110 protein-coding genes (2 of these 110 running past the window's edge) are annotated in these 114389 nt (G+C 48.7%); 59 read left to right on the top strand and 51 right to left on the bottom strand.

What is annotated here, in order from left to right; all coding sequences use genetic code 11:
* The 7 genes in view from KQY15_RS13895 to KQY15_RS13865 are tightly spaced (at most 46 nt apart) and all read right to left on the bottom strand, a layout consistent with a single transcriptional unit that may run on beyond the window.
* Positions 1-1293: the 5' portion of an RNA polymerase factor sigma-54 gene (locus KQY15_RS13895; RefSeq protein WP_217670149.1), read on the bottom strand. It extends 204 nt beyond the left edge of the window; the window shows 1293 of its 1497 coding nt (coding positions 1-1293); the start codon lies at positions 1291-1293; the stop codon falls past the left edge of the window.
* A gap of 46 nt (positions 1294-1339) precedes the next feature.
* Positions 1340-2062, bottom strand: a complete 723-nt coding sequence (lptB, locus tag KQY15_RS13890) for an LPS export ABC transporter ATP-binding protein (RefSeq protein ID WP_217670147.1) — start codon at positions 2060-2062, stop codon at positions 1340-1342.
* A complete protein-coding gene (gene lptA / locus KQY15_RS13885) occupies positions 2059-2553 on the bottom strand; it encodes a lipopolysaccharide transport periplasmic protein LptA (protein WP_217670145.1) in 495 nt (164 codons plus the stop codon). Before lptA ends, lptB begins: the two co-directional genes overlap by 4 nt.
* Positions 2540-3097 carry an LPS export ABC transporter periplasmic protein LptC gene (gene lptC, locus KQY15_RS13880; protein ID WP_217670143.1) on the bottom strand — a complete coding sequence of 186 codons (558 nt, stop codon included), beginning with the start codon at positions 3095-3097 and terminating at the stop codon, positions 2540-2542. Before lptC ends, lptA begins: the two co-directional genes overlap by 14 nt.
* Positions 3094-3648, bottom strand: coding sequence for a 3-deoxy-manno-octulosonate-8-phosphatase KdsC (gene kdsC, locus KQY15_RS13875; RefSeq protein WP_217670142.1), 555 nt, complete (start codon positions 3646-3648; stop codon positions 3094-3096). Before kdsC ends, lptC begins: the two co-directional genes overlap by 4 nt.
* Positions 3649-4617 carry a KpsF/GutQ family sugar-phosphate isomerase gene (locus tag KQY15_RS13870; protein WP_217670140.1) on the bottom strand — a complete coding sequence of 323 codons (969 nt, stop codon included), beginning with the start codon at positions 4615-4617 and terminating at the stop codon, positions 3649-3651.
* A gap of 24 nt (positions 4618-4641) precedes the next feature.
* Positions 4642-5619 carry a calcium/sodium antiporter gene (locus tag KQY15_RS13865; protein WP_217670138.1) on the bottom strand — a complete coding sequence of 326 codons (978 nt, stop codon included), beginning with the start codon at positions 5617-5619 and terminating at the stop codon, positions 4642-4644.
* A 287-nt stretch (positions 5620-5906) separates the two neighbouring features.
* On the opposite strand from KQY15_RS13865, the gene mlaF reads away from it, so the two are divergent.
* From mlaF to murA, 7 genes are read left to right on the top strand one after another with little or no spacing between them, the layout of a single operon-like run.
* Positions 5907-6698 carry a phospholipid ABC transporter ATP-binding protein MlaF gene (mlaF, locus tag KQY15_RS13860; RefSeq protein WP_217670241.1) on the top strand — a complete coding sequence of 264 codons (792 nt, stop codon included), beginning with the start codon at positions 5907-5909 and terminating at the stop codon, positions 6696-6698.
* Positions 6695-7477, top strand: a complete 783-nt coding sequence (mlaE, locus tag KQY15_RS13855) for a lipid asymmetry maintenance ABC transporter permease subunit MlaE (protein WP_217670137.1) — start codon at positions 6695-6697, stop codon at positions 7475-7477. The genes mlaF and mlaE overlap by 4 nt, the downstream gene beginning before the upstream one ends.
* 1 nt (position 7478) lies before the next feature.
* Positions 7479-7943 carry an outer membrane lipid asymmetry maintenance protein MlaD gene (gene mlaD, locus KQY15_RS13850; RefSeq protein WP_097112372.1) on the top strand — a complete coding sequence of 155 codons (465 nt, stop codon included), beginning with the start codon at positions 7479-7481 and terminating at the stop codon, positions 7941-7943.
* A 2-nt stretch (positions 7944-7945) separates the two neighbouring features.
* Positions 7946-8620 carry an MlaC/ttg2D family ABC transporter substrate-binding protein gene (locus tag KQY15_RS13845; RefSeq protein ID WP_217670135.1) on the top strand — a complete coding sequence of 225 codons (675 nt, stop codon included), beginning with the start codon at positions 7946-7948 and terminating at the stop codon, positions 8618-8620.
* 4 nt (positions 8621-8624) lie between these two features.
* On the top strand, positions 8625-8918 hold the full coding sequence (locus tag KQY15_RS13840) for an STAS domain-containing protein (protein ID WP_217670133.1): 294 nt from the start codon (positions 8625-8627) through the stop codon (positions 8916-8918).
* A gap of 8 nt (positions 8919-8926) precedes the next feature.
* The gene (locus tag KQY15_RS13835; RefSeq protein WP_217670131.1) at positions 8927-9184 is read left to right on the top strand and encodes a BolA family protein; all 258 of its coding nucleotides are present in this window, start codon (positions 8927-8929) and stop codon (positions 9182-9184) included.
* A gap of 7 nt (positions 9185-9191) precedes the next feature.
* Positions 9192-10451, top strand: a complete 1260-nt coding sequence (gene murA, locus KQY15_RS13830; protein ID WP_217670129.1) for a UDP-N-acetylglucosamine 1-carboxyvinyltransferase — start codon at positions 9192-9194, stop codon at positions 10449-10451.
* Between the two features lie 38 nt (positions 10452-10489).
* Here murA and KQY15_RS13825 read toward each other — a convergent pair whose 3' ends face one another.
* The 3 genes from KQY15_RS13825 to KQY15_RS13815 form a co-directional block, all read right to left on the bottom strand.
* Positions 10490-11476 (bottom strand): trypsin-like peptidase domain-containing protein, encoded by a 987-nt coding sequence (locus KQY15_RS13825; RefSeq protein ID WP_254795717.1) that lies wholly within the window; start codon positions 11474-11476, stop codon positions 10490-10492.
* Between the two features lie 194 nt (positions 11477-11670).
* Positions 11671-13023, bottom strand: coding sequence for a Do family serine endopeptidase (locus tag KQY15_RS13820; RefSeq protein ID WP_217670127.1), 1353 nt, complete (start codon positions 13021-13023; stop codon positions 11671-11673).
* Positions 13024-13115: 92 nt separating this feature from the next.
* On the bottom strand, positions 13116-13562 hold the full coding sequence (locus KQY15_RS13815) for a Z-ring associated ZapG family protein (RefSeq protein WP_217670126.1): 447 nt from the start codon (positions 13560-13562) through the stop codon (positions 13116-13118).
* 123 nt (positions 13563-13685) lie between these two features.
* On the opposite strand from KQY15_RS13815, the gene zapE reads away from it, so the two are divergent.
* From zapE to KQY15_RS13775, 8 genes are all read left to right on the top strand, one after another.
* A complete protein-coding gene (zapE, locus tag KQY15_RS13810; RefSeq protein WP_217670124.1) occupies positions 13686-14777 on the top strand; it encodes a cell division protein ZapE in 1092 nt (363 codons plus the stop codon).
* Between the two features lie 216 nt (positions 14778-14993).
* Positions 14994-15422, top strand: coding sequence for a 50S ribosomal protein L13 (gene rplM / locus KQY15_RS13805; RefSeq protein WP_217670122.1), 429 nt, complete (start codon positions 14994-14996; stop codon positions 15420-15422).
* Positions 15423-15434: 12 nt separating this feature from the next.
* On the top strand, positions 15435-15827 hold the full coding sequence (gene rpsI, locus KQY15_RS13800; RefSeq protein ID WP_097112381.1) for a 30S ribosomal protein S9: 393 nt from the start codon (positions 15435-15437) through the stop codon (positions 15825-15827).
* 274 nt (positions 15828-16101) lie between these two features.
* Positions 16102-16692, top strand: a complete 591-nt coding sequence (gene petA, locus KQY15_RS13795; RefSeq protein WP_217670120.1) for a ubiquinol-cytochrome c reductase iron-sulfur subunit — start codon at positions 16102-16104, stop codon at positions 16690-16692.
* Positions 16692-17966, top strand: a complete 1275-nt coding sequence (locus KQY15_RS13790) for a cytochrome b (RefSeq protein WP_217670119.1) — start codon at positions 16692-16694, stop codon at positions 17964-17966. Before petA ends, KQY15_RS13790 begins: the two co-directional genes overlap by 1 nt.
* Positions 17966-18703 carry a cytochrome c1 gene (locus tag KQY15_RS13785; protein WP_217670117.1) on the top strand — a complete coding sequence of 246 codons (738 nt, stop codon included), beginning with the start codon at positions 17966-17968 and terminating at the stop codon, positions 18701-18703. Before KQY15_RS13790 ends, KQY15_RS13785 begins: the two co-directional genes overlap by 1 nt.
* Positions 18704-18780: 77 nt before the next feature.
* Positions 18781-19419, top strand: a complete 639-nt coding sequence (gene sspA / locus KQY15_RS13780; RefSeq protein WP_217670115.1) for a stringent starvation protein SspA — start codon at positions 18781-18783, stop codon at positions 19417-19419.
* 8 nt (positions 19420-19427) lie between these two features.
* A complete protein-coding gene (locus KQY15_RS13775; protein ID WP_254795716.1) occupies positions 19428-19838 on the top strand; it encodes a ClpXP protease specificity-enhancing factor in 411 nt (136 codons plus the stop codon).
* Between the two features lie 60 nt (positions 19839-19898).
* On the opposite strand, the gene ilvY is transcribed toward KQY15_RS13775, so the two are convergent.
* Positions 19899-20783 (bottom strand): HTH-type transcriptional activator IlvY, encoded by an 885-nt coding sequence (gene ilvY, locus KQY15_RS13770; RefSeq protein ID WP_217670111.1) that lies wholly within the window; start codon positions 20781-20783, stop codon positions 19899-19901.
* A gap of 207 nt (positions 20784-20990) precedes the next feature.
* On the opposite strand from ilvY, the gene ilvC reads away from it, so the two are divergent.
* The 7 genes from ilvC (at position 20991) to KQY15_RS13735 (ending at position 28839) form a co-directional block, all read left to right on the top strand.
* Positions 20991-22472 carry a ketol-acid reductoisomerase gene (ilvC, locus tag KQY15_RS13765; protein WP_217670109.1) on the top strand — a complete coding sequence of 494 codons (1482 nt, stop codon included), beginning with the start codon at positions 20991-20993 and terminating at the stop codon, positions 22470-22472.
* A 165-nt stretch (positions 22473-22637) separates the two neighbouring features.
* Positions 22638-23072 (top strand): methylglyoxal synthase, encoded by a 435-nt coding sequence (locus KQY15_RS13760; protein ID WP_254795715.1) that lies wholly within the window; start codon positions 22638-22640, stop codon positions 23070-23072.
* A gap of 10 nt (positions 23073-23082) precedes the next feature.
* Positions 23083-23895 (top strand): TlpA family protein disulfide reductase, encoded by an 813-nt coding sequence (locus KQY15_RS13755; protein ID WP_217670107.1) that lies wholly within the window; start codon positions 23083-23085, stop codon positions 23893-23895.
* A 94-nt stretch (positions 23896-23989) separates the two neighbouring features.
* Positions 23990-25009: a Fe(3+) ABC transporter substrate-binding protein gene (locus KQY15_RS13750; protein ID WP_217670105.1), complete on the top strand. Its 1020-nt coding sequence runs from the start codon at positions 23990-23992 to the stop codon at positions 25007-25009.
* A 42-nt stretch (positions 25010-25051) separates the two neighbouring features.
* Positions 25052-26686: an ABC transporter permease gene (locus tag KQY15_RS13745; protein ID WP_217670103.1), complete on the top strand. Its 1635-nt coding sequence runs from the start codon at positions 25052-25054 to the stop codon at positions 26684-26686.
* Between the two features lie 2 nt (positions 26687-26688).
* Positions 26689-27726, top strand: coding sequence for an ABC transporter ATP-binding protein (locus tag KQY15_RS13740; RefSeq protein WP_217670101.1), 1038 nt, complete (start codon positions 26689-26691; stop codon positions 27724-27726).
* Positions 27727-27801: 75 nt separating this feature from the next.
* Positions 27802-28839, top strand: coding sequence for a tetratricopeptide repeat protein (locus KQY15_RS13735; protein ID WP_217670099.1), 1038 nt, complete (start codon positions 27802-27804; stop codon positions 28837-28839).
* Between the two features lie 31 nt (positions 28840-28870).
* Here the strand turns inward: KQY15_RS13735 and KQY15_RS13730 are convergent, their stop codons facing one another.
* From KQY15_RS13730 to KQY15_RS13720, 3 genes are all read right to left on the bottom strand, one after another.
* A complete protein-coding gene (locus tag KQY15_RS13730) occupies positions 28871-29623 on the bottom strand; it encodes a substrate-binding periplasmic protein (RefSeq protein WP_217670097.1) in 753 nt (250 codons plus the stop codon).
* Positions 29624-29828: 205 nt separating this feature from the next.
* Positions 29829-30998 (bottom strand): E22 family MetX-like putative esterase, encoded by a 1170-nt coding sequence (locus KQY15_RS13725; RefSeq protein WP_217670095.1) that lies wholly within the window; start codon positions 30996-30998, stop codon positions 29829-29831.
* 10 nt (positions 30999-31008) lie between these two features.
* Positions 31009-32310, bottom strand: coding sequence for a GntP family permease (locus tag KQY15_RS13720; RefSeq protein ID WP_217670093.1), 1302 nt, complete (start codon positions 32308-32310; stop codon positions 31009-31011).
* A 154-nt stretch (positions 32311-32464) separates the two neighbouring features.
* Between KQY15_RS13720 and KQY15_RS13715 the strand changes: the two genes are divergently transcribed.
* Both KQY15_RS13715 and KQY15_RS13710 read left to right on the top strand, forming a co-directional pair.
* Positions 32465-34777 carry a TonB-dependent receptor gene (locus KQY15_RS13715; RefSeq protein ID WP_217670092.1) on the top strand — a complete coding sequence of 771 codons (2313 nt, stop codon included), beginning with the start codon at positions 32465-32467 and terminating at the stop codon, positions 34775-34777.
* A gap of 72 nt (positions 34778-34849) precedes the next feature.
* Positions 34850-35491, top strand: a complete 642-nt coding sequence (locus KQY15_RS13710; protein WP_217670090.1) for a response regulator — start codon at positions 34850-34852, stop codon at positions 35489-35491.
* On the opposite strand, the gene KQY15_RS13705 is transcribed toward KQY15_RS13710, so the two are convergent.
* From KQY15_RS13705 to KQY15_RS13680, 6 genes are all read right to left on the bottom strand, one after another.
* Entirely contained in the window at positions 35488-36543 is a 1056-nt protein-coding gene (locus KQY15_RS13705; protein ID WP_217670088.1) for a carboxylate-amine ligase, read from the bottom strand. The genes KQY15_RS13710 and KQY15_RS13705 overlap by 4 nt on opposite strands.
* Positions 36544-36566: 23 nt before the next feature.
* Entirely contained in the window at positions 36567-38081 is a 1515-nt protein-coding gene (locus tag KQY15_RS13700; RefSeq protein WP_217670086.1) for a DHA2 family efflux MFS transporter permease subunit, read from the bottom strand.
* A 6-nt stretch (positions 38082-38087) separates the two neighbouring features.
* On the bottom strand, positions 38088-39101 hold the full coding sequence (locus KQY15_RS13695; protein WP_217670084.1) for an HlyD family secretion protein: 1014 nt from the start codon (positions 39099-39101) through the stop codon (positions 38088-38090).
* On the bottom strand, positions 39092-40288 hold the full coding sequence (locus KQY15_RS13690) for a hypothetical protein (RefSeq protein WP_217670082.1): 1197 nt from the start codon (positions 40286-40288) through the stop codon (positions 39092-39094). The genes KQY15_RS13695 and KQY15_RS13690 overlap by 10 nt, the downstream gene beginning before the upstream one ends.
* Positions 40289-40416: 128 nt before the next feature.
* Positions 40417-43902, bottom strand: a complete 3486-nt coding sequence (locus tag KQY15_RS13685; RefSeq protein ID WP_217670080.1) for a PAS domain-containing hybrid sensor histidine kinase/response regulator — start codon at positions 43900-43902, stop codon at positions 40417-40419.
* A 43-nt stretch (positions 43903-43945) separates the two neighbouring features.
* A complete protein-coding gene (locus KQY15_RS13680) occupies positions 43946-44695 on the bottom strand; it encodes a 3-hydroxybutyrate dehydrogenase (RefSeq protein WP_217670078.1) in 750 nt (249 codons plus the stop codon).
* A 432-nt stretch (positions 44696-45127) separates the two neighbouring features.
* Here KQY15_RS13680 and KQY15_RS13675 point away from each other — a divergent pair, with 432 nt between their 5' ends.
* Complete coding sequence (locus tag KQY15_RS13675; protein ID WP_217670076.1) at positions 45128-46729, top strand: AbgT family transporter; 1602 nt, start codon at positions 45128-45130, stop codon at positions 46727-46729.
* Between the two features lie 98 nt (positions 46730-46827).
* On the opposite strand, the gene KQY15_RS13670 is transcribed toward KQY15_RS13675, so the two are convergent.
* Positions 46828-47853: a LacI family DNA-binding transcriptional regulator gene (locus KQY15_RS13670; protein ID WP_217670074.1), complete on the bottom strand. Its 1026-nt coding sequence runs from the start codon at positions 47851-47853 to the stop codon at positions 46828-46830.
* Between the two features lie 443 nt (positions 47854-48296).
* Here KQY15_RS13670 and KQY15_RS13665 point away from each other — a divergent pair, with 443 nt between their 5' ends.
* The 3 genes from KQY15_RS13665 (at position 48297) to KQY15_RS13655 (ending at position 52986) form a co-directional block, all read left to right on the top strand.
* The gene (locus KQY15_RS13665; RefSeq protein WP_254795714.1) at positions 48297-50972 is read left to right on the top strand and encodes a TonB-dependent receptor; all 2676 of its coding nucleotides are present in this window, start codon (positions 48297-48299) and stop codon (positions 50970-50972) included.
* Between the two features lie 82 nt (positions 50973-51054).
* Entirely contained in the window at positions 51055-52074 is a 1020-nt protein-coding gene (locus KQY15_RS13660) for a cupin-like domain-containing protein (protein WP_217670072.1), read from the top strand.
* 201 nt (positions 52075-52275) lie between these two features.
* Positions 52276-52986, top strand: a complete 711-nt coding sequence (locus KQY15_RS13655; protein ID WP_217670070.1) for a SapC family protein — start codon at positions 52276-52278, stop codon at positions 52984-52986.
* Between the two features lie 71 nt (positions 52987-53057).
* On the opposite strand, the gene KQY15_RS13650 is transcribed toward KQY15_RS13655, so the two are convergent.
* On the bottom strand, positions 53058-55625 hold the full coding sequence (locus KQY15_RS13650; RefSeq protein ID WP_217670068.1) for a family 20 glycosylhydrolase: 2568 nt from the start codon (positions 55623-55625) through the stop codon (positions 53058-53060).
* A 212-nt stretch (positions 55626-55837) separates the two neighbouring features.
* Between KQY15_RS13650 and nagK the strand changes: the two genes are divergently transcribed.
* Genes nagK through nagP form a run of 3 tightly spaced genes read left to right on the top strand, consistent with a single transcriptional unit; the run spans position 55838 to position 59266 of the window.
* Entirely contained in the window at positions 55838-56752 is a 915-nt protein-coding gene (gene nagK, locus KQY15_RS13645) for an N-acetylglucosamine kinase (RefSeq protein WP_217670066.1), read from the top strand.
* Positions 56749-57921, top strand: a complete 1173-nt coding sequence (gene nagA / locus KQY15_RS13640; RefSeq protein WP_254795713.1) for an N-acetylglucosamine-6-phosphate deacetylase — start codon at positions 56749-56751, stop codon at positions 57919-57921. The genes nagK and nagA overlap by 4 nt, the downstream gene beginning before the upstream one ends.
* 52 nt (positions 57922-57973) lie before the next feature.
* Positions 57974-59266: an N-acetylglucosamine MFS transporter NagP gene (gene nagP / locus KQY15_RS13635; protein WP_217670064.1), complete on the top strand. Its 1293-nt coding sequence runs from the start codon at positions 57974-57976 to the stop codon at positions 59264-59266.
* Between the two features lie 6 nt (positions 59267-59272).
* Here the strand turns inward: nagP and coaD are convergent, their stop codons facing one another.
* Positions 59273-59758: a pantetheine-phosphate adenylyltransferase gene (gene coaD / locus KQY15_RS13630; protein ID WP_217670062.1), complete on the bottom strand. Its 486-nt coding sequence runs from the start codon at positions 59756-59758 to the stop codon at positions 59273-59275.
* Between the two features lie 121 nt (positions 59759-59879).
* Between coaD and KQY15_RS13625 the strand changes: the two genes are divergently transcribed.
* The 3 genes from KQY15_RS13625 to tdh all read left to right on the top strand — a co-directional run bounded on the left by KQY15_RS13625 (position 59880) and on the right by tdh (position 62923).
* On the top strand, positions 59880-60542 hold the full coding sequence (locus tag KQY15_RS13625) for a TetR/AcrR family transcriptional regulator (protein ID WP_217670060.1): 663 nt from the start codon (positions 59880-59882) through the stop codon (positions 60540-60542).
* Between the two features lie 147 nt (positions 60543-60689).
* Positions 60690-61886, top strand: a complete 1197-nt coding sequence (locus KQY15_RS13620) for a glycine C-acetyltransferase (RefSeq protein ID WP_217670058.1) — start codon at positions 60690-60692, stop codon at positions 61884-61886.
* A gap of 14 nt (positions 61887-61900) precedes the next feature.
* Positions 61901-62923 (top strand): L-threonine 3-dehydrogenase, encoded by a 1023-nt coding sequence (gene tdh / locus KQY15_RS13615; RefSeq protein WP_217670056.1) that lies wholly within the window; start codon positions 61901-61903, stop codon positions 62921-62923.
* A 41-nt stretch (positions 62924-62964) separates the two neighbouring features.
* Here the strand turns inward: tdh and dusC are convergent, their stop codons facing one another.
* The 7 genes from dusC to KQY15_RS13580 all read right to left on the bottom strand — a co-directional run bounded on the left by dusC (position 62965) and on the right by KQY15_RS13580 (position 69090).
* Positions 62965-63918: a tRNA dihydrouridine(16) synthase DusC gene (gene dusC, locus KQY15_RS13610; RefSeq protein ID WP_217670054.1), complete on the bottom strand. Its 954-nt coding sequence runs from the start codon at positions 63916-63918 to the stop codon at positions 62965-62967.
* A 57-nt stretch (positions 63919-63975) separates the two neighbouring features.
* The gene (gene nagB / locus KQY15_RS13605) at positions 63976-64770 is read right to left on the bottom strand and encodes a glucosamine-6-phosphate deaminase (RefSeq protein WP_217670052.1); all 795 of its coding nucleotides are present in this window, start codon (positions 64768-64770) and stop codon (positions 63976-63978) included.
* 129 nt (positions 64771-64899) lie between these two features.
* Positions 64900-65055: a DUF2256 domain-containing protein gene (locus KQY15_RS19075; RefSeq protein ID WP_217670050.1), complete on the bottom strand. Its 156-nt coding sequence runs from the start codon at positions 65053-65055 to the stop codon at positions 64900-64902.
* A 19-nt stretch (positions 65056-65074) separates the two neighbouring features.
* A complete protein-coding gene (locus KQY15_RS13595) occupies positions 65075-65950 on the bottom strand; it encodes an HDOD domain-containing protein (protein WP_217670048.1) in 876 nt (291 codons plus the stop codon).
* Positions 65951-66053: 103 nt separating this feature from the next.
* Positions 66054-66530, bottom strand: coding sequence for a hypothetical protein (locus KQY15_RS13590; RefSeq protein WP_217670046.1), 477 nt, complete (start codon positions 66528-66530; stop codon positions 66054-66056).
* A gap of 103 nt (positions 66531-66633) precedes the next feature.
* Positions 66634-68493, bottom strand: coding sequence for a M48 family metallopeptidase (locus KQY15_RS13585; protein WP_217670044.1), 1860 nt, complete (start codon positions 68491-68493; stop codon positions 66634-66636).
* Between the two features lie 6 nt (positions 68494-68499).
* Positions 68500-69090: a LemA family protein gene (locus tag KQY15_RS13580; protein ID WP_217670042.1), complete on the bottom strand. Its 591-nt coding sequence runs from the start codon at positions 69088-69090 to the stop codon at positions 68500-68502.
* 174 nt (positions 69091-69264) lie between these two features.
* Between KQY15_RS13580 and glpE the strand changes: the two genes are divergently transcribed.
* Positions 69265-69591 (top strand): thiosulfate sulfurtransferase GlpE, encoded by a 327-nt coding sequence (gene glpE, locus KQY15_RS13575; RefSeq protein ID WP_217670040.1) that lies wholly within the window; start codon positions 69265-69267, stop codon positions 69589-69591.
* The gene (gene glpG, locus KQY15_RS13570) at positions 69569-70393 is read left to right on the top strand and encodes a rhomboid family intramembrane serine protease GlpG (protein WP_254795712.1); all 825 of its coding nucleotides are present in this window, start codon (positions 69569-69571) and stop codon (positions 70391-70393) included. Before glpE ends, glpG begins: the two co-directional genes overlap by 23 nt.
* Here the strand turns inward: glpG and KQY15_RS13565 are convergent, their stop codons facing one another.
* A complete protein-coding gene (locus KQY15_RS13565; RefSeq protein WP_217670038.1) occupies positions 70394-70792 on the bottom strand; it encodes a flagellar basal body-associated protein FliL in 399 nt (132 codons plus the stop codon). It lies immediately after the preceding gene.
* 162 nt (positions 70793-70954) lie between these two features.
* On the opposite strand from KQY15_RS13565, the gene KQY15_RS13560 reads away from it, so the two are divergent.
* The 3 genes from KQY15_RS13560 to KQY15_RS13550 are packed head-to-tail and all read left to right on the top strand — an operon-like array spanning position 70955 to position 72821.
* The gene (locus KQY15_RS13560; protein WP_217670036.1) at positions 70955-71476 is read left to right on the top strand and encodes a chorismate--pyruvate lyase family protein; all 522 of its coding nucleotides are present in this window, start codon (positions 70955-70957) and stop codon (positions 71474-71476) included.
* Entirely contained in the window at positions 71473-72348 is an 876-nt protein-coding gene (ubiA, locus tag KQY15_RS13555) for a 4-hydroxybenzoate octaprenyltransferase (protein WP_217670034.1), read from the top strand. The genes KQY15_RS13560 and ubiA overlap by 4 nt, the downstream gene beginning before the upstream one ends.
* Before the next feature lie 38 nt (positions 72349-72386).
* Complete coding sequence (locus KQY15_RS13550; protein ID WP_217670032.1) at positions 72387-72821, top strand: DUF192 domain-containing protein; 435 nt, start codon at positions 72387-72389, stop codon at positions 72819-72821.
* 66 nt (positions 72822-72887) lie between these two features.
* Here KQY15_RS13550 and KQY15_RS13545 read toward each other — a convergent pair whose 3' ends face one another.
* Complete coding sequence (locus KQY15_RS13545) at positions 72888-73538, bottom strand: 2OG-Fe(II) oxygenase (protein WP_217670030.1); 651 nt, start codon at positions 73536-73538, stop codon at positions 72888-72890.
* A 181-nt stretch (positions 73539-73719) separates the two neighbouring features.
* Between KQY15_RS13545 and KQY15_RS13540 the strand changes: the two genes are divergently transcribed.
* Complete coding sequence (locus KQY15_RS13540) at positions 73720-74322, top strand: DUF3833 domain-containing protein (protein WP_254795711.1); 603 nt, start codon at positions 73720-73722, stop codon at positions 74320-74322.
* Here KQY15_RS13540 and KQY15_RS13535 read toward each other — a convergent pair.
* Positions 74319-74909: a DUF4136 domain-containing protein gene (locus KQY15_RS13535; protein ID WP_254795710.1), complete on the bottom strand. Its 591-nt coding sequence runs from the start codon at positions 74907-74909 to the stop codon at positions 74319-74321. The two genes, KQY15_RS13540 and KQY15_RS13535, sit on opposite strands and share 4 nt — an antisense overlap.
* Before the next feature lie 300 nt (positions 74910-75209).
* On the opposite strand from KQY15_RS13535, the gene KQY15_RS13530 reads away from it, so the two are divergent.
* Positions 75210-76439 (top strand): coiled-coil domain-containing protein, encoded by a 1230-nt coding sequence (locus KQY15_RS13530; RefSeq protein WP_217670028.1) that lies wholly within the window; start codon positions 75210-75212, stop codon positions 76437-76439.
* Positions 76440-76468: 29 nt separating this feature from the next.
* Positions 76469-77071: a YjaG family protein gene (locus KQY15_RS13525; protein WP_217670026.1), complete on the top strand. Its 603-nt coding sequence runs from the start codon at positions 76469-76471 to the stop codon at positions 77069-77071.
* Here KQY15_RS13525 and rsmD read toward each other — a convergent pair whose 3' ends face one another.
* The gene (gene rsmD / locus KQY15_RS13520; RefSeq protein ID WP_217670024.1) at positions 77072-77665 is read right to left on the bottom strand and encodes a 16S rRNA (guanine(966)-N(2))-methyltransferase RsmD; all 594 of its coding nucleotides are present in this window, start codon (positions 77663-77665) and stop codon (positions 77072-77074) included.
* Between the two features lie 81 nt (positions 77666-77746).
* On the opposite strand from rsmD, the gene ftsY reads away from it, so the two are divergent.
* From ftsY to rpoH, 4 genes are all read left to right on the top strand, one after another.
* On the top strand, positions 77747-79000 hold the full coding sequence (ftsY, locus tag KQY15_RS13515) for a signal recognition particle-docking protein FtsY (protein ID WP_217670022.1): 1254 nt from the start codon (positions 77747-77749) through the stop codon (positions 78998-79000).
* Positions 79001-79002: 2 nt separating this feature from the next.
* Positions 79003-79686 carry a cell division ATP-binding protein FtsE gene (ftsE, locus tag KQY15_RS13510; protein ID WP_217670021.1) on the top strand — a complete coding sequence of 228 codons (684 nt, stop codon included), beginning with the start codon at positions 79003-79005 and terminating at the stop codon, positions 79684-79686.
* On the top strand, positions 79683-80663 hold the full coding sequence (ftsX, locus tag KQY15_RS13505) for a permease-like cell division protein FtsX (protein WP_217670019.1): 981 nt from the start codon (positions 79683-79685) through the stop codon (positions 80661-80663). Before ftsE ends, ftsX begins: the two co-directional genes overlap by 4 nt.
* Before the next feature lie 127 nt (positions 80664-80790).
* On the top strand, positions 80791-81651 hold the full coding sequence (rpoH, locus tag KQY15_RS13500; RefSeq protein ID WP_217670017.1) for an RNA polymerase sigma factor RpoH: 861 nt from the start codon (positions 80791-80793) through the stop codon (positions 81649-81651).
* A 65-nt stretch (positions 81652-81716) separates the two neighbouring features.
* Here rpoH and KQY15_RS13495 read toward each other — a convergent pair whose 3' ends face one another.
* The 3 genes from KQY15_RS13495 to gpmM form a co-directional block, all read right to left on the bottom strand.
* Entirely contained in the window at positions 81717-82490 is a 774-nt protein-coding gene (locus tag KQY15_RS13495; protein WP_217670015.1) for a divergent polysaccharide deacetylase family protein, read from the bottom strand.
* Positions 82491-82598: 108 nt separating this feature from the next.
* A complete protein-coding gene (locus KQY15_RS13490) occupies positions 82599-83705 on the bottom strand; it encodes a murein hydrolase activator EnvC family protein (RefSeq protein WP_254795709.1) in 1107 nt (368 codons plus the stop codon).
* A 62-nt stretch (positions 83706-83767) separates the two neighbouring features.
* A complete protein-coding gene (gene gpmM / locus KQY15_RS13485; protein WP_217670011.1) occupies positions 83768-85318 on the bottom strand; it encodes a 2,3-bisphosphoglycerate-independent phosphoglycerate mutase in 1551 nt (516 codons plus the stop codon).
* A 163-nt stretch (positions 85319-85481) separates the two neighbouring features.
* On the opposite strand from gpmM, the gene KQY15_RS13480 reads away from it, so the two are divergent.
* Genes KQY15_RS13480 through gpsA form a run of 4 tightly spaced genes read left to right on the top strand, consistent with a single transcriptional unit; the run spans position 85482 to position 87702 of the window.
* On the top strand, positions 85482-85916 hold the full coding sequence (locus KQY15_RS13480; protein WP_217670009.1) for a rhodanese-like domain-containing protein: 435 nt from the start codon (positions 85482-85484) through the stop codon (positions 85914-85916).
* Between the two features lie 2 nt (positions 85917-85918).
* Positions 85919-86176 carry a glutaredoxin 3 gene (gene grxC / locus KQY15_RS13475; RefSeq protein WP_217670007.1) on the top strand — a complete coding sequence of 86 codons (258 nt, stop codon included), beginning with the start codon at positions 85919-85921 and terminating at the stop codon, positions 86174-86176.
* Positions 86177-86195: 19 nt separating this feature from the next.
* Complete coding sequence (secB, locus tag KQY15_RS13470) at positions 86196-86690, top strand: protein-export chaperone SecB (RefSeq protein WP_097112437.1); 495 nt, start codon at positions 86196-86198, stop codon at positions 86688-86690.
* Between the two features lie 4 nt (positions 86691-86694).
* A complete protein-coding gene (gene gpsA / locus KQY15_RS13465; RefSeq protein WP_217670005.1) occupies positions 86695-87702 on the top strand; it encodes an NAD(P)H-dependent glycerol-3-phosphate dehydrogenase in 1008 nt (335 codons plus the stop codon).
* Here gpsA and KQY15_RS13460 read toward each other — a convergent pair.
* Positions 87699-89561: a putative bifunctional diguanylate cyclase/phosphodiesterase gene (locus KQY15_RS13460; protein ID WP_217670003.1), complete on the bottom strand. Its 1863-nt coding sequence runs from the start codon at positions 89559-89561 to the stop codon at positions 87699-87701. The two genes, gpsA and KQY15_RS13460, sit on opposite strands and share 4 nt — an antisense overlap.
* Positions 89562-89730: 169 nt before the next feature.
* On the opposite strand from KQY15_RS13460, the gene KQY15_RS13455 reads away from it, so the two are divergent.
* Complete coding sequence (locus KQY15_RS13455; RefSeq protein WP_217670001.1) at positions 89731-90195, top strand: tRNA (cytidine(34)-2'-O)-methyltransferase; 465 nt, start codon at positions 89731-89733, stop codon at positions 90193-90195.
* An 18-nt stretch (positions 90196-90213) separates the two neighbouring features.
* Here the strand turns inward: KQY15_RS13455 and KQY15_RS13450 are convergent, their stop codons facing one another.
* The 3 genes from KQY15_RS13450 to KQY15_RS13440 form a co-directional block, all read right to left on the bottom strand.
* Positions 90214-91221, bottom strand: coding sequence for an alpha/beta fold hydrolase (locus KQY15_RS13450; protein WP_217669999.1), 1008 nt, complete (start codon positions 91219-91221; stop codon positions 90214-90216).
* A complete protein-coding gene (locus tag KQY15_RS13445) occupies positions 91218-92459 on the bottom strand; it encodes a sensor histidine kinase (protein ID WP_254795708.1) in 1242 nt (413 codons plus the stop codon). The genes KQY15_RS13450 and KQY15_RS13445 overlap by 4 nt, the downstream gene beginning before the upstream one ends.
* Positions 92460-92608: 149 nt before the next feature.
* A complete protein-coding gene (locus tag KQY15_RS13440) occupies positions 92609-93304 on the bottom strand; it encodes a response regulator transcription factor (protein WP_217669995.1) in 696 nt (231 codons plus the stop codon).
* Between the two features lie 131 nt (positions 93305-93435).
* Between KQY15_RS13440 and KQY15_RS13435 the strand changes: the two genes are divergently transcribed.
* Positions 93436-93909: a Spy/CpxP family protein refolding chaperone gene (locus KQY15_RS13435; RefSeq protein ID WP_217669993.1), complete on the top strand. Its 474-nt coding sequence runs from the start codon at positions 93436-93438 to the stop codon at positions 93907-93909.
* Between the two features lie 5 nt (positions 93910-93914).
* Here KQY15_RS13435 and glnG read toward each other — a convergent pair whose 3' ends face one another.
* From glnG to glnA, 4 genes are all read right to left on the bottom strand, one after another.
* Positions 93915-95324: a nitrogen regulation protein NR(I) gene (gene glnG, locus KQY15_RS13430; RefSeq protein ID WP_217669991.1), complete on the bottom strand. Its 1410-nt coding sequence runs from the start codon at positions 95322-95324 to the stop codon at positions 93915-93917.
* A 4-nt stretch (positions 95325-95328) separates the two neighbouring features.
* Entirely contained in the window at positions 95329-96393 is a 1065-nt protein-coding gene (gene glnL, locus KQY15_RS13425; protein ID WP_217669989.1) for a nitrogen regulation protein NR(II), read from the bottom strand.
* A gap of 81 nt (positions 96394-96474) precedes the next feature.
* On the bottom strand, positions 96475-96990 hold the full coding sequence (locus tag KQY15_RS13420; protein ID WP_217669987.1) for a DUF4124 domain-containing protein: 516 nt from the start codon (positions 96988-96990) through the stop codon (positions 96475-96477).
* A gap of 119 nt (positions 96991-97109) precedes the next feature.
* A complete protein-coding gene (glnA, locus tag KQY15_RS13415; protein WP_217669985.1) occupies positions 97110-98519 on the bottom strand; it encodes a glutamate--ammonia ligase in 1410 nt (469 codons plus the stop codon).
* A 346-nt stretch (positions 98520-98865) separates the two neighbouring features.
* On the opposite strand from glnA, the gene typA reads away from it, so the two are divergent.
* The 5 genes from typA (at position 98866) to KQY15_RS13390 (ending at position 103829) form a co-directional block, all read left to right on the top strand.
* Complete coding sequence (typA, locus tag KQY15_RS13410) at positions 98866-100704, top strand: translational GTPase TypA (RefSeq protein WP_217669983.1); 1839 nt, start codon at positions 98866-98868, stop codon at positions 100702-100704.
* 136 nt (positions 100705-100840) lie between these two features.
* Entirely contained in the window at positions 100841-101707 is an 867-nt protein-coding gene (locus KQY15_RS13405; protein ID WP_217669981.1) for a virulence factor BrkB family protein, read from the top strand.
* Positions 101704-102141, top strand: coding sequence for a D-aminoacyl-tRNA deacylase (gene dtd, locus KQY15_RS13400; protein ID WP_217669979.1), 438 nt, complete (start codon positions 101704-101706; stop codon positions 102139-102141). The genes KQY15_RS13405 and dtd overlap by 4 nt, the downstream gene beginning before the upstream one ends.
* Positions 102142-102173: 32 nt before the next feature.
* The gene (locus KQY15_RS13395) at positions 102174-103097 is read left to right on the top strand and encodes a bifunctional GNAT family N-acetyltransferase/hotdog fold thioesterase (RefSeq protein ID WP_217669977.1); all 924 of its coding nucleotides are present in this window, start codon (positions 102174-102176) and stop codon (positions 103095-103097) included.
* Between the two features lie 111 nt (positions 103098-103208).
* Positions 103209-103829: a restriction endonuclease gene (locus tag KQY15_RS13390; RefSeq protein ID WP_217669975.1), complete on the top strand. Its 621-nt coding sequence runs from the start codon at positions 103209-103211 to the stop codon at positions 103827-103829.
* A 156-nt stretch (positions 103830-103985) separates the two neighbouring features.
* Here the strand turns inward: KQY15_RS13390 and KQY15_RS13385 are convergent, their stop codons facing one another.
* From KQY15_RS13385 to hutC, 4 genes are all read right to left on the bottom strand, one after another.
* A complete protein-coding gene (locus KQY15_RS13385) occupies positions 103986-106013 on the bottom strand; it encodes a methyl-accepting chemotaxis protein (RefSeq protein ID WP_217669973.1) in 2028 nt (675 codons plus the stop codon).
* A 187-nt stretch (positions 106014-106200) separates the two neighbouring features.
* Entirely contained in the window at positions 106201-107736 is a 1536-nt protein-coding gene (gene hutH, locus KQY15_RS13380; RefSeq protein WP_217669971.1) for a histidine ammonia-lyase, read from the bottom strand.
* 4 nt (positions 107737-107740) lie between these two features.
* A complete protein-coding gene (gene hutU / locus KQY15_RS13375; protein WP_217669969.1) occupies positions 107741-109414 on the bottom strand; it encodes a urocanate hydratase in 1674 nt (557 codons plus the stop codon).
* The gene (gene hutC / locus KQY15_RS13370) at positions 109414-110142 is read right to left on the bottom strand and encodes a histidine utilization transcriptional repressor HutC (protein WP_217669967.1); all 729 of its coding nucleotides are present in this window, start codon (positions 110140-110142) and stop codon (positions 109414-109416) included. Before hutC ends, hutU begins: the two co-directional genes overlap by 1 nt.
* A 116-nt stretch (positions 110143-110258) precedes the next feature.
* Between hutC and hutI the strand changes: the two genes are divergently transcribed.
* Both hutI and KQY15_RS13360 read left to right on the top strand, forming a co-directional pair.
* Positions 110259-111479: an imidazolonepropionase gene (gene hutI / locus KQY15_RS13365; protein WP_217669965.1), complete on the top strand. Its 1221-nt coding sequence runs from the start codon at positions 110259-110261 to the stop codon at positions 111477-111479.
* A gap of 79 nt (positions 111480-111558) precedes the next feature.
* Positions 111559-113085, top strand: coding sequence for a putative bifunctional diguanylate cyclase/phosphodiesterase (locus KQY15_RS13360; RefSeq protein WP_217669962.1), 1527 nt, complete (start codon positions 111559-111561; stop codon positions 113083-113085).
* Here KQY15_RS13360 and KQY15_RS13355 read toward each other — a convergent pair.
* Together KQY15_RS13355 and rraA are read right to left on the bottom strand one after the other, a co-directional pair.
* Positions 113082-114140 carry a formimidoylglutamase gene (locus tag KQY15_RS13355; protein ID WP_217669961.1) on the bottom strand — a complete coding sequence of 353 codons (1059 nt, stop codon included), beginning with the start codon at positions 114138-114140 and terminating at the stop codon, positions 113082-113084. The two genes, KQY15_RS13360 and KQY15_RS13355, sit on opposite strands and share 4 nt — an antisense overlap.
* Positions 114141-114157: 17 nt before the next feature.
* On the bottom strand, positions 114158-114389 hold the 3' end of the coding sequence (rraA, locus tag KQY15_RS13350) for a ribonuclease E activity regulator RraA (protein ID WP_217669959.1). Its footprint extends 254 nt past the window's final position; only the last 232 of its 486 coding nucleotides appear in the window; its start codon lies beyond the right edge, outside the window; the stop codon is at positions 114158-114160.

The following is a 114389-nucleotide window of genomic DNA, read 5'->3' as shown; positions in this document are numbered from 1 at the left end:
TTCAGTGCTGACATGACTGGAAAAAAAGAATTTAAGTTCAAATATTCCTCTGGGCGTGTGCATAAATTTCTGAGTCGTCACCCTGGATATGGTTGACTCATGCATGCCGACCATTTCAGCTACATCATTTAACACCATGGGTTTCATTGCTTCTTCACCATGCTCAAAAAAAGCTTGTTGCTGTTGCACAATGCAATTAGCCACCTTAAGCAGGGTTTCGTTACGACTTTCCAGGCTTTTCAGAAACCATTTTGCCTCCTGCAGATGAGACCTGATAAATTGGGTATCAGCAGTATTTTTCGCAGTTCGTGACATTGCGGCATACTGCTGATTAATTCTTACTTTGGGCATCGCATCCGGGTTTAGTTCAACCTGCCAGCGACCTTTAACTTTGCTTACCGAGACATCCGGAATTACGTATTGTTGTTCCTGACGAATGACGTCGGCTCCCGGTCTGGGATTCAAGCTCAGAATAAGCCGCATTACTTCTTTTAGCTCATCTTCTTTCAGTCTAGTCACCCGCATTAAAGAACGAAAGTCCCTGTTAGCTAAAAAGTCAGTATGTTCTTTAATGACGTGCTGCGCTTGCTGTAAAAAAGGCGTTTGAGGGTCAAATTGCCGCAGTTGGACCAGCAAGCATTCGGCGATAGTTCGGGCACCGACACCAACAGGATCAAACAATTGAATTCGCTTAATAACGGCTTCAACTTCATCTGCTTCGACGTCGGGCAGGCCAAGGGATTCCAGAATCTCAGGCACATCTATTGTCAGCAGTCCGGTATCATCAATGCCTTCGATAATAATTTCGGCAATGGCTAAATCAGTTTCCGAGAAGGGGGTTAACTGCATTTGCCAGCGCAGGTAGTCCTGCAGGGTTTCACTGGTTTCACCCTGAAACACGTTATCTTCATCGGGCGGGGCGCCTGCGCTGACTGGTGCGGCGCTGACTAAATCATCCCAGTTATTATCCAGTGGCAGATCGTCCTGCAGGCCCTGCTCTGTCATAGACTCACTGCTGTCACGCTCAGCAACTTCGGTCAGGTTTTCCTGAGCGCTGTCATTACTTTCATCAGAAGCAGAGCGAACATCATTCTCGTTAACATCGCTGCTATCGGGATCAGCAGAGAAGCTTTCAAACTCATCTTCACTCTCCAGCAACGGATTAGCATCCAATGCTTCCTGTATTTCCTGCTGCAGCTCAATGGTTGACAATTGCAGCAAGCGAATAGCCTGCTGTAACTGAGGTGTCATTGTAAGTTGCTGACCTAGCCGAAGTTGCAAAGAGGGTTTCATTTACGTCTATTTCTCTCCTGAATCAGGCGTTTGATATTTTTATTAACTATAGCCTGAATTGCTCACCGAGGTATACATCACGAACCTGTTGATTAACTAATACTTCTTGCGGAGGCCCGGCCGCAATTAATTCGCCATGGCTGACAATGTAGGCCATTTCGCAGACATCAAGGGTTTCTCTGACGTTGTGGTCGGTAATCAGTACCCCGATACCACGCTGCCCCAGATGCTGAATAATTTTTTTAATGTCCAGCACTGAAATGGGGTCGACACCGGCAAAAGGTTCATCAAGTAAAATAAAAGCCGGGTCGGCCGCCAGCGCCCTGGCTATTTCAACCCGGCGCCTCTCACCGCCTGACAAACTCATACCCAGACTGTTTTTAATGTGGCCAATATGAAATTCTTCCAGCAAGTCGTCAGCCAGCTCTTCCCGTTTAGCATTGCTGAGCTCTTTGCGGGTTTGCAATATAGCCAGCAAGTTATCATATACCGTTAATTTGCGGAAAATAGAGCTTTCCTGAGGCAAATAGCCAATGCCAGCGCGGGCTCTGGCATGAATGGGATCAAAGGTGATCTCCTGATCATTTAAGGTGATTTTACCTTTGTCAGACGGCACCAGACCGACAATCATATAAAAAGTGGTGGTTTTGCCTGCCCCATTTGGCCCGAGCAAGCCAACAATCTGGCCTGCGGCAACTTCAAGGCTGACATCTTTTACGACTTGCCTGCCTTTATAACTCTTGGCCAGATGCGCTGCCACTAACTTCATGGGTTTTCCTTGTTCTCCGGGGTGAAAATGGTGGTTACCCTTTTTTTCTGCTCACCACTTTCTGCACTGATTTGCTGAGTTTCAATGTTATAGCGAATAACCGCAGCCTGGACCTGACTGCCGCTCTGGCTTAATTCTGCGTTACCACTGAGAGTCAGGGTACGGCTGGCCAGATCATAACGAATTTCGGCAGCACGGGCATTTACAGGTACATCACCATCCAGTAACTGGCTGTAGCGAACCGGATTGCCTGTAGTAATAAAAACTTCATTACCTTTGCCTGCGCTGGCATTAATCTCTAACCGGTCAGCTTTAATGTTTAAGCTGCCCTGACGTATTTCAACATTCTCGGTGTATACCGAGACGTTTTCCTTGATCGAAGTCTCATTATTATCAGACGTTATCGCAATAGGCTGACTGTAATCAGCGTCGGCTGCATAGCTGTTTGCCGACATAAGCGCGGCAAATAAGAAAAATTTAATTTTGTTCATTGGCGTATACTGTCTCCAGATGCTTAACGATGCGCAGTTTTTGCTCGGTTAGATCAGCCTGCAAGCCTATACCATTAATATAAAAACCCTTACCAAGTATCTTAACTGCAGCAGTAGTTTGTAATAGTCTGCTTGGCAATAAAAGTTCGAGATTATCTGTGTTTATCCGTTCGACAAGCTCATGACCGTTTACGTTGCTAATGATAACATCTTGCTCAAGAATAATTTTGTCATCAGGCAACCAGATTCCGAACTGACTGGTAACTTCCCAAGCGGGCAGATGCTCTGCGTCAAACAATATGTATTTTGGCTGCTCAAACTGGGTAAAGCCAAGCCGTTCAAAAAACTCGAGCCGGCTGGCCTGAATATAGTCTGCTACATAACCTTGTTCGTCATACACCCTACGGGTAACTTGTTCGGCAATATAATCGGGTAACAGTTCACGGTCAGCGTAATTTGCATCTGCCTGCTCTGCCGGATTAAACCATAAATAAGTGGCGGTGAGTACCAGCGCTATCACTAACAAAACAAGCATTTTTTTCATGAGCTGCTGCCGTCAAATTGCTGAAACTTTTGCTGGCTGATTAACAGTAAATCAGTTAGCTCACGCACCGCACCAAATCCACCTGATAGAGAGGTAATGTAATGTGCCTGTCGGCACAGATACGGATGGGCATCTTTAACGGCTACCGCTAGTCCGCAGTGTTGCATTACCTGCCAGTCAGATAAATCATCGCCAATGTAAGCAATCTGGGCGGCGGATAAAGCCAGTTTCTGCTGTAACTGGGCGAAGGCAGCTTGCTTATTTTCCTGGCCCTGGTAGATATAAGGTATGGTTAACGAGCGCATCCGCTGCTCGACAATAGTTGACGTGCGGCCTGTTATTACAGCTACTTCAACCCCAGCGTGACGCAAAGCTTTAATGCCATAGCCGTCACGGGTATGAAAAGCTTTTAACTCTTCGCCAGCATTGCCCAGATAAATTCTGCCATCAGAGAAAACACCATCTACGTCGCAAATCAACAGCTTTATGTTGCGGGACCGCGCCAGAATATCATCGCTGACCGGCTGATACAGCTCTGCAAAAAGTGACATTTACATTACTCCTGCCCGCAATAAATCATGCATGTTCATTGCGCCGATTGGCACCTGATTTGCGTCAATAATTAATAAGCCATTGATTTTCTTTTGTTGCATAATTTTTAGGGCTTCACCAGCCAGCATATCTGCGCTGGCTGTCGTGCAGGGTGTTGTCATCACTTGCTCGATTGGAGTGCTGTGGATGTCAAGTTTAAGATCAAGAATTCGACGTAAGTCACCATCGGTGAAAATACCTGCCAGGCTGTGATCGGGGTTGACCACTGCTGTCATGCCCAGGCCTTTTGCTGATATTTCCAGCAGGGCTTCTTTAATTGTAGCCTGGCGTGGCACGACAGGCACTTGATGGTCTTTGTGCATAACATCACTCAGGCGCAGCAACAGCTTGCGGCCAAGACTGCCTCCCGGGTGAGACAACGCAAAATCGTCGGCAGAAAAGCCGCGGGCATCCAACAGGGCAACGGCCAGCGCGTCACCCATTGCCAGGGTAGCGGTGGTGCTGGCAGTCGGGGCCAATCCCAACGGACAGGCTTCCTGTTCCACTCTGACACACAAGTGTACGTCGGATAATTTAGCAAGTGTTGAGGCCGGGTTACCTGACATACTAATAAGGGTAATACCTAAGCGTTTGATTACTGGCAGAATAGTTAATATTTCAGCAGTTTCTCCGGAATTAGAAATGGCCAGCACAATATCACCTGCAGCAAGCATTCCTAAATCGCCATGACTGGCTTCTGCGGGGTGAACAAAAAACGCCGGGGTACCGGTAGATGCCAGCGTGGCAGAAATTTTATTGGCAATATGACCGGATTTACCCATTCCCATAACAATAACTTTGCCTTTGCTGCTGAACAGCAGCTGACAAGCCTGTTCAAAATCGGCATTAATGTACTGCGCCAGCTGACGCACGGCTTCAGCTTCTATCTGCAAAACTTCTAACGCCCGGTTAATAAAAGTGTTGGTCATATTACTTGCCATAAAGATAAGAAATTACGCCATCTGCGAGAACAACAGATATTGATAGCCGATAAAACCTGCCAGCAGTATAGCACCCTCTGCCCGGTTAATCCGTTGCATCCGGGTCAGTCGTACCGACATTAGTAACATTAATACAGTGGCACCAATCATCACGTAACTGTCCCTGCCACCGGCGTTGGGATCTATGATATCGGGTCCGATAACAGCACCTAAACCAAGCACTGCCAGAATATTAAAAATGTTTGAGCCGATAATGTTACCCAGCGCTAAGTCATCTTCACCTTTTAAAATGCCAATAATACTGGCAGCAAGTTCTGGCAGACTGGTGCCTATTGCAATAATCGTTAAACCAATTACCAGGTCACTCATGCCGGCGTATCGGGCGATTGTAACGGCGCCATGAACAAGTAATTGGGAACTTGCCAGTAATAACACCAAGCCGATTACTACCCAGATGATCGCCTTTAAAGTGGATATATTAACGGTCGGCACTTCAGCATTAATTTCAGCTATTAGCGGATCATCCGGGCTAGCGTGCTTGCCCCAGTAAACTAACAGTGCCAGAAAGCTGAAAAAGGCAACAAGCAACACAATACCCTCGTTGCGGGTTAACAAATCATCTGATAGTAAATAGTAGCCAAAAAGGGTGCAGATTAATAACAGCGGAAATTCCCGACGCAAGGTTAAAGATGATACGGCTATCGGTTTTAACAGTGCGGCAGCGCCTATAACCAGTAAAATATTAGTAATGTTTGAGCCGATGGCATTACCAACTGAGGTATCCAGCTTACCTTGCCACGCTGCAGTAGCAGATACCAGCATTTCAGGAGCAGAAGATCCCATCGCCACGATAGTAAGGCCAATTACCATTGGCGAAATACCGCTGTTGCGGGCAATTGATGATGCCCCGAACACAAAACGATCGGCACTCCAGATCAGTAATACCAGGCCGACCACAACAAAAAAAACCGCGAGCAGAAGAGGTGACACGTAGCAGTCCTTTAATTTACGGGTTAAGTTAGCCTTATTTTCCGTGTTATTGGCGGTAATTGCAAAAAAACCTGCTGCTTCAGCTATCTTCGATTAATTCGCACACTTTGTTACGATTTTTTGTAACGACTTTGAGATGCATTACCTTTACAATATAACAACGTCAGATGGCATCGGTATTCGATTGCAAACATACAACCGTGTATGTATATTGACAAGCTTAGTGCCAGGTTCGGTAAAATCGCAAAAGCGGTTGTTTTCAGATGGAGTCCAATTTGTCCGATATTATGGTTGATATCCAGCATTTAAGCTTTTCCCGTGGTGATAATCTGATATACGACGGTATGAGCATGCAGGTGCGTCGTGGTAAAGTGACAGCAATTATGGGCCCCAGCGGTATTGGCAAGACCACGTTGCTCAAGTTAATCGGGGGCCAGCTGAAACCTGACAATGGCAAGATATTATTTGATGGCCAGGATATTCCTGCGTTGTCACGGGCTGATTTATATCAGGCCCGCAAGAAAATGAGCATGTTGTTTCAAAGCGGCGCCTTGTTTACCGAAATGTCGGTGTTTGACAATGTTGCCTTTCCCATTCGCGAGCATACCAGGCTGCCGGAATCGTTAATCCGGACAATTGTTTTAATGAAACTTGAGTCTGTGGGCTTGCGGGGCGCCCGCGACCTTATGCCGGCTGAACTTTCGGGGGGCATGGCAAGGCGCGCTGCACTGGCAAGAGCCATAGCACTTGACCCCGAGTTGATTATGTATGATGAACCCTTTGCCGGGCAGGACCCAATATCAATGGGGGTGATTGTTCGTTTAATTAAAGAACTTAATAATGCACTCGGTTTAACGTCAATAGTGGTCTCACATGACGTAACAGAAGTAATGAGTATTGCGGATTATGTTTATGTCGTTGCTGAGAAAAAGGTCATAGGCCATGGCACGCCAGAGCAGTTGCGGCAGGATAAATCTGAGTTGGTTCAACAATTTTTAAAAGGAGAAGCGGACGGTGCAGTGCCATTTCATTATCGGGCCAATGCCTATGAAGATGACTTAATGGAGTCCGTCAGGTGATTTCAGATAAATTGCAGAAACTCGGACGTAGCACGATAGATAATGTGGCGGGTTTTGGCCGTTCAGGTTTAATGCTGTTCGGTGCGCTGGTAGGTAAGCCAGATTTCCGCAAGGGTTTCCCGCTGTTTATTAAGCAGTTATATGTAATTGGTGTGTTGTCGTTACTGATAATTGTGGTGTCGGGCTTGTTCATCGGTATGGTGCTGGCATTACAAGGCTATACGGTGCTGGTTAAATTTGGTGCCGAAGGCATGCTGGGGCCGCTGGTGGCTCTGAGCCTGCTGCGTGAGCTTGGCCCGGTGGTCACAGCATTATTATTTGCTGGTCGGGCGGGTAGTGCATTGACAGCAGAAATTGGCTTGATGAAAGCCACTGAGCAATTATCTGGCATGGAAATGATGGCTGTGGATCCGTTAAGACGGATTATTGCCCCGCGTTTCTGGGCGGGCGTTGTCAGTATGCCCTTACTGGCGTTGGTGTTTAATGCCGTAGGTATTCTTGGTGGCCATTTAATTGGCGTTGACTGGTTGGGTGTAGATGCCGGTAGTTACTGGTCGACCATGCAGGCGAATGTCGATTTGTATCAGGATGTGCTGAATGGGGTAATTAAAAGCTTTGTTTTTGCTGTCATCGTTATCTGGATAGCATTACATAAAGGTTACGACGCTATACCCACTTCTGAGGGGATCAGCAGGGCAACAACACAGACAGTGGTTACGGCTTCTCTCACTGTACTGGGTTTTGATTTTATATTAACTGCATTAATGTTTGGTGGATAAAATGACCACACGGAAAATAGAAATTTTAGTAGGCACTTTCATTGTACTGGCTGTAGCCGCATTTCTGATGCTGGCATTAAAAGTTGCAAATGCCGGGGTAAGTGGTTCAGGTGAGAGTTATGTGTTGTACGCTAAGTTTGAAAATATAGGTGGGTTAAAGGTTCGCTCGCCAATAAAAGTGGGCGGTGTAGTAGTCGGCCGGGTTGCGTCTATTGATCTGGATACGGTGTATTACACACCGGTGGTAAAAATGGAAATTAACGAACAGTATAGTAATTTTCCTGAAACCAGTTCAGTTGCTATTTTGACATCCGGTTTGCTTGGTGAGCAATATCTTGGCCTGCAACCGGGCTTTATTGATGAAACAGTTGAAATTCTGGCTGACGGCGATTCGATACAAGACACGCGCTCTGCGATTGTGCTGGAAGAGCTTATTGGCCAGTTCTTATTTAACCGGGGGAATTAACCGTGAAAACATTATCGGGCAGTGCCATATTACTGGTCGCACTAGCGGCGGCACCACTCGCCGCGTTTAGCAATGAGCCAGAACAAAACGCAGCGGCACAACAGGTTGAGCAGTACAGCGACCCCTTTAAAATGATGGAAGTTGTAGCTGACAAAACCTTTCAGCGGATTGCCAGAGATCAGGAACTTATTGCGAAGGATAAAGAGCATTTACGGGTCATTGTTAATGAAGAGCTTGTGCCTTATGTCGACAGCCGTTACGCGGCATTGACGGTTATTGGCCGTTCAGTCAATTTACGTGAGCTGCCAAAAGAAGAGTTCGAAAATTTCGTTACCGCCTTTGAGGACTATATGGTTGCCTCTTATGCTGGTGCATTAACTTATTACCGTGATCAAAAAGTCATTATTCAACCAGCCCGGCCGCCAGAAAACCAAAGCATTATGACCATAAAAACCAGAGTGATTGATCCGGGCAAGCCTGATATTACCATCGACTTTAAACTGCGCCGCAATCGTGGTTCTGAGCACTGGCTGGTATACGACATGGTCGCAGAAGGGATCTCATTGTTGGACAGCAAACGAGCTGAACTGAGCAACTTGATCCGGCAGCAGGGTGTCGCCCGGGTTACCGAGCTATTGCTGGAAAAATCAAAAGAACCCATTAAAGTGCCGGAGTAACACCGTGTCACTCAATATTGCTAAAGATGAAAATACATTGCGGTTCAGTGGTGAACTGAATCGCGACACATTAATGCTATATTCACCTTTTAAACTGTTAAATAGCCTCAGTGGCAAGGTAATCTTTGATTTTTCTGCCCTAAGCAATGTAGACTCAGCGGGATTAGCCTGGTTAATCCAGCAGCTTGGCCAGGCTCGTAAGCAGAACCTGCAGTTAGAATTCATTGAGGTACCGGCACAATTACTGGCGTTAGCCAAAGTCAGTGGTGTGACAAGCCTGCTACCGATAACAGATTAAGGTGTAGTGTGGAGACTAAACAAATTGAGCAGCTGTTGACAGAACAGTTGCAACTGGCAGAAGTTTATGTGCGCTCCGAAGGATCGCATTATTCGGTTACGGCAGTAGGTAGCTGTTTTGCCGATGTCAGCCGGGTAAAACAACAGCAAATGATTTATGCACCGCTGATGAGTGCAATTGCTGATGGCACTATTCATGCCGTTAGCATTAAGGCCTTTACGCCGGAACAATGGCGCAGAGAAAAACTTTTAAACCCACCTGTGTAAGAATAATATGCAACAATTCCGCGTTACTGCCAGTGGCCCTTTGCAAGGTGAGGTAATTATCTCCGGTGCAAAAAACGCCGCATTACCCATTCTGTTCGCCAGTATTTTATCTGAAAAGCCCAGCACGATAACCAACGTACCCAGACTGAAAGATATTGAAACCACCTATCAGTTGTTACAGTTGTTCGGGGCCAAATTATCGTTAGACACCAACAGTGTTACCGTGGATGCCGGTCAGATAAGCAACCAGTATGCACCGTACGAGCTGGTTAAAACCATGCGCGCGTCAATTCTGGCACTAGGACCGTTGCTCAGCCGGTTTGGCCAGGCCGAAGTATCCTTACCCGGCGGCTGCGCTATAGGTGCGCGGCCGGTTAATCTGCATATTGATGGCCTGCGCAAGATGGGCGCCGAGATCCAGGTTGAAAACGGTTATATTAAAGCCCGGGCCAGCCGTTTAAAGGGCGCTCATATTATTATGGAGATGGTTAGTGTAACCGGTACTGAGAACCTGCTGATGGCGGCAGTGCTGGCTGACGGCACTACTACCATTGAAAATGCAGCGCGGGAACCTGAGGTTGTCGACTTAGCGGTGTACCTGAATACAATGGGTGCAAAAATTAGTGGTGCCGGTACTGATACAATCCGGATTGAAGGTGTCAACAGCTTGCATGGTGGAACGCACCGGGTATTGCCGGATCGAATTGAAACCGGCACTTTTCTGGTTGCGGCTGCCGTTACAGGTGGCGATGTCACATGCACCCATGCGGATCCTTCAGAGTTAGAAGTGGTGCTTGAGAAACTACGTGAAGCGGGGGCTGAGGTTACCACTGGTGCGGATTGGATCCGGCTGAATATGACAGGCCGCAAACTGACGTCAGTAGACGTAAAAACTGTACCACACCCCGGCTTTCCAACCGATATGCAGGCTCAGTTTACTGTGCTGAATGTGGTTGCAGAGGGGGTAGGTGTGGTTACAGAAACCATTTTTGAAAACCGGTTTATGCATGTACCGGAGTTGCAGCGAATGGGAGCGAAAATCCGGCTTGAAGGTAATACTGCCGTGTGCCAGCACAGCCCGAAACTGATGGCTGCACAGGTGATGGCCACCGATTTAAGAGCCTCGGCCAGTTTAGTGATAGCCGGTTTAGTTGCCGAGGGTCAGACGCTGGTAGAGCGCATTTATCATATCGATCGTGGCTACGAGCGGATTGAGCACAAGTTACAACAACTGGGTGCTAAAATTGAGCGGATAAACGCTGCCTGACCTGAGGTGTGTATACCAGGCAGCAAAGCCGTGGGTCATTAACCGCGACGCAGTTCCCGGACAATTGTAGGCACTTCTATAATCTGACCATTGCGATCAATGGTCAGCATTAGTTCAGTGTTAGGGGCAGTTTCTGCAATCAGATTTAATGCCTGACGGGTGTCAGAGAATTGCTCGCCGGCAATCTTCAGAATAACATCACCAATTTGTAAATCAGCCAGGTCGGCTGGGCCACCCGGATTAATGGCAGTTAGTGCCAGACCATACATTTTCTGACCGGTTGACACCAGTCTGTCGCCGGCAGCATTAACCACCGCATCACCGGATACACCCAAATGACTGCGGGTTACCCGACCATGTTTAATCAGTTTATGCATAATATTTTGTGCCAGCTGGTAGGGCACAGCGAAGAAAATACCCTGAATCTCCTGGTTCTGTAACTGAAACGCGGCTGCATTAATACCAACTAAAGTGCCATTAGTGTTAACAAGCGCACCACCAGAGTTGCCTTTATTTATAGCAGCGTCCATCCGCATAAAATCGATATAGCCACGCGAACTCAGGCCAGTATTGCCGTTTGCGCTGATAATACCCTGAGTAATGGTCTGCCCCAGATTCAGTGGGTTACCTATTGCAAGCACTACATCACCCACTTGCGGGTCGAGTTCGGTGTCCTGGGGAATAACGGGAAGGTTGTCAGCTTCGACATAGAGCACTGCTAAATCTGATATGACGTCCTGGCCTATTAATACTGCCTCCAGCCAACGGCCATCCTGCAGTGCCACTTCGATATGGTCCGCACCCGATACGACATGATGATTTGTTAAGATATATCCCTTGGCACTCATAATAACGCCGGATCCCAGTTCCTGGCGCTCAATAGAGCGCGGCTGAAAGCCACGGGGGTCAATGACTCTGCTGCGGGTGTAAACATTTACCACGGCAGGAGCGGCTTTTCTTACCGCCCGGGCATAAGAAACCGGAGCCGGCTCTGCCTGTTCAGAATTGTTTTGCCAGCTAGGCAAGCTTATGCCTGTTACATTTGGCAAAAACAATAAAATAACCAATGCCAGCGCCAGGCCATAAGCAATACTTTTAAGGAGGAATAGCAGAAAATTTCGCACAGCAGCAGTCTGGTAACATATCAATAAGTGCAACTAGCATAGCACTTATTGTGCTTAAGCAGTAGCCACTTAGCTACTGCTTAAGCTAATTTCATCTATCTGAGCAGAATGTACAAGTCATCATTGCCACGGCGGATATACAGCGCGGCAACGCCTTGCCGGCCTTCCAGAATTCGCCGCAGTTCTGCCAGGTTGGTAACCCGTTGCCGGTTAACGCCGGTAATAATATCGCCCTGGCGAAGACCAACCTGCTCTGCTACTGAACCACTGGCAAGCTCAGTGATTTCTACGCCTTTGTCGCTATTATTCAGTGTGGCGCCCTGTAACATCGGATGAAGTTCATTGGCTGCAACCCGGGCAGGTTCAGCCTGACGCAACGTCACGCTGACTTTACGTTCTTTGCCATCGCGTAAAATACCAAGCTCTGCTTTACGCCCTGCACCAAGTGTGGCAATTTTAGCCCTAAGTTCGTTAAAGCTATTAATACGATTATCATTCATGCTGATAATCACATCTCCGGCTTTGATGCCGGCTTCTGCCGCAGCAGTATCAGGCAGGACCTCGTTTACCCAGGCGCCCCTGCTAATACTCAGGTTCATTGCTTCGGTGAGTTCAGCGTTTAAATCCAATCCGCGGATACCCAAGCTGCCACGTCGAACTTCGCCAAACTCCAGAATTTGATCAACCAGATTTTTCATCATATTCGATGGAATGGAGAAACCGATACCGACATTACCGCCATTAGGGCCAAGGATAGCGGTATTAATGCCAACTAGCTCGCCGCGCAGGTTTACCAGGGCACCGCCGGAGTTACCGCTGTTAATGGCAGCATCGGTTTGAATAAAGTCTTCGAAACCATCCATATTGAGCCCACTGCGGCCAAGCGAGCTGATAATGCCTGAGGTTACCGTTTGCTCAAGACCAAAGGGGTTGCCAATGGCGATAGCAAAGTCACCGACCCGCAGCTTGTCCGAGTCGGCCAATGGAATTTGTACCAGATTTTTTGCTTCAATTTGCAGCAGGGCTATATCACTTTGTGGGTCAGCGCCCAGTTTTTTAGCGTCAAAGCTGCGACCATCTTTTAAGCGGACATGAATTTTATCGGCGTCCTGTACTACGTGGTTATTGGTAACAATATAGCCTTTACCGGCATCGATAATTACCCCGGAACCAAGACCACTGAATGGTCGTTCCTGACGTAACTCGCCCTGACCACGCTGGCCGAAGAAATGGCGAAAGGCGTCGGGGATCCGCTGCCGAACTTCCCGGCTGCCTTCCACCGAAATATGGACAACTGCAGGGGTTGCCTTCTCCAGCATTGGCGCCAGAGTCGGCATTTCCTGTTTATCAGAATTAAAAAAAGGCAGGGCAGCCTGCACAGAACTTGCCGGTACCGCTAAAGTTGCCGCCAGCACGGCAGCATGTAACACAGACAATTTCATTTTCATTGCGTAATAGTCTCCTTTACTTGCATGCGACTAAGAACGTTATGGCGTAGAAAAAGTTCAGCGTTAAGTTTCGGGCGTTTTGTAACGAAGTATTACTCAGGTTTGCTGACTTTTCGCTCTTTAATCAGACCGCTGGCTTCACCGGAATAATCGCGTGGCTGTTCATCAATAGCTGAATATACCCGGCGTTTTTCATCAATCTGATGCAATGACTGTTTAATATGGGCGGCGGTATCTGTAGACAAGTAATTTAAATCAGAATTTTTGGTTGCCGCAGGCTGTTCAACTAACTGCATCTTGGATTGCTGCACATGGCGGGCAATCCGGGAGTAATTGTCCTGCAACTGAGTCATTAATTGATTGGTCACATCCAGATGCTGTGAGACATCCTGCCGGTACTGGCTTAATTGCTGGCGACTTGCGTCCAGTTCTTGCTGCAGTTTGTGGCTGTTAAACTGCTTTAAACTGTATAGCCTGGCCAGAATTGCCCCTACAATCAAACCAACTGCCAGGCCCGCCAGGGCAAATGTGAGATCCATATCAACTCCTCAATAGTAAATTCTGCAACCAGTGTACCTTAACTTCTTAGCGTGAGTGGTAAGGCATGTTATTATTATCGCCTGTTTTGCCTGCTAAACCAATAAAGTTTCTAATCACAGACCATGACGCCAACTGAAAAATATCAGCAAGACTTAGCCAGACCCGATTTTCACCATGATACGGCGCAGGAATATGCGGTAAAGCAGCTGCAGCGGCTTTACGATGATTTTGTGAAGAAGTTACCGCAACGCCAGTCTTGGTGGCAGAAACTGATATCCGGAACCCCTGAGGTTAAGCCTCTTACCGGGTTGTATTTCTGGGGTGGGGTGGGCCGTGGTAAAACCTATCTGGTTGACACCTTTTATGAGTGTTTACCTACCCAGCGTAAAATGAGAATTCATTTTCACCGTTTTATGCACCGGGTGCATGAAGACCTGAAAGCCCTGAAAGGCGTGAAAAACCCACTGGAACAGGTTGCTGACAATTTTAAACAACAAACCGATATTATTTGCTTTGACGAGTTTTTTGTATCGGACATTACCGATGCCATGATTTTAGGTACCCTGATGCAGGCTTTATTTGCCCGGGGCATTACCCTGGTTGCAACATCAAATATTGAGCCTGACGGTTTATATCGTAACGGTTTGCAGCGAGCCCGTTTTTTACCGGCAATAACGCTGATTAAACAGCATTGTCAGATTTTCAATGTTGACAGTGGTATCGATTACCGGCTGCGCACGCTGGAGCAGGCAGAGATATATCACTATCCACTTGATGAACAAGCGGAACAAAACCTGCAGCAGTATTTTATGGCGTTGTCGGTAGAGCCTCGTCAGACTGCTTGTCAGATAGAAGTTGCCAACCGCAAGCTCAGCGCTGTCGCAGAGGCTGATGGTATAGTCTGGTTTACCTTTAACACCTTATGTGAAAGTGCTCGCAGCCAATACGATTATATGGAGCTGAGTAAATGTTATCACACGGTGTTACTGGCCGGGGTAAAGCCAATGGGGCGACACAACGACGATGTCAGCCGGAGGTTTATCGCGCTGGTCGATGAGTTTTACGAGCGCCAGGTTAAGCTGATTATTTCTGCCGAAGTAGAACTTGAGCAGCTTTACAGCCAGGGTATTCTGGAATTCGAGTTTAAACGTTGTATCAGCCGGTTACAGGAAATGCAATCGCGCGATTATCTGGCGTCACCTCATTTGCCATAGCCCAGAACAACAATCTGCAACATTTCTGATATTTTTTCAGTAACAGGGCTGATCTTTGTAATTGTTTAATATATAATCCGCGCCCGGCCTACGTTACAGCCTTATACTGCCGTTAGCCCGGTAGTTTTTGTACTCGAAGGGGTGCGATTACGACATTGTTAGCAACAGCCCTGCGCAATGTTAGGTGTAACTTAAGTTTATTTGGAATAGGTTTAGATGAAAACTTTTACTGCAAAGCCAGAAAGCGTAGAACGCGACTGGTACGTTGTTGATGCAAACGGTAAAACACTGGGTCGTATCGCAACTGAAATCGCTGCTCGTTTACGTGGTAAGCATAAGCCAGAGTATACTCCTCACGTAGATACCGGTGATTACATCATCGTTATCAATGCTGAGAAAGTAACGGTTACTGGTAACAAAGCGAAAGACAAAATGTACTACTCGCACACTGGTTTCCCAGGTGGTATCAAGGAAATCAGCTTTGAGAAGTTGATCGCGAAAAAACCTGAAATGGTTCTGGAAACTGCTATTAAAGGTATGTTGCCAAAAGGCCCATTAGGCCGCGCTATGTTCCGTAAGTTAAAAGTTTACGCTGGCGCAGAGCATCAACACACTGCTCAGCAACCGCAAATTTTAGATATTTAATCGGAGCATAACATGGCACAGAATCAATACTACGGAACTGGTCGTCGTAAAAGCTCAACGGCCCGCGTCTTCTTAAAAGCTGGTTCAGGTAACATCGTTATCAACCAGCGCGTTCTGACCGAGTACTTCGGCCGTGAAACTGCCTGCATGGTAGTAAAACAGCCGTTAGAACTGGTTGATATGGTTGAAAAATTCGACCTTTACATCACTGTTAAAGGTGGTGGTATCAGCGGTCAGGCCGGTGCTATCCGTCACGGTATCACCCGTGCACTGATGGAGTTTGACGAGTCACTGCGTCCGGCACTGCGTAAAGCAGGTTTCGTAACGCGTGATGCACGTAAAGTTGAACGTAAGAAAGTGGGTCTGCGTAAAGCACGTAAACGTCCACAGTACTCAAAGCGTTAATTCGCTACAGGTACCAGAAACCCGGCTTTTATGCCGGGTTTTTTTATGTTTATTGTTTTTAAAATGTATTAGGGCTGCAAGCCCTGAACTGTAACGCTTTGTTGCTGTTTAAACCGGCCGGATCCCGATATATTAGTTATTGATCCCACCTTAAACCTTGTGTAAAGCAGGGCTTTTCATTATGATCGGCGTTATTTTTTAAACTTATAATAATTGCTGGAATTCAGCCGCTTAAATTTATTTTAAGTTAAGCGTTTAATGTGGAGATGAGTGGATGAGCAACGCGCCTGTAGATCATGGTCGCCGCCGCTTCCTTACCATTGCTACCTCAGTAGTGGGAGGCGTGGGTGCTGTAGGAGTGGCTGTACCCTTTATTGCATCCTGGAATCCGAGTGAGCGGGCTAAACAAGCCGGTGCTGCCGTAACAGCAGACATAAGCAAACTTGAACCAGGGCAGCTAATTCGGGTTGAGTGGCGGGGAAAGCCAGTGTGGATTGTAAAACGCACTGAAGAAACCCTGCAGCAGCTGGCAGAAACAGAAAGCAAGCTGCGTGATCCAGGCTCAGAAGTGCAGCAGCAACCTGCGTATGCTCAGAACCAACATCGTTCGATTAAGCCTGAAATTTTCGTTGCCGTGGGTATTTGTACCCACCTTGGTTGTTCACCTACTTACCTGCCCAATGATTTCTCTGCTCAGGTTGAGGGTATTCGCGCCGGCTTTTTCTGCCCTTGCCACGGATCTAAATTCGATATGGCAGGCCGGGTATTTCAGGGCGTGCCGGCACCTACCAATTTAGTGGTGCCACCACATATGTTTATCGATGACAAAACCATTGTGGTTGGCGAAGATGAGGGGGCTGTCTGATGTTTAAAAATCTGATGAGCTGGATTGAATACCGCTTACCCTTTATGGATAAGATGAACCTGCATGTCATGCAGTATCCGGCACCAAAAAACTTTAATTTCTGGTACTTTTTTGGCTCCCTGGCCATGCTGGTCCTGGTAAACCAGATTGTTACCGGTATCTGGTTAACCATGAATTATGAACCGTCAGCAGAGGGCGCTTTTGCTTCTGTTGAATATATCATGCGTGATGTCGACTATGGTTGGTTGCTTCGCTATATGCACTCGACCGGTGCCTCAGCTTTCTTCGTTGTCGTCTACCTGCATATGCTACGTGGCATGATGTATGGCTCTTACCAGAAGCCACGGGAGCTACTGTGGATTTTCGGTATGTTAATTTTCCTGGTGTTAATGGCTGAAGCGTTCATGGGCTACTTATTACCATGGGGCCAGATGTCTTTCTGGGGTGCGCAGGTTATTATCGGTATCTTCGGTACTATTCCGTTTATCGGCGAAGATTTAACGCTGTGGATCCGTGGTGACTACGTTATATCCGGTGCCACTTTAAACCGGTTCTTTGCCTTGCATGTTATTGCTCTGCCACTGGTGCTGGTTATTCTGGTGTTTTTACACATAATGGCGCTGCACGAAGTAGGATCGAATAACCCGGACGGTATCGACATTAAGAGAGATAACGATGGCACGGTTGAACAAACTGAAGCGGATAAAAAGTTTACCTTCCACCAGTACTTTACCCGTGGTGGTAAGAAAGTGATTGTTGATGCCATTCCGTTCCACCCTTACTACACCGTAAAAGACTTGGTGGGCGTCGCTGGCTTCCTGTTAGTTTTTGCCTGGGTAATATTCTTCCTGCCAGAAGGCGGTGGTTATTTCCTGGAACCACCAAATTTTGAAGCGGCTAACCCGTTGAAAACACCTGAGCACATTGCACCTGTTTGGTACTTTACGCCGTTCTATGCCATTTTGCGGGCAATTCCACACCCGTTTATGGGAGCTGTAGCAATGTTTGCTGCCATTGTGGCATTGGCGTTGTTACCGTGGCTGGACCGTGGCAAGGTTCGTTCAGTGCGTTACCGCAGCGGCCTGCACAAAGTTAACCTGATTAATTTCTGTATCAGCTTTGTCGCCCTGGGTGTGTTGGGTGTGCTGCCTGCTGAAGGTGTATATACCTTGCTGGCTCAGATTTTCTCGTTTACTTATTTTGGGTTCTTCGTCTTATTGTTTTTCTACAGCAAGAATGAAAATACCAAGCCATTACCAGTGAGGGTTACCTGATGATGAAAACGTTATTGTCTGCTGTTGCATTATTAGCTTCCTCACTGGCCATAGCAGCGGGCCCGGCAGTACCACTGGATAAAGCGCCTATTGATTTAACCGATAAGGCGTCGCTGCAAAATGGCGCCCGGATATTTCAGAACTATTGCCTGGGTTGTCACCAGATGCAGTACCAGCGTTACTCCCGTACCTTTGCCGATCTGGACATTCCGGAAGAGCTGGGGATGGAACATCTGATGTTTACCGGTGAAAAAGTCGGTGATCATATTACCAATAATATGTCGGCTAAAGACGGTGAAAAATGGTTTGGGGCCACGCCACCAGACTTAACCAATGTAGCCCGGGTACGTGGCCCGGATTGGTTGTATACTTATCTGCGTGCTTTCTACGCTGATGACAGCCGGCCATTTGGTGTGAACAACGAAGTGTTTCCGATGGTAGGCATGCCACACGTTTTGCAGGAATTGCAGGGTGTGCCCAGCAAAACTTACGAAACCCGCCTGGTTGATGGCGAGCCTAAGCAGGTTTATGTTGGCATCAAAACTGATGGTAGCGGTGAGTTGAGTGAAGAAGAGTATGATCGTGCTATCGCAGATCTGGTAAACTACATGGAATATGTTGGTGAGCCAACCAAGCTCGAAGCCCATGCCCTGGGTTACAAAGTTATGATCTTCTTGTTGATTTTCTTTGTGCTGGCTTATCTGCTTAAGAAAGAATACTGGAAAGATGTTCACTAATTAGTTGATTTAACTAGTATTGAAATACCAGGGGCCTTAGCGCCCCTTTGCCGTTTTTTATTTTACCGGAGGAATAAATGGCGATCATTGCCAATAAACGCCCTGTGATGACACTTTTCACAGCTATTGATGATATGTACAGTCACCAGGTGCGTATTGTACTGGCTGAAAAGGGCGTAACTGTTGATATCCTTCAGGTAGCTCAGGACAACCTGCCAGAAGACTTGTACGAAGTTAACCCGTACGGCAGCTTGCCGACATTACTTGACCGTGAACTGGCCCTGTATCAGGCCGACATTATTATGGAATATCTGGACGAGCGTTTTCCGCATCCGCCACTGATGCCGGTGTATCCGGTTGCCCGTGGCCAGGCGCGGTTGATGATGTACCGGATAAAAAATGACTGGTACAGCCTGGCTGATAAAGTGTTAACCAATGCTGACGATGCTGATAACGCCCGTCAGGAGCTAAAAGAAGGTTTGCTGTCTTTGGCACCACTGTTTAACGAAACCCCATTTTTCATGAGTGAAGAATTTGGGTTGGTTGACTGCTATATGGCGGCACTGATGTGGCGCTTGCCATCACTGGGTATAGAGTTCCAGGGCCCGGGTAGCAAAGAGCTGAAAAATTACATGGCGCGGATTTTTGAACGTGATGCGTTTCAGGCTTCACTGACTGAAGCTGAGCGGGAAATCCGGCGCGGGATGCGGTTGTAATGGCGGCAATGTCACCAAATCGTCCGTACTTAGTGCGGGCGTTCTACGAATGGATAGTTGATAACGACTGTACGCCGTATTTGGTGGTAGATGCCAGCTATCCGCAGGTAAAAGTACCGCAACAGTTTGTCCAGAATGGCCAGATAGTGCTGAATGTGCTGCCCTCAGCCGTTGGTAATATGCAGTTGGGTAATGATGCAATTACCTTTAATGCCCGTTTTGGCGGCCAGCCTTTTGCGTTACATATTCCGGTAAAAGCAGTTTTAGCTATTTATGCCAAAGAAAATGGTGCAGGTACGGTGTTTACCCTGGAAGAGGAAGAAGATGACGCAGAGTTATTTGCGGAACCTTTTGACGATGATGATACCCCAGAGCCGCCTAAGCCAAAGAAAGGCAGCCATCTTAAAGTGGTTAAATAAACAATTTTGCTAAAGTTTACCTTAAAAAAGTTGTTGTTAATAAAGCTGCCCCGGGCAGCTTTATTTTTTTGCTGCGGCCAATTGCCAGAATGCCTGCAGCAGAGGTTGCTCTAATTTTTTACCAAGCATACATACCCCCAGCTCAAATGGTTGAAACTGGTAGCTGATATTCAGAACCCGTACTCTGTCACGTACCGGGCTATGATTAATAACCGGCTCAGGAACCACTGCGACACCGCTACCTAACGCTACCATTGATACCATTGCCTCGTGGCCGTCGACTTTTACAGCAACCTCGGGTTTAATATTGCAGTCAGTCAGCCACCTGTCTGATCGGGAACGGGCCGGGCCATGGTCAGATTGCACTAATGGTATGTCATTCCAGTTAATCGGGGAGGAAGAGAGTAAGTCATTTACTTTGCATGGAATAACCGGCGCAATAAGCCAGACCGGCAGCTGGGCGATACGTTGAAAAATCATGTTGGCGGGAAGCTGAGCCGGATAGGCAGCTAAGGCAATATCAACTTCACCGGCTTTGATTTTTTCAAACGCCATTGCCGCATCACCGGTTGTTAATTTAATTTCAGCCTTAGGGCATTGCAGCCGGAATTTATCCATAATGGCCGGCAAATGACTGTAGCTGGCAGTTACCGTACAAAATAGCCTGATCTCCCCGGTTAGCTCCGCACTGGCCAACTGTAAATCAAGCTGCAATTGATGCCATTCATCCAGCCAAAGCCGGACAAACTGTTGCACTCGCACTCCCTCCCGGGTCAGCTGCACTGAACGCTTATCACGATTAAACAACAAAGTGCCAAGCTCATCTTCCAGTCGCTGGATCACTCTGGTCAGGGTAGACGGACTGACATACATCTGTTCGCTGGTTTTAGCAAAGTTCAAACTGGAAGCTAAGTGCAGAAATAGTTGGGCGCTGCGAATATCCATGACAAACCATGATTGCAAAATATGAAATACAGACTTGTAAATATATCACTTCACGCAATAGATTGCAGCGACTACCATTAACTTATTAACGCAAGCTACTGAGCCATTACTGTCATTAATCAGTCATCGGGATTGGTTATGGTTGGCAAGTCAGAGATGCGTAAGGTAAGCCGTGCTTATCCGCTAAAATGAATTCTGAGAAATTGTATGAGTAATTATTTTAATACCTTAAGTTTACGCCAGCAGTTGCAACAGCTGGGCCAGTGCCGCTTTATGGATAAAAGTGAGTTCAGCGATGGCTGTAATTTTATCAAAGACTGGAACATAGTTATTGTTGGTTGTGGTGCTCAGGGATTAAACCAGGGCTTGAATATGCGTGACTCTGGTTTAAATATCAGCTATGCCCTGCGCGAAGAAGCGATAAGTGAAAAGCGCGCGTCATTTGAGAAGGCCAGCAGCAATGGTTTTACGGTAGGCACCTATCAGCAGTTAATTCCACAGGCTGATTTGGTATTAAACCTGACACCGGATAAACAGCATAGCAGCGTGGTTGATGCGGTTATGCCATTAATGAAGCAAGGCGCCACGTTGGCTTATTCGCACGGTTTTAATATTGTGGAAGAAGGCAAGCAAATACGGCCTGATATTACAGTAGTGATGGTGGCACCGAAATGCCCGGGTACTGAAGTGCGGGAAGAATACAAACGCGGTTTTGGGGTGCCAACATTAATTGCAGTTCACCCAGAAAATGACCCTAAAGGTCAGGGTTTAGCAGTAGCTAAAGCTTATGCTTCTGCCACTGGCGGTGACCGCGCTGGCGTATTGCAGTCGTCGTTTATTGCCGAAGTTAAATCAGATTTAATGGGTGAGCAAACCATCCTGTGCGGCATGTTGCAAACAGGTGCCATTCTGGCGTTTGATAAACTGGTTGCAGAAGGCACTGAAGCCGGTTACGCAGCCAAGTTAATTCAATATGGCTGGGAAACAGTAACCGAAGCGCTGAAGCACGGTGGCATTACTAATATGATGGACAGGCTGAGTAATCCGGCCAAGATTAAAGCCTACGATTTAGCAGAAGAGCTAAAAGAAACGCTCAGGCCGTTATTTGAAAAGCATATGGACGACATTATCAACGGTGAGTTTTCCCGCACCATGATGGCCGACTGGGCCAATGATGATAAAAACCTGCTGACCTGGCGCGAGCAAACCCGCGAAAGTGGCTTTGAGCAGGCACCGGTTTCAGCTGAGAAAATTGCTGAACAGGAATATTTCGACCGCGGTATCTTGTTAGTCGCTATGGTAAAAGCCGGGGTTGAACTGGCGTTCGAAACTATGGTGGACGCCGGTATTATTGCCGAGTCGGCCTACTACGAATCGCTGCACGAAACGCCGCTAATTGCTAATACTATCGCCCGCAAGCGTTTGTATGAAATGAATGTGGTTATTTCAGATACAGCAGAATACGGTAATTACCTGTTCGCGCATGCAGCAGTGCCGTTGTTGCGCGACAAAGTGAACAGTTTAAGCAGTGATTACATTGGCAAAGGGTTAAGCCAGAGCCAAACCGGTGTCGATAACCTGAAGCTGATTGCAGTAAATGACGCAATTCGGCAGCACCCGGTAGAAGTAGTCGGTAAAAAATTACGTGGCTATATGACAGCCATGAAACGAATTGTGGAAGCAGGCTAAACTGCAGCAAAAAGAATGAAGTGGTTAATGGCAGTTAATTAGCAAGCAGTGCTTCGGTTAACGCCAGACCAATAACGATGTTATACGTGGACCTTGGTTGTTTTGCCCCGCTTGTCGGGGCTTTTTTTTGGGTGTAAGGTCAACTAAATCTTTAACGCGGGACGTATGATGAAAAATATAGCACTGGTGGCGCACGACGGTAAAAAAGCCACGTTATTAGAATGGATTGGCAAACATAAAGCGTTTTTTGCTGACAAAAACTTAATTGCGACCGGGACTACCGGTAAACTGATTAGCGATGCGCTTAAGCAACCGGTGCAGTGTATGGCGAGTGGACCAATTGGCGGCGATCAGCAAATTGGCGCGTTAATCGCCGAGCAAAAGATAGACTGGCTGATTTTCTTTTGGGATCCGTTATCATCCCAGCCACACGACCCTGATGTTAAAGCATTAATTCGCTTAGCCGTGGTGTGGAATATTCCGGTGGCCTGTAACCGTGCTACCGCCGATTTTATTATTCACTCCAGCCTGTACCAGCAGGATTACCAGCGTGAAGTGCCGGATTTTTCAAAGCATAACCAGCGTATGAGTAAAGACTAAGGGAGCAAGTATGACTGCAGTAAGTCTTGGCCCCCTGGCATTGCCTATTACGCCATTGTTACTATTGATCAGTGTGCTGGTTGGCTTACTGGTTGCTGCTCTGGTGGGTCGGAAGTATAAGGTGTCGGTTACTGATCCGCTGTTAACCATTTTGCTGGGTAGCCTGTTGTTTGGCCGGTTGGTGTTTGTGGCTCGTTTCGCGGACAGTTACGATTCGTTCTGGCAAATGCTGGATATCCGGGATCGGGGTTTTGATACGACCGCCACACTGCTGGCGGCGCTGTTGATTGCCAGCTGGCTGCTATGGCGCCGCCGGCAACAGCGTCAGGCATTGCTGGCCGGAGTATTAACGGTAACTATGCTGTTTGGGGCTTTTAGTTCGGTTATTTATGTTGGCCGGCAGCAGGCTGCATTGCCTGCCATCAGTTTTCAGCAACTTAACGGTGACAGCGTCAATCTGGCTGAGCTGGGAGCAGGCCAGTTAACAGTAGTGAATCTGTGGGCTACCTGGTGCCCGCCGTGCCGGCGTGAGATGCCGGTACTGCAACAAGCCGAGCAAGACTATCCTGATGTGCGTTTTGTGCTGCTTAATCAACGCGAGCATCCTGAAACTGTGCAGCAATACTTGCAGCAGGCCGGGTTGGACTTTCAACATTTGCTGCTGGACCGGCAAGGCCTGTTAGCCACTCAGCTTGGCGCACATGGACTACCAGTTACTTTGTACTTTGACCCGGCAGGCCAGTTAATACAAAGCCATATGGGAGAGTTGTCGTCCGCCAGCCTGGCGCAAAGCCTGCAGCAACTCGGTGTTACCTCAGAATAATTAGTGAAATATAGATCGGAAACTTATTGAGAATAATTCGCGTTTGTGGTTATATAGCAACCCTGCATGTTACCCAACGTTGGAGTAGGCCTTTATGCGAATAAAACCGACACTGTTAGTTATTTCTGCCCTTGCCAGTGCCTTGCTGGGCGCAGCCTCAGCTTTTGCTGATGAAGTAAATATCTATTCGGCCCGGCAGGAAGAGTTAATCAAGCCCCTGCTCGATAAATTCAGTGATCAAACCGGTATCAAGGTTAATTTAATTACTGGTAAACCGGACGAGCTAATCAGCCGGCTGGCCAGTGAGGGGCGTAACAGCCCGGCAGATATTTTAATCAGCACAGATGTTGGCCGGCTATACCGGGCTAAACAACAAGGTGTGTTGCAAAGTATAGATTCAGAAAAGTTAACCACGGCCATCCCGGAGCAACTGCGGGACCCTGCCGGCCAGTGGTATGGTTTAACCATGCGGGCCAGACCCATTATGTACATACCGGGTAAAGTTAAACCGGAAGAATTATCAACTTATGCTGATTTAGCCAGCCCGAAATGGCGTGGCCGCATTTGCATTCGCTCGTCTGATAATATTTATAATCAATCCATGGTTGCCGGCTTAATTGCTCATGAAGGTGCAGCTGCCGCTGAACAGTGGGCAAAAGGTCTGGTAGCTAATTTTGCCAGGCCGCCCCGCGGTGGTGACAGAGACCAGATTAGTGCGGCAGCAAGCGGTGTATGTGATATCGCCATTGCCAACACCTATTATTTAGGCGGCATGCTGGCGGATGACGAGCAGCGCTCGGTTGCCGAAAAAGTAAAAGTATTCTGGCCAGATCAGCAGGGTAATGGTGTTCATGTCAATATCTCCGGTGCTGGGGTGGCAGCTTATGCCCCTAACAAAGACAACGCCGTGCGCTTGCTGGAATATATGGTTACTGAGCAGGCCCAGCAATGGTATGCCGAGACTAACCATGAATACCCGGTGGTTACCGGGGTGCAAGCCAGTGACTTATTGCAGAACATGGGCGATTTTAAAGCCGATAAGTTGAATCTGGATAAACTGGGTGAGCTTAATGCCGAAGCTATCAGGGTAATGGATCGCGCAGGCTGGCGCTAGTCAGCAGCCAGATCCAGTACAGCGGATCAGCAAAGAGGTAGTATGCTGCCAATAAAAGCGGATATCTGGCGTTGGTCAGTACTAATACCGGCATTGCTGTTGGCAATGCCGGTATTAGTTGTTTTTGGCAGCGTACTCAGCCCTGATATTGAGGTTTGGCGTCATCTGCGCCAAACGGTTCTTGCCGATTACATTATAAATTCGTTGATATTGGCGTTTGGCACCGGAGCTGGTGCCCTGCTTATTGGTACCGGTACCGCCTGGCTGGTCAGTCAGTATCAATTTTTTGGCCGGCGTGTGTTGCAGTGGTTGCTGCTACTGCCACTGGCGATGCCGGCTTATATTATTGCTTATACCTACACTGGTATGCTTGATTTTGCCGGACCGGTGCAAAGCAACATACGTGAATATTTTGGCTGGAGCTACGGTGATTACTGGTTCCCGGAAATCCGCTCGCTGGGCGGCGCCATTCTGATGTTGTCGCTGGTATTGTATCCTTATGTTTATATGCTGGCACGCAGTGCATTTCGCGAACAATCTGGCAGTATGCTTGAAGCTAGTCGCACTCTGGGTTTTAGCCCGCGTCAGCATTTCTGGAAAGTGGCGCTGCCACTGGCCCGGCCGGCATTACTGACCGGAGTCGCACTGGCGATGATGGAAGCTTTCGCCGACTATGGCACAGTTCAATATTTTGGTATTGCCACCTTTACCACTGGTATTTTCCGCACCTGGTTTGGCATGGGCAGTCAGCAAGGAGCTGCTCAGCTTGCGGCCCTGCTCAGTAGTTTTGTGTTACTGCTACTTGTACTGGAACAATGGTCCAGACGAAAAATCCGCTATTTTTATCAGGGCCAGCGTCAGCAAATCAGCCCGTTGCGTACCTTAGCGCCGGCTCGTCAGCTGCTGGTCACGTCATTGTGTTTGTTGCCGGTGCTGCTGGGTTTTATTGTGCCGGCTATACAGCTGCTCAACTGGGCGTGGCCAAACGCAGCAGTGTTATTGACGGCAGATTTTGGCAAACTGGTCTGGAACAGCTTTAGTCTCGCGGCATTGGCCGCTGTATTGTCTGTAGTGCTGGCGTTACTGTTTGGCTATGCCAGCCGGCTGCGGCGCGACCCACTGGTCAGGTTGCCAGTGCGGTTAGCTGCCTTGGGCTATGCGATACCGGGTACCGTTATTGCCATTGGGGTGATGATCCCGCTGGCCTGGGCAGATCGGAATATTGATTTACTGGCCGAGCAATGGTTTGGGGTTAGGACGGGTCTGTTGTTCTCCGGCACCTTATTTGCGTTATTGCTGGCTTATAGTGTGCGTTTTCTGGCCGTGTCGTTACATAGCGTAGAAGCTGGCCTTGAGCGAATTAAACCCAGTATGGACAATGCAGCCCGCTCGCTGGGTGCCAGCCCGCTGCAGGTGTTACGCCGGGTGCATGTGCCGCTGTTGCGGGGCAGTGTGTTAACCGCACTCATGCTGGTATTTGTTGATGTATTAAAGGAACTACCAGCTACCCTGATTTTACGGCCATTTAATTTTAATACCCTGGCAGTACGTACTTATGAGCTGGCGTCAGATGAACGCCTTGCCGATGCCGCTTTACCAGCGCTGGCTATTGTCTGTGTTAGTATTATTCCGGTTATATTGTTGTCGCGGACGCTGGATGCCAGCAGAGGATCTTAAGCATGTTAGTTCTGGATAAGCTGGCAGTTGCCTATGGCCCGCATGTGGTGGTCAAAGATGTAAGCCTGGCGCTGGCCGAGGGCCAGATTGGTTGCTTAGTCGGCCCATCGGGCTGTGGTAAAACTACCTTGCTACGGGCAATAGCGGGCTTTGAACCTGCCGCCAGCGGCAGTATCAGTTTGCAACAGCAAATCGTCAGCGATCAGCAAACACAGTTGGCGACAGAGCAGCGCCGGGTAGGTATGGTGTTTCAGGATTTCGCGTTATTTCCTCACTTATCAGTCGCCGACAATATCAGCTTTGGCCTGCAGGGGCAGAGCAGCAAACAAAAAATGCAGAAAGTAAAGCAACTGCTGCAGCTGGTGGGCTTGCCTGATCTTGCCAACCGTTATCCACATCAGTTATCGGGCGGGCAGCAACAACGGGTGGCGTTAGCGCGGGCGCTGGCACCCGAACCTAAAGTAATGTTACTGGACGAGCCATTCTCCAGCCTGGATGCCGAGCTGCGCGAAGCGTTGGCCCGTGACATCCGGCAAATTCTGCAGCAGCTGAAAATTACCGCGGTAATGGTAACCCACGATCAGTACGAAGCCTTTACCATGGCCGATATGGTCGGGGTAATGCAGCATGGTAAATTGCAGCAGTGGGCCACACCCTATGAGCTTTATCACAAACCGGCCAGCCGCTTTGTCGCCGATTTTGTCGGCCGTGGAGTGATGTTACCCGGTGAAATGCTGGATAGTGCGAGGGTGCAAACCTGTCTGGGTATTTTTAACCAGCGTTATCTGCAGAACGCCACTACTGGTGATAAAGTGGATGTGCTTATAAGGCCCGACGATATCGTGCACGACGATGCCAGTGGTATTACCGCCAAAGTGCTGGAGAAATCGTTTCGAGGTTCACACATTTTGTATACCCTGGCGCTCAGCGGTGGCGAGCAGGTGTATTGTCTGGCACTCAGCCATCATAACCATGCCATCGGTGAGCAAATCGGCATCCGGCTCGATTTAGACCATTTGGTATTATTTCCGCGTATTTAGCAGGGAGCATGCTTTTGAAAAGTGACTACTTAGCTTCTATAGTAAAAGTCTGAATCGACAGCAAAAGGGGTAGGTTTGTTAAAAAACTTCGCGTTGATTTGGACACTAACAGCCGTACTATGGCCACTTCAATCTGTCGCCGATGTGGTTACTGCATTAGATGAAGCGGAAGATTATCTGACGGTGAACCCTGCTCACACTATTGTGCTGTTAGATAGTATTAAAGACCAGACAAAGGAGCCGCTTGATTTATTTATCCGTCACAATGTGCTGTTGCTAAGAGCCTCTGTGCCAACGAATAAGTTAGATCGGTTGATTCAGGCTCTGGATGTAATTTTTGAGTATCACCAGCATCCTTATTTCCAGCAAGAACTTACTGCTATAACCAGTGCACTGGGGATCTGGCTCAGGCGCAATAATTATTTACACGATGCTCAGAGCAGCATAGCGTGTTCGTACAAATACGCCACGACTGACAAGCAGCGGTTAACCTTGACTAACAGCAAGGCATTGCTGGCATGGCAGCTAGATGAACCTGACAAGGCCCGCACTTTGTTTAACCAGGCCCAGGCATTGGCCCGGCAGTCTGCGCAGCTGAATGTGTTGGCTATGGCAGAAAATAATCTGGGCTTGCTGGCGTTTGACCAGGGCAATATTCAAGTTGCTGAAACCCACTTTCGCACGGCATTGACTCAGTATCAGGCACTTAGCTTACGTGCCGGGCAAATATCGGCTGGTATCAATTTGCTGTTTATTTTCTTAATACAGGAAGATATAACTAACTTTCAACGCCTGTACGCCCCCACAGCCATACTAACAAGAAGTTTTCCGAACCAGGCTAAACAAGCGTTACTTTTTTGGCTGGAGACCCGATTTCAGCAGTTGCAGGGACAAACCATAGTTGAGAAGACTCGCCAGCAGCTGCGCGAAACATTCGGACAAATGGAGGACAGAAAAGTAAAGCTGTTGATTCAGCGCTACCTTGCGCCAAAGCTGGAGCTTGAACTTACGCTTCCCGAGCCTGCTGACCGTAAAATATTTGAGCGTTCATGGTTCAGCAAGGTGATCGAATGCGCCTGGCCATTAAATAGTGGTGCCAAAGGTAGTAAATAAGTTGCAGGGGAAGTTGTTATCATAGCTCGTTTTAAGTTTTTGGTAATAACGAATCGATAATTTGCTGATACTTACCCGAAGCCCTTAATTGCTGCAGCCCCAGATTAAACTGTTCGATCCGTTGCTGATTAGCTGGGTCTTTTTTTGATAACACCAGATACATTGGTCGTTGCTCCAGAGCAGGGGTAAGCCACTCCAGTTGCTGTTGATGTTGCGGCAGTTTATGCTCAAGTAAATACAGGCCATTAAGTAAGTCAGCAGGCACCAGGTCGACCCGCTGCAGCGCCAGCATAGCCAGTGCCTGCTCGTCAGTGGCTACCTGGATGGTTTTAATGCCGCTTTCTATTAAACCCAAAGGCTGTATATAACCCTGCACCACGCCCAGCCGTTGCTGCTGCCTGGCAAGATCCTGAAAATTGCGGTAATTAATGGTCTCAGCTTTGCGCTTAAACAGCACAATCTGGTTGGCGTACAGTGGCTGTGAGTAATAAAAATGGGCAGTACGATGTTCACTGTACCAGGCGGCAACCAGGCCACTGTAATGGCCCTGCTGACTTTCATACAGCGCCCTGGCAAAGGGAAGAAAGTCTATTTCCAGCTGCACACCTTGTAGCGCAAAGGCCTGGCGGATAATTTCGATAGTGGCGCCCTGCTGGGCCATTTGCTCACCATAATGCGGATAATAGTTACTGCTGGCTAAGCGAATCACTTCGGCCCGTGGGGCGCCGCTAATCAGTATCAGAAGCAGCAGACAAGGTAGAAATTTAGATAACCTGATAAACATATGATGCAACCTTTCTAACTAATACAATAACAATACTGTTATTAGTTTTGGTAATTGGAAAGTGTTACATATTTATCGGGCAATTCGAGAGGCAGGCTTTAGAAATCAGTTAAATATCAGTTTTCTATCTACTTTGTAAGCGAAATCAAATAAAAAGGGACACCCTATGTAAGCGGCATCCCATCCAGGAACTGACAAAAAATCGTTATTCGGATTCTATAAAGCTGCGGATTTTATCTGCTACGGCGCTGATGCCCACCACACCATCCAGGTGACCCCAGATGCCGGGTATTTCGGCATAATCAACGGTTTTACCGGCCGCTTGCATGGCTTCGGCACTGGCCTTTGCCATTTCAGGTAACAGCAGCTGGTCGCCACTGGCTGGCAGAAACAGCGTTTTAGCCTGAACACGGCTAAGGGCCTGCTGCCAGTTATCGCCCATGCCGGCCCGGTATAATTGCGAGGCGCGGATTAAGTACAGGATATGATTCGCGTCCTGCATTTTTGCCCGTAGTTTGGCATGGGCCATTAATTGATCCCAGGCAGAAAAGCTGGCCAGAATATCACTGTGCGGCGCTTTATCTGTTTCCGGAGCCGGGTAGCGCATGTTAAACCCCGTAGGGTACACTGCATCCTGAATAATATAAGCGAGGGCAGTAGTTAAACCTTGTTCTGGCTGGCCATGCTGATAATAGTCGCCTCCACGCCAGGCCGGGTCTTGTTTAATCGGATAGGCCCAGCGTTCTAAACGCACTGCGGCCCAGGCATCAATATAGGCGGTGCCAATGACTGGTATTAACCGCTCAACCCGCTCTGGATACCGGGTGGCCCATTCAATCGCCTGAAAAGACCCCATTGAACCGCCAATTACTGCGTGCAGCTTGTCAATGCCTAAGCTATCCAGCAGTGCTTTTTGCACCTCAACAAAGTCACCAATGGTTACCACCGGAAAGGTTAAACCATAAGGTTTGCCAGTGGCCGGATCTATGGTTGCCGGCCCGGTAGTAATGACATTTGGATCAAAGACATTGGCGTTAACCAGGGTGTCTACACTCAGTACATAGTATTTGTTAGTGTCAATAGCTTTGCCCGGGCCAATAATAGCGTCCCAGTACCCCGGCGCAGCGTCAGCTTCAGCGTATTTACCCGCTGCATGCGAGCTGCCAGAGAAAAAATGGGTGATCAGAATGACATTCGATTTATCATCATTAAGTTCGCCATAGGCTTCCCAGCCGACTTTTACCGGGCTGATTACGGCACCATTTTCGGTTTTAAAGCTTTTAATTTCAAAGGCCTGCTTTTCAACCAGCATGGCCTGGCTGCTGCAACCGGTCAGCAGCAGGCCCAATAATAATAATGTATTGAATAATTTCATCTAATCTTCCTTAAAACCACTGAAACAACGCGATGGCCAACACCACACCCAGCAGCGGCATCAGCACACTGACTACGGCCATTGGCCAGTAAGCGTTCTGGTGAGTTTCACCACAGATTGCCCGAATAGTGGTTACAACGTAACCATTATGCGGCAGTGAGTCCAACGCACCTGATGAAATGGCGACAACCCGGTGCAGTTGTTCGGCATCCACCCCACGGTCTAAATAAGTTGGGGCAATTTCCGGTAGCGCTATGGCCTGGCCACCGGAGGCTGAACCGGTTAAACCGGCGATGGCGCTGACGGCAACAGCTGCGCCAACCAGTTCCGGGCCGGGCAGGTGGGTCATATAATCTACCACGGAGCTAAACGCCGGGGTTAATTTCGCCACACTGCCAAAACCGACTACTGCAGCTGTATTACCGATAGCCAGTAATGCCCCTAACACACCTTCATTAGTGGCTGCCGCCGGATTAGCCAGAAAGCGGAAATTAAGCAGATATAAACTGACCACACCACCTGCCAGGGCAATGATTAACGCGGCTTGTTGCAAGCTATCGTGTAACAGAAACGAAGTAACAAGTACCACTAACAGAGGAATTAAACCGGTAAGCCAATGCGGCAGAGGTTTGTCGGTTAAGGTTGGATCGCTGCTACGTTGCACAAATTGCTCGCCGTTTTTCACCGCGTTTTTAATCATCCACATCAGGCTGAAATAGCCACCTACCGCCATAAACAGCGCGACAACAATACTGACTTGCCAGCCAGCGTAGGGTGTGGTTCCCAGGTACGGAATGGGGATCCAGTTCTGAATTTCAGGTGAGCCGGCAGAGGTCATGGTAAAGGTTACTGAGCCCAGCGCCAGTGCAGCCGGAATAAAGCGTCTGGGTAAATTGGCGCCTTTAAACAAACTGACCGCCATTGGGTAGGCAGAAAACGCAACGACAAACAGGCTAACCCCGCCGTAAGTCAGTACGGCACAAGCCAGCACAATGGCCAGTACCGCCCGGGTATGGCCCAGTCGTTTAACAATGGCCAGCGCCACGGCATCGGCAGCACCGGTATGCTCCATCAGTTTACCGAACAGTGAGCCCAGTAAAAACATCAGAAACCAGGCGGCAACAAAACCGGCGAAGCCATTCATGTAGCCATGAACAAAATCAATTTTATCAGCCACTTGCCAAAATGGTATACCATTGGTGACTGCAACGAGTAACGCACACAACGGAGCCGTAATAAATAAATTGAAACCGCGCATGGTGAACACAATCAGCAAGCCCAGCCCCAGTAGTAAGCCAAAGATACTTAACATCGGCAAATCCTTGTTATCATTTTCAGCTAGTCTGATACAGCTTGGCTGTTGTCACCATAGTACTAAGGTACAGGTTAAAAATTCTGCGTTTAGGCCTACAGTATCACCACTGGTGAGTACCACATTTTGCAATCAATCAGCAGGAGAGCCAACGATGGCCAATAACTATAACAAAGATGCACAGCACAAGTTTACCCGCCCGGCCCTTACACCCAGCCTGTTAGCACTGGCGATTAGCAGCTGCCTGGTAGCGCCGCTTATGGCACAGGATCAGGCTGCCGCTGACGCTGAATTAAAGCTGGAGCGAATTGAAGTCACTGCAAGGCGGACGGTTGAAAGTCTGCAGGAAGTGCCGGTAGCGGTAACCTCGATAGGGGCGACAGACATCGCTGAACGCGGGTTGTCCTCAGTCGTAGAAGTACAACAGTTTTCACCTAATACTACTTTGCAGGCCAGCCGGGGCACTAACTCGACCTTAACGGCATTTATCCGCGGCGTAGGCCAGGAAGATCCACTGTGGGGTTATGAGCCAGGCGTAGGTATTTATATTGACGACGTTTATGTAGCGCGGCCACAAGGGGCAGTGTTGGATATCCTGAATGTAGAGCGGATTGAAGTATTGCGCGGCCCGCAGGGCACCCTGTATGGTAAAAACACCATAGGTGGTGCCCTGAAGTATGTGACCCGCGAGATGACCGGCGACACCGAGTTTTCGGTAAGCGGCACAGTGGGCAGTTACAACCAACGCGATGTTAAAGTAACGGGCCAGATCCCACTGATTGCTAACACCTTGTATCTGGGTGTCGGTTATGCCAATTTACAGCGCGATGGCTACGGTCAGTTCCTGACGTCAGCCCTGCCGGGGCAAGACCGGGAAAACTATAACAAAGATTTGCAGGCCCTGCGCCTGACCCTGGAATACCGGCCACAGGATAACCTGTTTTTCCGGTTGAACTACGATAAAACCGAAGATGATTCAAACGCCAAAGGTGGTTACCGCTTATTACCAAGCCTGTTAACCGATGCGCCGGTGCCAGATAGTGTTTACGATTCTTACACCAGTATGCCAACCTGGAATAAGGTGGAAACCGATGGCATCAGCTTAACGGCACAGTGGGATATTAATGATAATTTCACGTTAAAGTCGATTACCTCAGAGCGTACCAGTTATTCACCCACTAATATCGACTTTGATAATACCTCTATCCGGATTTTCGATGTGCCGGCTATTTACGACGATGAAAACTTCACCCAAGAACTGCAGTTAAATTATCAGACTGATGGTTTTAAAATGGTGTCTGGTTTGTATTACTACACCGCCGATTCATGCGGGGTGTTTGATGCTGTGCTTGAAGTATTAGGTCAGTCTCTTGGCGCACCGGGGTTAACCCGTGAAGTTGGCGGCTGCAGCAACACCGACAGCACTGCGGCCTATGCCCAGGGCAGTTACGATTTTAACGATAAGTGGTCAATTACCGCCGGTTTACGTTACACCAAGGATGAAAAGGAAGCGACAGTTCGCAACGGCCTGATATTTGACACCGTTTACCCGGAGTCTGGCTGGATCCCAGGATATGTGCGGCCGGATGGTTTAACCACACCGGTGGTGCTGGATGATAAAGAAAGCTGGAATAAACTGACTCCGAAAATTGGCGTGGAATACCAGCACAGCAGAGATATGATGTTGTTCGCCAGCTTTAGTCAGGGCTTCAAGTCCGGTACGTTCAACCCGCGGGCAACCGTCGCCGAGCCGGCTGCTGATCCCGAAACCGTTAATTCTTATGAAATCGGTATGAAAAGCGACTGGAACGATAGTCTGCGGCTAAATGCCACCTTGTTTATGCTGGAGCATAAAGACCGCCAGTATATTTCGGTGATTCCGGATCCGGACGATGCCTCGGCATTAAACCAGCGTCTGGGTAACGTAGGTCGTTCTGAAGCAACCGGTGCTGAACTGGAAGTTACCTGGTTAGCCAGTCGCAACCTGAATATTTACGCCAACATAGGTTTAATTGACGCTTCGTTTGAAGAGGCGCTGACCTTTGATCCGGTACAAGGCGCGGTAGATATTTCCGACCGTTTCACCATTACCAATACCCCGGAAACCACCGCAACAGTAGGCTTTAGCTACGACATGATTACCGACTTTGGCGATATTGTCTTTAATGGTAACTATGCCTATCGCAGTGATTATGATCTGGTGGAACTGGATAACCTGTTGTCACAGGATGCTTATGGTCTGCTTAATCTGGGTGTGACCTGGTTAAGCAAAAGTGGCCAGTGGCGCGTTGGGTTACATGGTAAAAACCTGACCGATGAGCAGTACCTGATTGGTAACTATGCCTTTATTGCGCCGGACCCGGCTAATCCGGGTGAGTTTATTCCCGGCTTAGGTGGCGATAATACTTTAATTGGCTATTATGGTGCACCGCGTGAAGTCAGCTTAACAGTCGCTTACCGTTTCTGATAAGTTAAAAACCTTGCCGGGGCGCAAGCCCCGGTTCATTATAGTGAGCCCCAGTGCTCAGAAGTAAACGTTATGATAGCCATCATCGCTGATGATCATCCTTTGTTCCGGGTTGCCTTAGCTCAGGCCTCGTCGGCCATTTTAGGTAACGATGCGTTGCTGTTGCAGGCGCAAACGATGGAGCAAGTCTGGCCTTTATTGCGCCAGCACCCCGATACCCATTTTATTTTCCTCGATTTAAAGATGCCTGGCTCAGACGGTTTTACCGGTTTAAGCGCCCTGCGTACGGAATACCCTGATGTGCCCGTTATTATGGTGTCTGCAGAAGAAGATCCAGTCATTATTAAGCAAGCCCTGGCATTAGGCGCCGCTGCATATATTCCAAAATCGGTACCATTAGAGTTGCTATCTGACGCCATCAGTGCCGTGTTAAACGGCGACAGCTGGTTGCCACCGGGCCTGGCGGACGATGTAAAAAACGCCAAGCCACTTATTGATAACGATTTTGCCGAGCGACTGGAACAGCTGACACCACAGCAGTTCCGGGTGCTGAAAATGATCGCCGATGGTTTGCTGAATAAGCAGATTGCCTATGAAATGAACGTGCAGGAAACCACCATTAAGCAGCATGTATCAGCAATTTTGCGCAAACTTAACGTTAATAACCGGACACTTGCCGGTATTATGTTTGAAAAGCTGCGCCTGCCTGCTTAAGTAACCAGTGCCAGCTGAGGTTGCTGGCTGGTTTTCATATTCTGGCGCTGGATTGCCGCGCCACCACCATGCTGCAGCATGGCTTTTATGGTATCTGCCACATGTGCTACCTGATGTTGCTGCAACAAAGGCATCAGCTTATCCAGCATACGATGCCAGAATACTGTTACGGCCTCGGCGGCGTCTTTATGCTGAATAGTGGCAGCTAAGCCGCGCCTGGCTGCCTGCCAACGATCTTCACGGAGCAACCAGTCATCGCCATGGTCAGGCTGCTGGCCTTTTGCAAGTTGTTGTGCCAGCCAGATGGCAATAGCAGCAGTCAGTACCGCGAGGGCGGCGGCATCTTCCGGCTCAGTTTGCATATCACATATCCGAACTTCAATAGTATTGTATAGCGGATGCAGCCTGGCGTCGGTCCAGATACTGGCCGCTTTATGAAAACAGCCGCGTTGCAGTAATTCATGGATCCGAGCCTGCTCGGCCTGCACCGAACGGATTAGCGGTGGTGTGCCGGTGCGTGGCATCAGCAGAAACTGCATGGCCCGGTAAGAACATAAGCCGGTATCGCGGCCACGATAAAATGGTGAGTTAGCACTTAACGCCAGCAGCGGTGCCAGGTAAGGCCGCAATGCGTTGAACACCTGCACCAGCAAGCTGTGATCGCTGATACCGATATGGGTGTGCATGCCAAATAAAGTTAGTGCCTTTACCGTATCCTGATATTCATCAATTACTGCCTGATAGTCCCGGGTCATTTGCAGCGCGGGCCAGTCCAGGCTGGGGTGGGTACCGCCACAGTACAGCTCCAGCTGCATGCTTTGGCTAACCCGCGTCAGAAAAGCGCGCGATTGTAGAATATGCTGATGCAAACTTTGCAGACTGAAACAAACCGGCGTGGCATGCTCCAGCATGCCCTGATGAGCCTCGTGCGACCACTGTCCGGCCGGGCAATCTGGCTCTGCCCGCAATTGGTTTAGCGGCATAACAAAGGGCTGCTTATTCGCCAGCAGTAAAAATTCTTCCTCATTACCAAAAGTGAATTGTACGCTCATGAGTTGCCGATCCTTGCCTGAGCCTAAGAGAGTTGTGGGGAAAGTGAGAGTGAGCTGCGTTTGCGGCCAAACAGAAATAACGCCAGAAACAATATTGCCATTGTTAGCAGGCTGACACTGAGCAGGGCAAAGGCGCCATTAAAAGCCCAGATACTGCTGTGCTGACTAAGCTGCTCTGTCAGCTGAGATGCTGTTGGAACCATACGCTGGTGGTTACTCAGTGCCACTGGATGCTGATTAAACAACAGCAGACTTTGTTGAAAAAATACTACTTTATAATGCTCGACATAAGTAACCAGCCCTGCCACGCCAACCGCGCCGCCCAGATTCCGGGCAACATTAAACAAAATAGCAGCAGAAGGCGCGTCCTGATCAGAGACCACCTGCAGCGATAGCAGAGTAAGTGGCATAATAAGTAATGGCACGGCAATAACACGAATTAGCTGGGGCCAGAGAAATTGCTCACCGGCAAAGTCGATGGTCATCTGAGTACACAACGCAGTGCTGACTGCACATAGCAAAGCACCTGCTACGATGGCCAGCCAGGGGTTAAGCCGCGGTGCATACTTAATCATCAGTGGTAACATCAGTAATTGTGGCACTGCTGCCATTAAAATAACCTGCGCCACCTGTGCCGGGCTGTAACTGTGCACTGAGATCAGGTAATAAGGGATCAGGTAAACAAAGCCGTAAATAACGATACCGGCCATAAAGCTGGCCAGGCAAATTAAAGCAAAGCGGAACGAGGCCAGCAAGCGCACATTTAATACAGGCTGGCGCAGCTGAGTTTGCAGATAGCAAATGTAAATAAGGCCGATAAAGCCAAACACCAGGCTAAAACGAATCGTTTGGTCGTTAAGCCATTCACGTTCAACACCGTGCTCCAGCGCAAACACCAGACTACCTAGCGCCAGTGAGAGTAAGCCTATGCCAAAGGCATCCAGAAAGTTGTTACGGTGTTCTGTCACCTGACCATGGTTGTTTGGTCCGGGCAGTGCGAACAGCAGGCCGGTTAATGCTGCCAAACCAAGTGGAATGTTAATATAAAATAACCATGGATAGTCGGCGGCGCTGAGTAGGCCGGCGAAAGAGGGGCCGGCGACCGGTGCCAGTGAGGCAAACACAGAAAATACCCCGAAGGCAGCAGCATGTTGTTGCTGCGGCAGGAGCAATTTAATAGAAGTATGAACCAGCGGTAGCAAAATGCCGCCAAAGGCGCCCTGCACAATACGACTGGCAATTAAAGTATCAAGGCTGTTGGCATGGGCGCAGGCAATGGATGCCAGCATAAAACCACACAACACCAGCACGACCAGCCGTTTCAGGCCAAGGCGGCGCATTAGCAATGGCATCAGTGGCATAGCGGCAATTTCGGCAATAATGTAGCTGGAGGTGATTAGGGTCATTTCACGCAGCGTCGCCCCTACCCGGGCTTGCAGCAGTTCAGTAGCCGTATTGGTGATATTAATACCGGCCAGCGCCATAAAGGCACCCAGCATAATGGCAACAGCAGCAATACTTTGACGGGATAGTTGCATCGGCAGTTAATCAGCTTTGCTCAGAGTAACCCGGGCTGATAAGCCCGGACGCAGCACGGGCAATTCGCTGTCGCTAAGCCGGATCCGCACCGGTACCCGTTGTTCAATCCGAATAAAATTTCCCGAAGTATAGTTAGGGCTGATTAAACTGAGTTTAGCGCCGGCCAGTGGTGAGGCCGCAATCACTTCGCCGGCAAAGCGTTGCTCAGGGAAAGCGTCGATCCGCACTTCGGCGCGTTGGCCCGGCGTGATGTCGGCGATAACACTTTCTTTGAAATAGGCTTCAATCCAAATCGCCTCTGTGGGCACCAGTGTGGCAATATTATCGCCGGCGTTAACCAGTTCGCCGGCCTGAACGCTGATGCTGGATAAAACACCGCTGACTGGTGCTAACAGTCGGAACTGGCTGATCCGTCTGCTGCTGTCTTGTTGGGCCAGGCTGTTTTTTGCCAGATCCTGCTGCAGAATGGCAGCCTGCAGTTGCCATTGCTGGTGCTGTAATGTCAGACCCTGTCGCTGCCCCTGCAGCTTTTGTTGCATTATATTGGCCCGCTGCACGCGATGCGAGGCTTGCTGCCAGTCGCGCTGCTGCACCAGACCTTGTTGCTGCAGTTGCTGCTGGCGATATAAATCGGCTTCAGCCAGTTCGAGCTCCGATTGGGCCAGGGCAATATCAAACTGTAATTGCTGTAGCTGATGGCGGATTATCGCCTGTTGGTTGGCATTGGCATCCAGTTGCTGTTGCCATTGCAACTGCTCAGCCTGCAGCTTGGCAAACTGGTGTTGCTCAGTAGCATCGTCCAGTTGCAGCAAGGGTTGGCCGGTTGTGATCTGGCTAAGTTCCTGAGCGTAACGTGCCAACACTATGCCGCTTTGCTGAGCTTTAAGATACACCAGATCGGCTTCAACATAAGCCATGTCGGTGCGTAGCGTCCGGCTCCATTGTTGCTCCCACAGGGCATAACCACTTAACATCAGGCTTGCCAGCAGCGTTGGCAGCAGCCACCATTTTATGCGCATACTTTCTCCTGAGCTTCCCGGGCTTGTTCAGCGCACAGCGCTACGGTGGCACCGCCTGCTGAGTGCTGGTTGGTCTGCTGTTGGTTCATGCCGATGCTAACCCCCGCAGTTAAGCGCGCCATCATTGCTACGGGCACTGGTTCTGCTGTGTTGTCTGGCCATAAGCTCATGACCCGGATCTCGGTTTTCAGCTGGTGCTGCTGCGGTGTGATAACACAGGTTGCATAGTTTACTTTTTGTTGCAGCATATAAGCTGCAGATGGCAGGGACTCCAGATAGGCCGCAGTGGGAGACAGCTCTACGCCGCGACCGGCAAAATCGAATAAGGGCTTACAAACACGGTCTGCCAGCATGGTGTCTGGCGCCAGACTATTAACAAGACTGACCGGCGGTAACCAGGGGCCTTGCATAAACAGCATGCTGGCTTTGGAGACAGAATAATACCAGTCCGGGTGGCCGAGCCAGCTAACGTCGGCATCGGTCAGCAACCGTCTGGCTTGTTGCGCAACGGCCTGAGGCAGGGCCGCCAAAATGAGCCGGTTGTAGATTCGCTGTACTTTGCGCTCACGGCCATCCAGCCGATAAAACAAATTGCGGCCTTTGCGGTATAACTCACTAACACAGAGCGGCTGTACTCCAAGCCGGGCGGTTAAAACAAAGCTCATGGCAGTGCGCTGCGCCAGCGGCTGGTAATCCAGCATAATTATTTCACCTGTACCATCGGTATCGCCCGGGTCGCAGCTCTGTTCAGGTTGCAGCATTTGCTGCCAAAGCTGCTGGCGTTGGGCTAAGGTCTGCCCTGCCAGCACAGTGGCGCCATAATGTTGTTCCAGAAAAAAGCTCATTGCCAGCATTGACGGAAAAGCCTGCAACTCAATCAGCTGTGGTACCAGTTGCTGTTGCTGGTTGCAGCAAAGCGCGAAGTCGACAGCAAAAAAGTGCGGCTTTGCCGGTGCGTTGCCCAGCAGTACATCCGCTGGTAGCAAGGCTCTGACGCCTGCCAGGGTAGATTGCTGCATAGCCTGACTTATTGCCGCAGCATTAGCGCTAAGCAAGCTGGCGCTAAGTTGTGGCGCCAATAGCAGCGGATAATCGGTCACCACATCGGTGCTGCTATGCTGCACCAGACGCTGCAATGCTGCCCGCGCGTCAGGCAGGTAGGGGGCGTTAACCAGATTCAAATCCATTTCTACTACATTGATGGTAAAAATGTTGCAAATGTTATCTTATTTGAGGTTAAAGTAAATTAGAGTTTCAGTTTATTTTTTTATATGCTTTATATGAATTTATGTTGTGTTCACATGGTGGGCTGATATTAGCGAAGTAGCCGGCTGAATAGTTTTTTCAGGGCGGCTGGTTTCAGGGGCTTTAACAAAAAGTAAAAACCGCTATTCAGGGCTTGTTCGCGGATGTTTTGGTCATGATCTGCTGAATGGATAATCACCGGCACATTGATGGCAAAATGGCTGGCCAGTTGTTCAGCTACTGCAACACCGGTTGCAGCGTTATCCAGATGATAATCAAACAGGCATAAATCGGGCTTTAGCCCCTGGCGAATAGCCGCCAGGGCCTCTGCGGGCTGGCTTACCGCCGTTACCTGGCACTGCCAGCTGCTTAGCAGCGCACTGACAGCACTGAGTAAGTGGGCTTCGTTATCCAGCAGCAATATCCTCTTACCAGCAAAGCTGGCACTTACTTCGCTTCTGATGGCTGGCGTTTTCTCTGGCATTACCGATGCCGCTGCCAATGGTAGGGATAAACAAAAACAACTGCCTTTGCCCAATGCTGACTGCACGGTAAGTTTATGCCCCAGAATTGCACTTATTCTGTGGGCAATGGCCAGCCCCAGGCCAAGGCCTTTTTGATCAGGTTGGCTACCTTGCTGAAACTCTTCGAAAATACGTTGTTGGTCTGCCTCGGCTATGCCAACTCCGGTATCAATAACCATTATTTTTAACTGCTGGCCAGAACGTTTTACTCCCAGGATCACTTTGCCCTGACTGGTATAACGCACTGCGTTAGCCAGCAGATTCTGAATAACCCGCTTTACCAGCTTGCGATCAGTACTGACACTGAGTTTACTGCTGTGGATCCGAAACGTCAGGCCTTTTTCAGCCGCCAGTATCGCGGCATCACGGCCAATATCGTCCAGCAGTTGGCTGACGGCGACGGTTTGCGGGTACGCTTTAATGACGCCGGAGTCGAGCTTAGTTAAATCCAGAATGGCGGTAAGCAGTTCTTCGGCCGAATTAAGTGAGTTAGTGAGATTGGCACTTAACTGGCGTAACTCGGGGGTGGTGCTTTGCTGGCGCAATAAGCCGGCAAACAGCGCTGCAGCATTAAATGGCTGCATTAAATCATGACTGGCGGCAGCAAAAAAACGGGTTTTGGCGGCAGTGCTGCTTTCCAGCTGCTTTTGGGTGTGTTGCAGTTGCTGATTAAGCTGCTGCAATTCGTAAGTCCGCTCGTTCACCCGTTGTTCTAACAGGGTGTTGCTTTGTTCCAGCTGGGTTTGAACTTCAATAAAAGAGCTGACATCGGTATAGGTGGTAACAAAGCCACCACCTGGTAGGGGGTTGCCCTGCATTTCCAGTACCCGGCCGTCCTGCTGTTGCCGCTGAAACTTATAGCTGCTGCCCTGGCGCAGAAAGCTCAGCCGTTTGCTGACTTCAGCCTCAATATTTTCACTGTCAATCAGGCCGCGCTGCAGGTTAAAGCGAATTACCTCTGCGACCGGTTTGCCAACTTCAACCATGCCCGGCGGATAGCTGAACATATCGATATAGCGCTGATTCCAGGCTATCAGCCGTAAATCGGCATCGACCACGCTGATGCCCTGGCTGATATTATCAATAGTAGAAAGCAACAATGCCTGGTTGAACTGAAATACCTGACTGGCTTCGTCTACAAAGCGTTCAACGGTTTCCATTGGCAGCTGAGCATGCCTGCCGGCAGCATCCATAATCAGCCGCATAGAGGCACCGCCCACCACAGCCGCCAGACTGCGCTCGGCAGCCTGTACCAGATTAAGCGGCGCCAGTTGATTCTGAGCGGGTGTTGGGTCTTTTAAATTACGCAGCAACAGACGCCGTGCTTCTTTTTCACCGGCAAAACGTTTAACCAGCAGATAACAATCCTGCACGCTTAACTGTGAGCTGCGACGATTATGGTCGGTACTAAGCTGGGCCCTCAGAAAACGGCCGCTTTCCAGCCATTCGCTGACCCGGGTATTACTAAACTGGCTTATCAGCAACACCATCAGGCAGTTTACCGACAAGCTTAGCAGCACCCCTAAACTTAATGGGTCTGCCTGCCAGCCAAACAACTGCTGTGGGGCCAGCCAGGACAGACCAAAAGGCCCCTGGCTCAGCCAGTTCGATCCCATTAAACCCGCCCGGCTGATTTCCGGAAGTAACAAAATATACGCCCAGACTACCGCACCACTCAGCACCCCGGCGATAGCGCCCTGGCGGTTGACCTTGCGCGATAATAAACCAAGGATTAACGCTGGCGCCAACTGCGCCACCAGCGCAAACGCCATTAAACCCAATTGAGCTAAGCCGGTTTCGGTGCCGATAAAACGGTAGTACACAAAGCCCAGCGCCATTACGGTAAGCATGGCCGAACGACGCAGGGTGGCAACTTTTACCTTGTGCTGAACGTCTGGCTGAAGCTGGCTGCTACGGTAAATAAGCGGTGCCAGTAATTCGTTGGTGATCATAATACCCAGCACTACTGTGGCAACCACCACCATACTGGTTGCTGCAGAAAAACCTCCCAGATAGGCCAGCAAAGCCACGTCGGTGCGATTTGCCGCCAGCGGCAATTGCAGTACCACCACATCAATATTGACGTCGTTTCCCAGTAGCATAACGCCGGCTAATGCCAGTGGCAGGGTAAAAATACTCATTAATAATAAATACAGTGGGAAGATCCAGCGGGCACTGCGCAGGTGACTTAACTTCTGGTTTTCAACAAAGCTGACATGAAACTGCCTGGGCAGGCACAGGGTAGCAAAAAAGCCGAGCAGGGCATGCAGCCAGTAGGCGTGCATAGGCAGCGCCTGCTGTCGCAGCTTGCTGATGGCAGGGTCAACCGCGGCGCTGTCAAAAATACTGGCAAAGCCGTCAAACATACCAAAAACCACAAAGCAGCCAATGGCCAGCAGAGCTAGCAGCTTAATCAGCGATTCAAAGGCAATGGCGGTCATCAGCCCGGGGTTAGGTTGATGGGCCCGGGCGCTTTTACTGACAAACAGTAGGGCGAATACTGCCATCCACAGGCTGACATAAAAGCCGGTATCGGTGTACCAGTGCTTGCCAACCTCTGCCTGCACCAGGGTATTAATGCTGGTAGAAACGGCATGCAATTGCAGGGCGATATAAGGAATAACCGCCATGATCAGAATTAAGGTAATTATTACTGCCAGCGAGCGGGAATGGCCAAAGCGTGTGGCGATAAAGTCGGCAACGGAGGTGATGCGATAGCGCCGGCAGGCAATGGCAATGCGGGCGATTAATTTAAAACCGAACCAGAACAGGATAAAAGAGCCGATGTACGTCGGTGGTATCCACCAGCCGTTTACTGCAGCCTGGGCGGTTACGCCGTAAAACGCCCAGGAGGTACAATAAATTGACAGCGCAAAGCTGAATATCCAGGGAGCCAGCGGATGCCTGGCGGTAATGCGCCGGCCAAAGCGGCCAACACTGAATAAAATCAGCAGGTATACCAGCGAAATGGCGGCAATGGTGGCTAAGCCAATGCCGCTGCCATTTTCAATCATCTGCTCAGGTGAAGTCATTAGTTACTCATTGCCTGATTGTGCCTCAGATGCCGGCGCAGTGCTAGCGGGCTGTCCAGCCACCATCAAGAATAAGCGTTTGTGCTGTCATGTGCCTGGCTGCATCCTGACACAGAAAGGTAGCCATGGTGGCTATTTCACTGACGTCAATAAAGGCTTTCTGTGGCATAGGTGCCAGCATAATCTGTTCAATAACCTGTTGCTCGGTCAGGTTGTGTTCTTTGGCCTGGGCGGCAATTTGCTGTTCCACCAATGGCGTTTTGACATAGGCCGGACAAATGGTGTTTATCGTCAGGTTCTTATCGGCATTTTCCAGCGCGACAACCTTACTGAATCCCAGCAGACCATGTTTTGCGGCCACGTATGCTGATTTAAAAGGTGACGCTATCACAGCATGGATAGACCCGATATTAATGATCCGGCCAAAATTATTACTGCGCATATGAGGCAGCATGGCCCGGGTTAGCATGGCGGGCCCGGTTAACATCACGTTAAGCAGCAGCGCCCACTTTTCCGGTGGGAAATCTTCCAGCCTGGCAACATGTTGAATTCCCGCGTTGTTTACCAAAATGTCGGCTGGGAAACGGCTGGCACAATTTTCAATTGCCTGCTGATCAGTCACATCCAGCAGGCAGTAATCGGCAGTAATACCCTGCTGACTGAGCTCAGCCGTTTTTTGCTGTAACAGGGTTTCGTTTAAATCAGCTAACACGACCTGATAACCCGCTTTGCCAAAATGGCTGGCGATAGCAAAACCAATGCCGCCGGTACCGCCGGTGATGACTGCACGCATAAGGTTACTCCTGAAATTATTAATAGCTTATGCTAGGCAGCAGTCACCTGAGTTACAACGGTACTTTAGTGCTATGAGTGCTATGAGTGCTATGAGAATGGTGAAAGCGTAACGGGAGTAAAGTTGGCAGGCCGGGCGGACGGTTGGTATAACCTTTAATGAGTCGGGCATTTTATCGTTTTCAGCTGCAGATTAGCCGTATAGCCTTTACTATTAAAGGTTCTGACTTTGCGCTCTGCCATTCCTGTGATAGATTTGGCCAATATATAATATAAAAGTCTGCTTAACGGGCCAGTCTGGCTTGATTAAGCCCGGAAATATCAGGCTCTTGCGCTATTTTCCTGCTGTGTGCCTTAAAATAACTAAAAAGCGATTAACTATTTCCAGATAATACTTATCATTATCTGTGCTTTGACCAAGAGGAATTCATTTATGACAAACGCTGGTAAGACACCTGCCCCGGCAGCCGCCAAGCGTGGCTGGTTTACCCGTTTTCTTGATACGGTAGAGTGGCTGGGCAATTTATTGCCGCATCCGGTTACCTTATTTGCGTTGTTTGCAGTGCTGGTTGTTGTTGGCAGTGGCGTTGCCGCCTATTTTGATTTCAGCGCGGTAGACCCACGGCCTGAGGGCGCAGCAGGGCGGTCGGCAGATGGCATTATCCGGGTGGTCAGTTTATTTAGTGTTGATGGCCTGCAACGGATTATTGCCAACCTGGTTACTAACTTTACCAGCTTTCCACCCCTTGGTGTGGTGCTGGTAGCCTTACTTGGCGTGAGCATTGCTGAACACTCCGGGCTGATTTCAGCCGCAATGCGTGGTCTGGTAATGAATGCCTCGCCAAGAATGGTAACGGTTACCGTTGTGTTTGCCGGTATTATTTCAAATACAGCGTCAGAGCTGGGTTATGTGGTACTGATCCCGATGGCGGCAGTGATATTCCACTCGCTTGGCCGGCATCCGCTGGCCGGTTTAGCTGCGGCTTTTGCCGGTGTTTCCGGTGGTTACAGCGCTAACTTATTTATTGGTACGGTTGACCCGTTACTGGCAGGCTTTACCACGTCGGCGGCTAACCTGATTGATCCAACCTATAATGTCGGCCCGGAAGCAAACTGGTACTTTATGATTGTAAGTACCTTTGTTATTGCCACCCTGGGTGCCATTGTCACAGAAAAGATTGTTGAACCTAAATTGGGAAAATATAACCCTAATGAGGCATCTATTGACTTAGGCGCACAGCAGCTTGATGCCCTGACCCCACGGGAAAAACTGGGTTTAAAAGGTGCTGGTCTGGCGTTTTTACTATTAGCTGTTTTACTGGCATTAAGTATTGTGCCGGAGTGGGGCATTTTGCGTAACCCTGAGACTGGTGGCGTACCGGACTCTCCGTTTCTGAAAGGGATCGTGGTGTTTATTTTTGTCACGTTCGCCATACCGGGTTTTGTTTACGGCAAAATTGTCGGCACCATGAAAACCGATCGTGATGTGATTAATGCCATGTCAAAAAGCATTGGCTCTATGGGTTTGTATATTGTGCTGGTGTTTTTTGCCGCCCAGTTTGTCGCCTTTTTTGGCTGGTCAAATATGGGGGCCATTTTTGCGGTTAAAGGGGCTACTGCCCTGCAGGAAATGGGGTTAACCGGCCCATTGCTGTTCGTGTTTTTTATTGCCATGTGTGGTTTTGTCAACCTGATGCTGGGTTCTGCATCGGCGCAGTGGGCAATTACCGCGCCGATCTTTGTGCCTATGCTGATGATCGTTGGTTACTCGCCGGAAGTTATTCAGGCGGCATACCGGATAGGTGATTCGGTTACCAACGTCATTACCCCAATGATGAGTTATTTTGGTTTGATCCTGGCGGTTGCCGCACGCTATAAAAAGGATATGGGGCTGGGAACGCTGATTGCCACTATGCTGCCGTATTCGATGGTATTTTTTGTAGGGTGGACGCTACTGTTTATTCTGTGGGTGTTTGTCGGCGGTTTCCCGGTAGGTCCTAACGCACCAACTTACTATCAGTTTACTGGCGGTTAAACTTTCAGTTTTGTGGCGATAACGGAGCCATAGAAAAAAACCGCTGCCAGCAGCGGTTTTTTTATGCGGTTAACTTGTTCGGACTACCTGATTTCTATTCAAGTTACCGATGAGGTAGACTCGCGCACCAGCAGCTCAGGAATAAATACCGTTTGTTGTTTTACATCAGCTTTATTGTGGGTTTTCTTGCTGCATTTGAATAATAACTCAGCGGCATACTGGGCAATGGTGGAATTAGGCTGGTGCGCTGTGGTCAGCGGTGGCCAGGTTTGACGCGAAAACGGGCTGTTTTCAAAGCCGGCAATAGCGAGCTGGTCCGGAATAGAAATATTCATTAGGCGGGCACTGAATAGCGCCCCTGCTGCAATTTCATCGTTACAGGCAAATATTGCACTGGGTTTATTTTCGGCGCTCATCAGGGCTTTAGCTCTTGCCACCCCTGATTCAAACGAGTAGCGCCCGGCTACTACCCACTCAGGCTTTGCCTTAAGGCCGCGTTTAATCAGCGCCGCTTCGAAGCCTGCCTGACGCTCACCACTGGAACTATGCTCTTCATCGCCGCCTAAAAATGCGATATCGGTATGGCCCAGTTCCAGTAAATGATTAGTAATTTTAAAGGCTGCAGTAAAGTCGTCTACCAAAACGCAATTGCTGAGCTTTGGTGATGGCGTTGAGCCGGAAATAATCCTGACAAAGGCGACCTCTTTCTCGGTAAGTGCCTCAGCCAGGTGCGGCATTTCAGAAAATGGTGGTGTTAATACCAGCCCTGCCAGACGGGAGCGTTCAACCAGCTCAAGTACTTCCTGCACAATTTCCGGTGATTGTGCATTGGTTGGGTGAATAATCAGTTCATAATGATGTTTACGACAAGCGTCCAGCATACCCCTTTGCATTTCAATAACATAATAAGCGTTAGGGTTATCGTAAACATAGCCAATACTGTAAGAGCGGCTACTGGCCAGATTACGGGCCGCTGTATTAGGTTGATATTGCAGCTGCTTCATCGCAGCCGTAACTTTATCAAAGGTATCTTTGCGCACCGACGGTTCGTTATTCATGACCCTCGAGACGGTTTTTATTGAGACACCTGCCAGCTTTGCTACATCATTAATGGTTATTTTCATTGTGTTTCTCAGATCGGCATGGCCGGATATGCTGCCCAGTCTAGCATAATCAGCATTTTTTATAACATCAGCATTGCTGTATATGACAGCGCTGGCCAAATTTTTAAGAAATATTTAATCTAATGAATAACCTCTTTTATCAAAAACAGCAATTAGTTATTTTCTGTTACAAGTTTTAAGCCTCGCTCTTATTCTTCTTTTTCTTAGTAAATAATTTAAAATCAACAATATAAGAAGGTTTTATGTTTGGCTGTTATCTTGTGCCGTGGCTTATCGCCAATTAGCCGCTACAAAATAGCCTGAACATTACTGGTGAAAAAAACAGCTGAAATTCTTTGCAAAGCGAAATTAATTTGTGTATGTTTAATTTCAATGACAACGCTGTCATCAATAAAAAGATAACAAAAGTACCAAGCCAAAGAGCACAGGAACGGGAGATGCACATGCTGCACAACAACATTAGAAAAAGCGTTATAGCGGTAAAAATGGCCCTGATCGCCGGAGCAGCATTGACTGCATTGCCGGTTATTGCCCAGGAAGATGAGGTTAAGGAACAGCAGGTTGAAGTTATTCAGATTCGGGGTATCCGGGCTTCACAGGAGGCAAACCTGAATGCGAAGCGTTATTCCAATGCGGTTGTCGACGTAGTGACAGCGGAAGACATTGGTAAGTTTCCAGATAAGAACGTTGCCGAGTCGTTGTCCCGGATCACCGGTGTCGGCGTTAGCCGGGAGTTTGGCGAGGGGGAAAAAATTACGATCCGCGGTGCCAGTTCTTCTACAAACCGGACGCTGTTAAATGGTCAGACAGTGGCTACTGCTGATTGGTTTATTCTGGACAACCCGGGGCGGAGTTTTAATTACACCATGCTGCCATCAGCATTGGTTTCAGATTTAGAGGTTTATAAATCGCCGCTGGCCAGTATTGACGAAGGGTCAATTGGTGGCACCGTTATTCTGCGCACCCGGACGCCCTTGTCGTTGGATGCCAACTCAGTAAACATTTCGCTGGAAGGTCAGTATTCAGAAGCATCAGAGAAATGGGATCCACAGCTTTCCGGTATGTACTCATGGAAAAATGACGCGGAAAATTGGGGTGTACTTGTATCAGCAATCAAGCAGGATCGTAAAGTTGTCCGCCAGGGTTTTGAAGTACTCGGCTGGCCAACCAATACTGATTTAGATGCTAAAATACCGAGCCACATCGGTGTGCCACGCTTTGAGCAGGACCGTGAACGCGAAACACTGTTTCTTTCACTGCAATCCCGGCCAAATGACAATCTGGATATGGTACTTAATATCCTCGACTCAAAAGTTGATGCGAATAACCACAACCAGAACTGGTTAATTTTTGTCAATAACAATGCAGGCTCACTGACTAACACCGTGCTTGAAAATGGCAGCATTGTTGCTGGCGAAGTAGCTGCTGCCGGCACCGCGGCATATAACTTTATAAACCGGGTATCGTCTACCGAAACTCGCTCTGTTGATTTCGACCTGAATTACAGTGCCGATAGTTTTGAGTTACATACCCAGCTTGGTCATACAGAAGCCAAAGGCGGTACTTACCGGGAAACATCATGGGAGTATGGCCCTGCAGGCGGCACGGGTTATGACTTTGACTTGCGTGGAGGCACGCCGACGGCCAACACCGATGTTGATGCGACTGATCCGACTCAATTCCGGCCAGGCTGGATATGGGGTGGTGAGAAGCCAACCACAGATGAAGAAACCTATGCCCAGTTAGATTTCACTATTCCGGTACAAAAAGGTGCCTTTACTGCGATAAAGGCGGGTGCTAAATACCGGATGGCTGAACGTACTCAGGACCGGGTAGCATACAGTTGGCACGGACCACAAACGATGACGGGCAATGAAGACATTGCAGGTAGTTATCTGGATCATATTTTTGCTACTTGTTATGACTGGGCTCAGTGTGGTTTGTTTAGCGGTACAGTTAATATTGATGCAGTGGTCAATGGCAATATGACACAACAAATGGCCCATAACCGTGCTGCAATGGAGCAGATTGCGTTTGAGGGATTAAATGGGGTTCCGGCAGATTTTGCCCGCTCCAAAAACCTGGCTGAAATTTGGGCTGTGGAAGAAGATATTCTGGCGCTTTATGTTCAAGGTGATTTTGAAGGTGAGGGATTCCGCGGTAACGTTGGCGTCCGGTTTGTGGATACCCGGCAAACTTCCGGTGGTTATGAGTTCTCTGGCGATTCATGGGGCCTGTGGACCATTGATCGAGAATGGCTGACTCCTGAAGTGCTGGAGTGGGTAGAAGTTGATAACGATTACAGCGAAGTGCTGCCAAGCCTGAATATTGCTTTTGACTTGTCTGAAGACCAGATTCTGCGGTTTGGTGCGGCCAGGGTAATGGCCCGTCAGGATTGGAATAATATTTCTTCATCTATTACATATGGCTCGTTAAATGTTGCTCAGCCAACTGGTAGTGCCAGCAACCCCCATTTAATGCCACAAATCGCTGATCAGTTTGATTTATCCTGGGAGTGGTATTTCGATGCGTCAGCATTGCTGGCCGTTACCTATTTTCACAAAGACATAAAAAGCTACCGCAGCTTTTCAACCTTTGTTGACCAGCGTTATTGGGAAGAAGGTGATGAGTGGGTTGATGTTACCTTTACCCGGCCAGAAAATGGGCCAGGAGGCACCACCGATGGTATTGAGCTGACTTACCAGCAAGCATTTGGCGATTACGGTGTCAGTGCTAACTACACTTACACTAACGCGCAACGGGATGAAGACCGGCAACTCAGCCGTCCCGGCTCTGGTTTAGTGGAGGGTACGTCGCGGCACATGATGAACGCCAGCGCGTATTATGAAACGGATAAGTTCAGCGCCCGGCTGATGTATAACTACCGCACCGAATGGTATAAAGGTTTACACTTTAATGGTGATGAGCTTTGGAACGACAGTTATGGTCAGGTAGATGCAAGCTTTGGTTATAATCTGACAGATACTATTACCTTATCGCTGGAAGCCGTTAACCTGACGGATGAAGAAGTGGTGGAATATAATACCGATGCCGCGCGCTTATTCTCCATTTATCAGAATGGCCGGCGCTTTACAGCCGGGATAAGAATGGCGTTCTGATGGCAATAAACGTATTTTCTGACAAGAAATAAAAACAAAGGGTTAACAGTAACTGTTAACCCTTTTATTTTGGGACTTGAACATGCCGAAATTTGTAAATAGCTGGCACAACGTGACAACAAAACAATGGCACCAGGAGATTAAACCCTGTTCGCAGCCCGCTGTACTGAGGGGGTTTTTAAACCACTGGCCAATTGTGCAGGCGGCGACAACATCTGATCTGGCTTTGTCACAATACATTGCCGGTCAGGACACCGGCAAGCAGGTTGATACATTACTACTGGCGTCTGACACCAATGGCCGAATCGGCTATAACGCTGAACTGGCTGGTTTCAACTATGAAAAGCGCCAATATCCACTCAGTGCTATTTTGTCCCAGCTGTTTAAAACCGCATCAGATCCTGATGCGGTTCGGATAGCGGCACAAAGTGCCTTGGTTAGCGAATGTATGCCAGCATTTATTGCGGACAACCCCAACCCGCTGTTAGCGGACACCATTGTTCCGAGAGTTTGGCTTGGCAACAAGGTGATGGTGCCCGCGCATTTTGATGATGCTGACAATCTGGCCTGTGTGGTTGCCGGTAAACGAACTTTTACCTTATTTCCGCCAGAGCAGGTAGCAAATTTGTATATCGGACCGCTGGACTATACGCCAACAGGGGCACCCATTAGTCTGGTTGATTTTAGTCATCCTGACTTTTCGCGATTTCCTAAAGTGCGTGAAGCGTTGCAACATGCCTTAGTTGCTGAACTGGAGCCCGGTGATGTGCTTTATATTCCTGCATTATGGTGGCATCAGGTAGAATCAACCGCTGCGGTAAACTTGCTGGTTAATTACTGGTGGGGAGGCTCGATAGGCTCCACTGACAGCAGAATGGCACCGTTAAACGGCTTGTTGCACAGTCTGCTCTGTTTTCGGGAGCTACCACCAGCGCAACGGCAAGCATGGCGTGCCATGTATAGTCATTTTTTACTTGAGAGTGATGATGAAATACTGAGTCATATTCCGCCAGAAAAACGGGGGATTCATGGCCAGGGTACGTTTGTAGCAAAACAAGCGATAATCCAGTGGCTTATTTCCTCACTAACCAGGCTTAAGTAGGTTTAGCAAGGTCTGCCGGGCCGCATCGGAGCGACGATAAACCTTACTTTATCGGCTTCAGCAGTTGATTCGCGGCTCAACTTACCGCAAGATAACGCCGGTACGCCAGCGAGGCAGACGGCGGCAGATAATAATCCTGCAAGTTAAGCCAACACCGCAAACAGCTGGTATCTTAAAAAATCCCATAACAATGAGTTATCTATGGAACAGAAAAAAGTAGTAGCCCTTAGTAAAGAACAACATGCCAAAACCAGAATCAGCACTGAGAATGCGCTCAGCCATATCGCTGATCAGCATATGTTACCGGTAGTTGTGCAGGAATTCGTGGTTGCCGGGGCAGAGTTCCCGGTTGTGTTTATTAAAGATGGTCAGAATGACAGCTATCAGCCAGTTGTATTGCTGGGGTTAGCGGCAAATCAGAACCTGGTGATGGCTGACGGTAAATGGGATGCACTGTATGTGCCGCGGGTTGCGCGGAATTATCCTTTAGTGCTGGTACAGCCTGAACCAAACAGTGACCGGTTGGTAGTAGCGGTTGATGAATCTTCTGCGCGGGTTAACGAAAAGGAAGGTTTACCATTGTTTAAAGAAGATGGTAGCGAAACCGATTACCTGGCCGATCGGAAAAAGCAAATGGGTGAATATGTAGAATTCAGCCGGATCACCCGTGGTTTCAGTGAAAAATTGAAAAGCCTGGATCTGATTAAAGAGCAGGTATTAACCATTACTGTTGACGGAGAACCACGCAATATTAATGGTATTCATATGATTGATGAGAAAAAGCTGAACGAGCTGGACAATGAGGTATTCCTTGAACTACGCAAGCTGGGCTTTCTGACAGCGATTTATGCGCATCTGATGTCATTGCAGCATACACAGAAATTGGTACAGAAGCTGGTTAAGCCAGCCTGATAGCAAGCGGTCAAAAAAAACGGCACCATTAAAGGTGCCGTTTTTTTTGCTGAGGATTAGCAAATGCAGGTTCAGAGTTTAATTATTCTGCTGGTAACGCCGCCAAGCTTACTGCGCAGCCATATTTGCTTTGCAGAAGCTGTCAGCGGTTGCTGAAAATGCTGCCAGCTTTGGCCCTGATCAACACTGTACTCAATGATTAAACCTGGCCAGGCAACATTGGCCATTAGTTTGCCGTTGTCGCGGATGGCACCTGGCGGTGGTAAATAATGGCCGCTATTAGTCAGTTGCAGCCGGGGGAGTTCGTGGCTGACTAAGCGTTGACTAAAATGTTGCCAGTCAGCGCGCGCTGCCATACTGGTTTTATCGGGCTCCCAGCCGGCTTTGTGCCAGGCTCGCTCTGCCAGGGCAATTAGTCGCGGATAAACCATCTGCTCCAGCTGCGCTGCGGTGCGAATGGTTTCACTCCAGACCTGGCCCTGAATACCCAGCATGTTTTCCGGTTTTTCCAGCTGTGGTAACTCGCGCCCCAGCAGCGCTGCTAAATCCGTGATCTCGGTACCGTCGCGGGTAAACTCAGCATTGTGATACAAATGATCCGGCCGGTAGAAAAACACTTTCTCGGTATCGGTAGACCGCGCCGCCCAGTAGTAGCCGCGCTCGGCCGGGTGCGCCTCCTGCGGGTGGTCGAAATACAGATTGGTGCCAGGTGATTGCACCACGTTATAACCGGCATTAGCAAACAGATAAGCTCTGTCACCATAGCCCCATTCCCAGATATTATCCCAGGCATTGACTACTACCTGAGGGTTCTGAAATTGCTTGCGGGCAAAAGGCTGAGCTGCTGTTGCCATTAAGCCATCTTCCCAGGCGGCGAGTGCCAGGCCGCGCTTAGCAGTCAGCTGTGCGACCCGGTTAATAAAATAGGGCTTTAAGTCGTCAACGCTGTTAATACCATTGTCTGGTTTGGCAATCAGCTGCTGGCACGCTGGTGAGCCCTGCCAGGAACCTTTTGCCACTTCATCACCTCCCATATGAAACAGGGTTAACTCAGTGCCGGCATCAAGATACATTTGCTGCAGTTCGCTAATTACTTTATCAACAAACTGATAGCTTGATTCCAGACAAACATTGACTGAGTTGTCGTTATAATTCTGAACGGTCAGATAATCGGACAGATCATGATCTTCTGTCAGCCGGTATTGTGCCGCCTGCTCTGGCTGTTCAGCCTGATTCAGCCGTTGATACCGTGACTCCATGGCTTTAATGGCAGCACGGGCATGGCCGGGCAAATCAATTTCCGGGATCACCTGGATATGATGTGCCTGGGCATGCCGTAGCAGCTGAATAAATTGCTCACGGCTATAATAGCCGTTGCCTGAACCACTGGGATGCGGTCCTGTGCCCAGCTGGGTTAGCAGGCAGTGTTGCTCGGTTAAATCAAAACAACGATAAGCGCCTAATTCTGTCAGCTCCGGTAAGCCCGGAATTTCCAATCGCCAGCCTTCATCTTCTGTCAGGTGAAGGTGCAGTCTGTTTAGTTTATAGCGGGCCATTTGCTCAATCAGCCGCAGCGTAACCTCGATACCATGAAAGTTCCGGCCCATATCGTAATGCATGCCGCGCCAGCGATAGCGGGGTTGATCGCTGATGAACAGCTGCGGCAACCGGACTGGCGTTGTTGCCTGATCCCTGACAGGAAGCAGCGCCAGCAAACTCTGAATACCGTAAAAAACGCCGGCCTTGTCGGTGCCGGTAATCTCAACGACATTGCCGCGAATTTTTAACTGATAGCTTTCAGCAGCCAGAGATGGGTGAGGGGCCGCTAATTTCAGCTTAATTTGTTGTTTGCCAGGCGTCTGGGCAAATGTGATATCACTGCCGAAATATTGCTGAAGCTGTTGTTGCAGATAGCGGCCTTCGTGCTGAAGTTCAGCACTGAGATGCAGTTGCCATTTGCTACTTAATGCAATATTACCGTCAAACATTTGCAACTTAGCCGGCGAAGGTACAATACGACGTTGCAGCTCGGCGTTACTTAGCAGCGCGTTGTCGGCTGTCTGGTTTTGCCGGTATCGCTGTTGGTCAGTCATAGTGGCAAATTTATCGCCGTTGCCAATATTACGCAGCAGTTGCCGGGGTTCGGTCATCGGCCGGACAAAATGGCTGAACTCTTCTGTGTCAGTATTGGCGAATATTTCCGGGGTTAAGCCGGCGGCTACGATAAATGCCCTGGGCATAAAATCGCTGTAGCTGATGATCCAGGGTGCAGACTGAAAATTCAGTTGTAACGTCTCACCCACTGCCAACCCTTTAAAATTTTTGGTAGGTGAAATCCGATGCAAATCACCCTGAATATGTTGCAGGGTCAGGCCAGCCTGCTCAGTACTGTTAATCCGGCGAACCATATGCAGGTATATTTGCCAGTCAGCATTGCCGGCTGGCAGTGCTTGGGCCGAGTTATTGATCAGGCTGATACTGCCGCTGAAAGTAGAGGGTTCAGCCAGTAAGTTTGATTCAACGGCAAACCACAGTTCGGCGCCTTTGGCAAAATCAGCCAGTTCACTTTGGCTGTTAATAGCGGCTTTGCCTGGGAAGCTGACAAACCCTAAAAAAATCAATATGTAAATGTAACGCATTTACCTGCCTCCGGCGGTGTCGGAAATAATCCGGCTGAAATTTAAACAAGCCTCTTGTTATTTGTCAGATTTATTATATGCTGAAAACAAAATGACAACGCTGTCAATTTGGCAAAGACTTATGCTAAAGTCAAGTTTTAGCCAGCTAAACTGCTTGCTTTACAGCACAACTTGCTGAGTGAACCACTCCGACTCAGAAAAGAGGATGTAGGATGACGACTGAGGTACCAACACAACAACCCCTGTATTTGGGCGTCGATGGCGGCGGCAGTAAGTGCCGGGTTGTGCTGATGACAGCAGATAATCAGCTGCTGGGTGAAGGATTATCCGGGCCGGGCAATCCGCTGCGCGGGATGGAACTGGCCACTGCATCAATTCTGGATGCTACCAGTCAGGCTTTGGCCAGCGCAGGCTTGCCACAAAGTGCCATGTCGCAGCTGGTCGTCGGTGCGGGGCTGGCCGGCGTTAATTTGCCCGAGTATTATCAGCTATTTTCAGCCTGGCAGCACCCGTTTGCCAGTTTTCATCTGACCAGCGATTTACATATTGCCTGTATTGGTGCCCACGATGGTCAGGATGGTGCTGTACTTATCTGCGGTACCGGTTCATGTGGACTGGCTGCTGTTAAAGGTCAGTTACTGGAAGTGGGAGGCCATGGCTTTCCTTATGGTGATAATGGCAGTGGTGCCTGGTTTGGCTTGCAGGTGTTGCAGCAGGTGCTGCGCAGCCTGGATAAACTGATTGAGCCAACTCTCCTGACAGCGCTATTGCAGGCAGAAGTGGGGGCAAGTAACGCTCTGCAACTGGTATCTCACTTTATGAATGCCAGCCCGACTGACTACGCCAGGCTGGCGCCATTGGTGTTTCTGGCGGCGGAGCAGGGCGATGCCGTTGCCCGGCAAATTGCTGAACAGGGCGCAGCCCACATTAATGCCATCGCTGAGCGGCTAATGACAATTCAGCCGGCGGCCTTGTGTTTAATTGGTGGTCTGGCATATAAAGTAGAACCTTATCTGACAACGGCAGTGCGCCAGTTAGTGGTGCCGGCGTCTCAACCGCCTGAATATGGCGCGGTGTGGTTTGCAAAGCAAGCCAGCTCAAGCCGTGTCGCAACCGGAACAGCATGATGAATACCGATACTGAACATAGTGGCGCCACAGGTAGCATAGCTGTTGCCTCGCTGTTTGATGGCAACCACTGGCACAGCAATGTTGAACTAAGCTGGCAGCAGGGAAGAATTAGCGCTATCAGGCCTGCAACCGGCGCAGTTAAGGCTGGTATCCTGGTGCCAGGATTTATTGATTTGCAGGTTAATGGTGGCGGTGGAGTGCTGTTTAATACTGCGCCAACGCTGTCAACGTTACGCCAGATGATGCTGGCCCACGCCCGTTTTGGCACCAGTGCCATGTTACCCACTGTTATTACTGATTCTGTTGCCATAATGCAGCAAGCAGCCGATGTGGTAGCTCAGGCTATTGCGGCTAAGCAACCGGGAATTATTGGCTTGCACTTTGAAGGGCCGCATTTATCAGTACCAAAAAAAGGGGTGCATCCGGCGGAGCATATCCGGCCGCTGTCAGCAGCAGAGCTGGCACTTTATCAGCGCAATGACATTGGCCTGAAGCTTATTACCGTAGCACCAGAAAATGTCTCGCCAGATCAAATAAAGCAACTGGTAGCCGCCGGCGTTCAGGTGTGGCTGGGCCACTCAAATGCTGATGCGGCAACGGTGCAGGCAGCACTTGCCGCCGGTGCCCGTGGATTTACTCATTTATATAATGCTATGTCGCCACTGACCTCGCGCGAGCCGGGTATGGTTGGGGTAGCGCTGACAGATACCGACAGCTGGTGTGGCATTATCCTGGACGGCCTGCATATCCACCCCATAGCCGCCCGGCTGGCATTAGCGGCCAAATCCAAAGGTAAGGTGCTGCTGGTTACGGATGCCATGTCGCCGGTTGGGACAGATGAAACTGAGTTTGCATTTTTCAGCGGTAAAGTAGTGCGCGACGGCAATAAATTGACAAATGAAGCCGGCGCACTGGCGGGGTCCGTGCTGGATATGGTTAGTGCAGTGCGCTACGCCATTGAAACCCTGGCCGTCGAACCAGGCGAAGCATTGCGGATGGCCTCACTTTACCCGGCAGAAGCACTGGGGTGTGCCGATAGTCGTGGCCAGCTGGCTGACGGGTATCTGGCCGATATGGTATTGCTGGACCCACAGTATCAGGTACAACAAAACTGGCTTGCCGGCCAAGCAGTGTTTGAAGCTGCAGTGCCGGCAGCTAAAAAATGACAATACAGGTTACCACCTTAATAACAATAACAAGTAGTGAAGGGATAATTACATGACAACAGAGCAGTCGAAAGGCCAAAGCAGCGTAATGCCGATGGTGATTGTAGCAATATTGTTTTTTGTGCTGGGTTTTGCCACCTGGTTGAACGGGTCTTTAATGCCGTACCTGAAACAGATGTTGGATCTGACCCCGTTACAGGCATCATTAATTTTGTTTTCATTTTATATAGCAGTAACGTTTACCGCCTTACCTTCAGCCTGGCTGATCCGCAAAGTGGGTTATAAAAATGGTATGGCCCTGGGCATGGCTATTATGATGCTGGCAGGGTTGCTTTATATTCCCGCAGCCCAAACCCAAACCTTTGCGTTGTTTTTGTTAGCACAACTGGTTATTGGCACTGGGCAAACCTTGTTGCAAACAGCAGTTAACCCATACGTGGTGAAAATAGGCCCTGAGAGCACAGCGGCAGTTCGGATAAGTATAATGGGCATCCTGAATAAAACGGCCGGTGTGGTGGCGCCAGTGGTATTTACTGCGCTCATGGCAAGCAGTTTTGTCAGTACCTCCGAGACGTTATTAACGCAGGAACAGATTGATACTATGGCTTCAGGCTTAGTGCTGCCGTATCTGGGGCTGGCGGTATTTTTAGGCATACTGGCGCTGGCGGTAAAGTTTTCACCTTTACCAGAACTGGCCAGAGAAACATTTGATGGGGCCGGTACGTCGCTGCTCAAGGCGGCACTTGCCCGACCATCGTTAATGTTAGGGGTGCTTGCGCTGTTCGTTTATGTTGCAGTAGAAGTTATTGCCGCCGACACTATCGGCTTATTTGCCTTATCACTGGGTGTTGAACGCTATACCGTAATGACGTCTTATACCATGGGTTGTATGGTGCTGGGTTACGTGCTGGGGATTTTACTAATTCCGCGACTGCTGTCACAACAAGCCGCACTGGCCATATCCGCGGTACTTGGCGCTCTGCTGACGCTGGCCATCGTGTTTGGTAATAATGAATCATTTTTCATCGCCAATACCCTGTTTGTGCCCTTTGGCGGCATCGCTTTACCCGATACCCTGATGTTTATTGCTTTATTAGGTCTGGCCAATGCTATTGTCTGGCCGGCTGTCTGGCCACTGGCGTTGTCAGGTCTTGGTAATCTGACCAGCATAGGATCGGCTTTGTTAATTATGGGTATTGCCGGTGGCGCTTTCGGACCATTATTCTGGGGCTTATTGAGTGGCTCAGGCCTTGGTCAGCAGGGCGCTTATCTGGTGATGTTGCCCTGCTATGCGTTTATTTTATTTTATGCAGTTAAAGGTCATAAATTACGGCAATGGCGCTGATTTACTTCAGGTTTTACTAAATTTAGCCTTCAGTGCCCGCTCCACATGAGCGGGCACAAAACTGCTGATATCCCCGCCATGCCGGCACACTTCTTTAACCAGTGTTGATGAAATAAACGTGTTTTTTTCTGATGGCGTCATAAACAGGCTGTCCAGTTCCGGGTTTAATTGTCGGTTCATACTGGCCAGCTGAAATTCATATTCATAGTCTGCGACGGCGCGCACTCCCCGCAGCAGTACCTGCGCATGTTGCTCTTTAGCAAACTGCGCCAGTAAGCCGGAAAAGCCTATTACCTGCACATTCACGCAATCTGCAAAAGCTTGTTCCGCCAGCTGTACCCTTTCATCCAGAGTAAACAATGGCTGTTTACTGGGGTTAGAGGCAACTCCTACCACGACAGAGTCAAATAGTCTGGCTGCTCTTACTACCAAATCGCTATGGCCATTGGTTAACGGATCAAAGGTGCCGGGGTAAATCGCTTTTACTTTCATATTTTTTATACTTAAGTTGTTGTCACCTGAGCACTCTGCGGCGCAAGCGACTAGAGTTTTTAGTCAGTTTGGCGTTACTATAGCAAATTACTAAACCAACAAAAGAAGCTTAGCTGCCGCCATGGAAAAAAAGCTCAGAACCAAAGATAAAATTCTGCAAGCCAGTATCGCGTTATTTAATGAAGTGGGTGAGCGTCAGGTTACTACCAATCATATTGCTGCCCACCTGGGGATCAGCCCGGGCAATTTGTACTATCACTTTCGAAATAAAGAAGACATCGTCCGCCAGATTTTTAAAGAATATGCCAAATTACTTGAAACCAGAATTAAACCGCCAGCTGCCGAGGCTGAAGCTTTGGATGCGCTGGCGGAGTATCTTGACGTGGTGTTCGAGCTAATGTGGCGCTTTCACTTTTTCTACGCCAATCTGCCAGATATTCTGGCGCGCGACAGGGCATTACAGCAGGATTATGCCAGGGTCCAGCAAGGTGTACTTGAGCGGGTGGTTTCTGTGTTAAAAGCGTTGAAAGCGAAAGCGGTTATTGAAATAGCAGATGAGGACATTGCCGACTTTGCGCATAGTATTAAGTTGCTGGTTACGTTCTGGATCAGCTATCTGAAAACCCAGGCACCTGATAGTCCGATTAACCAGGCCAGTGTCTATCAGGGCGTGTTAAAAGTATTGTTGTTATTTAAACCCTACGCCACTGCCCAGGCCCGGCCACGCATTACAAAATTGCAGCAACATTATGCGCAGTTAGCCATGACAGAGCAGACCAGTTAAGCAAGATCAACCTTATTGTATCTGATTATTTACAGCTGTCAGGCTGCCAGTTGCTACACTTAATGACTAAACGCTGCATGGCGGCGTCTTAACCATTACAATGTGCATCTTTTAATTCGCTCAGACCATCGCCAACCAGGAGGCCGCATGCGCAACAGCGCTTTTCTGCAACATTTACAACAACAAATCGAAGACGTAACGGCTGAAGGGCTATTTAAAGCAGAACGGATTATTTCGTCGCAGCAGCAGGCTGATGTAACAGTAGGCGGCACTCAGGTTTTGAATTTCTGTGCCAACAATTACCTGGGTTTGGCTAACCATCCAGACTTAATTGCTGCGGCAAAACAAGGTTTGGATAGCCATGGTTTTGGTGTGGCGTCAGTTCGTTTTATTTGTGGCACCCAGGATATTCATAAAACCCTGGAAGCCAGAATCAGTGAATTTCTGGGTACTGAAGATACCATTTTATATTCCTCCTGTTTCGACGCCAATGGTGGTTTATTTGAAACTATTTTAAGTGCAGAGGATGCCGTAATTTCTGACGCGCTTAACCACGCGTCAATTATTGATGGTGTGCGCTTGTGTAAGGCGAAACGTTATCGTTACGCCAACAATGACATGGCTGATCTGGAAGCTCAGCTAAAGCAGGCTGATGCAGATGGTGCCCGCTTTAAACTGATTGCCACCGACGGCGTATTCTCGATGGACGGTATTATTGCTAATTTAAAAGCGGTTTGTGATTTAGCCGATAAGTACAACGCGATGGTAATGGTAGACGACAGCCATGCTGTTGGTTTTGTCGGGAAAAATGGCCGTGGCACCCATGAGTACTGCGATGTGCTTGACCGGGTTGATATTATTACCGGCACACTGGGCAAGGCGCTGGGCGGGGCATCCGGCGGTTATACTTCAGGCAAAAAAGAAGTCATTGCCTGGCTGCGACAGCGCTCACGGCCGTATTTGTTCTCCAATTCACTGGCGCCGTCGATTGTTACCGCATCAATTAAAGTGTTAGAGATGCTTGCTTCTGGTGATGCCCTGCGCGCTAAATTGTGGAATAACGCGAATTACTTCCGCGAACAAATGAGTGCAGCCGGTTTTACCCTGGCTGGTAAAGACCATGCCATTATTCCGGTAATGTTAGGCGATGCCAAAGTGGCAGCCGAAATGGCCAAACGGATGCTGGCAGAGGGCATTTATGTGGTGGGGTTCTCATTTCCGGTGGTGCCAAAAGGGCAGGCGCGTATTCGTACCCAGATTTCAGCAGCACACAGTAAAGAACAGCTGGATAGAGCGATAAATGCCTTTATCCGGATTGGTAAAGACATGGGCGTGATCGCATAAGGGCGGGGCGTAAAATGAAAGCATTAGCAAAATTAAAGGCAGAACCGGGTATTTGGCAAACTGAGGTGGAAAAACCGGAAGTTGGCCCGAATGACGTGTTAATTAAAATTAAGAAAACCGCGATTTGTGGTACCGATGTGCATATTTACAAATGGGATGAGTGGGCTCAGAACACCATTCCACATGGCATGGTGGTAGGGCATGAATATGTTGGTGTTATAGAAGGTATGGGCTCAGAGGTTCGCGGCTTTAAAGTGGGTGACAGAGTATCAGGCGAAGGTCATATCACCTGTGGCCATTGCCGCAACTGCCGGGCGGGCCGGGTTCATTTGTGCCGTAATACCACTGGCGTGGGGGTTAACCGACCAGGTTCTTTTGCCGAGTATCTGGTTATACCGGCATATAATGCATTTAAGCTGGCAGACAACATACCCGATAATATTGCCGCTATTTTCGATCCGTTTGGTAATGCGGTGCACACGGCATTGTCGTTTGATTTAGTTGGTGAAGACGTATTAATTACCGGCGCCGGACCTATTGGGATTATGGCTGCAGCAGTGGCCAGGCATGTTGGTGCCCGCCATGTGGTGATTACCGATGTCAATCAGTACCGGCTCGATTTAGCACTGAAAATGGGCGCCAGCCGGGCAGTTGATGTCAGCAAACAAAATTTAAAAGACGTGATGAAAGAACTTGGCATGACTGAAGGCTTTGATGTCGGGCTGGAAATGTCTGGGGTACCCAGTGCTTTTCGAAGCATGCTTGATACCATGAATCATGGCGGAAAAATAGCCATGCTGGGTATTCCACCTTCTGATATGGCAGTAGACTGGAACAAAGTTATTTTTAAAGGCTTGGTAATTAAGGGCATTTACGGCCGGGAAATGTTTGAAACCTGGTACAAAATGGCAAGTTTAATTCAGTCAGGTCTGGATTTAACTCCAATGGTTACCCATGAAATGCCGATGGAGCGGTTTCAGGAAGGCTTTGACATCATGTGTTCCGGCCAGTCAGGTAAAGTAGTGCTTAACTGGTAACAGCGAATTAGCCAAAGACAACAGGCGGCGCAAGCTGCCTGTTAAGCCTCAACTTCTGATGCAGTAAGCGCCGAATTGAGTAAATTCAGAATATCGGCGCTTTTGCCAAGCAAGCGTAATTGTTGAAACAGACTGGCGGCTTGCGGATATTGCAGCTTCAGATAGCTGAACCATTGTTTAACCCGGTTCGCATAATATTTGCCTTTGTCTCCGCTTATCTCAAATTCAGAATATTGCATTAATAATCGCAACACCTGTGGCCAGGGCATGGTTGGCTGCTGCTGTTTAATGGTTTGTGCCAGGTTTGGCATGGCAAGTGCACCGCGGCCAAGCATAATATCCTGACATTCACTTTGCTGCTGACAATGCGCAGCATCGGCGGCAGACCATATTTCGCCGTTAGCAATCAGCGGGATGCTGACATGTTGCTTAATCCGGGCTATCCACGGCCAGTAGGCCGGTGGCCGGTAACCGTCACTTTTAGTGCGGGCGTGCACAGCCAGACTGTTGGCGCCGGCAGCGCAAATAGCTTCAGCGTTAGCCAGCGTCAGGCTGGTGTCATCATAACCGAGTCGGATTTTAGCGCTAACCGGATAGTTGGCCGGCACGGCGTCACGCACGGCTTTAACAATCCGGTATAACTGCTCTGTTTCTTTTAACAGTACTGCACCACCACGGCTTTTATTAACAGCTTTTGCCGGGCAGCCGAAGTTTAAGTCTACCCCCGGTGAGCCCAAGTCAACGGCCCGTACCGCATTTTCTGCCAGCCAATCCGGTTCCTGCCCCAGCAACTGGACCCGAACCGGCGTACCGGCGGAAGTCTTGCCACCTTGCAGCAATTCGGGACAAAGCCGGTGAAACACCCGGGCAGGCAGGCGCTGATCGACCACCCGGACAAACTCAGTGATGCACAAGTCATAGCCGCCAATCTGGGTCAGCATTTCCCGCATCAGATGATCAACCACACCTTCCATAGGTGCTAATACAACTTGCATGATGGTTCCTGGTTACATGGAGGGCGTTATTGTAGCCTGAACCTGCAAAGTTAGATATTAGTGGCCCGATAAACGGTTAAGTAAAGCCTGATTTTCCCGCTCAATATGCCGGTAGAACTCAATGTCGGCCAGTTTTGCTGCCGCATCTTCGTCCAGCACGACAATCGCTTGTTGATGAAACTGTAATGCAGAAGCCGGACAGGCTGCAGTGAGCGGGCCTTCAATCATTGCTTGTACTGCATCGGCTTTGTTGGCTCCGGTGGCCAGTAACAACACTTTGCGGGCATCCAGAATGGTGCCTATTCCCATGGTGATTGACAAGTGCGGCTGATACTCACCAGGCTGAAAAAAGCGGGCATTGTCAGCGATAGTGGCAGGGGTCAGAGTTTTAACCCGGGTACGGGAGCGCAGGCCAGACGAGGGTTCATTAAAGCCAATATGACCATTGCGGCCCAGCCCCAGCAGCTGCAAATCAATACCTCCGGCATCCGTGATTTGCTGCTCATACTGCTGGCATGCTTTAAATGGGTCAGTCGCATTACCATCGGGAACAGCAGTATTGGCTGGCAAAATGTCGATAGCATCAAATAAATGCTGCTGCATAAAAAAACGATAGCTTTGTGGATGATCGCCAGCCAGGCCCAGATATTCATCAAGATTAAATGTCTTGGCTCTGGCAAAAGAGAGGCGCTGCTGCTGACAAGCCTGAATTAGTAACCGATACAATGCTAATGGCGTAGAGCCGGTAGCCAACCCCAGCACTGAATCAGGCTTATTGGTCAGCTGTTTTATATAAAGTTCTGCACCATAAGCCGCAACATCGTCTGCTGTAGGTAAGATCACAATTTGCATTTAACCAGCCTTAGTTAATAAAGAGAAGCATTAGCTTGCATGACCACGACCAGTTAAATGTAGCAGATACAAGTCAAAATGACAACGCTGTCATAAGGTCTTGTCTTGTAATTTATGGTCTTATATCTGCTATGTTGAGGGGATGTTTACTGTTTTGCTGCGACGACAGCGCTCTGAGCAATAGATAACATTGGCCCAGTTAAGCTGCCATTTTTTCCGCCAGTTGAACGTACGCTGGCAACAAGGACAGACTTTTTGCGGTAAAAACGGTTTTCGATGAGCCACTGCTCAGCCTCAATTCAGCTTAGTTAAGGCTGTATACGGTGTGAATATTCTGGCGGTGCAGCAATTCGGCAAAATCGGGCAGGCTTAGGCTATCCAGTTCCAGCACATCCAGAATTGCGCCACTATAGTTTTGCCATTCGGGGTCGACGTTTACATTATATAATAACCTGCTTTCACCACTTAAAAACTCGGCCAGTTTAAGCAGTGCAAACAATTGCTGTTCGTAATCACTGTCTGACTGCAGAATAAGCGCCGGACTATGATGATAGGCAATGACATTGCACAGTTCTGATGTCAGCCCCCAAGACTGGGCAATTAAATAGCCCAATACTTCATGGCATGTCTGAAAATGCTGCTCTTCAATCTCACTGTAACCGCGGCCAAGCTGCAAGCCCTGCTGCATAACAGCAGCATACTGGGGCGCCTGCTCACTTATCAGGGCAATTCCGGCATTATGAAATAAACCCAGACTGTAGCAATCATCCTGCACTGACTGGTTAAGGTTAAATTGCTTTGCCAACGCCATAGCAATAGTTGCAGTATGTAGCGCACTGCTCCATAAGCGCTGGCTAAAAGGATCCTGTCGGCCCTCTGCCAGGGTAAAACGCAGCAAAATACTGCGCACCAGAGCAATGACTCTGTTCAGGCCAAGGTACTTGCAGGCATGTTCTATTGAGGTGATTTTCTTACGTAGCCCGAAAAATGCTGAATTAACAACTTTCAGGGTAAAACCGGCAATGCCGACATCCAGATTAATTAGTGCCGCTATGCGGCTAATGTTTGGCTCGTTGTTAGCCAGTTGCTGCTGAATATGCTGCAGGATCTCTGGACGAGGGGGAATGGTGAAGCCGCTTAACGCCTTTTCAATCAGTGCCATATCTAAGGCATTAGTCATTACGGTTACTCCGTCAGCGGGCCTGTTAATTTACCGATATTCGCTATAGTAAGAGATCAGTATTAAATTGCAATTGGCAATTATAATATCGTCAATACAAATATTAAGAATCCAGGTAGGGACGGCCAGCCATCAGTTGTTGCGCCAGCAATACTTCACTTTGCTTATCTTTAAGCTGCAGATCGTTAAATTGTACGTCAAATTGAATAAGATCGTCATCAGGCAGGTTTAATGCCACCAGCTTATCCGGAACCTGACCAACCTGGCGAAACGCGTTGACTGCCACTTGTGCAGCTTGCTCCATCAGCGTTAAAAACTGACCCAGCGGGTATTGCTGAAATACATCAGCATCTAAATGCGCCCAACCCAGCAGGTCGCCACTGATACTGCCGTCGGCATGATCGGTAAACAGCATTGATACAGCAGGGCAAGTCGGATTCTTGCCCGCGGAGAACTGGCCAACGTCAGCTTCATTAAACAACAACACGAAGCCAAAACCCGGGCAGCCCTCTGCGTCCATATCGTCGAACGAGGAATCGTATAATAAGAACAAGCGATTATCTGACGGATTATCGGACACATAGCCTCCGGAATTAAATATGAACCGGCTATTTTACCTTAGCTGACGTCCGGGCTAAAGCCCTAAAATGAATTTTTACCATTTTGGTGTCAGTGCTCAGCGTTTAATTTTTAGCCTGAACAGGTTGCCACGGTATTTCCAGCAATAACGCCAGCGCCGTTAGCAGGGCCAGTTCTGTATCCGATTCAAGATTATCAGCAGCCACAGCAGCAAGCAATGTCTGCCAGATATGTTGCTTTAACAAGGGGGCGGCGCCTAGCAGCGGGTCAAGCTGCGAGCTTAACGTGACTAAATTAATGTCAGGCATGGTGGTGTTCGCTGGCAGCGCCAATACACTGAGGCCGGCCTGCCATGCCTGCTGACTGGCTGCCTGATCACCTGCTGCGTTTGCCACCGTAGCGAGCAGCTGCAGTGCAGGGGTTTGAACTGCCGAAAAGTCTGTTTGCCTGCTGCTGCGAATGTGTGGTTTCGGCTTGAAGTGGCTGGCAACGGTATGGTCAATAAAATTGATAATAATCCACTCAGACAATGACAATTGTTGGTCAGCATGACTCATCGCCAAAATTAATTGTTCAAATTTAAGAAACTGCTCCTGACTCAGCTGTTTTAATGCTGGCACGGTGCGTTGCAAGAGTTGTACTTGCTGCAGCAGGCTCAGCGCCTGAATTGTGTCGACCAGTTGGTCCACATGCTGCAACAAGTCCAGTGAACCTTGCTCCTTTATTAACTTGATTTGTTCAGCTTCAAACTCCGGATGTTGCAACAGTAAGGCACAAACAATTGCCTGAGCTTGCAGTGGCTGGCGGCTACTCTGCACCAACAGCACCGGTAAAGCTGCTACTGCCTGAATTATCGCCTGTTTATCTGGGGCGGCAGAACTGGCTGAAGAAGAATCGGTAGTGGGGGCTGTGGTTTCAGCATGGCTTACGGGGCTGGGGAATTTCCCGTTCCAGTGAGGCTCCAGCCGCTTAATTCGTTGCGCCAGTGGCGGATGAGTAGCAAAAATACTGGCCCAGCGCGAAATAGCTTCGCCGAAAAACAAATGACTGTTTTCATCCGCATTCTGGTTATTTATCCTGGTGCCGGCACTGTAGGACCCAATCCGCTTTAATGCACCGGCAATGCCTCTGGGGTTGCGGCTGAATTGCACTGCCGAGGCGTCGGCTAAGAATTCACGTTGCCGGCTAACAGCGGCTTTAATAAGATTGCCAAAAAATGAACCTACATAACCTATGACAACCAGGCCAAGCGCAATGGCCAGCAAGCCACCACCATTTTTGTTCTTGCCACCGCTACTGCGGCCGAGCGTACCACGGGATGTGCTGCCAGAACGCAACATGTAGTAGCCGATATGTCCTAAGAACAGAATACCGTTTAAAACAGCGATCATCCGGATGTTCATCCGCATATCACCGTTTAGAATATGGCTGAATTCATGGGCGACTACGCCTTGCAGCTCATCGCGGTTTAACTGCTCAATGCAGCCCCTGGTTACGCCGATAACCGCATCGCCCGGACTGTAACCTGCGGCAAATGCATTAATACCTTTTTCCGGCAATAAATAAACTGGCGGCACCGGCACATTTGCTGCAATGGCCATCTCTTCCACCACATTTAATAACCGCCGTTCATCAGGGTCATTGCTGGCTGCATCAATCCGGCTGCCCCCAAGGCTGGTCGCCACCACTTTGCCACCACCTTTAAGCTGATGCCACTTAATCAGTACTGCCAGGCCAACAGCTGTTATTACGCCAATGCTGATAAAACCAATCGTTTGCCAGGGTAGTCCCTGCATAGCCAACGGCTGCGCGTGGGTACTTTGTAAATCAACGAACCCCAGACCGAAAAGCACAAGTGCGTTGGTCAGCACTAATAGCAGAACAACGGCCAGGCTAAACAGTGATATCAGGATCCGGGTATTGCGGCGGGCCAAGTCCTGCTGGCTGAAAAAGTTAGTTGCCATGGTTTATCAGAAGCTGACTTTTGGTGCTGCCTGGATCAACTTACTGTCTTCAAACTCCAGTAAGGCTGCATCGTTGGCATGGCCAAACGTAGACGCAACCAGTACAGGCGGAAAACTCTGTTTATAGGTGTTATATTCGGTAACCGCATCATTAAAGGCCTGCCGGGCAAAGGCTACCCGATTCTCCGTGCTGGTCAGTTCTTCTGATAACTGCATCATATTCTGATTGGCTTTCAGGTCAGGATAGGCTTCCATTACCATATTAAGTCTGCCCATTGCACTTTGCAGCGCGCCTTCAGCACCTGCCAGCTGGCTGATGGCACCGGCGTCTCCCGGATTATTGGCCGCCACCTTCAAACCTGCCATTGCTGCGTTGCGGGCACTAATCACGGCTTCCAACGTTTCGCGTTCGTGCGACATATATGCTTTGGCGGTTTCAACCAGATTAGGGATCAGATCATACCGACGCTTCAGTTGCACTTCGATTTGGGCAAAAGCATTCTGAAAACGATTTTTAAGTTTAACCAGCTGATTAAAAATGTTGATGACATAAAAAATTATGACTGCAAGTATGACGAGGATTATGAGTAATTCCATGATGACTTCCCGGCGTGATGTTTGATGCCATTATTGTTAACAATAGTTTAATTGAATGTCCAGCCTTTATTGTTAAGTGATTGCTGAAACACGCTGAATGCAGCCGGCTGCTATTTAAACTGCACTGAGGTATTATATGGCATCAAATAACCAATAAGATGACAGAGAGCGAACATGACCGATTTTCATCATATTTCAGTTGCAGACACGGCAACGATGCTGGCTGAGCAGGATGTCATTATTGCTGATATCCGGGATGAGCAAAGTTTTGCTAACGGCCATATTGCCGGAGCTTACCATCTGAACAACGGCAGTTTAAGTCAGTTTATGCAGCAGGTTGAATTTGACCAACCGGTTATAGTGGTGTGTTACCATGGCAACTCCAGTCAGAGTGCCGCACAATATCTGGCACAGCAAGGGTTTGAGCAGGTTTACAGCATGGACGGCGGCTTTAGCGAATGGCAGCAGTCACAGCCATTTGAGCGCGACAACGATGCTTAAACTGGCTGAAATGAATGATCCAGCTGCTGCATTACTGTTTGCAGATTACTGTAAAAGCCGGGGACTGCAGGTAAACGCTCAGCTGGAAAATGACATGCTTGCAATCCTGTATTGCGAAGAAAATTGCCATAAGCAGGTTACAGAGTTGCTTCATGAGTTTGTGCAGCAGCCAGCACATCCGCGTTATCAGGCAGCCGCCTGGCAGCGTAGTACGCCAGTTGCTACAAATGGTACACATAGCGCAGTCACTATTCCGTGGGCTAAAATAGCTAATTGTCCGGTGACAACAGTTTTGCTGCTGTTATGTCTGTTAGTGTATGGCTGGCAACAACTGGATTTTGAAAGTGCTGTTACCGGTTTGCAGTTAACTGCGCCTGAGCAGATCTGGCGTTGGTTCACACCTGCACTATTACATTTTTCAGTGACCCATCTGGTTTTTAATCTGCTGTGGTGGTTGTTGCTGGGAGCGGCAGTTGAGCGACGTTTTGGCAGTGTTTCATTATTAAATTTTACAGTCGTCACTGCGGTTATTTCCAATGCGACGCAATACTTTGTGGTAGGTACCAATTTTGGTGGCTTGTCAGGTGTGGTATATGCGTTGTTTGGTTTTTGCTGGCTTAATCATAAACGCTATCCTCAGGTGCAGCCGTTAATCAGCGATGCGTTGGCAATATTTATGCTGGTATGGCTGATATTGGGATTTGCAGATGTACTTTGGGTGAGCATGGCAAACTGGGCGCATTTAGCCGGCTTACTGGCAGGATTAATCATGGCATTGCTGCTTAAACCGCCACGCCGGTAATTATTGATATAAGTATTTGGTGAATAATAAGTCTTTGATAATAGCGTCGCCGGTTTCTCTTTTCAGGACTTCCTGCAGCTTTGTTAAAATCGTAGTTCGGATCTGTTCTCTGCCGGTCAGCGATTTCACATTATCTTCGGTTTGTTTGCTCAGAATACCAATTATGGTATCAAGAATTAACGGCTCGTGATGCTCAATCGCAGGCAGAAAACGTTTATCTGTGATCATTAGTTCGATGGTTACCCTAACATAGCCCAGGCTGCGTCGGTTTCCGGAAACATAATTGGTAACGATGTCTGGATCAAAGCCATAATATACAAATTCCGCTTCCTGTTGCCTGGCGCTGGCTGGCGCAGGGGGCAGCAGTAATACGATGAGCGCGAAAATGAATAATTTCATGATGACTGGCCTTTTGCTGGAACAGGAGAATTCTGTGTTAACCTTAGTGTTTTCCTACGTTCATTACCAGTCTAATTCTGTTGTAACCAATAGTTTTTTAAGCTGAAAAGCCTTTCTGAACTTGTTATCATTCAACCATATTTTTAGGACTTGAGCGTTTTAGTGGCAAAACCTGCGATTTCTCTGGCCGCTGACTGGCAACTTGCCAGCGCTATGGCGCTGCCGCCTTTATTAGAAAACTGGCTTTTGGAACCCGGGTCACTGACTGCCAGGCTGAAAAGCCGTGCCCGGGATTTTAAATTGCAGGTTATGCAGCAACAGCAGCAAGATTTGCCCGCCTTTTTACAACCTTTGCTGCCTGAGGCTAACATTTGCCAGTGTCGGGAAGTATTGATGTCATGTAATTCGTTGCCTTGTGTTTATGCTCAGAGTTGGCTGCCGCTGCAAGCTCTGGCTGCTTTGCAGCCGCTTGCAGAACTTGGTGAGCAGCCGCTTGGTGAAGTTATTTTCCAGCAAACCAATATCAGCCGTGGCGTCGTTGAGGTTGCCAGAGTGAAGCTGGAACAGCCGTTCGCGGCTACGGTTGCATCAGGACAGTACTGGGCCCGCCGTTCAGTATTTACCATTGCAGGGCAATCTTTGCTGGTGGCCGAAGTTTTTTTAGATGGAGTTCTTGCCCTGTGAACTGGCAGTTAAGCTGGCAGCGCTGGCCTGAATACCGGTTACTAATGCGGCTGGATAAGCCTATTGGCATCTATTTGCTGCTATGGCCAACCTGGTGGGCATTATGGCTCGCAGCCGAAGGTGTGCCTGACTTAAGCTTACTGATTATTTTCAGTCTGGGGGTGTTGCTGATGCGCTCTGCTGGCTGTGTAATTAATGATTATGCGGACCGGAACTTCGATGGCCTGGTGGAACGCACTGCGCAGCGACCATTGGCTCAGGGCAGAGTGTCTGCCGTTGAGGCTTTGCAGCTATTTACTTTGCTGGTGGCACTTAGCGCCAGCCTGTTATTATGGCTGAACTGGCAAACAGTGTTATTGTCGGTTGTTGCGCTGCTGCTGGCGGCAGCCTATCCCTTTATGAAACGTTATACCCATTTGCCCCAACTGGTGCTGGGGGCAGCATTCAGCTGGGGAATGCCCATGGCGTTTATGGCAATTCAACTGCAATTGCCACCGCTGGTTTGGTATTTATATCTGGCTAACTTATGCTGGACCATCGCCTACGACACCTATTATGCAATGGTTGATAAAGCTGATGATATGAAAGCCGGGATAAAATCTACCGCCATTTTGTTTGGCCGGCACGCCCTGCTGATGATTATATTGTTGCAGCTAAGTAGCTTACTGTTGTTAGGCTATGTCGGCCTGATAGCGAAGTTATCTGTGGTGTATTATGCTGCACTGGTGTGCTGCGCCCTGGCTTTTGTTTACCAGTACCGGCTGGCGGTGACTGGCAGGAATGGCTGTTTTAAGGCATTTTTACACAATCATTATGTCGGGTTGCTGGTATTTGCTGGTATCGTTCTTCACTACTGTTTTTTCAGGGGTTAGCCGGATAGCCGCGCTAAAACATATTGCAGGTAATTACTATGAGAAACCGGATTTTTGCTTTGTTAATGTCATTGTTTTCGGTTACTGCCTGTGCTGCGCCAGAACAGGTACAACCAGTCACTTTCCCTCAGATAACAATTAAGATCGGTGACATACAAAGAGCCGTGCAACTGGCTGATACCCCCGAGTTACGGGAACGTGGCCTGATGTTTCAGCAAAGTGCAGCAGGCGGTATGTTATTGCTTTACCCTGAACCGCGGCTGGTTAGCTTGTGGATGCGTAATACTGACTTAGCACTGGATGTGGCTTTTATTGATCCGCAGTGGCGTATTATGGCGATAACGCCGCTTCATCCGCTGGATGAAACACCGGTATCCGCACCGTCGGCTGCTCTGGCTGCCCTGGAAATGCCAAGAGGCTGGTTTGCTGAGCGCAATATAAAGGTGGGTGATACACTGATATTGCAGCGCTAGCAGCTGCCTGTTATCGCACAGCACGAGGTTAATCATTGCGTAAACCTGCTGGTTGCCTCTGGTCGTTCAGCGGCTGGGGTCGATAGCACCATTGATACTGTTATTATGGCGGAACCAGCCAGCGATGCTGTATCTGTCATCAACGGCAGTTAGTACTTCATGGGCAAATCGTTCGCTTTCAAATAACACCAGGCTGCCCGCCCGGGGTTTAATTGTGCTTAAAACGCTGTCATCAGCGCCATACAGCACTAACTCGCCACCGGAATTAACATTATTCAGATAACTGACAGTTGTCAGCACCCGGTTGGAGCGGCCACTGAAGGCATCGAAGTGTTTTTGGTAAAAATCCCCTTGCTGATAGCAGGCAAAATGGCACTCAAAATCGAACAAACCCAGAAAAAATTGCCGGTTCAATTGTCGCTGTAACTGCTGCATCAGCTCAAGGTAATGTTGCTGTGCTTGTGTTTTACCTTCGAACCATTGCGTTTTATCACGGCGTACCTGTCTGTTTAACGTGTGATCACGTGCCCTGCCAACGCCGGCAGGGGTTAAGTCAGCATCAAACTGGACTTCATCAAGCAATTGCCGGTTTAAATTGTCAGGCAGAAAATTGGCTATTTCGGTCCAGCCCTGCAGGTAAAATTGGGTTAGCCTATTGTCATCACCGATAACCGGATTGCTGTTGCTAAAAGCATTACTGCCAACAATTGAGTGCACGCTTTAAATTCTCCCGTTAATGCAGAGGTGCGTTTTACGGGGTTACAGGCAAGGTGTCTAACAAGAAAAACTTATCTTCAGGATAAGTAATGCTTGAGCGGGTAATGTCTGGTTTAAATGAGCTAAAACCGGCCAGACTGCGTAACATCTGCTAAGTTTGAGTCATAAAATGGAGATTAAAATGGAAATTGAATTGCAAAAATCGTTCTGGCAGAAAGCGGCAATGGCCGCCAGCATTGTGCTGCTTGCTGGCTGCAGTCAGTCAATTTCTGACTACACAGCGATGACCCCTGAATTTAAACTGGACCGTTTCTTTGTGGGATCAGGCAAGGCGTATGGGGTAATGCATAACTGGCGGGGCCAGCAAGGTGTCCGGTTTGTTGCCGACCTTTGTGGTGAGTGGCGGCAGGGACAGGGTGATTTATATGAAGTGTTTTATTTCAGTGATGGCCGGGTAGAGCAGCGGCACTGGCAGTTAACCCAAAATGCAGATGGTAAAGTAACAGGAACGGCAGGTGATGTGATAGGTGATGCCACAGGGCAGTTGGCGGGCAACAGTCTGTATTGGCAATATGTACTGCGGATCCCTTATGATGGAGACACGCTCGATGTTACTGTGAAAGATTGGTTACACCTGGTTGATGAAAAAAATCTGATTAATCGAACTACCCTGCACAAATTCGGCTTTAAAGTTGCAGAGTTGACATTGTCTATCCAGCAACTTGATGCCAATGCTGATTGTGCAGCATTAAAGCAGCAAGTTGCGGAGATCGCGGCAGATTAACTGCCGGTTAACGGGAACTCTTCAAAAATAAGAGCAACTGTGCGTGCCGCGGCCTCGCGCGGTTGTTCCAGATCTTTTTGTTTCAAGGTGCCTTCAGCAATCCCTTCCCAAATCAGTTGGCGCTTTTTGGCGTCGACTAAATCTATATTTACTGTGCCCACTTTGTAATGGACAGTGCTGACATCGTTGCTGTAAACCGGAAATCCTGCGTAAACAATGCCGCGACGGTAATGATAGTAACCATAATGGTAGCTGGTAGTTGGTATGCTACGGGTATCTGAGCGGTTTGCGACGTTTGAGTTGAAGTTAACCAGCAACTGCGGATCAGACTCAACAAAGCGGTACCCTCTTGCCGTAAGTTCTGCCGTGATCGCGTCTTTAAAATGCTGGGTAACCAGGGTAGTGTAACCGGCCCGGTCTGTAGCTAAATCTGAAACGAACGAGAAGGTTTTATACTGACTAAAGTTTACGTCAGCTGCTTGGTCAGAGCGGACAGTTGGCCCGCTGCTACAGGCTGTTAAAGCCAGCCCTATAAGCGCAGCCGTTAGAAATTTACTGTAGTGGATAAGTGTTTGTTGCCTTCTCATGATATTTGTCCTCTGGTTACAGCCTGTGCTTTAAGACAGGCTATCTGGTATTAAGTTGCGCTGCAAAAAATAAAGCGCTTCAGGCAAATCATTTCGGGTGTTACGTTAAATTGCCAATTCTGATATTTATTATGGCATGCTAAGTGTGATAAAACAGGTGCTGACAAAATACACAATAGCGTTAGCTATCAGACTAAAGTCATATTACACTTATTGTTAAAGTGCGGCAGGGATCTCGGCACAACGATGATAGTATGCAGCCAGGGCGGCTGTTCAATTCGAGACCAGAACATGAATGCAGTGAAAAAAAATAATAATAACAACGAGCAACAGCTCGCGGCTGAACTGGAAAATCAAGCTCAGCAGCAACTTGCTGCCAGTCTGGCTGACTTTGGTAAGCAGCTGATGAATGAACAGCAGCAGTTATTGCAAGGCTACAGCGCCCAAATTCTGGCTAAATCACAAAGTCAGTGGCAGCAAAGGTTGATAGAGCAGGAGCAGGCTTACCAGAAACTATTTAAAGACTGGCAACAAACCAAGCAGCAACTCGATCTGGCGGTGCCGGTAGCCAGCGCTGACACTCAGGAGCTGGCTGTTCTGAAGCAGAAAACCGGCGAGACTACAAAGCAGATGGCTGCGCTTGCTGCCGAATTAAAAAAGGCGCAGCAACATAATTCGGTACTCAGTGAGCGGGAAATTAATCTTGAGCAACAGCTTGCTGAGTTGGCCAAACAACTGGAGCTGGAACAGCACAAAGCCAAACATTTTGAGCAGGCCCTGCGAGAAACGCAGCAGAGTGCTACAGATCCTGAGCAGCTTAACCAGCTGCGTGCTGAGACGGAGCAAGCCAGAGCTCAGGCGCATGAAAGTAAGCTGGCCTTGCAGCAGCTGAAAACCAGTCTGCAACAACAACAAGAAGAGCAGCGGCAAACTGAGCAGCAACTTGCCGATCTGAATGAACGTTATCAGGCGTTACAGCAGGAAACAGAGCAACAGACTCAGGCTCAGCAGGATAAGCTGCAGGCATTGGCAAAGAGTCAGCAGCAAGTCAGAGACCTGGAGCAGCAACTGGCGGAACGTGACCAGCAACTTACCGAGCAACAAAAAGAGCATGTGCAACTCAAAGAGCAACTTGCTGAGTTAGAGGCGCACAGCGAAGTAATGCAAACCCAAATTAATGAATTTGAGCAACATCGCAATGAGTTGGCTCAAAGCAGTGCTGAGCTCGGCTCAGAGCTAACCAGGCTTCAGGCAGAGTTTGTTAACATAAACGAACTGTTAGGCCAGAGCCAGGGCCGTAGTAAAAAGCTGGAGTCCCAACTGGAACATGCAGTAAACCGGCAACAAGCCGCAGAGCAGAAACAACAAAGTGAAGCGGAGCAGAGCCGGGAAATGATCCGGCAACTGCGTTCGCAACTTGCCGAACAGGATGAAGTTAATCAGCAGCATATCAGCGAGCTGGAGCAAAAAATTATGGAGTATAAACTGAAGTTTGAATATGCTCAGAAACAACTGGCCGTATCGGGTTAACGCCGGGCTTTAATCCGTTCAGGAGTGCTATGAAAGAAAAGGCAAATAACTTCCAGTTAATGCGTGAGCTGGGGTTCTATCAACAGGCTGCAATTGCAGCCTGTTTGCTTGAACGCATGTTACCGAATTATCAATTATTCAGTGAAGTTAGCGAGTTTGGAGATGCTGCAGCCCTGCGACATATGCTGGATTTATGCTGGGAGTGGCTAACGGTCAAAAAAGCGAAAATCAACTTCCCGCGGCTGGCTGAAGAATTAGAGCCATTAATACCTGAAGTTAATCATTTCACTATGTTTGGTGTTTATCCTGCAATTGACTGCGCCACGGCACTGGATACCATGTTTAATGGCATCAATCAGCAGGATAGTAGTGAGTTTATTAATGTTGCAAAAATATCTCAGGCGACTGTAGCCCGATTAATTGAACATCAGGCGGAACATGAAGATATCACCTCAGAAAGTGAGTTGAAAAAACACGTTCGGGAACATCCACTTATGGCTTACGAAATGGAATGTTTGGCTGAACTGATTGAGTTGGTCGGCCAGATGAAGCAAATTGAGCGCGAACAAATGCTGCAATTAAAAGCCTGGGTAGCAGAGCAGGGCCTGACAAATCTCGGAATGGAGTATTAATCACGCCTGTCTGGACCATAAGCGGTATGCCAGTTGCCCCGCAACTTTTTCTTTAAGCAGTTGCCAGTTTGCTGGTATATCGGTAAGCGGTAATTCTTTCTCTGTTTCAAGATAAATTAAGGCACTCTCGCTAAGCCAGCCGTGCCGCTCCAGCAGCTGACAGCTCGGCAGTGCCAGGCCAAGCCGGAAAGGTGGGTCAACCAACACGATTTGATACTGACGTTTTGCTGGCTGTGTCAGATATCGTAAGCAGTCACTGGTAATCACTTCAGCCTGAGTTGCGTTAAGCGTGGATAATAGCGCCTGCAAGCGTTTCGCCTGAGCAGGATCTTTTTCTACCAGGGTGGCAAACTTTGCGTAACGTGATAAAGCCTCAAAAGCAAGGGCGCCAGATCCACTGAAACAATCAAGTACGGTGCTGTCGGAGACATCGTGCATTAACCAGTTAAATAAGGTTTCTTTTACCCGATCTGTTGTTGGCCTTAAGCCGGCAACGTCGGCAACAGGTAAACGCCGGCCGCGCCACTGACCGCTGATGATCCGGACAAAACCAGGTTGGCCGGTTTTGCTTTTAGCGGTTTTAGCTTGTTTCATCGTTTCCGTTTTGCCTGTGAGTTAAAGGTGATAGTATTAGCAGCAATTTTATCCTGAATATTGCCGTAGACACAAAAGCTTATGACAAAACAGAAAAATCTTTTCTCCTGGCTTGGCCTGGGCAAAAAAACAACAGAGCCGCAACCGGAGCAAAAACCAGAGCAGACGACTCAAACCGCGACGCCTGACGATACGACGGCGGAAAAGCATGAAGCGTCTGCAACTGAGCCAAATACAGCACAACCAGCAGCAGAGCTTACGAAACCCACCGAAGAAAGCCCGTCCGAGTCACCGGTTGTTGCTGCAGATAGCGCTGCTTTGGCTGATACAGATAGCATCCGCTCCAGCAGCGTTGCGCCAGCGTCTGATGCTATTGGCACTACAGAGCCCGTTGTGGTTTCGCCAGCGAAAAAGTCAGGTTTTTTTACCCGCTTAAAACAAGGTTTGGCGAAAACCAGTCAGAATCTTGGCGATGGCCTGGCAGGTTTATTCAGTGGAAAAAAAATTGATGACGAACTTTATGAGGAACTGGAAACCCAGTTGCTGCTGGCCGATGTGGGTATGGATACCACGCAGAAACTGATTACACAACTGACCCAGCATGCAAACCGCAAGGCTCTGAAAGATGCCAGCTTATTGTTTAATCAATTACAACAGGATATGGCGACATTGTTAGCCAACGTTGAGCAACCGCTGTTGGCCAGCAACCCCGGCGGTCCTTTTGTCATTTTAATGGTGGGTGTTAACGGTGTTGGTAAAACTACGACTATCGGCAAAATGGCTCAGCAATTCCGGCAGCAGGGTAAATCGGTAATGTTGGCAGCAGGAGATACCTTTCGGGCTGCTGCTGTAGAACAACTTCAGGTTTGGGGAGAGCGTAATGCAATTCCGGTTATCGCCCAGCATACCGGTGCAGACAGCGCCTCAGTTATTTTTGATGCTTATCAGGCAGCGAAAGCACGTAAGGTCGATGTGTTAATTGCCGATACGGCAGGGCGTTTACAGAATAAAGCGCATTTAATGGAAGAGCTGAAGAAAATTGTCCGGGTGCTGCAAAAAATTGACGGGGCGGCACCGCATGAGGTAATGCTGACACTCGATGCAGGCACTGGCCAGAATGCGCTAAGCCAGGCAAAGCTGTTTAATGAAGCCGTGCCGCTAACCGGAATAACCCTGACCAAACTGGACGGTACCGCCAAGGGTGGGGTTATCTTTGCGATAGCGAATCAGTTTGCGGTGCCTATTCGCTACATTGGGGTAGGTGAGGCCATTGACGATTTACGCCAATTTAATAGCCAAGACTTTATTAAAGCCTTGTTTAGTAAGGAACACTAACCATGTTGCAGTTTGATCAGGTCAGTAAAAGTTATCCCGGTGGCTTTGTAGCGCTTGATCGCATCAGTTTCAGACTGGAAAAAGGTGAGATGGCCTTTCTCACCGGCCACTCTGGTGCTGGCAAAAGCACTTTGCTTAAACTGATCAGCCTGATTGAACGTCCCAGCGCTGGCCGGGTGCTGATTAATGATATTGAATTGAGCCGGATTAAACGCAGTCAGATCCCGTTTGTACGGCGTGATGTTGGCATTATTTTCCAGAATCACCGGTTGCTGATGAATCATACGGTCTTTGATAATGTAGCGTTGCCATTAGTAATTGAGGGTTTTACCGGCAAAGAGATGGTGAAACGCGTGCATGCGGCACTGGATAAAGTTGGGTTGCTGGATAAAGTGCGCTGTTTGCCCGCTACCTTGTCTGGTGGTGAGCAGCAACGCGTAGGTATTGCCCGGGCGGTAGTGAATAAACCCCCACTATTATTAGCGGATGAGCCTACCGGTAACCTCGACCCCGATTTGTCAAAAGACACCATGCGGGTATTTGAAGCCTTTAATCAGGTTGGGGTATCGGTACTGGTGGCAACCCACGATCTTGGTTTGGTGGCACGAATGAAATATCGGACACTGACATTGAAACATGGCCGGATGATTAACGATGGTCTATTACAATATCAGGAGCCGGTATGAGTATTTTGTTTACCGGCAGGGCAACGGGTGCCGCTGCTAAAAAAATCAGTTTGTTGCGCCGTTTTATTATGTTCTGGCTTAATCATGCCCGTCAGGCGGTGGCCAGCTTGGGCGAACTATGGCGCACGCCTTCAGCTTCTATCCTTACTATCGCGGTTCTGGGTGTTAGTTTAACTTTACCGGCGACCCTGCATTTGCTGGTTAAAAATATGCAGCAAATCAGCAGCAGTTTTACTCAGGCGGCGGAAATCAGTTTATATATACGTGAACAAACCCCGGACAATCAGGTGCAGAGCCTGGTGGCGATATTGCAGGCTGATCGCGATATCTCGCAGGTTATTTTTGTCAGCAAACAACAAGCTATGACAGAGTTTCAGGAGATATCAGGTTTCGGTGCGGCACTGAATTATCTGGATAGTAATCCGTTGCCTGACGTAATCAGGGTATTGCCAAAAAACACTGCGCCAGAGGCTGCACAGTTACTGCTAAAAAGGCTGAGCAATGAGCGGATAGTAGATTTTGCCAAGCTGGATATTGACTGGTTAACCCGGTTAAACGCCATAGTCAGCATGCTGCAGCAAGCCGTGGCCATTATCGCATTATTGTTGCTAAGCGCAGTGTTGTTGATTGTCGGCAATACTATTCGCCTGTCTATTATGAATAAAAAAGATGAAATTGAGGTGATGAAACTGGTAGGTGCTACGGATGCTTTTATCCAGAGGCCCTTTTTATATACCGGTGTCTGGTTCGGTATTTTCGGCGGCTTGCTGGCATTTCTGGTCGTCGAGTTAATGTTGTGGTGGCTGCAGGGTGCGATCAGCAACGTTACAGCGCTTTATCAAAGTGATTTTAGCTTAATGGCTATGAGCTTCCAGGAGTTTATTGGTCTGCTGATAATCGCCGTACTTCTTGGCCTGGCAGGTTCCTACTTGTCAGTGCGCCGCCATATCAGCGCGATAGAACCAACCGGACCTTAATAATTATTAATTATTAAACTGCTTTTTTTAGAATAACCAGATCTTAAAAACCTTTAATCGATAATTAGCACTCTAGCGTAAAGAGTGCTAATATGGGTTCATTCGATTGATACAGGATTGGCAAAACATGACAATTAAAGCAGATAAACCCGAATTTATGCCGCTTACCGTCGCTGCCAGTGGAAGCCTTGAGGCTTATACTCACGCCGTTAGCACCATTCCAATGTTAACTGCGGAGCAGGAGCGCAGTCTGGCTGAACGTTTACAGCAAGATGGCGATTTAACGGCCGCTCGCCAGTTAATTATGTCTCATCTGCGGTTTGTGGTGCACATTGCCCGTAGTTATTCTGGTTACGGCCTGCCGATAAGTGATCTGGTTCAGGAAGGCAATATTGGTCTTATGAAGGCGGTAAAGCGCTTTGATCCGACAGTAGGTGTGCGGTTGGTATCTTTTGCGGTGCATTGGATTAAAGCTGAGATTCATGAATACGTTCTGAAAAACTGGCGCATCGTTAAAATTGCGACCACCAAGGCACAGCGAAAACTATTTTTTAATCTACGCAAAGCCAAAAAGCATCTGGGTTGGTTCAATCAGGACGAAGTTAAGCATGTTGCCGAGTCTCTGGGCGTGGCTGAGCATGAAGTGCGGGAAATGGAGTCCCGGATGAGTAACTATGACATGCCTTACGACGCCCCAGACGAAGATGATGATGCAGCTTATACTGCACCGGTATATTATCTGCAGGACAAAGCGTCTGATCTTGCCGTGCAGGTAGAAGACGAGCAGTGGGATAATGCAGCAGCAGACCGTTTGCAGGCTGCCATGCGTACCCTGGATGACCGCAGTCAGGATATCGTGCGTGCGCGGTGGCTGGACAATAACAAGCTAACCTTACAGGAGCTGGCAGAGCGTTATCAGGTATCTGCAGAGCGGGTACGTCAGCTTGAGAAAAATGCGATGAAAAAACTGCAGTCGGCCCTGAGCTGATTAATGTTTTATCACCAATAAAAAAACCTGCCGCGGCAGGTTTTTTTATTGGTGATAAAGCCCGATTATTGTGGAGCCGAGATAGCAGGAGCAGTAAAGCCGGCAGCAACCACGTCATGCTCTTGCGGTAACAGCGCAGATATTCTTACTAATTCAATATCATGCTTTTTTAATAATGGCAGGTTTTTCTTCAGAAATTCGTAAGTCTGTGGGTAGGGATGACCAATTGCGATAGCAACCTGATGGCGCTTGGCTATCTGCAGCAATTGCTGGAATTGGCGTTGCAAAGCAGCTTCGGACAAGTCATTGTCCAGGAATACATGCCTGCTCAAGCTTGCGACACCATACTGACGTGCGTACAAGCGTGCTTTACTTTGCGGAGTGGTCAGACTGTCAACAAAGAAAAGCTGGCGTTGCCGCAGGTATTCCATCGTCCAGGCCATTGGCTGATCCAGCTCCGTGTAAAGGCTGCCCATATGATTATTAACGCCAATAGCGTATGGAATATCTGCTAACGCTTGTTGTAGGGCTTCACGAACTTGCTGGCGGCTCATATTACGGGTAAGGGCGCCTGGACCCAGACTTTTACGATTATTTGCTTCCATTGGCATATGCAGCATAACGTCTTTTTGTTGTGAAAACGCCAGTTGTGCAGATTTAGGGCCGTATGGAGTATGCGGCAATACTGATAAGGTTAGCGGATAGGGCAGTGCTACCATTTTTAAGTCTGCTTTCTGGTAGCCAATATCGTCGATAATAATGGCAATACGGGGTTTCTCCGCTGCAGCCTTGGCGCTTAGCAGTCCCGCAAATACCAGCCAAAATAAAGATTTACGCACGCTTTTATTATTCCTGTTTACCCATTGTACCGGACAAAGGGCAGTGGTCGGATCGTCCTGTTATCTGTCATTATATTGGCCCATGCTGTCACCTGTCGCAAGTCATTTTTATCCTTTGTTTTTACTAAGCCAGGACAAAGGGTTAACCGCATCGCCTTTTTCTCTTATTTCAAAATAGAGGCCTGCGTTGGCCTGGCCACCACTCATACCAACCAGCGCTATAGTCTCTCCTGCGATAATTTGCTCACCTGGTTGCTTTAAAATATTCTGATTATGGCCATACAAGCTCATAAAGCCTTCGCCATGATCAAGCACAATGACCCAACCGTAACCTTTTAACCAGTCGGCATAAATTACCCGGCCATCTGCGATTGCTTGCACCGGATTGCCTTCACGGCCGCTGATCAAAATTCCCCGCGAGCGCATACCTCCTTGTCGGTTTTCACCAAAACCTTGCAATAAAGCACCGTTTAATGGCCAGCGCAGCTTACCTTTATTAGCAGTTAATCCAAGCAACTCCAGGCTACGCTCAGCCAAAGCCCGCAACTGATCAATGGTATTTTGCAAGCTTGCTTCATTCTGACGCAAATAGCTTAACTGATTACCCTGCTCCTTCAGCAACTGTTGCAGCTGATTAACCGCAGATTGCTGCTCAGCTTTAACTGCCAGCAGCTGTTTCTGTTGCTGTTGTTGTTCACTCAGGGTAAGTTGCAACTGCTGCTGCTGCTCAGCAAGCTGCTGTTTTATCTGTTGTAGTTGCAACACCGTTTTATTTATTTCTGCCAGTTGTTTAACCCTGGCCTGGTTAAAGTACTGATAGTAAGTCAGCGCCCGTTCCAGCTTGCTGGCATCCTGCTGGTTTAGCAGCATTCGGGTATAATCATGCTGGCCAAGGCTGTAAGCGCTTTTCAATTGAGCCGCCAACTGGCTTTGTTGCTGTTGCAAGTCATGTTGTAATTGCTGCTGCTGCTGCGTCAACTGCAGGCCTCGCTGTTCTATTGTCGCAAGTTCCTGCTGGGTTTGCTGCAACTCAGCAGACGCTCTGGCTAATGACCTGTCCGATTGTTGAAGTTGTTGCTCAGCCTTGTTCAGTTGTTGCTGCTGTTGTTTTAGCTGGCGTTCTGTCTTTTTTATCTGTTGTTGTACCTGCTCAAGCTCTTGCTCTGCTTGTTGGCGGCCGGTTACAGGCATAGTGCTGAATAAAAAGCAAAACATAAGCAGCCATAATGGCTGCTTATGTAATGGGGGGGAGCGGTGAACTCTCATCAGGTACCAGATCAATTTTGCTTAAGTTGCATCAGCACTTTTCCGGTCATTTCTGCCGGCTTCGGTAACCCTAGCAAATGCAACATAGTTGGCGCTATATCACTTAAAATTCCACCTTCAACTGCGATGGCGGGCCGGCCTACATAGATTAAAGGCACCGGCCCGCTGGTATGGGCGGTATGGGCCTGACCTGAACCTGGATCCTCCATCATTTCAGCATTGCCGTGGTCAGCGGTGATTAAACATTCCCCTCCAACCTGCTGCAAAGCTTCAACTACTCTGCCGATACAATGATCTACCGCTTCTACAGCTTTAATAGCGGCTGCCATTATGCCGGTATGTCCTACCATATCTCCATTAGGATAATTACAGATTATTACGTCAAACTCGCCGCTATGAATGGCGGCAACCAGCTTATCAGTCAGCTCGGTTGAACTCATTTCAGGTTGCAAATCATAAGTGGCTACATCAGGCGATGGCACTAAAATACGGCTTTCACCGGTAAACTCTGTTTCCCGGCCTCCACTGAAAAAAAACGTAACGTGGGCATACTTTTCTGTTTCGGAGATCCGAAGCTGAGTTTTATCATGTTTAGCAAGCCATTCGCCCAAAACGTTGTTTAATGCTTCGGGTGGAAAAGCACACGGCGCCTTAATATCAGCTGCATATTCTGTCAGCATAACAAAACTACTGAGTTTTGGCTGATGCTGGCGTTCGAACCCTGCAAAATCGGGCTCGGTAAAGGCTCTGCTGAACTGGCGTGCCCGGTCAGCTCGAAAATTCATGAAAATTAGCGCATCACCATCAGCCATTTTAATTGGCTTATTATCCGCACCAACAATGGCAGTCGCTTTTACAAATTCATCATTTTCATCCCGCTGATAGGCAGCGTGCAGTGCAGCGATTGCGTCTTTACCCGTGAAATCTGCTTTGCCAAGAGTAAGCAAATCATAAGCCTGTTGCACTCTGTCCCAGCGCTTGTCACGGTCCATCGCGAAGTACCGACCAATTACAGAGGCGATCTGGCCGCTGCCGCTAGCGGCAAAGTGTTGCTGAATTTTTGCAAGCGACGACTCAGCGCTGCGAGGGGGCGTATCTCTGCCGTCTAAAAAGGCATGCACATAAATCGGGCTGGCTCCCTGTTGCTCTGCCAGCTTAATCATCGCCAGAATATGTTCTTCATGGCTATGGACGCCACCTTCAGACAGTAACCCCATAATGTGTACTGCTTTATTGTTTTTCTTAGCAGTGGTGACGGCACTAACCAGTTCAGGGTTTTGAAAAAAGTCACCGTCGTCAATTGCTTTAGTAATCCGGGTAAAATCCTGATATACCACCCGGCCAGAGCCGAGATTAACATGGCCTACTTCTGAGTTACCCATTTGCCCTTCCGGCAGTCCGACATCGAGCCCAGATCCGGAAATAAGGCTGTGAGGATAATCTTGCCAGAGCTTGTCCATCACCGGTGTATTTGCCTGAGCTATCGCATTGCTGGTTGTTTGTTCACGGTATCCCCAGCCATCAAGAATTAATAATACCAGGGGCTTTTTGGGATGGCTCATGCTGACTCCGATTTTGATTTTGCTGAACATTTAAGCGAGGCTAGTATCTTACCGCTTTTTCTAACTTTCTCCAGCCCGGATTGACCGTTTTAGGGCTGCTTTCTTACAACAATATCGTTATACTCAGGCCACTTTAATGAGTTCAGAGTAAGAATCTAGCACTATGGCGCAGTTTACCGAGTTTGTGACTAATCACCCTTTACTAAGTTTGGCATGGGTAATTATTTTTGTATTGATCGTAGGCGGCTGGGTTAAAGCCCGGTTTTCAGCTATACGGCAACTGTCCCCTACAGAACTGACCATGCTGGTGAACCGCCAGGATGGAGTGGTTGTTGATATCCGAAGTGAAGATGACTTCAAGAAAGGTCATATAGCCGGAGCCAGACAGCTGTCAGCCAGTCAGATAGCAGAGCAAAAACTAGCCGGACTTGAAAAACAAAAAGATGCTCCCATTATTGTGGTATGTCAGGCAGGAATGACCGCACAAAAATCGGCTGTTGCGCTGACTAAACAAGGTTTCACTAACGTCGCTGTATTGCAGGGCGGAATGGGAGCCTGGACTGGAGCCAGCCTGCCCGTTGTCAAATTAAAGAGGTAAACATGGCAGACGTGATTATTTACACCAAGGCATATTGTCCTTATTGTGTTCGCGCCAAGTCATTACTTGATCAGAAACAGGTTGCTTATCAGGAAGTGAAAATTGATGAGCAGCCGGAACGTCGAGCTGAAATGATTGAAAAAGCAAACGGACGTTCAACTGTGCCGCAAATTTTTATTGGTACAACTCACATTGGTGGATGCGACGATATGTTTGCGCTGCATGCAGCTGACAAACTCGATTCACTGTTAACCGCATAACTTAAACTAGGAATTATTCATGGCCGAACAACAGGCAAATGGTGTTGCAAACGAGCAACAGGCACAGGGTTTACAATTTGCTATTCAGCGAATTTTTGTTAAAGATATTTCGTTTGAGGCGCCTAATGCGCCGGCAATTTTTCGCAAAGAGTGGAAACCAGAAGTTAAACTGGATCTGGATACCCGCAGTGAAAAAGTAGAGGATGGTGTTTATCAGGTTACGTTATCTCTGACAGTAACGACCATGGTCGGAGAAGAGACAGCTTTTCTGTGTGAAGTGCAACAAGCGGGCATTTTCTCAATTGGTGAGCTGGAAGAGAGCCAGTTAGCTCATATGCTGGCCGCGTTTTGCCCGAATATTCTGTTCCCGTATGCCCGTGAAGCGGTATCAAGTCTGGTTAATCGTGGTACCTTCCCGCAACTGAACCTGGCACCGGTTAATTTTGACGCTTTGTTTGCACAATACCTGCAAAAGCGCCAGGCCGAGGGTCAGGACGTCAAAGCTGACGCTTAAGCTGATGGCTGGCACAGCAATCGCAGTATTAGGGGCAGGGTCATATGGCACTGCCCTTGCTATTTGTCTGGCACGTAATGGCAATCCCATCACTCTGTGGGGCCGAAATGCTGCAGATATTCAACAGATGCAACAGCAACGTTGTAATCAAAAGTATCTTCCGGGCATTCGTTTACCAGACAGCCTGACTGTCAGTGCTGATTTGCAGAATGTGGTGCAAAGCAGTCGTGATATTCTGGTGGTTGTACCCAGCCATGCGTTTGCTGATACCCTTAAACAAATTAAACCTTTTTTAGCGACCAATGCCAGAGTAGCGTGGGCTACCAAAGGGCTGGAACCGGAAAGCGGACGCTTGTTGCAGGATGTCGCCCGGGAAATCCTTGGTGAACAGGTTGCGCTTGCAGTGCTGTCAGGCCCTACTTTCGCCAAAGAGATGGCAGCGGGCATGCCGACAGCAATAACTCTATCATCGGTAGATCAGCCATTTATCAGCCGACTGTCAGACTTACTGCACTGTGCAAAAAGTTTCCGGGTATACACTAACCCCGACTTTATCGGTGTTCAGTTGGGCGGAGCCGTCAAAAATGTTATCGCAATTGGTGCGGGCATGGCAGACGGTATTGGTTTTGGTGCCAACGCCAGAACCGCTCTGATTACCAGAGGGCTGGCAGAAATGAGCCGGCTGGGCTGTGCGCTCGGCGCTCAGAAAGATACGTTTATGGGGATGGCCGGTTTGGGAGATCTGGTACTGACGTGTACTGATAACCAGTCGCGTAATCGCCGTTTTGGCTTATTGCTGGGGCAGGGAAAAACAGTTGATGACGCTATGGCCACGATAGGTCAGGTTGTTGAAGGGTATCGCAACGCTAAAGAAGTATTTAATCTGGCCCGGCGAACAGGTATCGAGATGCCAATATCAGAGCAGATTTATCAGGTTTTATACCAGAATAAAGATGTTAAACTTGCCGCTGTTGACCTGCTTGGCCGTGAAAAGCGGGACGAGGTTAACTAACCGGCTGCTTTTTTGATAAGCTTGTTTTCTTTAGCCAGTACGGCTGGTATCTCACTGGCGGGTAAGGCTTTACTGAACAAATTACCTTGTAATTTATCACAACCCATCACATGCAGCAGATAAGCTTGCATTTCATTGTCGATGCCACTGGCGGTTACTTCCAGCTGCAGATAGCCCGCCAACCGGATTAAACTGGCAGTAATATTGCGTTGCTGCTCTTTTTGTTCCATCTGGTTAATCAGGCTGCGGGCAATTTTGACACCATGCAGTGGTAACTGTCGCAAGCTGGTTAGCGAAGAAACGCCATCACCAAAATTATCCAGGATCAATTGAAAACCAGCGTCGCTCAGAGCAACCAGCCGGCTTTGCAGGTTGACAGTTGGTTGCTGAAAAATTCGTTCATCCAGCTCTAATGTGAAATATTCGGCTGTGAGTTTATGATCCTGCAGACAACTGTTCAGGAAATTGACGAAATCGGTTTGTTGAAAATGCTGAGCTGAAATATTTAGCGCTACCCGGCCACGAAGTTGATTGGTTTGTAACCATTGTTTTATTTGCTGACAACTTTCCCGGAAGACCAGGCGGTCTAACGACACTATCATGCCGCTTTGCTCAGCCAGTGCCAAAAAACTTTGTGGCTGCATAATTCCGCGTTTTGGATTATGCCAACGCAGCAAGGCTTCGTAGCCAACAACCCGGTTACTGCTGATACTCAGTTGGGGCTGGAAGTAAACAATAAAGTCATCATTATTCAGGCTTTTGCTAAGCTCAGTTTGCAGGGTGAGATACTCAGTTGCGTGCTGTTGCAGCCGGCTGTCTGCAAAGCAGAATTGGCTGGCTCCGCTACGTGTGGCGCTTTGTACCGCACGCTCTGCACTTTGCATCAAAGTATTGGCATCTGCCCCGTCATCTGGGTACCGGCTTATACCAATACTGGCATAAACCTGACTAGAACTGCTGATAATATTAAACTGGTTTATTTGTAACAGGATCTGGTGTGCCAGCTGGTTAAGCGGCAATTCAACCGGCGCAAAGCATTGATGAGGCGCGACCAGTATAGCAAAACAATCACTGCTGTACCGACCCAACGTGAACTGTGGTGCAATCGCCTGACGCAAGCTCAGAGCAATGTCAGCAATTCGCTTTGCGCTGCTTTGCCCGGCTTCAGCAGACTCTGTGTTGAGTAACTGATTTAATTTTACTAATATCAAAGCGGTAGCCGGGTACAGCGTATTACAGGAGGCAACATTGCTGGCCAATTGTTCTTCCAGCATAATCCGGTTTGGCAGACTGGTCAGTGGGTCTCTGGTCAGGTTGTTAAGTTGCTGTTGATCGGCTCTTTTGCGCTCAGTAATGTCCTGGGCAACAAGCAGGTATCGTGCTTCTGGCCAGGCAGTATTATTACTTTGAGTTATCGTCAGACTGACAGCCAGCAAATCATTTTTTAGCAGCCACCATAGTTCCCCCTGCCAGCTTCGTTGTGTTTCCAAAACTTGCTGGATGTCTTGCCAGGCTTTTTGTTTTGTCACCGGATCAAAGTACATGCAGTGGCAAAGGTTCTGTTGTTGTGCGACTTTCTCCAGCGCGGTACTGGCAATCAGTAGTTGGCAATTCTGGTCAAGTACGGCCACCAGTGCACTGGTATCGGTAAGCAATTGCCGCAATACCTGATGTTGTGATTTCTGGCGGGCCCGAAGTTGTCTGAGGCGCCACCAACCAGCAATGCCAGCAACAAAAAATCCTGCTGCGAAAGTAAGCATTGGAGAGGCAGAGATAGCTGAAAACCCGTCAGCAATACTAGCCCGGGCCGAAAAGGTCGGCAGCAGGGCGAATAAAAACAGCCAACCTGGCATACGCATAACTATAACGTCCTTGTAGTGTACACATTACGGGGTAAATATAGCTGGCATAACGACCTTAAAGCAAATTAATTGGTGATATTTCCGACAGTCATTGCATTTAACCGCTTTAACTTAACCAATACAGCGTGTAAATTAACGGCCTTTCTCCAACTGGCGTTCGTATCATATGTTTCATATTGCTTTGTTTGAACCCCAAATAGCACCTAACACTGGAAATATAATTCGGTTAGCGGCAAACACCGGTTGCCAATTGCACATTATTGAACCAATGGGTTTTGATTTTGAGGAAAAAAAGTTACGAAGGGCAGGGCTTGATTATCATGACCTGGCCAACGTCAGTCGCTATGTTGACTATCAAAGTTTTGCTGCCGCTATGACAGGTAAGCGGATCCTGGCGTTAACCACCAAGGGGAGTCAGCCGTTTCAGCAACAACAGTTCCTACCCGATGATGTGTTACTTTTCGGATCTGAGACAGCAGGTTTGTCCGATTCAGTGCGTGATACCATCCCAGTTTCGCAGCGGATCCGCTTGCCAATGCGGCCGGGAGCACGCAGCCTTAACCTGGCTAATACCGTAGCTATTGTCTGTTATGAAGCCTGGCGCCAACATGGTTTTGCCGGCGGCGTTTAGTCGTCTGAGTTTAAAACGTTATTGCTTTTTCTGCTCAGTAAGTCCAGCCAGAAATTGATTAACAGCGCTAAATGCTTGCTGGCGGATCACGTCCTGCTCCATCCAGATCTCATGATGAGCACCAATCAGAACGAAATGTTGTTTGTATAACGCTGCTGGTAAGTGTTTAAACCAGTTATCTTGCGCGTGGTTACTGACAATCTGATCGTCAGCGGCCTGCAACAGTAGCAGCGGGACGTTAAATTTTATGGCGTTTAACTGAATTTCAGCCATGGCACCGATTGCCTGAGTTACCCATCCCCAGCTTACACCACCAAGTTGGCTGCCAGGATATAGCTGATAAAGCTGCTGTAGCCATTGATAACGTGACTGACTATGGGTTAGCGGATTGCCGGCAAAGGGCAATGCTTTATAAGGTGTTTGTCCGGGAAAGTACTGCAGGTTATCTTGTTTTAATTTAGTTCTGAGCCAACCGTAACCTGCAACCAGTTTAGTGGCCAGGATAGAAGGCACCTTGCCTGCATGCAAACCAAACATGGGCGAGCCGAAAATCGCTGCGCTGAAGGGGTGTTGAAATTGTTGCAGATATTGGCAGGCAATTGCTGCCCCCATAGAATGCGCCAGCAGTAAATGATGCTGATGGCCAGAAGGCTGGACGACTTCAGTAATAAACTGATTAAAATCGCTGACATAATGCTGAAAATCGGCGACATAGCCAAGATGAGGGTCGACATGAAGCCTTGCCGACTGCCCCTGGCCGCGGTGATCGATGATAAATACACTGTATCCCGCAGCGATAAAATCCTGCATCAGTTCAATGTATTTTACCGCCATTTCTACCCTGCCAGTGCTGAAAACAACAGCCTGTGCTTTGCTATCTGCCAGAAAGTAGCTATAACTCAAGCGGGTTTGGTCGGTGGTGTAAAGATCTGCATGCACAAAGCTTTGCCATAGAGGCAGCAATTGCTTTTGCCAGTTTTCTGCCAGTGATGCTTCTGTTGAGCCTGCGCATACGGGGGGCATCATGTGGCGGATTGCCTTGCGTTGGCCGATTGGCATGGTAGGGTGATCCGGACAGATAAACCCGGCATACGATTTATCGCCAGCACGGTACCGTTGTGCTGATGCACAATTTTAGCGACGATTGCCAGCCCAAGGCCTGTGCCTCCGGTTTGCTGGGTGCGGCTGTCACTCACCCGATAAAAAGGTTGAAACACTGCTGCAAGCTCCTTTTCTGGCAGCCCGGGCCCCTGATCAGTTACTTCAACCACCCACTGTTTGGGTTGCAGTTGTGCTTGTACGGTCAGGCGAATAGTACTGTCAGACGGGCCGTATTTAATTGCATTTCGGATAATATTATCAAATGCCCGGCTTAGTAACCGACCATCGGCATCAAGCCAAGACTGGGCGGGAGCAGCAAGCAGTAATTGCTGGTGCTTACTTTCAGCTTCTACCTGGTTCAGTTCTATTAATTCTTCCAGCATTGCTGTCAAATCACAGGTACCGACATCCAGTTGATACTGGCCGGCATCCAGTCTGCTAAAGGTAAGTAGTTCGTCGAGCATTGCATCTATCCGCTCAAGTTCTTGCTTTAATCTAGGAAGTTGCTGCAGGTTTTGCTGCTGCTCTGCCAGACCCAATGCCAGCTGTGCTCTGGTAAGGGGGGAGCGTAACTCATGTGAAATATCTCGCAGCAAACGTTGCTGGTTTTGCAACAGATCACTAATCTGTTCGGCCATGGTATTGAAGCTTCGACCAAGCTGGCCAAGTTCATCGCGCCTTTTAGCCAGCTTGCTGACCCGGCTGCTGAGCTTGCCTGAGGCAAACGCCAGGTTTTGCTGTAACAACTCCCTAAGGGGGCGGGAGATCGATACTGCCAGCACAAAGCTGGCCGTTGCAGATACGGCCAACAGTAACAATACGAGCAGCGGTTCAGATAAGGTTCGCATACTCCACCAGGGACGCGGCGGTCGTTGGCGCTGCTGATATAAGGCCAGTTGCTGGCCGGCTACTTCAATAATAAATGGCCCGGCAAGGTAGACATTACGATGGCGTAACAGGCGTGGCCGGTTAAGCTGAGCAAGCTCAGTTAACCAGTGCGGGTCAAAGCGGTCGGGCAGAGCTTCAGGATTTAATAACAGCTGATCAGCGTTATTTACCACCAGCCAGTTGCTGTACTTATCTTCAGCGAGCTTCTGCAACAGACTCACCCGGTCAATACTTTGTGCCAGTGGCGCTAGCTGATTCTGTAACTGCCTACTCATTTGTGACGGCAGCCTGCGGATATCCGTGGGATCACTCATGCTTCGTGAAATAAGCAGGGTCAACAACACAGTTAACAGCAAGACAAGCCAGAACCAGACAAAGATGCGTCCGGCCAGGGAATTAATCGGGTTTAACCAGCGTAGCATAGTCAGACAGGGCCGCTGAGAAACAAGTAACCGCTGCCGCGTAAGGTCTGGATCTTTTCGTCACTGGCTAATTGGCCCAGCTTTTTGCGGATATTACTGACATGCATATCCAGACTGCGATCATACTGCTGCAGGCGCCGGCCTAAAACTTGCTGGCTCAGTGTTTCTTTACTGACCAACTGGCCGGCATGGCGCATTAGCATTTCCAGTAACTGAAATTCAGTTGCGGTCAGACTAACATCTTGTTGTTTGCACTGTACCTGGCGGTTTCGCGGGTTAAGTGTAACCTGATTAATCTCAAGAAGCGGAGCCGTTTGACTGCTGTCGTGATGTGCCAGCTCTACCCGCCGTAAGATAGCTTTAACCCGGGCCTGTAATTCTCTGGGGTTAAACGGTTTTGCAAGATAATCGTCTGCACCAAGTTCAAGACCAATTATTCGATCGATATCTTCACCGCGGGCTGTTAGCATCAGTACCGGACAATAATTATCGTGCCGCAGGGCTTTAAGCAGGTTAAGTCCATCCAGACCTGGCAACATTACGTCCAGCAGTATCAGTTGATAGTTGCCGGTTTGTGCTTTGCTCAGACCACTGATCCCATCGTGAATCATATCAATCTGATAGCCATCCATTGCCAGGTAATCAGCTACCAGCGTGCATAGTTCAATATCATCATCAATGATTAAAATTGCAGTCATACCAGCTCTTTTTTGCTCAGTGTATCCATTGCATTTATTGCCGCCAGAATCTTTACTGAACCTTTACCTGCGCTTTGCATTACTTTGCATTGAAGCCGTTAAGCTGTCAGTGTCTTAACTTCGGAGTATAAATGATGAAAGCAATAACGTTAATGGTAACCTTTATAAGCCTGTTCCTGGTAACGACCACCGCCAGTGCCGGCTATCATAACAAGCCTGAGCAGCCAGACAAGTCACATAAGATGCAGCGGGGTGGCTTTAACTACCAGAAAATGCTAGCTGGCCTTGACCTTACCGCATCTCAGCAGCAACAGTTGCGACAGCTGGTTAAAGACCATAAAGCAAACAGGCCTGAGCGTAAACGCGGCGATGGCACACAACATGCCTTACGTGAGCTGGTAACGGCAGACTATTTTGATGATGCTGCTGCAACAGAATTATTGCAGCAACAAGAACAACAGCGTGTTGAACGCAGGCTGGCGCAGCTGAAATTACGCCATCAGGTTTACCAGATGCTGACGCCGGAGCAGCGGCAACAGCTGGCCAGCGAGCAACAACAACGTAAGCTCAACTGGCAGCAAAAACGGAATTTAAAAACCGAATAACAGATTTATTCGATTTCCAGCTCTTTTAGTTTACGCGTTAAGGTATTGCGGCCCCAGCCCAGGCATCGGGCCGCTTCCTGTTTATGACCACGGGTAAAGTGCAGTGCCTGCTGCAACACAATCCGCTCAAATGCCGGGCTGGCTTCAGCCAGAATATTCTGTTCACCGGCACTTAGCTTATCTTCAACCCAGCTTGCCAGCTGGCTTTGCCAGTCGCTGCTTTCTGTGGACGCTTGTTTCTGGCTGTTTTTGGCCGGTTGTACCAGCTCCGGTGGTAAGTCGGCTACCACAATATGTTTACCGCTTGCCATTACGGTCAGCCAGCGACAGCTATTTTCTAACTGACGCACATTACCCGGCCAGTCAAGCTGACTCAAAAACTGTTCTGCCTCTTTGGTCAGGGTTTTTGCTTCCACATTTAACTCTTTAGCGGCCTGTTGCAAGAAATGCTGAGCGAGTCTCGCGATATCTTGTTTGCGATCTTTTAATGGAGGCAAGTGGACCCGAATTACATTCAGACGATGGAATAGATCTTCCCTGAATTTCCCCTCCTGAGCCAGTTGCTCAAGGTTCTGGTGAGTTGCGGCAATAATCCGGACATCTACGCCGACCGCCTGATGGCCACCCACCCGGTAGAACTGACCGTCGGCCAGTACCCGCAATAAACGGGTTTGCACATCCAGTGGCATATCGCCAATTTCATCCAGAAATAAGGTACCGCCGTCAGCCTGCTCAAACCGTCCTTTTCGCAAGTTGTTGGCGCCGGTAAATGCGCCTTTTTCATGCCCGAACAGTTCGGACTCGATTAAATCTTTTGGAATAGCGGCCATGTTGAGGGCAATAAAGGGCTGTTCAGATCGGGGGCTATGTTTATGAAGTGCCCTTGCTACCAGCTCTTTACCGGTGCCTGACTGACCATTTATCAGTACGCTGATGCTGGAGCGGGCCAACCGGCCTATAGCCCGGAATACCTCCTGCATTGCCGGTGCCTCACCAATAATTTCCGGAGTAATGCTGGCAGCCTGAGGTTTTTGGCGGGCACGCTGGCTGTTACTATGTTGCAACGCCCGGCTAATCAGCGCGACAGCGTCATTAACATCAAAAGGTTTTGGCAAGTATTCAAAAGCACCCCGTTTAAAGGCATTAACGGCACTGTCCAGATCAGAATGGGCAGTCATAATAATAACGGGTAACTCCGGCGCCAGCCCCTGCAGTTTCGCCAGCAAGGCCATGCCATCTGTTCCGGGCATCCGGATGTCGGAAACCACTACCGCAGGTTGCTCATATTCCAGCCGCTGCAGCATTAAATCGGCTGATGCAAAGCTTTCACACTGAATATCTGCACGGCCTAATGCCTTTTCCAGCACCCAACGAATTGAGTTGTCGTCGTCAATAATCCAGACGGTATCACTCATTGCGTTATTCCTCCGTGTCTGAGATAGGCAAATATAAGGTAAATTCTGTCTGGCCGGGCCAACTGTCACAGTCAATCCAGCCACCATGCTGATGGATCAGGGTTTGGGCAATCGATAAACCAAGTCCGGTACCACCGGCTTTGCCGCTGACCATCGGGTAAAACAAGGTGTCTTTAATTTCGGCTGGGATCCCCGGGCCGTTATCAATAACCTTAATAAAAGCAACTAGTTTGTAGCGTTTACCATTCAGGGTATGCTGATGTAAAATCCGGCTTTGCAGGCATATAGCGCCGTTATCTGCTAAAACCTGCTGAGCGTTGCGGACGATATTCAGCAGCGCTTGTTCGATTAATTCAGGGTCAAAGCTGAAATCCGGAATGCTGGGATCATAATCGCGACTAAAGCGGGCTTTAGCCGGATTATCCATCAGGGCCAGTTGCAAAACCTGTTCAATTACCTGATGTAAGTTTGTGGTAACTTTTTGTGGCGGCCGGTAAGGGCCCAGCAAGCGGTCTACCAGGTTTCGCAAGCGGTCAGCCTGGGCAATAATTAGCTGGGTATATTCCTTCTGCTCTTCGTCCAGCGACTCCTCAAGCAATTGCGCCGCACCACGTAAACCGCCTAACGGATTTTTAATTTCATGGGCCAGCCCGCGGATAAGTTCCCGCGCTGCCAGGTGCTGATGTTGCTGCAGGCTTTCCATACTGATTTTGCGTTGCTGATCTACCTGTCTTAATTCCAGTAGCAGATGGTTGGCTGGTTGTTCACTGACGGTCAGGTAAATATCAAGCAACAGGTGGCGGCCATCCAGCAGTACCGCCTGTACATCGCTGACGCTAAAGCCTTGTTTGCTGCTGAGCGCGGCAGTCAGATGACTGGCTTTGATATCAATGTGCTGAAACAAACCGGGAAAATACTGGGCAGTCAGGCGCTTTTCGCCCAGGCCCATTACGGCACAGCATGCAGTATTGAAGTAGCGCAGCATCAGATCACTGTCGAGCAACAACACCGCAGTGGTGAGTTGTTCGGCAAGCGCCGTAAAATCAGGTTGTTTACTTTGGGTTGTCACACTGCCACCTCTGTTGCACCAAATTAGTGCAGGTGACTGGCAGTGTAATCGGTTTTATGCCGAATTACAGCCCTGGCTGCCCTAATTGGGGTTAATTACCGACGCTCTGTGAAGATAGAAGGTTGTGACAGGACTGGTTGCAATAAGCTTGCCGCTTTGATCAAATAATTCCATTTGCAGGGTGTGTTCACCACGATTAACATCCCGCAGAATAAAAGTTGCTTTATTTTGTGGTTCGCTAAGTGGAGTGCCGTCAACGACCAACCGTACTTGCAGGCCACGTTGAAACATCGGTGTGATTCGGCCAGACACATATACTGAACCGGTGTTATCGCGCACAGTGCCATTATTCTCGGGTTGAGCTATTTCAATTTTAAAGGGTTCCGGTTCTACCGGCTTTCTTCCGGGCAGATTAGTACCGGTTGATTCCATAATGTTAGGGCGGCTGGTTAGTGTCACTTCTTCAGCACCTGGCTGTGGGCTATCAGAAAATATTAATACCCCATTGGCATCTTTCGTGACAAATATGCGCTTTTCCTGCGCCTGTAATGGCAGCATGATTATCAATAAAGTTAATAACAACAATAACTTATTCATGTGCTTGTCAAATCCATTTATGTTGTATTTTAATAGTTATCATCACACTTTAGCGTGCTTTAATAAAGAATTCTACAAAAAAAAAGCCCACTTCAGTGGGCCTTTTTTGCAAACTATGATTACACGCTGTAGTACAGTTCAAACTCTAACGGATGTACCGCTACAGACACGCGGCGTGATTCTGCGCGCTTAATTGCAATGTAAGCATCAATCATCGCATCAGACATTACGCCACCTTTAGTAAAGATCGCCCGGTTTTTATCCAGTTCGTCCATCGCCTCATCTAATGAGGTACAAACTTGTGGAATATTGGCTGCTTCTTCAGCAGGTAAGTCGTACAGATCTTTGTCCATGGCATCGCCAGGGTGAATTTTATTCTGAATACCATCCAGACCTGCCATCAACTGCGCAGTAAACGCCAGATATGGGTTAGCAGCCGGATCCGGGAAGCGACATTCAATCCGGCGGGCTTTAGCACTGGGTACCAACGGAATACGAATTGATGCAGAACGGTTACGGGCAGAATACGCCAGCATTACCGGTGCTTCGAAATGCGGTACCAAGCGTTTATAAGAGTTAGTTGACGGGTTGGTAAACGCATTAATTGCCTTAGCGTGCTTAATGATACCGCCAATGTAGTAAAGGGCGAGTTCTGATAAACCCGCATACTTATCACCTGCAAACAGGTTTACACCGTCTTTGGCCAGTGACTGGTGGCAATGCATGCCTGAACCGTTATCACCCACCAATGGTTTTGGCATAAAAGTAGCAGTTTTACCATATAAATGTGCCACGTTGTGGATTACATATTTTAATTGCTGTACTTCGTCGGCTTTTTTGGTCAGGGTATTAAAGCGGGTCGCAATTTCGTTCTGGCCGGCAGTCGCAACTTCATGGTGGTGCGCTTCAACGGTCTGGCCCATTTCTTCCAGTACCATACACATGGCGCTACGAATGTCGTGGCCTGAATCTACCGGTGGTAATGGGAAATAACCACCTTTAACGCTCGGGCGGTGGCCTTTGTTACCGTCTTCGTAAACAGTACCAGAGTTCCAGGCCGCTTCAGTTGAGTTAATCTTAAAGAATGAGCTGGCCATGGTGGTTTCAAAACGAATATCGTCGAACATGAAAAACTCTGGCTCAGGCCCGAACAGCACGGTATCGGCAATACCGGTCGATTTTAAATATTCTTCTGCACGTTTGGCGATAGAGCGCGGATCGCGATCGTAGCCTTGCATAGTGCTGGGTTCGATAACGTCACAGGTTACGTTCAGGGTGGTTTCTTCAAAGAACGGATCCAGCACGGCGGTGCTGGGGTCTGGCAACAGGATCATGTCTGAATCGTTGATGCCTTTCCAGCCGGTAATGGAAGAACCATCAAACATTTTACCGTCTTCAAACATGTCTTCAGTGACCTGACTAACCGGGATACTGACATGCTGCTCTTTACCTTTGGTGTCTGTAAAGCGTAAATCGACAAACTTGACGTCGTTTTCTTTAATTAATTTTAATACTTCCGATGCAGACATGCATTCCTCCAATTGACCCGATTTGAACACTGAATTAGTGATTGCGCTATTAAATGCCAGATACATGCCAAAATACAACTGCATGATTTAATTTGATTTAATATCGCGACGTTAAGTTGAAACTATACTGATGCACCATTGTGGTGCCTTGCTGCTCGTTATTAGTGCATTGCGATAACAGCCAAGTGTAGCTGAAATTTTGGCTCTGTCTGAAAAAAAACCGTCAATGAGTACGAGGTCTTTTTCTTTCTGTGAAAAAAAAGAGTAGAATATGCGCCCTTTACTTTTGAAAAGCGTTTGCCTGGTGGTCATTATGGTCATCTAGTGCCACAGAGGATACAGATTCATGAGCGTTACCGCGTCAACTTTAGATAAACTGCGTAATATTGCCATCATCGCGCACGTCGACCACGGCAAAACCACCCTGGTAGACAAATTGTTGCAACAGTCTGGCACTTTCGATGCCCGTGCCAAGTTGCAGGAGCGGATGATGGACTCCAATGCTCAGGAGTCTGAGCGCGGTATAACTATTCTGGCAAAAAATACTTCGGTACGCTGGAACGGCTATCATATCAATATTCTGGATACCCCTGGTCACGCCGATTTCGGTGGTGAAGTAGAGCGGGTACTGTCAATGGCAGACTCAGTTTTACTGCTGGTTGATGCGGTTGACGGCCCGATGCCGCAAACCCGCTTCGTTACCCAAAAAGCGTTCTCTCACGGTTTAAAACCTATTGTAGTTGTTAATAAAATTGACCGTCCTGGTGCGCGCCCTGATTGGGTTATCGATCAGGTATTTGATCTGTTCGACAATTTAGGTGCAACCGACGAGCAGTTAGATTTTCCCATCGTATATGCTTCTGCATTAAACGGCTGGGCAACGTTAGACTACAACGAACCTAAAACAGATATTACTGATTTGTTTGAGGCTATTGTTAAGCACGTTGCGCCGCCTGCGGTTGAACTGAATGGTGAAACCCAGTTGCAGGTATCACAGCTGGATTATTCAAGCTACCTGGGCATTATCGGTATAGGCCGGATTAAACGCGGCAGCCTTAAGCCTAACCAGCAAGTGACGATTATTAGTGCCGACGGTACCAAGCGTAACGGTAAAGTTGGCCAGGTATTTGGCTACTTAGGCTTGGAGCGGATAGAAACTAATGAAGCTCAGGCAGGTGATATTGTTGCCTTTACCGGTCTTGGCGAGCTGAAAATATCAGACACCATCTGTAGCACTACTAAGGTAGAGGCGTTACCGGCACTGCAGGTAGATGAGCCTACTGTTACCATGACCTTTCAGGTAAACACTTCACCGTTTGCAGGTAAAGAAGGTAAGTTCGTTACCTCTCGTCAGATATTAGAACGCTTAACTCACGAACTGAAACACAACGTGGCACTGCGGGTTGAAGAGACTGAAGACGGTGACAAGTTTAAGGTGTCTGGCCGTGGTGAACTGCATTTAGGCGTGTTAATTGAAAATATGCGCCGTGAAGGTTTCGAATTGGCCGTGTCGCGCCCGGAAGTTATCATGAAAATGGTAGACGGCGCGAAAATGGAACCAATGGAAAACGTGACCATCGACTGTGAAGAGCAGCATCAGGGCTCTATTATGGAGCGGATGGGTGAGCGTAAGGCCGAAATGACCAATATGCAGCCAGACGGCAAAGGCCGGATCCGGATGGACTTTAACATGCCAAGCCGTGGATTAATTGGTTTTCGTACCGAGTTTATGACCATTACCTCAGGCACCGGCCTGATGTATCACACGTTTGATCATTATGGCCCGCACAAAGGTGGCAATATCGGTCAGCGGATGAATGGTGTAATGATCTCTAATGCCGTAGGTAAAGCCGCCGGTTACGCTATTTTCTCTTTGCAGGAACGCGGTAAGATGTTTATCGGTCATGCTGAAGAAGTGTACGAGGGTCAGGTTATCGGTATCCACAGCCGCAGCAATGACTTAACTGTTAACTGCTTAAAAGGTAAACAGTTAACTAACGTGCGTGCATCAGGTACTGATGAGGCGATTAACCTGGTGCCACCAATCCGTTATACGCTGGAGCAGGCACTTGAGTTTATTGATGACGACGAGCTGGTAGAAGTTACCCCTAAATCTATCCGGATCCGTAAGCGTCACTTAACAGAAAATGATCGTAAGCGTGCCAGTCGCGGCCCTGCTGCATAATCGTTTTATGTTATAAGACAAAGCCAGCTTAATGCTGGCTTTGTTGTTTATGGTTAGGTAGTACCAATAGCTGAAGGCTGGTCTGTCACTGATCTTTCGAGTATTCTTGCGGTTATCAGGGATTCATGGAGTTACTATGGATAAGTCAAAGCTGCTGCGGTATCTGCGTCAGATCAAAGATTTCATCGCTGCTTATTTTCAGCGATGCCAGCAGGATCAGATAACGATAGTGGCAGGTTATCTCGCCTATATTTCACTGTTATCGTTGGTACCACTTATTGCCGTAATGTTTTCAATGCTTGGTATGTTCCCGATGTTTGAAGAGCTGAAATCTGAACTAGAGCAGCTTATTTTTGCCAATGTTATCCCCACCCGCGGGGCAGAAATTCAGACATATATTAATACGTTTATCGATAATACCAGCGGCATGACGACGGTGGGTATTCTGGTACTAATTATTATAGCGCTGTTGCTAATTTATAATATTGATAAAACCTTAAACAAAATCTGGCGGATAAAACAGCGGCCACGGCCAATTATTTCATTTTCAATTTACTGGATGATTTTAACCCTGGGCCCGGTTTTGATTGGAACCTCAATCGCCGTAACGTCATATCTGGCAACGTTAAGTCGGTATGCGGACGACTATACGCCGGGCGTCTCGAACGTTATTTTGTGGCTCATCCCTTATCTGATGTCACTTCTGGCCTTTTTCATTCTTTATCTGGTCGTGCCTAATCTTAAAGTGCGGGTGCGCCATGCTCTGTGGGGGGCGCTGCTGGCTACCGTCTTATTTGAGTTTTTCAAACGTGGTTTTACATTATACGTCAGTGAATTTCCTTCTTATCAGGCGCTGTATGGCGCTCTGGCACTGGTACCGATTCTGTTTATCTGGGTATATTTGTCTTGGCTGGTAGTATTGCTTGGTGCCGAGCTGACTGCGTTCCTGCAACAACGAGCTGAGTTGGACGAAGCTGAAAAATCTGGAGAGTCGCAAGCATGAAAGCATTGATTCAACGGGTTAGCCAGGCATCGGTATCAGTGGCGGGTGAGCAAGTAAGTGCCATTGGTCCCGGCTTGTTGTTGTTACTGGCTGTAGAGGCAACAGATACTGAAGCCAGCCTGGCTAAACTGGTACATAAAGTGGCGCATTATCGGCTGTTTAGCGACAGTAACGGCAAAATGAATTTAAATGTGCAACAGGCTGCTGGTGCGGTATTAGTCGTGTCGCAGTTTACCCTGGCCGCTGACACTCAAAGTGGTCTGCGGCCGAGCTTTACTCCTGCAGCCGCTCCGGCTAAGGCAGAGCAGTTTTATCTGCAATTTGTTCAGCAGTTAACCGAACTGGACATACCGGTGCAAACCGGCGTGTTTGCGGCCGATATGCAGGTTAGCCTGGTAAACGATGGCCCGGTAACGTTTATGCTGAGTAGTTAATTTTTCCCTGTTGTTATTGTAGTGAGTTTTTTATGGCAATACCTTCTGACTGGCAATTAACCAGGCCGCAAACTCCCGAGCAATGGCAGGCTTACTATAATTTGCGCTGGCAAGTGCTGCGCGCACCCTGGCAACAACCGCCAGGCTCTGAGCAGGATGAACTGGAACTTCAGGCTTATCATCTGATGTTAACCGATAGCAACGGTAAACTGCAGGCTGTTGGCCGATTACATCAGCTTGATAATACTACTGGTCAGATCCGGTATATGGCAGTAGCCGATCATGCCCGCGGCAAAGGGGCAGGTAGTATGATTTTACGGGCACTTGAGCAGCAGGCGGTGTATCTTGGCTTGCAACAGCTGCAGCTGAACGCCAGAGAGTCCGCTGTTGGCTTTTATAAACAGCAGGGGTATCAGCACGTAGGCGAGGCCGCTGCACTTTTCGGCATAGCTCACGTGATAATGGTCAAAGTACTTCGTCTGGCAGGCAGCGATGCTGATTTTATTCTTTGGCAGCAACAACTCGCTGAAACCTGGCGACAAACCATCCCGCTTAGTCAGTTTATGCAGCTTAATATAACCGGCTTCGACGGTTACCAACTACGCTGCAGTGCGCCGCTGGCACCTAATATAAATTTACACCAGACCATGTTTGCCGGCAGTATTTACGCCCTGGCGACATTAACCGGCTGGGGGATGTTGTACATGCAATTAAAAGCGGCAGGTCTGCAGGGGGCTCAGGTGCTGGCCAATGCCAATATCCGTTATTTACGTCCTGTCAGTTCAGAGCCTGAAGTTCGATGTGAGTTGCTGGACTGCAGTGGCAATCTCATGCCATTGGCTGACGGCAAAAAAGTCAGGCAAAAGATCAGAGTTGGTGTTTATTGTCAGCAGCAATATTGCGCTGAGTTTATTGGTCATTACGTGGTCATTCCTGAGCCTTCGTCTGAAAAATAACCACAATTTCGCGCCTGTCAGTATTTATAAAGCATTTATCAAAACTTGGTAAAGCACGAAAGCAACCCGCGACTGATAATACCCCCCAGACAACACAGGTTTGAGGTGGTTATGAAAAGTAAATGGCTTTGGGTTTCGTCCATCAGCACATTAATTGGTGTACTGGCTGGTGGCGTTTATCTGTTCTTCGCCGAGCACTCACTGCTATTAAATGACAAAGACCTGACATTGTCGGCGTTCTGGTCGACGTTTATGTTGTGGAGCTTTGTTCTGATGTTTGTAGTAGCACTTTTTTGTAATGTGTTAGCTTTTATGGAGCTTGACGATGAGCATCGCCTGGCGGGGCTGAACCTGCGACTGCAAGCCTTACTGGGCAGCGGCGACCGCCAGCAACAGTTTTTACAGGAAGCGCAACGCCTGTTAAGCCGCAAAGGGCTGTTGGCAACCAGTGAAAAAGTTGGTGCGGACTACCATTTACTTCAGGCACAACGCGACACTCTGGTGTTAATCCAACAAAGCTGTATGCCGGTTGATATCACCCAGGTAAGGGCTATGTTTCAGCAAATGCTGGCGGCAGATATTACTGATGGCATAGTGGTCAGTAGTGGTGGTTTTTCAAATCAGGCCTGGATATTTGCCCAGGAAGCGAATATTAGCCTGCTGGACAATAAAAGCTTAAAAAGGCAGCAAAAACGGGCAAAAATTCAGCAAGTGCCAATAATTCAGAGCTGATATCAAAGTTTCATCAGGATTTTTGGTCTGAAAAAAGCGATATTTAGTGGCGAAAGGAATCAAAATAATAAACACGGACTGCTTCACTTCCTGCATAGCTGGCTTCGGCCAGCTTTTTTATTGCTGGTTTGTTGGTAGCAGGTCGGAAGTTTCGACTTACTGAATTTTAAAGCGGGTCGCGGCCGATTGCAGCTGCTCAGCCAATCTTGCAACATCATCACTGTGAACCAGCGTGCTTTGCGCTTTACTGGCACTGTTATTGGTAAGTTGTACCATTTGTTGCATGTTGTCACTGATATCTGTACCCAGGCTCAATTGACTGGCACTGGCCTCACTGACAGCATTACTTATTTGCCGGGTTTGCGCCATTGCCTGATTAACCGCTTCTAATGCGGCTGCAAGTTGCTCAGTTGTGGCAACGCATTGCTCAGCATCTGTTTTACCGGTTAGTACCGACGATACCGCCTGCTGGCTTTGCTGCTGCAAGCTGGCAATCATCTGTCTTATTTCATTCGTTGCCTGCTGAGTCCGGCCTGCAAGGGAGCGTACTTCATCTGCCACTACCGCAAAGCCCCGACCCTGTTCACCGGCTCTTGCAGCTTCAATTGCTGCGTTTAATGCCAGCAGGTTAGTTTGCTCTGCTATGGCGCTGATGGTTGTCAGAATGCCACCAATATTGGTCGACTGATCATTGACCTTATTCATTACGTCGCTGGTGCCCGCCAATTGACTTGCCAGGCCGGTTATCAGAAGTTTATTTTTATTGGCTATTTGCTGAATTTGCTGGCTTTGCTCTAAAGCCTGACGCATTGCTTCGCCCGCATGTTTTGCCTGCTCTGCCACCGTTTGATTATTATCAGCCAACTCGCTGGTAATACCATTAACCCGGCTTATCTGCTGTTGCTGCTGTTGTAGTGAGGTACTTATTTCCTGTACTTCACTGCTGGACTGGCTGGCATTATTATTTAAGTCAGTCGCGTTTTGCTGAATATTAGTAATTAAACTGCGCAGTGCCGCTATCAGGCTATTTACCTTGGCAGACAAGGCACCAAACTCATCTTGCTGAACGATAGTAAGCTCGCGGGTTAGATCACCTTTGGCAATGTCACCAAGCATATGGTTAATGCTGGCCAGCGGTTTAAGCATTGCACTGATGGTAAAATATGCTGCGACTATTGCCAGCACCACCAATACCAGCATCATGACCAGTGTACGGTTACTGCCTGAATTTAGCGCGTTTGATACTTGTTGCTGTAGTTGATTAAAGCGCTGATCTGCCAGCTCAACAACCTGATCTAAAGCCAGTACTGCCTGTGCAACTTGCTGCTCGGAACTATTTAATTGGCGCCGGGCTGTTTGCTGTTGCTGTAGCTGACGCTGTTTTAAGCCAATGAGGCTGGTTTCTCCCTGCAGCCTTTGCGTTAACGCAGTGAACTGCTGTTGGAACTCTGGCCAGAGGCCATCCGTATCAATACCGGTTATTTGCCGGTCAAGATAATCAATATTTACCTGGATATCACTGAGGGTAAAACCTATATTCTCCTGATTCCGTTCCAGAGCAGCCAGTTCAACGTAGCCTGCCATTTCCCTTACAGTATTCAGTAAACCTAAAATCTGGCCATCGATCCGGCCGGCGTTGCCACTTATCTGCTCCATTAAATCATCATCGAGCGACAAGTCGGCATCAGCTAAATCCAGCAAACCGGCACCAGCGTCGTCTATTAAGGTTTCAAGTTCACTCAATTCGGCTACAACAGCATTCGCCGCTGCATTGCTCTCGCTGCGGGCGTTGAACATTTTGTCTACTGCTTCGCTGTATTGACTGAAATGATTTAACGCAGCCTGCAGCGGTTGCTGCAAAGCATCGTCTTTAGCTGTTAACCGATTAAAATCGGCCATCAGAGTTGTGAACTGGTTTTTATTTGCGGCAAACTGCTGCTGATATTCGTTTAATTCTGACTGCTGCTCTGCGGTGAAGCCCAATGCTGACAATTTTGCCAGTTTCAGCAACTGAATTTGCGCCAAATTACTCTGTTGCTGGGCTGGAACCGCCAGCTCATTTACGTCATTACTGTATTGGGTAACAGTATTAAAACTAAACAGCGCTAAAATACTGGCAAACAGCAGTAATGCAGCAATAAAACCAAAGCCCAGAATGACTTTATGCACAACTTTTAATGTCATAACCATCGCCAGTTAATGTCTGCTTGTCTGAGTATAGTGACAAATCAGCAGTTGAAGTGAAAACAACAAGGTAGCAAACAAAAACATACTGGTCTAGCCAGAAATCGCTGCAAAAATAACAAAGAGGTGCAATTCTGAAGTTACCGCACCTTTTTGGTGCGGCAACTTCAGATAGGGGTAGTGCAGCTTAAAAGCTACATAATGTGGCAGGTGGTATAAACTGATTCAGCGTTGCACTTCGGATCAGGCTGGCGCTTTTTTCGATATCTGGTCCGAAATAGCGATCCTGATTGTAAAAACTGACGTCCTGGCGCAACAGTGCTTTGGCGTTTTCCAGCAATGGAGTGGTTTTAAGTGGCATCCTGAAATCCAGTCCCTGAGCTGCAGCTAAGTACTCGACCGCCAGCACGCCAGTTGTATTTTCACTCATATCTGCCAGACGCCGTGCCGCAAAGGTAGCCATAGAGACATGGTCTTCCTGATTGGCTGACGTAGGTAAACTGTCAACCGAAGCCGGGTGGGCCAGGCTTTTATTTTCAGATGCCAGCGCGGCTGCAGTAACCTGGGCAATCATAAAGCCGCTGTTAACGCCGCCATTAGGAACCAGAAATGCCGGTAACTTACTCAAACTGGCGTCAATCAGCAAAGCCATCCGCCGCTCTGATAAGGCGCCAATTTCGGCAATCGCCAGGGCCAGATTGTCTGCGGCCATTGCCACCGGTTCGGCGTGAAAATTGCCGCCAGATAAAATATCACCTTCATCGGCAAACACCAGCGGGTTGTCTGTTACCCCATTCGCTTCAACCTGCAGCACCTCTGCAGCCTGGCGGATTTGGGTCAGACAGGCACCCATTACCTGTGGCTGACATCTCAGGCTGTATGGGTCCTGTACTTTTTCACAATCCTGATGAGAGGTACCCACTTCTGATCCGGATGTCAGTAAGTGACGGTATATCTGAGCTGCGTCAATTTGTCCTTGCTGGCCACGGGCTTGATGGATCCTGCTATCGAATGGCGCGCGGCTGCCAAGTGCTGCCTCTACACTCATGGCGCCAATAACGGTGCCGGCAGCAAACAGATTTTCAGCCCTGAACAGGCCTTCCAGTGCCAGGGCTGTCGAAGCCTGAGTACCATTTAACAATGCCAGGCCTTCTTTCGCGGCCAGAGTAAGTGGTGCCATCCCTGCCAGTGCCAGCCCTTCGGTTGCATCATATATCTGCCCCTGATAGCTGACTTCGCCCTCGCCAATTAACGGTAACACCATATGCGCCAGGGGTGCTAAATCGCCAGACGCACCGACTGAACCTTTAACCGGTATACAGGGATAAAGCCCAGCATTAACTAAACCAATTAACGCTTCAATAACACTTAGCCGGATCCCGGAGAAACCGCGGGCCAATGCATTAATTTTCAGCACCAGCATTAAGCGAACTGTACTGTCGTCCATAAAGTCACCAAACCCGGCAGCATGTGATAACACAATCGATCGCTGCAACAGTTCCAGCTCTTCATTTTTAATCCGGGTGTTGGCCAGCAGACCGAAACCGGTATTGATGCCATACACCACTTTATTTTGCTTGATGACATCAGCGACACAGGCCGCTGACTTGTTGATAGCAGGTATCGCTGCACTGTCCAATGTCAGGTGCACCGGGCCTTGCTGTATCTGTCGCAACTGGGCCAGGGTTAACTTACCTGGCACTAAATTCAGGGTAAAGCTCATGTTGTTACTCCGTAACCATTGGTAAGTCCAGGGCTTGTTCTTTCGCACAATTTACTGCGATGTCATAGCCAGCATCCGCATGGCGCATTACGCCGGTGCCCGGGTCATTCCACAGAACCCGGCTTAGCCGCTTTGCTGCTTCGTCCGTGCCGTCGGCAACAATTACCACGCCACTATGCTGGCTGTAACCCATGCCAACGCCACCGCCATGATGCAAAGATACCCAGGTCGCGCCGCCCGCGGTGTTCAGCAGGGCGTTTAGTAGCGGCCAGTCTGATACGGCATCAGAGCCATCAAGCATTGCTTCGGTTTCACGGTTCGGGCTCGCTACTGAGCCTGAGTCCAGGTGATCACGGCCAATGACGACAGGGGCTTTAAGCTCGCCGCTTTTTACCATTTCGTTAAAGGCCAGGGCAATTCGGGCCCGGTCTTTTAATCCTATCCAGCAAATACGGGCTGGCAGCCCCTGAAACTGAATGCGCTGACGCGCCATATCCAGCCAGTTATGCAGGTGTGGGTCATCCGGGATAAGCTCTTTTACCTTGGCATCGGTTTTGTAGATGTCATCTGCATCGCCCGATAACGCCACCCAGCGAAACGGCCCGATACCCTGACAAAACAGCGGCCGGATATAGGCGGGCACAAAGCCCGGAAAATCGAAGGCATTGGTTACACCTTCATCTTTGGCCATTTGCCGGATATTGTTGCCATAGTCTGTTGCCACTGCGCCGCGTTGTTGCAGCGACAGAATGGCTTTTACCTGCACCGCCATCGACTGCTTCGCCGCTTTGACCACGCCGGTTTCATCTGTTTTACGCTGCTCCTCGGCATGTTGCATCGTCCACCCCTGCGGCAGATAACCGTTTAACGGGTCATGGGCTGAGGTCTGGTCGGTAACTACATCGGGCGTTATGTTGCGTTTAACCAGGTCGCTGAACACATCTGCCGCGTTAGCCAGCAGGCCTATGGAAGTAGGTTTGCCTTCAGCTTTGGCTTGCTCCAGCATGGCTAATGCTTCATCCAGTGAGTAAGCTTTTTTGTCCAGATAGCGGGTTTTCAGCCGGAAATCAATGCGGCTTTCATCCACCTCACAGGCAATCATATGAAAGCCGGCCATCGTGGCAGCTAGTGGCTGCGCACCACCCATACCTCCTAAACCACCGGTTAATATCCATTTGCCCGCAGCTTCGCCATTAAAATGCTGTCTGGCTATTGCGACAAAGGTCTCGTAGGTACCCTGAACTATGCCCTGGGTACCAATGTAGATCCAGGAGCCGGCGGTCATCTGACCGTACATCATCAAACCTTTACGATCCAACTCGTTAAAGTGTTGCCAGTTGGCCCAGGCCGGCACCAGATTTGAATTAGCAATCAGTACCCGCGGCGCGTCGGGATGAGTAGGAAACACACCCACCGGTTTACCGCTTTGCACCAGTAAAGTCTGGTTGTTTTCCAGCCGGTTCAGAACTTCAACAATTTTATCAAAACACTGCCAGTTTCGGGCGGCGCGGCCGATCCCCCCGTATACCACCAGTGATTGCGGGTGTTCGGCTACTTCCGGGTCAAGATTGTTCATTAACATCCGCTTGGCGGCTTCGGTTTGCCAGCTTTTTGCGCTGATGGTGGCACCGCGCTCAGCTCGCACTACCCGGCTGTTATCAATTCGTGAGTCTGTCATCAGATGCTCTCTCTGCTATTTGGTAATGAAAAATTCAGGTGACCGCCTAAACGATAGCGGCTACCCGGTGATGTTAAGTACGCAAGACTGACCGCCCCTTCACGGCTGAATGTGCGGCGGGTCAGGCGCAGACAGGGTTCAGCTTTTTTCAGCATTAAATGCTTACAGGTAAAATCATCCGGCCAGATAGCCTCTACTGTGTGTTCAGCTTCGGTTAGTGGGGCAATCAGGCTCAGGTATTGATGAGGTGTTTGGTAGCTGAAATCCTGTGCAGTGTAGTCTGGCACCTGCAATGGGCTGACATAGCGGGCCTCCAGTTGCAACGGCAGGCTGTTTTCCAGATGAACAATCAACGAGAAAAAAACCGGATCATTGCGTCGCAGGCCCAGTGCACTGGCAATAACTGTCGGACAGGGCAGTTCAGTAAGCTGAACCAGCCGGGCGCTGTATGCATGGCCACGGGAGTGAACCTCATCGGCAATGTTGCGGATTTCCAGCAATGATGATTGCGATTTCAGGGCAGCGACAAAGCTGCCAACGCCCTGAGTACGATACAGAATACCCTGCTCGGTTAGCTCTTGCAGTGCCCGGCGGGCGGTCATCCGGCTGACACTGAATTGCTCCGCCAGCTCATTTTCAGATGGTACCCGGCTATGCTCTGGCCAGGCGCCAATTTCAATCTGGCTTAGCATAAACTCTTTTATCTCGGCAAACTTGGCAACTGCCATAATCACTCCGTTAGCATGCAATTGATCACTCCTGCTAAATAAAAAATACTGCAATTTGGTTGTATATACAAGTTGATGGTGTAAAATTATTTTGTATTTGCCAACAGGAGAACCGTATGCAGCAGTTTGATGCCATCTGGATTAACGCCAACATCGCCACAATGAACGACAATGGTGTGCCGTACGGCGCTATTGAAAAGGGTGTGCTTGCGGTAAAAGACGGCCTGATTGCCTTTGTTGGCAGGCGAGATGAATTACCAGAATTTGATGTAATGGCAACCCCTGTACATGACATGCAGGGCCAGTGGTTGCTGCCTGGCTTTATTGATTGCCATACTCATTTGATTTATGCCGGCAACCGGGCCAATGAGTTCGAAATGCGTTTAAATGGTGCCAGTTATCAGCAAGTTGCAGCAAGTGGTGGTGGTATTAACGCAACCGTAGCCGCTACCCGCGCCGCCAGTCACCAGGAACTATTTGTTTTGGCAAAAGACCGGCTGAATACCTTGCTGGCGCAGGGGGTGACAACGGTTGAAATAAAGTCGGGCTATGGCCTGGATTTCGCTTCTGAACAAAAAATACTGGAGGTCGCCGCCGAGCTCGATGCCCATCATCCGGTCAATGTGACAAAAACATTTCTGGGTGCTCACGCGCTACCTGCTGAATATGCGAATAATGCCGATGGTTACATTGACGCAGTTTGCCAGATGCTGCCCGGGTTACATGCCGCCAAACTGGTCGATGCCGTTGATGTGTTCTGTGAAGGAATAGGATTCAGTGTCAACCAGTGCCGCAAAGTATTTGCTACTGCCCGGGCATTAGGGCTGCCTGTTAAAGCGCATGCAGAACAACTGTCAAATCTGGGTGGCAGCTCCCTGGTGGCCGAATTTGCTGGTTTGTCGGCTGATCATATTGAATTTCTGGATGAAGCCGGGGTGGCTGCTATGGCCAAAGCCGGCACCGTCGCAGTTTTGTTGCCGGGCGCATACTATTTTCTGCGGGAAACTCAGCTTCCACCAATAAAGCTGTTGCGGCAGTATCAGGTGCCCATCGCGGTGGCGACGGATCTTAATCCCGGCACATCACCTTTGTGCTCACTGCCACTGATGCTGAATATGGCTTGCACCTTATTCCGATTAACACCGGAAGAAGCATTGCTTGGTGTAACACGGCACGGCGCGGCAGCATTAGGATTGAAAGACAGAGGAGTGCTTAGCATCGGGATGCGGGCAGACTTTGCCTGCTATGCAATCAGCCAACCCGCTGAACTTTGCTATCAATTTGGGGAAAATCAGCTTAAGCAGCTGATTATTCAAGGGAAGCCGGTAAGGCTGTAAAGCGGGCAGCTTTACAAGCATTAAATTTGCGGTAAGCTGTCAGCACAATAACACAGCTGCGGTAAGATGTGGTAACGCCATGATAATCAGATTCAATCGTTTGCTGGCTTTGGGGCTGTTCGCGGGAAGTGGGCCGGCGATGGCTAATCAATCTGCACCGGCCTTGCCGATAACCTTGTTATTACTGGTTTTATTGCTAATAGCATTAAGTTACATTGTTGTCTTAAAATACCGGCTATGGCGGGCGTTGCAACCTAAACCTGATATGCAGGGTTTTTATTCCTTACATGATGACATCAGCGGCTTTCCTAACAAATTTTCCTTACAACGTAAGCTTGATGATCTGCTGAAGAGTGCGCCCGAGCAGCAATTTGCGCTTATTCTGCTGAAAGTAGAACAGTTCGACCAGATCAATCAGTTGCTGGGGCACAGTAACAGCAATCTGATTTTGGCTCAGATTGCTCAGCGGATAAATGACAAACTGACTGATGAAGATAAAATTCTGACTTATGAATACCGTCAGCAGCAACCGGTCAGGGTGTGCCACCTTGGTAGTGTCGACTTTGCCATCTGGCTTGATGTGGGGTCGCAACCAGCGCGGGCCGAATTTTTAGCCCGGCAGTTGCAACAGTCTGTGCCACAGCCAATGCTGGTTCATGGTTGCGCCATTGATTATCAGTTAGGGGTTGGTATTTCACTCTATCCTGATCATAGCACCCAGTTTAATGAGCTGCTGGAGCGTGCTTATCTGGCATTACAGCATTCTCAATGGCATCGTAGCGCCAGTATGATGTTCAACTCTGAGATGATTAATTACACAACAGAAAAACTGGCGTTGATGGCTGAACTTCGCCAGGCGATTGACGAGGATCAGCTGGTATTGTTTGTGCAGCCACAAATGGCAATGCGAAACCGCCAGGTGCTTGCCGCTGAAGTGCTTATCCGCTGGCGGCATCCCAAAAAAGGCTTGCTTGCGCCTGAGGCTTTTCTGGCGCTTGCTGAGGAAATGGGGGTTATTTATCCGCTGACCCTTTGGGTGTTGGAGCAGGCCGTTAAAACGATTGCCAGTTTGTTAGAACAACAGTTAGTCAGCCGGATAGCCGTCAATATTTCCAGCAAAGACTTGTTGCAGGACGAGCTGATTGAAGCACTGGAACAGCTATTCGATACCTATCAGGTGAAGCCACAACTGCTTATGCTTGAAGTGAGCGAAAATGCGTTAGTGGCAGAGCCGGAACGTACCATGGCAATGTTGCAACGGTTACACCGGCTGGGTGTTGAATTAGCATTAGATGATTTTGGTACCGGTTTTTCATCTCTGGCGTATTTGCGGCAGCTGCCTGTGCAGTACGTTAAAGTAGACTGTAGCTTTATCAGCGAGTTACATAAAACAGAAGCCCATATCGCCATTACCGGCGCTATTATTGATATGGCCCGGAACCTGGGGCTAGGCGTCATTGCCGAAGGTGTGGAAGGGGCCGAAGTTGAAGATAAACTTCTGCGGATGGGCTGTTCACGTGGCCAGGGGTTCTGGTATTCACAGCCGTTTGAGTTAAGTGGCTTTCCCGCATGGCTGCGCCAGTGGCAACAGCGGCATCCGGGTTAAATCTCAGGTGGTTGCTGAGCTTTGCCTGCTGTAAACGCCAGCACGAGTGCTGATAGCACCTGCCCACATTGATTAATTCCGGCGGCAAGCCCAGCAGGGTGACACGCCGGCGCTGCCTCAGCCAGATGTAAGTAGCGGGCCCGCGGCAACCGTGCCAGCTGAAAGACAAACTGAGCTGCTTGCTCCACACTAAGGCCACTGTAGTTAATAGCGCTGGCAGGCATTGCCTGAATACTATCGGTATCCAGTTCAATCGCAATATCTGCTTTACCATAGCAGCACTGCTCTATCACTTTATCCAATGCCTGCTGATAGCTAAGTTGCTGGCGAACAGCAAATTGCTGGTAACTGACAAAATCGCCGCCAGCTTGTTGCAGCATGGCTAAACTGGCCGCAGAATTTTTCTGTGGATCCAGTCCTAAAACAGTGTAATGGCCGAGATATCCGCCGGCGTTGGCGTAGCTGAAGCCGTTGCCACTGTGCCGCCCTTCCAGCGGCCTGAAGTCCGCATGCGGATCCAGGTTGGCACAGTTTACCGGTTGCCCGCTTACTTCAGCCAGTGCCTGCAACAGCGGGTATGCGTTGTTATGGCCACCGCCAATAACCACCGGGTATAATCCGGCAGCGAAAATCGGCTCAAGCTGTTGTTTAACGCGCAGGTCCAGCTTGGCGCATAGCTGGCGCAACTTAGCCAGGTCTTGCGCATTCTGGTTGTCTAATGTTGCGGCTTGCTGCTGTAAATCTGCACAGTCAATCTGGCCTAATAGCAATACGCTGTCAGTACACAAACTGTCATTATGTTGCAGATTTAAAAAACGCTGCAAAAAAGCCTGCCAGGCTAATTCAGCACCAGCGTTACCCATATTGGCCAGCGGACCAATACATTCCGCTATTCCCAACAGAACAAACTGGCCACCTGCTGCTTTATGGGCTGCCAGCAGCTCGGTATAGGGTAACTGTGGATCTGGTAACAGCAGCTGTTGACCCAACCGGGTTTCACCGCTGCGCCGGATACAATATTTGCCGAGTTCTTCGCTGCTAAAACGTTGTAACATAAAAATTCTTTGTATCGCTATTCGATATCAAGCGGATCCGGTGACAAAATGATACCGGTGCTATCTGCGTATAAATGATCGCCGGGTAAAAATGTAACGCCGGCAAAATTAACGGGAACCTCGGTTTCGCCAAAGCCATTATCATCAGCACCGATAGGGATGGCATTTACTGCCTGAATACCAATTTCAAAATCTTCCAGCGCATCCAGATCGCGGACGCTGCCATAGCAAACAATACCTTCCCAACCA

The sequence above is a fragment of the Arsukibacterium indicum genome, from assembly GCF_019100565.1.
Classification (GTDB): domain Bacteria; phylum Pseudomonadota; class Gammaproteobacteria; order Enterobacterales; family Alteromonadaceae; genus Alishewanella; species Alishewanella indicum.
This window is presented reverse-complemented; position numbering and strand designations above follow the sequence as displayed.

Excerpts from the sequence above, each read along its gene's own strand:
- lptB (WP_217670147.1), bottom strand. The coding sequence starts at position 2,062 with ATGAAGTTAGTGGCAGCGCATCTGGCCAAGAGTTATAAAGGCAGGCAA.
- lptA (WP_217670145.1), bottom strand. The coding sequence starts at position 2,553 with ATGAACAAAATTAAATTTTTCTTATTTGCCGCGCTTATGTCGGCAAAC.
- lptC (WP_217670143.1), bottom strand. The coding sequence starts at position 3,097 with ATGAAAAAAATGCTTGTTTTGTTAGTGATAGCGCTGGTACTCACCGCC.
- kdsC (WP_217670142.1), bottom strand. The coding sequence starts at position 3,648 with ATGTCACTTTTTGCAGAGCTGTATCAGCCGGTCAGCGATGATATTCTG.
- KQY15_RS13870 (WP_217670140.1), bottom strand. The coding sequence starts at position 4,617 with ATGACCAACACTTTTATTAACCGGGCGTTAGAAGTTTTGCAGATAGAA.
- mlaF (WP_217670241.1), top strand. The coding sequence starts at position 5,907 with ATGGTTGATATCCAGCATTTAAGCTTTTCCCGTGGTGATAATCTGATA.
- mlaD (WP_097112372.1), top strand. The coding sequence starts at position 7,479 with ATGACCACACGGAAAATAGAAATTTTAGTAGGCACTTTCATTGTACTG.
- murA (WP_217670129.1), top strand. The coding sequence starts at position 9,192 with ATGCAACAATTCCGCGTTACTGCCAGTGGCCCTTTGCAAGGTGAGGTA.
- KQY15_RS13820 (WP_217670127.1), bottom strand. The coding sequence starts at position 13,023 with ATGAAAATGAAATTGTCTGTGTTACATGCTGCCGTGCTGGCGGCAACT.
- KQY15_RS13815 (WP_217670126.1), bottom strand. The coding sequence starts at position 13,562 with ATGGATCTCACATTTGCCCTGGCGGGCCTGGCAGTTGGTTTGATTGTA.
- zapE (WP_217670124.1), top strand. The coding sequence starts at position 13,686 with ATGACGCCAACTGAAAAATATCAGCAAGACTTAGCCAGACCCGATTTT.
- rplM (WP_217670122.1), top strand. The coding sequence starts at position 14,994 with ATGAAAACTTTTACTGCAAAGCCAGAAAGCGTAGAACGCGACTGGTAC.
- rpsI (WP_097112381.1), top strand. The coding sequence starts at position 15,435 with ATGGCACAGAATCAATACTACGGAACTGGTCGTCGTAAAAGCTCAACG.
- petA (WP_217670120.1), top strand. The coding sequence starts at position 16,102 with ATGAGCAACGCGCCTGTAGATCATGGTCGCCGCCGCTTCCTTACCATT.
- KQY15_RS13790 (WP_217670119.1), top strand. The coding sequence starts at position 16,692 with ATGTTTAAAAATCTGATGAGCTGGATTGAATACCGCTTACCCTTTATG.
- KQY15_RS13785 (WP_217670117.1), top strand. The coding sequence starts at position 17,966 with ATGATGAAAACGTTATTGTCTGCTGTTGCATTATTAGCTTCCTCACTG.
- sspA (WP_217670115.1), top strand. The coding sequence starts at position 18,781 with ATGGCGATCATTGCCAATAAACGCCCTGTGATGACACTTTTCACAGCT.
- KQY15_RS13775 (WP_254795716.1), top strand. The coding sequence starts at position 19,428 with ATGTCACCAAATCGTCCGTACTTAGTGCGGGCGTTCTACGAATGGATA.
- ilvY (WP_217670111.1), bottom strand. The coding sequence starts at position 20,783 with ATGGATATTCGCAGCGCCCAACTATTTCTGCACTTAGCTTCCAGTTTG.
- ilvC (WP_217670109.1), top strand. The coding sequence starts at position 20,991 with ATGAGTAATTATTTTAATACCTTAAGTTTACGCCAGCAGTTGCAACAG.
- KQY15_RS13760 (WP_254795715.1), top strand. The coding sequence starts at position 22,638 with ATGATGAAAAATATAGCACTGGTGGCGCACGACGGTAAAAAAGCCACG.
- KQY15_RS13755 (WP_217670107.1), top strand. The coding sequence starts at position 23,083 with ATGACTGCAGTAAGTCTTGGCCCCCTGGCATTGCCTATTACGCCATTG.
- KQY15_RS13750 (WP_217670105.1), top strand. The coding sequence starts at position 23,990 with ATGCGAATAAAACCGACACTGTTAGTTATTTCTGCCCTTGCCAGTGCC.
- KQY15_RS13745 (WP_217670103.1), top strand. The coding sequence starts at position 25,052 with ATGCTGCCAATAAAAGCGGATATCTGGCGTTGGTCAGTACTAATACCG.
- KQY15_RS13740 (WP_217670101.1), top strand. The coding sequence starts at position 26,689 with ATGTTAGTTCTGGATAAGCTGGCAGTTGCCTATGGCCCGCATGTGGTG.
- KQY15_RS13730 (WP_217670097.1), bottom strand. The coding sequence starts at position 29,623 with ATGTTTATCAGGTTATCTAAATTTCTACCTTGTCTGCTGCTTCTGATA.
- KQY15_RS13725 (WP_217670095.1), bottom strand. The coding sequence starts at position 30,998 with ATGAAATTATTCAATACATTATTATTATTGGGCCTGCTGCTGACCGGT.
- KQY15_RS13720 (WP_217670093.1), bottom strand. The coding sequence starts at position 32,310 with ATGTTAAGTATCTTTGGCTTACTACTGGGGCTGGGCTTGCTGATTGTG.
- KQY15_RS13715 (WP_217670092.1), top strand. The coding sequence starts at position 32,465 with ATGGCCAATAACTATAACAAAGATGCACAGCACAAGTTTACCCGCCCG.
- KQY15_RS13710 (WP_217670090.1), top strand. The coding sequence starts at position 34,850 with ATGATAGCCATCATCGCTGATGATCATCCTTTGTTCCGGGTTGCCTTA.
- KQY15_RS13705 (WP_217670088.1), bottom strand. The coding sequence starts at position 36,543 with ATGAGCGTACAATTCACTTTTGGTAATGAGGAAGAATTTTTACTGCTG.
- KQY15_RS13700 (WP_217670086.1), bottom strand. The coding sequence starts at position 38,081 with ATGCAACTATCCCGTCAAAGTATTGCTGCTGTTGCCATTATGCTGGGT.
- KQY15_RS13695 (WP_217670084.1), bottom strand. The coding sequence starts at position 39,101 with ATGCGCATAAAATGGTGGCTGCTGCCAACGCTGCTGGCAAGCCTGATG.
- KQY15_RS13690 (WP_217670082.1), bottom strand. The coding sequence starts at position 40,288 with ATGGATTTGAATCTGGTTAACGCCCCCTACCTGCCTGACGCGCGGGCA.
- KQY15_RS13685 (WP_217670080.1), bottom strand. The coding sequence starts at position 43,902 with ATGACTTCACCTGAGCAGATGATTGAAAATGGCAGCGGCATTGGCTTA.
- KQY15_RS13680 (WP_217670078.1), bottom strand. The coding sequence starts at position 44,695 with ATGCGTGCAGTCATCACCGGCGGTACCGGCGGCATTGGTTTTGCTATC.
- KQY15_RS13675 (WP_217670076.1), top strand. The coding sequence starts at position 45,128 with ATGACAAACGCTGGTAAGACACCTGCCCCGGCAGCCGCCAAGCGTGGC.
- KQY15_RS13670 (WP_217670074.1), bottom strand. The coding sequence starts at position 47,853 with ATGAAAATAACCATTAATGATGTAGCAAAGCTGGCAGGTGTCTCAATA.
- KQY15_RS13665 (WP_254795714.1), top strand. The coding sequence starts at position 48,297 with ATGCTGCACAACAACATTAGAAAAAGCGTTATAGCGGTAAAAATGGCC.
- KQY15_RS13660 (WP_217670072.1), top strand. The coding sequence starts at position 51,055 with ATGCCGAAATTTGTAAATAGCTGGCACAACGTGACAACAAAACAATGG.
- KQY15_RS13655 (WP_217670070.1), top strand. The coding sequence starts at position 52,276 with ATGGAACAGAAAAAAGTAGTAGCCCTTAGTAAAGAACAACATGCCAAA.
- KQY15_RS13650 (WP_217670068.1), bottom strand. The coding sequence starts at position 55,625 with ATGCGTTACATTTACATATTGATTTTTTTAGGGTTTGTCAGCTTCCCA.
- nagK (WP_217670066.1), top strand. The coding sequence starts at position 55,838 with ATGACGACTGAGGTACCAACACAACAACCCCTGTATTTGGGCGTCGAT.
- nagA (WP_254795713.1), top strand. The coding sequence starts at position 56,749 with ATGATGAATACCGATACTGAACATAGTGGCGCCACAGGTAGCATAGCT.
- nagP (WP_217670064.1), top strand. The coding sequence starts at position 57,974 with ATGACAACAGAGCAGTCGAAAGGCCAAAGCAGCGTAATGCCGATGGTG.
- coaD (WP_217670062.1), bottom strand. The coding sequence starts at position 59,758 with ATGAAAGTAAAAGCGATTTACCCCGGCACCTTTGATCCGTTAACCAAT.
- KQY15_RS13625 (WP_217670060.1), top strand. The coding sequence starts at position 59,880 with ATGGAAAAAAAGCTCAGAACCAAAGATAAAATTCTGCAAGCCAGTATC.
- KQY15_RS13620 (WP_217670058.1), top strand. The coding sequence starts at position 60,690 with ATGCGCAACAGCGCTTTTCTGCAACATTTACAACAACAAATCGAAGAC.
- tdh (WP_217670056.1), top strand. The coding sequence starts at position 61,901 with ATGAAAGCATTAGCAAAATTAAAGGCAGAACCGGGTATTTGGCAAACT.
- dusC (WP_217670054.1), bottom strand. The coding sequence starts at position 63,918 with ATGCAAGTTGTATTAGCACCTATGGAAGGTGTGGTTGATCATCTGATG.
- nagB (WP_217670052.1), bottom strand. The coding sequence starts at position 64,770 with ATGCAAATTGTGATCTTACCTACAGCAGACGATGTTGCGGCTTATGGT.
- KQY15_RS13595 (WP_217670048.1), bottom strand. The coding sequence starts at position 65,950 with ATGACTAATGCCTTAGATATGGCACTGATTGAAAAGGCGTTAAGCGGC.
- KQY15_RS13585 (WP_217670044.1), bottom strand. The coding sequence starts at position 68,493 with ATGGCAACTAACTTTTTCAGCCAGCAGGACTTGGCCCGCCGCAATACC.
- KQY15_RS13580 (WP_217670042.1), bottom strand. The coding sequence starts at position 69,090 with ATGGAATTACTCATAATCCTCGTCATACTTGCAGTCATAATTTTTTAT.
- glpE (WP_217670040.1), top strand. The coding sequence starts at position 69,265 with ATGACCGATTTTCATCATATTTCAGTTGCAGACACGGCAACGATGCTG.
- KQY15_RS13565 (WP_217670038.1), bottom strand. The coding sequence starts at position 70,792 with ATGAAATTATTCATTTTCGCGCTCATCGTATTACTGCTGCCCCCTGCG.
- KQY15_RS13550 (WP_217670032.1), top strand. The coding sequence starts at position 72,387 with ATGAGAAACCGGATTTTTGCTTTGTTAATGTCATTGTTTTCGGTTACT.
- KQY15_RS13540 (WP_254795711.1), top strand. The coding sequence starts at position 73,720 with ATGGAAATTGAATTGCAAAAATCGTTCTGGCAGAAAGCGGCAATGGCC.
- KQY15_RS13535 (WP_254795710.1), bottom strand. The coding sequence starts at position 74,909 with ATGAGAAGGCAACAAACACTTATCCACTACAGTAAATTTCTAACGGCT.
- KQY15_RS13525 (WP_217670026.1), top strand. The coding sequence starts at position 76,469 with ATGAAAGAAAAGGCAAATAACTTCCAGTTAATGCGTGAGCTGGGGTTC.
- rsmD (WP_217670024.1), bottom strand. The coding sequence starts at position 77,665 with ATGAAACAAGCTAAAACCGCTAAAAGCAAAACCGGCCAACCTGGTTTT.
- ftsY (WP_217670022.1), top strand. The coding sequence starts at position 77,747 with ATGACAAAACAGAAAAATCTTTTCTCCTGGCTTGGCCTGGGCAAAAAA.
- ftsE (WP_217670021.1), top strand. The coding sequence starts at position 79,003 with ATGTTGCAGTTTGATCAGGTCAGTAAAAGTTATCCCGGTGGCTTTGTA.
- ftsX (WP_217670019.1), top strand. The coding sequence starts at position 79,683 with ATGAGTATTTTGTTTACCGGCAGGGCAACGGGTGCCGCTGCTAAAAAA.
- rpoH (WP_217670017.1), top strand. The coding sequence starts at position 80,791 with ATGACAATTAAAGCAGATAAACCCGAATTTATGCCGCTTACCGTCGCT.
- KQY15_RS13490 (WP_254795709.1), bottom strand. The coding sequence starts at position 83,705 with ATGTTTTGCTTTTTATTCAGCACTATGCCTGTAACCGGCCGCCAACAA.
- gpmM (WP_217670011.1), bottom strand. The coding sequence starts at position 85,318 with ATGAGCCATCCCAAAAAGCCCCTGGTATTATTAATTCTTGATGGCTGG.
- KQY15_RS13480 (WP_217670009.1), top strand. The coding sequence starts at position 85,482 with ATGGCGCAGTTTACCGAGTTTGTGACTAATCACCCTTTACTAAGTTTG.
- grxC (WP_217670007.1), top strand. The coding sequence starts at position 85,919 with ATGGCAGACGTGATTATTTACACCAAGGCATATTGTCCTTATTGTGTT.
- secB (WP_097112437.1), top strand. The coding sequence starts at position 86,196 with ATGGCCGAACAACAGGCAAATGGTGTTGCAAACGAGCAACAGGCACAG.
- gpsA (WP_217670005.1), top strand. The coding sequence starts at position 86,695 with ATGGCTGGCACAGCAATCGCAGTATTAGGGGCAGGGTCATATGGCACT.
- KQY15_RS13460 (WP_217670003.1), bottom strand. The coding sequence starts at position 89,561 with ATGCGTATGCCAGGTTGGCTGTTTTTATTCGCCCTGCTGCCGACCTTT.
- KQY15_RS13455 (WP_217670001.1), top strand. The coding sequence starts at position 89,731 with ATGTTTCATATTGCTTTGTTTGAACCCCAAATAGCACCTAACACTGGA.
- KQY15_RS13450 (WP_217669999.1), bottom strand. The coding sequence starts at position 91,221 with ATGATGCCCCCCGTATGCGCAGGCTCAACAGAAGCATCACTGGCAGAA.
- KQY15_RS13445 (WP_254795708.1), bottom strand. The coding sequence starts at position 92,459 with ATGAGTAGGCAGTTACAGAATCAGCTAGCGCCACTGGCACAAAGTATT.
- KQY15_RS13440 (WP_217669995.1), bottom strand. The coding sequence starts at position 93,304 with ATGACTGCAATTTTAATCATTGATGATGATATTGAACTATGCACGCTG.
- KQY15_RS13435 (WP_217669993.1), top strand. The coding sequence starts at position 93,436 with ATGATGAAAGCAATAACGTTAATGGTAACCTTTATAAGCCTGTTCCTG.
- glnG (WP_217669991.1), bottom strand. The coding sequence starts at position 95,324 with ATGAGTGATACCGTCTGGATTATTGACGACGACAACTCAATTCGTTGG.
- KQY15_RS13420 (WP_217669987.1), bottom strand. The coding sequence starts at position 96,990 with ATGAATAAGTTATTGTTGTTATTAACTTTATTGATAATCATGCTGCCA.
- glnA (WP_217669985.1), bottom strand. The coding sequence starts at position 98,519 with ATGTCTGCATCGGAAGTATTAAAATTAATTAAAGAAAACGACGTCAAG.
- typA (WP_217669983.1), top strand. The coding sequence starts at position 98,866 with ATGAGCGTTACCGCGTCAACTTTAGATAAACTGCGTAATATTGCCATC.
- KQY15_RS13405 (WP_217669981.1), top strand. The coding sequence starts at position 100,841 with ATGGATAAGTCAAAGCTGCTGCGGTATCTGCGTCAGATCAAAGATTTC.
- dtd (WP_217669979.1), top strand. The coding sequence starts at position 101,704 with ATGAAAGCATTGATTCAACGGGTTAGCCAGGCATCGGTATCAGTGGCG.
- KQY15_RS13395 (WP_217669977.1), top strand. The coding sequence starts at position 102,174 with ATGGCAATACCTTCTGACTGGCAATTAACCAGGCCGCAAACTCCCGAG.
- KQY15_RS13390 (WP_217669975.1), top strand. The coding sequence starts at position 103,209 with ATGAAAAGTAAATGGCTTTGGGTTTCGTCCATCAGCACATTAATTGGT.
- KQY15_RS13385 (WP_217669973.1), bottom strand. The coding sequence starts at position 106,013 with ATGACATTAAAAGTTGTGCATAAAGTCATTCTGGGCTTTGGTTTTATT.
- hutH (WP_217669971.1), bottom strand. The coding sequence starts at position 107,736 with ATGAGCTTTACCCTGAATTTAGTGCCAGGTAAGTTAACCCTGGCCCAG.
- hutU (WP_217669969.1), bottom strand. The coding sequence starts at position 109,414 with ATGACAGACTCACGAATTGATAACAGCCGGGTAGTGCGAGCTGAGCGC.
- hutC (WP_217669967.1), bottom strand. The coding sequence starts at position 110,142 with ATGGCAGTTGCCAAGTTTGCCGAGATAAAAGAGTTTATGCTAAGCCAG.
- hutI (WP_217669965.1), top strand. The coding sequence starts at position 110,259 with ATGCAGCAGTTTGATGCCATCTGGATTAACGCCAACATCGCCACAATG.
- KQY15_RS13360 (WP_217669962.1), top strand. The coding sequence starts at position 111,559 with ATGATAATCAGATTCAATCGTTTGCTGGCTTTGGGGCTGTTCGCGGGA.
- KQY15_RS13355 (WP_217669961.1), bottom strand. The coding sequence starts at position 114,140 with ATGTTACAACGTTTTAGCAGCGAAGAACTCGGCAAATATTGTATCCGG.